General features: G+C 59.2%; 109 protein-coding genes and 2 tRNA genes (2 of these 111 cut by a window edge). 53 read left to right on the forward strand and 58 right to left on the reverse strand.

Annotated features, from left to right (window positions below; all coding sequences use genetic code 11):
• From gspL to gpmA, 11 genes are all read right to left on the reverse strand, one after another.
• Nucleotides 1–541, reverse strand: the 5' portion of a protein-coding gene (gene gspL, locus ABNT42_RS20730) for a type II secretion system protein GspL (protein ID WP_348700254.1). Its footprint begins 719 nt before the window's first position; 541 of the gene's 1,260 nt are visible here — the first part of the coding sequence; it begins with the start codon at nt 539–541; its stop codon lies off the left edge, out of view.
• A 27-nt stretch (nt 542–568) separates the two neighbouring features.
• A complete protein-coding gene (gene gspK, locus ABNT42_RS20735) occupies nt 569–1,597 on the reverse strand; it encodes a type II secretion system minor pseudopilin GspK (protein ID WP_348700256.1) in 1,029 nt (342 codons plus the stop codon).
• Entirely contained in the window at nt 1,594–2,226 is a 633-nt protein-coding gene (locus ABNT42_RS20740) for a prepilin-type N-terminal cleavage/methylation domain-containing protein (protein WP_348700257.1), read from the reverse strand. Before ABNT42_RS20740 ends, gspK begins: the two co-directional genes overlap by 4 nt.
• Nucleotides 2,223–2,597, reverse strand: coding sequence for a type II secretion system minor pseudopilin GspI (gspI, locus tag ABNT42_RS20745; RefSeq protein WP_348700258.1), 375 nt, complete (start codon nt 2,595–2,597; stop codon nt 2,223–2,225). The genes ABNT42_RS20740 and gspI overlap by 4 nt, the downstream gene beginning before the upstream one ends.
• Before the next feature lies 1 nt (nt 2,598).
• On the reverse strand, nt 2,599–3,066 hold the full coding sequence (locus ABNT42_RS20750; protein ID WP_348700259.1) for a GspH/FimT family pseudopilin: 468 nt from the start codon (nt 3,064–3,066) through the stop codon (nt 2,599–2,601).
• A 19-nt stretch (nt 3,067–3,085) separates the two neighbouring features.
• A complete protein-coding gene (gene gspG, locus ABNT42_RS20755) occupies nt 3,086–3,529 on the reverse strand; it encodes a type II secretion system major pseudopilin GspG (RefSeq protein ID WP_348700261.1) in 444 nt (147 codons plus the stop codon).
• A 168-nt stretch (nt 3,530–3,697) separates the two neighbouring features.
• A complete protein-coding gene (locus ABNT42_RS20760) occupies nt 3,698–5,815 on the reverse strand; it encodes an amidohydrolase family protein (protein ID WP_348700263.1) in 2,118 nt (705 codons plus the stop codon).
• A 39-nt stretch (nt 5,816–5,854) separates the two neighbouring features.
• Nucleotides 5,855–6,610 carry a HesA/MoeB/ThiF family protein gene (locus ABNT42_RS20765; protein WP_348700265.1) on the reverse strand — a complete coding sequence of 252 codons (756 nt, stop codon included), beginning with the start codon at nt 6,608–6,610 and terminating at the stop codon, nt 5,855–5,857.
• A complete protein-coding gene (locus tag ABNT42_RS20770; protein WP_348700267.1) occupies nt 6,607–8,121 on the reverse strand; it encodes a S41 family peptidase in 1,515 nt (504 codons plus the stop codon). The genes ABNT42_RS20765 and ABNT42_RS20770 overlap by 4 nt, the downstream gene beginning before the upstream one ends.
• A 14-nt stretch (nt 8,122–8,135) precedes the next feature.
• Entirely contained in the window at nt 8,136–9,533 is a 1,398-nt protein-coding gene (locus tag ABNT42_RS20775; protein ID WP_348700464.1) for a peptidoglycan DD-metalloendopeptidase family protein, read from the reverse strand.
• An 82-nt stretch (nt 9,534–9,615) separates the two neighbouring features.
• Entirely contained in the window at nt 9,616–10,362 is a 747-nt protein-coding gene (gene gpmA / locus ABNT42_RS20780) for a 2,3-diphosphoglycerate-dependent phosphoglycerate mutase (protein WP_348700269.1), read from the reverse strand.
• 107 nt (nt 10,363–10,469) lie between these two features.
• Between gpmA and ABNT42_RS20785 the strand changes: the two genes are divergently transcribed.
• From ABNT42_RS20785 to ABNT42_RS20805, 5 genes are all read left to right on the forward strand, one after another.
• Nucleotides 10,470–10,871: a rhodanese-like domain-containing protein gene (locus ABNT42_RS20785; RefSeq protein WP_348700271.1), complete on the forward strand. Its 402-nt coding sequence runs from the start codon at nt 10,470–10,472 to the stop codon at nt 10,869–10,871.
• Between the two features lie 14 nt (nt 10,872–10,885).
• Nucleotides 10,886–11,146 carry a glutaredoxin 3 gene (gene grxC / locus ABNT42_RS20790; RefSeq protein WP_348700276.1) on the forward strand — a complete coding sequence of 87 codons (261 nt, stop codon included), beginning with the start codon at nt 10,886–10,888 and terminating at the stop codon, nt 11,144–11,146.
• A 151-nt stretch (nt 11,147–11,297) separates the two neighbouring features.
• Nucleotides 11,298–11,783, forward strand: a complete 486-nt coding sequence (gene secB / locus ABNT42_RS20795) for a protein-export chaperone SecB (RefSeq protein ID WP_348700278.1) — start codon at nt 11,298–11,300, stop codon at nt 11,781–11,783.
• 108 nt (nt 11,784–11,891) lie between these two features.
• Nucleotides 11,892–12,335, forward strand: a complete 444-nt coding sequence (locus ABNT42_RS20800; RefSeq protein WP_348700280.1) for an SH3 domain-containing protein — start codon at nt 11,892–11,894, stop codon at nt 12,333–12,335.
• 42 nt (nt 12,336–12,377) lie between these two features.
• On the forward strand, nt 12,378–13,415 hold the full coding sequence (locus ABNT42_RS20805; protein WP_348700282.1) for an NAD(P)H-dependent glycerol-3-phosphate dehydrogenase: 1,038 nt from the start codon (nt 12,378–12,380) through the stop codon (nt 13,413–13,415).
• A 39-nt stretch (nt 13,416–13,454) separates the two neighbouring features.
• Here the strand turns inward: ABNT42_RS20805 and ABNT42_RS20810 are convergent, their stop codons facing one another.
• From ABNT42_RS20810 to mscL, 3 genes are read right to left on the reverse strand one after another with little or no spacing between them, the layout of a single operon-like run.
• On the reverse strand, nt 13,455–14,144 hold the full coding sequence (locus ABNT42_RS20810; protein WP_348700283.1) for a DUF2461 domain-containing protein: 690 nt from the start codon (nt 14,142–14,144) through the stop codon (nt 13,455–13,457).
• 8 nt (nt 14,145–14,152) lie between these two features.
• Nucleotides 14,153–15,322 carry a Do family serine endopeptidase gene (locus ABNT42_RS20815; protein ID WP_348700285.1) on the reverse strand — a complete coding sequence of 390 codons (1,170 nt, stop codon included), beginning with the start codon at nt 15,320–15,322 and terminating at the stop codon, nt 14,153–14,155.
• Nucleotides 15,323–15,339: 17 nt separating this feature from the next.
• Nucleotides 15,340–15,792, reverse strand: a complete 453-nt coding sequence (mscL, locus tag ABNT42_RS20820) for a large conductance mechanosensitive channel protein MscL (protein WP_348700287.1) — start codon at nt 15,790–15,792, stop codon at nt 15,340–15,342.
• Nucleotides 15,793–16,158: 366 nt separating this feature from the next.
• On the opposite strand from mscL, the gene petA reads away from it, so the two are divergent.
• From petA to ABNT42_RS20855, 7 genes are all read left to right on the forward strand, one after another.
• The gene (petA, locus tag ABNT42_RS20825) at nt 16,159–16,767 is read left to right on the forward strand and encodes a ubiquinol-cytochrome c reductase iron-sulfur subunit (RefSeq protein WP_155435449.1); all 609 of its coding nucleotides are present in this window, start codon (nt 16,159–16,161) and stop codon (nt 16,765–16,767) included.
• Nucleotides 16,768–16,770: 3 nt separating this feature from the next.
• The gene (locus ABNT42_RS20830; RefSeq protein WP_348700289.1) at nt 16,771–18,183 is read left to right on the forward strand and encodes a cytochrome bc complex cytochrome b subunit; all 1,413 of its coding nucleotides are present in this window, start codon (nt 16,771–16,773) and stop codon (nt 18,181–18,183) included.
• 32 nt (nt 18,184–18,215) lie between these two features.
• Nucleotides 18,216–18,980: a cytochrome c1 gene (locus ABNT42_RS20835; protein ID WP_348700291.1), complete on the forward strand. Its 765-nt coding sequence runs from the start codon at nt 18,216–18,218 to the stop codon at nt 18,978–18,980.
• A 121-nt stretch (nt 18,981–19,101) separates the two neighbouring features.
• On the forward strand, nt 19,102–19,713 hold the full coding sequence (locus tag ABNT42_RS20840; protein WP_072788101.1) for a glutathione S-transferase N-terminal domain-containing protein: 612 nt from the start codon (nt 19,102–19,104) through the stop codon (nt 19,711–19,713).
• A gap of 87 nt (nt 19,714–19,800) precedes the next feature.
• Nucleotides 19,801–20,295: a ClpXP protease specificity-enhancing factor gene (locus tag ABNT42_RS20845; protein ID WP_348700294.1), complete on the forward strand. Its 495-nt coding sequence runs from the start codon at nt 19,801–19,803 to the stop codon at nt 20,293–20,295.
• A 26-nt stretch (nt 20,296–20,321) separates the two neighbouring features.
• Nucleotides 20,322–20,397 (forward strand) — tRNA-Thr (locus tag ABNT42_RS20850).
• A 211-nt stretch (nt 20,398–20,608) separates the two neighbouring features.
• The gene (locus tag ABNT42_RS20855) at nt 20,609–21,100 is read left to right on the forward strand and encodes a hypothetical protein (protein ID WP_348700296.1); all 492 of its coding nucleotides are present in this window, start codon (nt 20,609–20,611) and stop codon (nt 21,098–21,100) included.
• Nucleotides 21,101–21,136: 36 nt separating this feature from the next.
• Here ABNT42_RS20855 and ABNT42_RS20860 read toward each other — a convergent pair whose 3' ends face one another.
• Nucleotides 21,137–21,379, reverse strand: a complete 243-nt coding sequence (locus tag ABNT42_RS20860; RefSeq protein ID WP_348700298.1) for a helix-turn-helix transcriptional regulator — start codon at nt 21,377–21,379, stop codon at nt 21,137–21,139.
• An 82-nt stretch (nt 21,380–21,461) separates the two neighbouring features.
• Here ABNT42_RS20860 and ABNT42_RS20865 point away from each other — a divergent pair, with 82 nt between their 5' ends.
• The 3 genes from ABNT42_RS20865 (at nt 21,462) to ABNT42_RS20875 (ending at nt 23,187) form a co-directional block, all read left to right on the forward strand.
• Nucleotides 21,462–21,815, forward strand: coding sequence for a hypothetical protein (locus tag ABNT42_RS20865; RefSeq protein WP_348700300.1), 354 nt, complete (start codon nt 21,462–21,464; stop codon nt 21,813–21,815).
• Entirely contained in the window at nt 21,805–22,599 is a 795-nt protein-coding gene (locus tag ABNT42_RS20870) for a RepB family plasmid replication initiator protein (RefSeq protein WP_348700302.1), read from the forward strand. Before ABNT42_RS20865 ends, ABNT42_RS20870 begins: the two co-directional genes overlap by 11 nt.
• A 309-nt stretch (nt 22,600–22,908) precedes the next feature.
• Complete coding sequence (locus ABNT42_RS20875; protein ID WP_348700304.1) at nt 22,909–23,187, forward strand: hypothetical protein; 279 nt, start codon at nt 22,909–22,911, stop codon at nt 23,185–23,187.
• On the opposite strand, the gene ABNT42_RS20880 is transcribed toward ABNT42_RS20875, so the two are convergent.
• On the reverse strand, nt 23,184–24,086 hold the full coding sequence (locus tag ABNT42_RS20880; RefSeq protein ID WP_348700306.1) for a cache domain-containing protein: 903 nt from the start codon (nt 24,084–24,086) through the stop codon (nt 23,184–23,186). The two genes, ABNT42_RS20875 and ABNT42_RS20880, sit on opposite strands and share 4 nt — an antisense overlap.
• A 186-nt stretch (nt 24,087–24,272) precedes the next feature.
• On the opposite strand from ABNT42_RS20880, the gene ABNT42_RS20885 reads away from it, so the two are divergent.
• Complete coding sequence (locus tag ABNT42_RS20885) at nt 24,273–25,967, forward strand: diguanylate cyclase (protein WP_348700308.1); 1,695 nt, start codon at nt 24,273–24,275, stop codon at nt 25,965–25,967.
• Between the two features lie 882 nt (nt 25,968–26,849).
• Here ABNT42_RS20885 and ABNT42_RS20890 read toward each other — a convergent pair.
• Both ABNT42_RS20890 and ABNT42_RS20895 read right to left on the reverse strand, forming a co-directional pair.
• Nucleotides 26,850–27,677: an abortive infection family protein gene (locus ABNT42_RS20890; RefSeq protein ID WP_348700309.1), complete on the reverse strand. Its 828-nt coding sequence runs from the start codon at nt 27,675–27,677 to the stop codon at nt 26,850–26,852.
• A 130-nt stretch (nt 27,678–27,807) separates the two neighbouring features.
• On the reverse strand, nt 27,808–28,311 hold the full coding sequence (locus ABNT42_RS20895; RefSeq protein WP_348700310.1) for a YfbU family protein: 504 nt from the start codon (nt 28,309–28,311) through the stop codon (nt 27,808–27,810).
• A 294-nt stretch (nt 28,312–28,605) separates the two neighbouring features.
• Between ABNT42_RS20895 and ABNT42_RS20900 the strand changes: the two genes are divergently transcribed.
• From ABNT42_RS20900 to ABNT42_RS20915, 4 genes are all read left to right on the forward strand, one after another.
• Nucleotides 28,606–29,520: a hypothetical protein gene (locus tag ABNT42_RS20900; protein WP_348700311.1), complete on the forward strand. Its 915-nt coding sequence runs from the start codon at nt 28,606–28,608 to the stop codon at nt 29,518–29,520.
• Nucleotides 29,521–30,071: 551 nt separating this feature from the next.
• Nucleotides 30,072–30,824, forward strand: a complete 753-nt coding sequence (locus ABNT42_RS20905; protein WP_348700313.1) for a hypothetical protein — start codon at nt 30,072–30,074, stop codon at nt 30,822–30,824.
• 164 nt (nt 30,825–30,988) lie between these two features.
• A complete protein-coding gene (locus tag ABNT42_RS20910) occupies nt 30,989–31,309 on the forward strand; it encodes a hypothetical protein (RefSeq protein ID WP_348700314.1) in 321 nt (106 codons plus the stop codon).
• Complete coding sequence (locus ABNT42_RS20915) at nt 31,306–34,251, forward strand: bifunctional DNA primase/polymerase (protein ID WP_348700315.1); 2,946 nt, start codon at nt 31,306–31,308, stop codon at nt 34,249–34,251. The genes ABNT42_RS20910 and ABNT42_RS20915 overlap by 4 nt, the downstream gene beginning before the upstream one ends.
• Nucleotides 34,252–34,265: 14 nt before the next feature.
• Here the strand turns inward: ABNT42_RS20915 and ABNT42_RS20920 are convergent, their stop codons facing one another.
• Entirely contained in the window at nt 34,266–35,627 is a 1,362-nt protein-coding gene (locus tag ABNT42_RS20920) for a tyrosine-type recombinase/integrase (RefSeq protein WP_348700317.1), read from the reverse strand.
• A 379-nt stretch (nt 35,628–36,006) separates the two neighbouring features.
• On the opposite strand from ABNT42_RS20920, the gene ABNT42_RS20925 reads away from it, so the two are divergent.
• Both ABNT42_RS20925 and ABNT42_RS20930 read left to right on the forward strand, forming a co-directional pair.
• Entirely contained in the window at nt 36,007–36,195 is a 189-nt protein-coding gene (locus tag ABNT42_RS20925; protein ID WP_348700319.1) for a DUF2158 domain-containing protein, read from the forward strand.
• Nucleotides 36,195–36,461: a hypothetical protein gene (locus ABNT42_RS20930; RefSeq protein WP_348700321.1), complete on the forward strand. Its 267-nt coding sequence runs from the start codon at nt 36,195–36,197 to the stop codon at nt 36,459–36,461. Before ABNT42_RS20925 ends, ABNT42_RS20930 begins: the two co-directional genes overlap by 1 nt.
• A gap of 177 nt (nt 36,462–36,638) precedes the next feature.
• Here the strand turns inward: ABNT42_RS20930 and ABNT42_RS20935 are convergent, their stop codons facing one another.
• The 4 genes from ABNT42_RS20935 to ABNT42_RS20950 all read right to left on the reverse strand — a co-directional run bounded on the left by ABNT42_RS20935 (nt 36,639) and on the right by ABNT42_RS20950 (nt 39,548).
• The gene (locus tag ABNT42_RS20935; RefSeq protein ID WP_348700323.1) at nt 36,639–37,094 is read right to left on the reverse strand and encodes a tyrosine-type recombinase/integrase; all 456 of its coding nucleotides are present in this window, start codon (nt 37,092–37,094) and stop codon (nt 36,639–36,641) included.
• Nucleotides 37,043–37,534 (reverse strand): hypothetical protein, encoded by a 492-nt coding sequence (locus ABNT42_RS20940; RefSeq protein WP_348700326.1) that lies wholly within the window; start codon nt 37,532–37,534, stop codon nt 37,043–37,045. The genes ABNT42_RS20935 and ABNT42_RS20940 overlap by 52 nt, the downstream gene beginning before the upstream one ends.
• A 668-nt stretch (nt 37,535–38,202) precedes the next feature.
• A complete protein-coding gene (locus tag ABNT42_RS20945; RefSeq protein ID WP_348700327.1) occupies nt 38,203–38,646 on the reverse strand; it encodes a hypothetical protein in 444 nt (147 codons plus the stop codon).
• Nucleotides 38,643–39,548 (reverse strand): DUF6731 family protein, encoded by a 906-nt coding sequence (locus tag ABNT42_RS20950; RefSeq protein WP_348700328.1) that lies wholly within the window; start codon nt 39,546–39,548, stop codon nt 38,643–38,645. The genes ABNT42_RS20945 and ABNT42_RS20950 overlap by 4 nt, the downstream gene beginning before the upstream one ends.
• A 421-nt stretch (nt 39,549–39,969) precedes the next feature.
• Here ABNT42_RS20950 and rhlP point away from each other — a divergent pair, with 421 nt between their 5' ends.
• From rhlP to ABNT42_RS20975, 5 genes are all read left to right on the forward strand, one after another.
• Nucleotides 39,970–40,803 carry a rhombotarget lipoprotein gene (gene rhlP / locus ABNT42_RS20955; RefSeq protein ID WP_348700330.1) on the forward strand — a complete coding sequence of 278 codons (834 nt, stop codon included), beginning with the start codon at nt 39,970–39,972 and terminating at the stop codon, nt 40,801–40,803.
• Nucleotides 40,778–41,374, forward strand: coding sequence for a rhombosortase (rrtA, locus tag ABNT42_RS20960; protein WP_348700332.1), 597 nt, complete (start codon nt 40,778–40,780; stop codon nt 41,372–41,374). Before rhlP ends, rrtA begins: the two co-directional genes overlap by 26 nt.
• A gap of 163 nt (nt 41,375–41,537) precedes the next feature.
• The gene (locus ABNT42_RS20965) at nt 41,538–42,161 is read left to right on the forward strand and encodes a hypothetical protein (RefSeq protein WP_348700334.1); all 624 of its coding nucleotides are present in this window, start codon (nt 41,538–41,540) and stop codon (nt 42,159–42,161) included.
• Between the two features lie 133 nt (nt 42,162–42,294).
• Complete coding sequence (locus ABNT42_RS20970) at nt 42,295–42,576, forward strand: type II toxin-antitoxin system RelE/ParE family toxin (RefSeq protein ID WP_348700466.1); 282 nt, start codon at nt 42,295–42,297, stop codon at nt 42,574–42,576.
• A 13-nt stretch (nt 42,577–42,589) separates the two neighbouring features.
• A complete protein-coding gene (locus ABNT42_RS20975; protein ID WP_348700336.1) occupies nt 42,590–42,883 on the forward strand; it encodes a HigA family addiction module antitoxin in 294 nt (97 codons plus the stop codon).
• Between the two features lie 39 nt (nt 42,884–42,922).
• On the opposite strand, the gene ABNT42_RS20980 is transcribed toward ABNT42_RS20975, so the two are convergent.
• Both ABNT42_RS20980 and ABNT42_RS20985 read right to left on the reverse strand, forming a co-directional pair.
• Nucleotides 42,923–45,232 carry a VIT and VWA domain-containing protein gene (locus tag ABNT42_RS20980; RefSeq protein ID WP_348700338.1) on the reverse strand — a complete coding sequence of 770 codons (2,310 nt, stop codon included), beginning with the start codon at nt 45,230–45,232 and terminating at the stop codon, nt 42,923–42,925.
• A 5-nt stretch (nt 45,233–45,237) separates the two neighbouring features.
• A complete protein-coding gene (locus ABNT42_RS20985) occupies nt 45,238–45,654 on the reverse strand; it encodes a helix-turn-helix domain-containing protein (protein ID WP_348700339.1) in 417 nt (138 codons plus the stop codon).
• 181 nt (nt 45,655–45,835) lie between these two features.
• On the opposite strand from ABNT42_RS20985, the gene ABNT42_RS20990 reads away from it, so the two are divergent.
• The 3 genes from ABNT42_RS20990 to ABNT42_RS21000 all read left to right on the forward strand — a co-directional run bounded on the left by ABNT42_RS20990 (nt 45,836) and on the right by ABNT42_RS21000 (nt 47,960).
• Nucleotides 45,836–46,822, forward strand: a complete 987-nt coding sequence (locus ABNT42_RS20990) for a hypothetical protein (RefSeq protein ID WP_348700341.1) — start codon at nt 45,836–45,838, stop codon at nt 46,820–46,822.
• A gap of 150 nt (nt 46,823–46,972) precedes the next feature.
• Nucleotides 46,973–47,155: a hypothetical protein gene (locus tag ABNT42_RS20995; protein WP_348700343.1), complete on the forward strand. Its 183-nt coding sequence runs from the start codon at nt 46,973–46,975 to the stop codon at nt 47,153–47,155.
• Between the two features lie 37 nt (nt 47,156–47,192).
• A complete protein-coding gene (locus tag ABNT42_RS21000) occupies nt 47,193–47,960 on the forward strand; it encodes a DUF2807 domain-containing protein (RefSeq protein WP_348700345.1) in 768 nt (255 codons plus the stop codon).
• Nucleotides 47,961–48,054: 94 nt separating this feature from the next.
• Here the strand turns inward: ABNT42_RS21000 and ABNT42_RS21005 are convergent, their stop codons facing one another.
• From ABNT42_RS21005 to ABNT42_RS21050, 10 genes are all read right to left on the reverse strand, one after another.
• Complete coding sequence (locus ABNT42_RS21005) at nt 48,055–48,987, reverse strand: type II secretion system F family protein (RefSeq protein WP_348700347.1); 933 nt, start codon at nt 48,985–48,987, stop codon at nt 48,055–48,057.
• Nucleotides 48,988–48,995: 8 nt separating this feature from the next.
• Complete coding sequence (locus tag ABNT42_RS21010; RefSeq protein ID WP_348700349.1) at nt 48,996–49,967, reverse strand: type II secretion system F family protein; 972 nt, start codon at nt 49,965–49,967, stop codon at nt 48,996–48,998.
• A gap of 4 nt (nt 49,968–49,971) precedes the next feature.
• Nucleotides 49,972–51,318 carry a CpaF family protein gene (locus ABNT42_RS21015; protein WP_348700352.1) on the reverse strand — a complete coding sequence of 449 codons (1,347 nt, stop codon included), beginning with the start codon at nt 51,316–51,318 and terminating at the stop codon, nt 49,972–49,974.
• A gap of 30 nt (nt 51,319–51,348) precedes the next feature.
• Nucleotides 51,349–52,521, reverse strand: a complete 1,173-nt coding sequence (locus ABNT42_RS21020; RefSeq protein ID WP_348700354.1) for an AAA family ATPase — start codon at nt 52,519–52,521, stop codon at nt 51,349–51,351.
• A 9-nt stretch (nt 52,522–52,530) separates the two neighbouring features.
• A complete protein-coding gene (locus tag ABNT42_RS21025; protein WP_348700356.1) occupies nt 52,531–52,806 on the reverse strand; it encodes a hypothetical protein in 276 nt (91 codons plus the stop codon).
• A gap of 13 nt (nt 52,807–52,819) precedes the next feature.
• Nucleotides 52,820–54,292: a type II and III secretion system protein family protein gene (locus ABNT42_RS21030; RefSeq protein WP_348700357.1), complete on the reverse strand. Its 1,473-nt coding sequence runs from the start codon at nt 54,290–54,292 to the stop codon at nt 52,820–52,822.
• Between the two features lie 7 nt (nt 54,293–54,299).
• Complete coding sequence (gene cpaB / locus ABNT42_RS21035; protein WP_348700359.1) at nt 54,300–55,133, reverse strand: Flp pilus assembly protein CpaB; 834 nt, start codon at nt 55,131–55,133, stop codon at nt 54,300–54,302.
• Nucleotides 55,130–56,497 (reverse strand): ATP-binding protein, encoded by a 1,368-nt coding sequence (locus tag ABNT42_RS21040; RefSeq protein WP_348700361.1) that lies wholly within the window; start codon nt 56,495–56,497, stop codon nt 55,130–55,132. Before ABNT42_RS21040 ends, cpaB begins: the two co-directional genes overlap by 4 nt.
• A gap of 114 nt (nt 56,498–56,611) precedes the next feature.
• Nucleotides 56,612–57,142 (reverse strand): prepilin peptidase, encoded by a 531-nt coding sequence (locus tag ABNT42_RS21045; RefSeq protein ID WP_348700363.1) that lies wholly within the window; start codon nt 57,140–57,142, stop codon nt 56,612–56,614.
• A 75-nt stretch (nt 57,143–57,217) separates the two neighbouring features.
• Entirely contained in the window at nt 57,218–57,394 is a 177-nt protein-coding gene (locus ABNT42_RS21050; protein WP_348700365.1) for a Flp family type IVb pilin, read from the reverse strand.
• 463 nt (nt 57,395–57,857) lie between these two features.
• On the opposite strand from ABNT42_RS21050, the gene ABNT42_RS21055 reads away from it, so the two are divergent.
• Nucleotides 57,858–58,901: a GGDEF domain-containing protein gene (locus ABNT42_RS21055; RefSeq protein WP_348700367.1), complete on the forward strand. Its 1,044-nt coding sequence runs from the start codon at nt 57,858–57,860 to the stop codon at nt 58,899–58,901.
• Between the two features lie 47 nt (nt 58,902–58,948).
• Here ABNT42_RS21055 and ABNT42_RS21060 read toward each other — a convergent pair whose 3' ends face one another.
• The gene (locus ABNT42_RS21060) at nt 58,949–60,169 is read right to left on the reverse strand and encodes an HD-GYP domain-containing protein (RefSeq protein ID WP_348700369.1); all 1,221 of its coding nucleotides are present in this window, start codon (nt 60,167–60,169) and stop codon (nt 58,949–58,951) included.
• Between the two features lie 126 nt (nt 60,170–60,295).
• Between ABNT42_RS21060 and ABNT42_RS21065 the strand changes: the two genes are divergently transcribed.
• The 4 genes from ABNT42_RS21065 (at nt 60,296) to ABNT42_RS21080 (ending at nt 69,022) form a co-directional block, all read left to right on the forward strand.
• On the forward strand, nt 60,296–61,240 hold the full coding sequence (locus tag ABNT42_RS21065) for a LysR substrate-binding domain-containing protein (RefSeq protein WP_348700371.1): 945 nt from the start codon (nt 60,296–60,298) through the stop codon (nt 61,238–61,240).
• A gap of 220 nt (nt 61,241–61,460) precedes the next feature.
• Entirely contained in the window at nt 61,461–65,045 is a 3,585-nt protein-coding gene (locus tag ABNT42_RS21070; protein ID WP_348700373.1) for an indolepyruvate ferredoxin oxidoreductase family protein, read from the forward strand.
• A 172-nt stretch (nt 65,046–65,217) separates the two neighbouring features.
• A complete protein-coding gene (gene icmF, locus ABNT42_RS21075; protein ID WP_348700374.1) occupies nt 65,218–68,508 on the forward strand; it encodes a fused isobutyryl-CoA mutase/GTPase IcmF in 3,291 nt (1,096 codons plus the stop codon).
• A gap of 169 nt (nt 68,509–68,677) precedes the next feature.
• Nucleotides 68,678–69,022, forward strand: coding sequence for a hypothetical protein (locus ABNT42_RS21080; protein WP_348700376.1), 345 nt, complete (start codon nt 68,678–68,680; stop codon nt 69,020–69,022).
• 32 nt (nt 69,023–69,054) lie between these two features.
• Here ABNT42_RS21080 and ABNT42_RS21085 read toward each other — a convergent pair whose 3' ends face one another.
• From ABNT42_RS21085 to ABNT42_RS21095, 3 genes are all read right to left on the reverse strand, one after another.
• Nucleotides 69,055–70,170 (reverse strand): MBL fold metallo-hydrolase, encoded by a 1,116-nt coding sequence (locus ABNT42_RS21085; protein ID WP_348700378.1) that lies wholly within the window; start codon nt 70,168–70,170, stop codon nt 69,055–69,057.
• 105 nt (nt 70,171–70,275) lie between these two features.
• Nucleotides 70,276–71,364 (reverse strand): exo-alpha-sialidase, encoded by a 1,089-nt coding sequence (locus tag ABNT42_RS21090; RefSeq protein WP_348700379.1) that lies wholly within the window; start codon nt 71,362–71,364, stop codon nt 70,276–70,278.
• A gap of 1 nt (nt 71,365) precedes the next feature.
• Complete coding sequence (locus ABNT42_RS21095) at nt 71,366–71,635, reverse strand: MoaD/ThiS family protein (protein WP_348700381.1); 270 nt, start codon at nt 71,633–71,635, stop codon at nt 71,366–71,368.
• Nucleotides 71,636–71,722: 87 nt separating this feature from the next.
• Between ABNT42_RS21095 and ABNT42_RS21100 the strand changes: the two genes are divergently transcribed.
• Together ABNT42_RS21100 and ABNT42_RS21105 are read left to right on the forward strand one after the other, a co-directional pair.
• A complete protein-coding gene (locus ABNT42_RS21100; protein WP_348700383.1) occupies nt 71,723–72,040 on the forward strand; it encodes a hypothetical protein in 318 nt (105 codons plus the stop codon).
• 74 nt (nt 72,041–72,114) lie between these two features.
• Nucleotides 72,115–73,590 (forward strand): DUF4214 domain-containing protein, encoded by a 1,476-nt coding sequence (locus ABNT42_RS21105; RefSeq protein ID WP_348700385.1) that lies wholly within the window; start codon nt 72,115–72,117, stop codon nt 73,588–73,590.
• Here ABNT42_RS21105 and ABNT42_RS21110 read toward each other — a convergent pair.
• From ABNT42_RS21110 to ABNT42_RS21130, 5 genes are all read right to left on the reverse strand, one after another.
• Nucleotides 73,581–73,874 carry a 2Fe-2S iron-sulfur cluster-binding protein gene (locus ABNT42_RS21110; protein WP_348700387.1) on the reverse strand — a complete coding sequence of 98 codons (294 nt, stop codon included), beginning with the start codon at nt 73,872–73,874 and terminating at the stop codon, nt 73,581–73,583. The genes ABNT42_RS21105 and ABNT42_RS21110 overlap by 10 nt on opposite strands.
• 57 nt (nt 73,875–73,931) lie before the next feature.
• Nucleotides 73,932–75,614: a methyl-accepting chemotaxis protein gene (locus ABNT42_RS21115; protein WP_348700389.1), complete on the reverse strand. Its 1,683-nt coding sequence runs from the start codon at nt 75,612–75,614 to the stop codon at nt 73,932–73,934.
• A gap of 163 nt (nt 75,615–75,777) precedes the next feature.
• Nucleotides 75,778–76,701 (reverse strand): ABC transporter permease, encoded by a 924-nt coding sequence (locus ABNT42_RS21120; protein ID WP_348700391.1) that lies wholly within the window; start codon nt 76,699–76,701, stop codon nt 75,778–75,780.
• The gene (locus ABNT42_RS21125; RefSeq protein WP_348700393.1) at nt 76,701–77,789 is read right to left on the reverse strand and encodes an ABC transporter permease; all 1,089 of its coding nucleotides are present in this window, start codon (nt 77,787–77,789) and stop codon (nt 76,701–76,703) included. The genes ABNT42_RS21120 and ABNT42_RS21125 overlap by 1 nt, the downstream gene beginning before the upstream one ends.
• The gene (locus ABNT42_RS21130; RefSeq protein ID WP_348700395.1) at nt 77,776–79,323 is read right to left on the reverse strand and encodes an ABC transporter ATP-binding protein; all 1,548 of its coding nucleotides are present in this window, start codon (nt 79,321–79,323) and stop codon (nt 77,776–77,778) included. Before ABNT42_RS21130 ends, ABNT42_RS21125 begins: the two co-directional genes overlap by 14 nt.
• Nucleotides 79,324–79,596: 273 nt before the next feature.
• Between ABNT42_RS21130 and ABNT42_RS21135 the strand changes: the two genes are divergently transcribed.
• The 9 genes from ABNT42_RS21135 to ABNT42_RS21175 all read left to right on the forward strand — a co-directional run bounded on the left by ABNT42_RS21135 (nt 79,597) and on the right by ABNT42_RS21175 (nt 87,559).
• Complete coding sequence (locus tag ABNT42_RS21135; RefSeq protein WP_348700397.1) at nt 79,597–80,304, forward strand: GntR family transcriptional regulator; 708 nt, start codon at nt 79,597–79,599, stop codon at nt 80,302–80,304.
• Nucleotides 80,305–80,409: 105 nt separating this feature from the next.
• Nucleotides 80,410–81,264 carry an outer envelope protein gene (locus tag ABNT42_RS21140; RefSeq protein ID WP_348700398.1) on the forward strand — a complete coding sequence of 285 codons (855 nt, stop codon included), beginning with the start codon at nt 80,410–80,412 and terminating at the stop codon, nt 81,262–81,264.
• Between the two features lie 52 nt (nt 81,265–81,316).
• Nucleotides 81,317–82,396 carry a BMP family ABC transporter substrate-binding protein gene (locus tag ABNT42_RS21145; RefSeq protein WP_348700468.1) on the forward strand — a complete coding sequence of 360 codons (1,080 nt, stop codon included), beginning with the start codon at nt 81,317–81,319 and terminating at the stop codon, nt 82,394–82,396.
• An 87-nt stretch (nt 82,397–82,483) separates the two neighbouring features.
• Entirely contained in the window at nt 82,484–82,963 is a 480-nt protein-coding gene (locus tag ABNT42_RS21150) for a nucleoside deaminase (RefSeq protein WP_348700400.1), read from the forward strand.
• A 193-nt stretch (nt 82,964–83,156) separates the two neighbouring features.
• Nucleotides 83,157–83,516: an EF-hand domain-containing protein gene (locus tag ABNT42_RS21155; RefSeq protein ID WP_348700402.1), complete on the forward strand. Its 360-nt coding sequence runs from the start codon at nt 83,157–83,159 to the stop codon at nt 83,514–83,516.
• A 71-nt stretch (nt 83,517–83,587) separates the two neighbouring features.
• The gene (locus tag ABNT42_RS21160; RefSeq protein ID WP_348700404.1) at nt 83,588–84,208 is read left to right on the forward strand and encodes a TetR/AcrR family transcriptional regulator; all 621 of its coding nucleotides are present in this window, start codon (nt 83,588–83,590) and stop codon (nt 84,206–84,208) included.
• Between the two features lie 95 nt (nt 84,209–84,303).
• Nucleotides 84,304–85,461 (forward strand): iron-containing alcohol dehydrogenase, encoded by a 1,158-nt coding sequence (locus ABNT42_RS21165; protein ID WP_348700405.1) that lies wholly within the window; start codon nt 84,304–84,306, stop codon nt 85,459–85,461.
• Nucleotides 85,462–85,513: 52 nt separating this feature from the next.
• Nucleotides 85,514–86,191 (forward strand): type 1 glutamine amidotransferase domain-containing protein, encoded by a 678-nt coding sequence (locus tag ABNT42_RS21170; protein WP_348700406.1) that lies wholly within the window; start codon nt 85,514–85,516, stop codon nt 86,189–86,191.
• A 114-nt stretch (nt 86,192–86,305) separates the two neighbouring features.
• On the forward strand, nt 86,306–87,559 hold the full coding sequence (locus ABNT42_RS21175; protein ID WP_348700408.1) for an MFS transporter: 1,254 nt from the start codon (nt 86,306–86,308) through the stop codon (nt 87,557–87,559).
• Between the two features lie 282 nt (nt 87,560–87,841).
• On the opposite strand, the gene ABNT42_RS21180 is transcribed toward ABNT42_RS21175, so the two are convergent.
• Nucleotides 87,842–87,917, reverse strand: a tRNA-Arg gene (locus ABNT42_RS21180).
• A gap of 200 nt (nt 87,918–88,117) precedes the next feature.
• Between ABNT42_RS21180 and ABNT42_RS21185 the strand changes: the two genes are divergently transcribed.
• Nucleotides 88,118–88,645 (forward strand): c-type cytochrome, encoded by a 528-nt coding sequence (locus ABNT42_RS21185; RefSeq protein WP_348700410.1) that lies wholly within the window; start codon nt 88,118–88,120, stop codon nt 88,643–88,645.
• 72 nt (nt 88,646–88,717) lie between these two features.
• Here ABNT42_RS21185 and ABNT42_RS21190 read toward each other — a convergent pair whose 3' ends face one another.
• From ABNT42_RS21190 to ABNT42_RS21215, 6 genes are all read right to left on the reverse strand, one after another.
• Nucleotides 88,718–89,269: a hypothetical protein gene (locus tag ABNT42_RS21190; RefSeq protein ID WP_348700411.1), complete on the reverse strand. Its 552-nt coding sequence runs from the start codon at nt 89,267–89,269 to the stop codon at nt 88,718–88,720.
• A gap of 103 nt (nt 89,270–89,372) precedes the next feature.
• Nucleotides 89,373–91,439, reverse strand: a complete 2,067-nt coding sequence (locus ABNT42_RS21195) for a M13-type metalloendopeptidase (RefSeq protein WP_348700412.1) — start codon at nt 91,437–91,439, stop codon at nt 89,373–89,375.
• 91 nt (nt 91,440–91,530) lie between these two features.
• Nucleotides 91,531–93,531 carry a M13 family metallopeptidase gene (locus ABNT42_RS21200; protein WP_348700470.1) on the reverse strand — a complete coding sequence of 667 codons (2,001 nt, stop codon included), beginning with the start codon at nt 93,529–93,531 and terminating at the stop codon, nt 91,531–91,533.
• A gap of 137 nt (nt 93,532–93,668) precedes the next feature.
• Entirely contained in the window at nt 93,669–95,660 is a 1,992-nt protein-coding gene (locus tag ABNT42_RS21205; protein WP_348700472.1) for a M13 family metallopeptidase, read from the reverse strand.
• A 54-nt stretch (nt 95,661–95,714) separates the two neighbouring features.
• Nucleotides 95,715–97,934: a TonB-dependent receptor gene (locus ABNT42_RS21210; RefSeq protein ID WP_348700414.1), complete on the reverse strand. Its 2,220-nt coding sequence runs from the start codon at nt 97,932–97,934 to the stop codon at nt 95,715–95,717.
• Between the two features lie 113 nt (nt 97,935–98,047).
• Entirely contained in the window at nt 98,048–98,614 is a 567-nt protein-coding gene (locus tag ABNT42_RS21215; RefSeq protein ID WP_348700416.1) for a hypothetical protein, read from the reverse strand.
• Nucleotides 98,615–99,096: 482 nt separating this feature from the next.
• On the opposite strand from ABNT42_RS21215, the gene ABNT42_RS21220 reads away from it, so the two are divergent.
• From ABNT42_RS21220 to ybaL, 3 genes are all read left to right on the forward strand, one after another.
• Nucleotides 99,097–100,542, forward strand: coding sequence for a S41 family peptidase (locus tag ABNT42_RS21220; RefSeq protein WP_348700417.1), 1,446 nt, complete (start codon nt 99,097–99,099; stop codon nt 100,540–100,542).
• Nucleotides 100,543–100,683: 141 nt separating this feature from the next.
• Nucleotides 100,684–101,805, forward strand: a complete 1,122-nt coding sequence (locus ABNT42_RS21225; RefSeq protein WP_348700419.1) for a beta-ketoacyl-ACP synthase III — start codon at nt 100,684–100,686, stop codon at nt 101,803–101,805.
• 75 nt (nt 101,806–101,880) lie between these two features.
• Entirely contained in the window at nt 101,881–103,599 is a 1,719-nt protein-coding gene (gene ybaL, locus ABNT42_RS21230) for a YbaL family putative K(+) efflux transporter (RefSeq protein WP_348700421.1), read from the forward strand.
• A 73-nt stretch (nt 103,600–103,672) separates the two neighbouring features.
• Here ybaL and ABNT42_RS21235 read toward each other — a convergent pair whose 3' ends face one another.
• On the reverse strand, nt 103,673–105,712 hold the full coding sequence (locus tag ABNT42_RS21235) for an NADPH-dependent 2,4-dienoyl-CoA reductase (RefSeq protein ID WP_348700423.1): 2,040 nt from the start codon (nt 105,710–105,712) through the stop codon (nt 103,673–103,675).
• Nucleotides 105,713–105,862: 150 nt separating this feature from the next.
• Here ABNT42_RS21235 and ABNT42_RS21240 point away from each other — a divergent pair, with 150 nt between their 5' ends.
• Nucleotides 105,863–106,465: an SRPBCC family protein gene (locus tag ABNT42_RS21240; protein WP_348700425.1), complete on the forward strand. Its 603-nt coding sequence runs from the start codon at nt 105,863–105,865 to the stop codon at nt 106,463–106,465.
• Nucleotides 106,466–106,510: 45 nt separating this feature from the next.
• Here the strand turns inward: ABNT42_RS21240 and ABNT42_RS21245 are convergent, their stop codons facing one another.
• From ABNT42_RS21245 to pip, 3 genes are all read right to left on the reverse strand, one after another.
• A complete protein-coding gene (locus tag ABNT42_RS21245; RefSeq protein ID WP_348700427.1) occupies nt 106,511–106,963 on the reverse strand; it encodes a hypothetical protein in 453 nt (150 codons plus the stop codon).
• A 21-nt stretch (nt 106,964–106,984) separates the two neighbouring features.
• Nucleotides 106,985–107,428 carry a DUF2721 domain-containing protein gene (locus tag ABNT42_RS21250; protein ID WP_348700429.1) on the reverse strand — a complete coding sequence of 148 codons (444 nt, stop codon included), beginning with the start codon at nt 107,426–107,428 and terminating at the stop codon, nt 106,985–106,987.
• 73 nt (nt 107,429–107,501) lie between these two features.
• The gene (gene pip, locus ABNT42_RS21255) at nt 107,502–108,449 is read right to left on the reverse strand and encodes a prolyl aminopeptidase (protein ID WP_348700431.1); all 948 of its coding nucleotides are present in this window, start codon (nt 108,447–108,449) and stop codon (nt 107,502–107,504) included.
• 193 nt (nt 108,450–108,642) lie between these two features.
• Here pip and ABNT42_RS21260 point away from each other — a divergent pair, with 193 nt between their 5' ends.
• Nucleotides 108,643–109,407 (forward strand): hypothetical protein, encoded by a 765-nt coding sequence (locus ABNT42_RS21260; RefSeq protein ID WP_348700433.1) that lies wholly within the window; start codon nt 108,643–108,645, stop codon nt 109,405–109,407.
• A gap of 71 nt (nt 109,408–109,478) precedes the next feature.
• On the opposite strand, the gene phbB is transcribed toward ABNT42_RS21260, so the two are convergent.
• From phbB to ABNT42_RS21275, 3 genes are all read right to left on the reverse strand, one after another.
• Nucleotides 109,479–110,219, reverse strand: coding sequence for an acetoacetyl-CoA reductase (phbB, locus tag ABNT42_RS21265; RefSeq protein ID WP_348700435.1), 741 nt, complete (start codon nt 110,217–110,219; stop codon nt 109,479–109,481).
• A gap of 92 nt (nt 110,220–110,311) precedes the next feature.
• Nucleotides 110,312–111,490 carry an acetyl-CoA C-acetyltransferase gene (locus ABNT42_RS21270; protein WP_348700436.1) on the reverse strand — a complete coding sequence of 393 codons (1,179 nt, stop codon included), beginning with the start codon at nt 111,488–111,490 and terminating at the stop codon, nt 110,312–110,314.
• Nucleotides 111,491–111,768: 278 nt separating this feature from the next.
• The gene (locus ABNT42_RS21275; RefSeq protein WP_348700438.1) at nt 111,769–112,677 is read right to left on the reverse strand and encodes a LysR family transcriptional regulator; all 909 of its coding nucleotides are present in this window, start codon (nt 112,675–112,677) and stop codon (nt 111,769–111,771) included.
• Nucleotides 112,678–112,783: 106 nt separating this feature from the next.
• Between ABNT42_RS21275 and metE the strand changes: the two genes are divergently transcribed.
• Nucleotides 112,784–113,759, forward strand: partial view of a 5-methyltetrahydropteroyltriglutamate--homocysteine S-methyltransferase gene (gene metE / locus ABNT42_RS21280; RefSeq protein WP_348700441.1) — the 5' portion only. It continues 1,448 nt past the right edge of the window; 976 of the gene's 2,424 nt are visible here — the first part of the coding sequence; its start codon is at nt 112,784–112,786; the stop codon falls past the right edge of the window.

Raw genomic sequence — 113,759 nt, forward strand, 5'->3', positions numbered from 1 at the left:
CTGCCGACAGCGTGAGACCAAAACCGGCCGACTGCGCCGCACGCACGGCCAGCTCGTAGCCGGCATCGCTGACACCCAGCGCGGCTGTGACCGTGCCCGGCTGATACGGCAGGCACAGTTGTGCCGGCAATAGGGCGATGCTATGCGCGCCTTGTGCCAGCAAAGCCTGCGCCAGCCGTTCCAGCCAGGCGCGCTGCGCCACCGCGACCGTACGCACACCTTGCGCATCGGCCGGGCCGGCAGCCAGCACGCAATCAGCCGGATCGCCCAGCACCTGTTCTTCCACCAGTCCGGGCAAGGCGGCTTTCAGACGGGCCGGGGACAGCGGTGGCGCCGTCACCTGCAACAGCGTGACATCGGCCGCAGCCAGCAGCAGCACTACTCGGCGCGCCGACGCGACCAGATCAGCCAGACTGCCCAGCGCCGCAGCGCCCTGCTGCTGCAGATGGCCGGCATCGCCCACCAGCGCATACGCACAGCTCTGCGCCGCACCATTTTCGATGCTGGCCTTGGCCGGATAGCGGATAAAAAGTGTACTCAATGGATCTCGCTTTCGTTCTTGCCTGTTCTAGTTTTCCCGTATCCACTCGACGCTGGTGGCGCCGTTGCTAGCGCGCTTGAGCAGCGACACCGTGTCGAGCGTCGCGCGATCAAGCTTTACCTTGCTCAGCGCCAGAAAATAATTACTCTTTACTGCAACGGGGATACTCGCCTTCAGCGCACCGTTCTGCGACAACTGCGCGTGTTCCTCGAAATTTGCCGGGCTCTGGAAAGGCGTACGGCGTCGTACATTCACTAACGCCGCCGCATCCGCCAGCGACAGCCGATCCACCGCCGCTGCCAGCAGTTCCGCCGGCGCCGTATTCACATTCAGATCGGTACGCTCGGGCAGCACGATCACCAGCTCGCGCAGACGCTCGATGGCAGCCGGCGTGAAGCCGCTGATGGTCAGCAGATCTTCCACCCGCAACAATCCCAGTGCCTGCGGCGCGCTACTTTGCTGGCCGCTCTGCGCCGAATTTGCCGAATTTGCTGACACTAGCGGCGGCGTCACCGAAGCTTCCGCGGCAGCGGCGGCAGCAGCGCTGGCACTGGTCTGCAGCGTCTGCGCATTCGCTACCGTGGTCGCCACTGCCTGTGCCAGCCCTGCGTCCAGCTGCACATTCAGCAGCAGGCGCTGGAAGGCCGCCACCTGCTGCGGATCGGGCGCGCGCTGCCCCGCCTTCACCAGATTAGTCAGATTGTAGCGCGACTGTGCATCCAGCATACGGCCAGACAGAGTGGCATTGAAATTTTCTGCCTGCGCTCTTTCCCGTTCGATGTAGTCATCCAGCCGGGTTTCTTCCAGTGGCGTGGCCCACACCCCGTTAAGGCGGGTGGTATTGGGCGAATCCAGAAAATCCTGATACAGCACTAACCGGCTCAGATCCAGCGCACCGCGCACGATCCAGCGCGTCTGCAATTGCAAACGCTGATTTTCCATCGAGCGCACCTGCACCTGCTGCTGCCAGAACAGACTGGCCACGATGGTCACGGCCAACGTGGTCAGCAGCAGCGCCGTCACCACCGCCACCCCGCGTTGATGCCGGCGCTTCATAGTGCCCCCAGCAGGAAGGATTTGACCAGTGGCTGTCCGCTGTCCTGCAAGGTCAGCGCCACTTCCATGCCGGTGGGCTGATTGGCCGTCGTAGTGCTGGCCGCCGTGGAAATCCCCGCTGCCGGCACCCAGCCCGTGCCGACCCAGTAACGCACGCTCAGGCCCTGCACACCGCTCTGCAGCGTGACACTGCCCTGCTGATCCTGATCGCTATTGCTGATCGCGGCCTGCCACAGCGCGTCCAGCTGCTGCAGCTCGCGCGTGGCCGGCGATTCGCGCCGCAGCAGTTCGCCATTGCGCAAACGGTAGGACACTACCTGCAGGCGGGTTGGCTGCATATCGCTCAATACCAGCCGCACCAGCGTCAGGCCCTGATTTTCCGCCTGCAGATAGGCGCGGCCCTGCAGCAGCGTAGCCGGGGCCAGACGCGCCGCATCGCTCTGCATCTGGGCAAAGGCCAGCTGCATGCCGCGCGTCTGGCCCATCTGGTCAGTCAGCACACTACGCGAACGGATAATGCCATCTAGGCCGCGCCAGCCCAGCACGGCGACGATGGCCAGTATGGAGATCGCCACCAGCAGCTCGATCAGGGTAAAGCCGCGGTGGCGGTTCGGCAAAGTCGGCATCATTGGTTCAGCACCAGTTGCACCAGCTTGACGATGCGCCGTTCCGGCTGCGCCTGATCGTACACGCTCACTTCCACGCGGCGGAAGCGGGGATTCGGGCTGGCGATAACTTCTTCCTCGCACATCAGCTTCAGATCACCCTGCGGACATTCATAGACCTGCTTGCCCACGGCCGGGAACTGCTTACTGAGGCGCATCTGCACCATGCGGTTCTCGGCCGACCACGTGGCCATCATGGAACTGCGCAAGCCATCGCTATTGGCCGTCAGGCTGCCCACGGCGCGCAGCGATGCGCCTAGCGCCGTGCCGACGATGACCAGCGCCACCAGCACCTCCAGCAGGGTAAAGCCTTGTTGTACGGTCGATTTGCGCATGCTAGTCCACCGTGAAATGACCGACACCATCGGCATGAATAGCCACACTGGTTTCGCCGCTGCGCAGCGTCAGCACAAAAGGCTTATCCACCGGCTCGCGGCCGAATACGATACGCAGGCCGGGATTGATATCGCTGGGTGGCGGGTCCAGCACCAGCGTCAGCGGCGTATGCTTGAAAGCGCGCTCGCGCAGCATGTCGTCCTGCTGCGGCAGTTCCCACTGTTTTTCATTGCGGATCATGAAGCGGTAGCCATCTGCCCCCGCCTCGAAAGCGATCTGGCGGTTGCGCACGATGGCTTCATCACGCGCCACCTGCAGCAGCAGCGCAATGCGCTGGGCATCTTCGCGCATGCCCTGTTCCTTGCCGGGCAAGGCGTTCAGACTCACCAGCCCCAGAGTGATGCCCAGTATGACCATCACCACCAGCAGCTCGATGAGCGTGAAACCGCGTGCCGCAGCGGTGCGCATGATGCGCTATCCCTGCCGCCTAGTTATCCCACGAACCGATGTCGGCATCATCGCCAGTACCACCGGGCGCGCCATCCGCACCGTAGGAGAACACGTCCACTTCGCCATGGATGCCGGGCGACAGGAACTGATACGGGTTACCCCATGGGTCTTTCGGCATCTTTTCCAGATACCCGCCCGCTTTCCAGCCATTGGCCGCAGGGCCATTGGTGGGTTTGGTCAGCAGCGCCTGCAAGCCCTGTTCGGTAGTGGGATAACGCTGGTTATCCAGCTTGTACAGCTTGAGCGACTGCATCACGGTGGCGATATCCACCTTGGCTGCGGCAATCTTGGATTCACCCGTACGGCTCAGCAGCTTGGGCACCACCAGCGCCGCCAGTACGCCCATGATGACTACCACCACCATGATTTCGATCAGCGTAAAACCACGTGCGGCGCGACGCGGGGAGGAGAATTTTTTCATATTCGGTGTACCGACAAAGTAAGTGCAAAATAAGTGCAAAAAGTGCGTGCGAAAGTATAAGGGTGAATCATGACAGGCTGACTAAATGGCGCTAATTTTTGCGTTGCCTGCCTTAGCTGCCACTTAAACGGGCAGCTCTGCCGCCCGTTCTTTACCCCGTTTTACCTTTTAATCGTGTTTGCGGGTGCTGGTTTCGATGCGCTGCAAAGCGCCTTCATTACCAGCGCCTGCCGCTGCGGCCACCGGCGTCGTCACCAGCTTGGGCGTGGCGGCGACGAACGGTGCAATGCCCAGCGCGGCATCGATATCACGTGGCGACACCAGATAGCCACGGGTGATGACAGCCGCCACCTTGCGCAGATCGGCAATATCCTTGGTCGGATCGCCATCCACCAGCACCAGATCGGCCAGTTTGCCCGGCGTGATGCTGCCGCGCTCATGACTGGTGCGGGTGTAGCGTGCACCGTTGCGGGTGGCTACCTGCAGCGCCTGCGCCGGCGTCAGGCCGGCCTTGACCAGCAGCGCCAGCTCGGAGTGCAGCGTGAAGCCCGGCACATCGTCCGTACCCGCCACGATAGGCACACCGGCACGGTACATGATGCCGACGAACTCGATCATCTTGGCGTAGGACTTCTGATAACGCTGCCAGACTTTATCGTTTTCGATCTTCATGCCGCCCACCGCAAAGCCGCGCGCCACATCGGGCGGCATATTGGCCGCAAAACCTTTGTATGGCTCGTTCAGATCACCATCGCGCTGCTGCAGGAAGGCGAAGGCCGACAGGGTAGGATCGATGGAAATCTGCTTCTTCACCAGCCCGGCCACAAAATCCTTGTAAGGCTTGCTGTTAAAGTCCATGTCCGCCACTTTTTCGGCCGGCAGCACGAAACGGTTCAAGTTACGGGTTTCCGTATCCGGCTTGACGAGGAAGTTCAGCAGCACCTGATTAATGTGCTGGATTTCGTCGTATCCGGCATCCAGCGCTTCCTGCGCGCGCAGGCCAGCCGGAATGTGGCCGGAGACGCGCATGCCGCGGCTGTGCGCATACGCCACCGTATCTTTCAGGATGGCTTTAGGGAAGGAGTTATAGATTTTCAGCTGCGGGTAGCCATGCTGGGCATACCAGTCGATGGCTTTCTTGGCTTCCGCCAGATCCTTGATCACATAGCCATTGTTGGCGCTGAACGGGCTCTCGCCTTCGAGGAAGCCGGCCGGCACCACTTGCGGCGCCAGCAGCTTGCCGGCCGCCGTTTCATCCAGCATGGCCTGCAGCTGGGTGTTATCGTTGCCCATGTCACGCACGCTGGTCACGCCGGTAGACATATTCAGTGCACCGGACCAGCGGTCCACGTGGCCATGCATGTCGAACAGGCCGGGCAGCACGATGCGGCCCTCTGCATCGATGGTGTTGACCACGCCCTGCGACGGCGAACCGGCTGGCAGCACGGCCGTAATCCGGCCACGCAGCAGATAGATATCGGACGGCGCACCGACCACGGCTTTTTCGCTGTCAAACACGCGCGCATTGCGCACCACGGTCAGGCCATTGAGTGGCTGCTGCAGCTTGACGGCCAGACTCTCCAGCATCTTGCTCTCGGCCTGCTTCTGGCGTGCCGCCATTTGCGGCGCAGCGCCCTGCCAGCCTTCTTCCAGTATGTTGGCAAAGCCGGGAATGATCACGCCGAACAGGCGCGGCTTGCTATCCGTGGTCGCCCAGTAGAACGCAGGCGACAGGCCCACGCCCGTCTGCGCCACCAGCTGCACGGTCTGTTTCGCGCCGCTCGCGCTGCTTACTTCCAGCGTATCGAGCACGGTCTGGCTCAGCGTACCGGACGGCAGCAGCGCCATCTTGTGATCAGGCGCAGCAGCCAGCACGCCGATATATGCCGACACCACTTCGAACGAACTATTCAGCGGCAAATAACCCGCTGCACCGTTGACAGTCTTCTGGCCCTGCTCGGAAGTGGACTTCCATTCGGCCTGATCGCCCTTGCGCTCGAAACGCTCATTGACCACGGCGCCAAACGTGGAATTACCCTGCACGCTGTAGCTGGTCATGCTGCCATCGGCCGTCATGCGGAACTGTTCGGTCAGATCGGGGCCGCGGCCATTGTTCTTGAATTCGAAGCGCACCTTGGTAGTACCGTCATCCAGACGCTCGGTGATCTGGGCGCCGATCTGCTTGGCGTTTTCGGAGATGATCAGATACTTGGTGGTGCTGGCAGCGTGTGCGCTAAAGGCAGCAGCCAGTGCCAGCGGCATGATGGCGAGTCGTTTGAGCAGCAAGATAGTCCCCTTTTGCTTGAGTGCTTGATTGCTTGAATATTAGGCAGCGCAGCCGCCGCAAACGGGACAATCGCCGTTGCGTGCCACACCGATACTGGTCCACTCCATATACAGCCCGTCGAGCATCAGCAGCCGGCCGGCCAGTGAGGTCCCGACGTCCATCAACAGCTTGAGCGCTTCGGCTGCCTGCATGGCACCCACCACGCCCACCAGAGGCGCAAACACGCCCATGGTCGAACAGGCTACATCTTCGAATTTCTGATCCTGCGGGAACAGACAGGAATAGCAGGGCTGGGTGCCGCTGCGCGGATCGAACACGCTGATCTGGCCGTCGAAACGGATCACGGCACCCGACACCAGCGGCTTGCCCAGCGCTACGCAAGCGCGATTGACGGCATGGCGCGTGGCGAAGTTGTCGGTACAGTCCAGCACCACGTCGGCTTCGGCCACCAGCGCATGCAGGCGCGCTTCATCGGCGCGCTCGTTGAGCGCGATCACGCTGATTTCAGGATTGATCTGGCCCAGCGTCTGACGCGCCGATTCGGCCTTGGGCTGGCCTACCCGCTCGGTAGTGTGGGCGATCTGGCGCTGCAGATTGGTCAGGTCCACCGTGTCGTTATCCACCAGCGTGATCTGGCCCACGCCAGCGGAAGCCAGATACATCGCGGCCGGCGAACCGAGGCCGCCTGCACCGATCACCAGTGCACGCGCCGCCAGCAGCTTCTGCTGGCCTTCGATACCGATCTGGTCGAGCAGAATATGGCGCGAGTAGCGCAGCAACTGCTGGTCGTTCATGGCCGTGGCGCTGGTGCAGACTTGGCGCTGGCCGCAGCCGAAGCTGCGGCAGTAGCAGACGCCGATGCCGAAGCTGCCGAGGCAGCAGCCGCGCTAGCCGCCGCGGCTGGTGCGTCCGACTTGGATAGCTGCACGGGCTGGCCTTTGAAGTGGCGCAGCGCCTGCTGCAGCTGGAAATCATCCTTGGAGCCGAATTCCACCGGCTTGGATTTCTTCGCCAGCGCAACCGCACGCAGTTCTTCTTCCAGCTCGTCGCGCTGCGGCCCTTGCGACTGGGCGGCTGCCGGATCACTGTCGTTATTCAGATGCTTCTGCAGATCGGCTTCACGTACGCGCAAGCCTTTCATGGCATCGCCTTCCGCGCTCTCATCCACCAGCAGATCCGGCACGATACCGCGCGCCTGTATCGAACGGTTGAGCGGCGTGTAGTAGCGCGCCGTGGTCAACTTGACGGCCGTATCAGCCGTCAGCTGGCGCAGCGTCTGCACCGAGCCTTTGCCAAAAGTCTGCGAACCCATGATGATGGCGCGCTTGTAGTCCTGCAGCGCACCGGCCACGATTTCCGAAGCCGAAGCAGAACCGGCATTCACCAGCACCACCATCGGCACATCCTTGATTGCAGCAGGCAGCTTGGCCAGCGGATCGTTCTTGCCGCGCACGATGTAATACTCTGGGCGGGCATAGAAAGTCTGTTTGGAATCGGCCAGCTGGCCATTGGTGGACACCACCACGGCATCTTTCGGCAGGAAAGCCGCCGAAACGCCAATCGCACCCGGTACTACGCCGCCGGGGTCATTGCGCAGATCAAGCACCAGCCCTTTCAGATGGGGGTCCTGCGCATACAGCGCGGCGAGCTTCTTGGCCATGTCTTCCACGGTCGGCTCCTGGAACTGCGAAATGCGCAGCCATGCATAACCGGGTTCCACCATCTTGGCCTTGACGCTCTGCACGCGGATTTCTTCGCGCGTGATGGTCAGCACCAGCGGCTTGTCTTCATCCTTGCGGCTGATCGTCACCACCACCTTGGTGCGTGGCTCGCCGCGCATTTTCTTCACGCTTTCATCCAGCGACAAGCCTTTGATGGGCGTGCTGTCGATGCGCGTGATCAGGTCACCAGCCTTGATACCAGCCTTGAACGCTGGCGTATCTTCGATCGGCGAGACCACCTTCAGGTAGCCATCCTCCATGCCCACTTCGATGCCGATGCCGACGAATTTGCCTTCGACGGTTTCGCGCATTTCCGCAAAAGCCTTCTTATCGAGGTAGACGGAATGGGGATCGAGCGAGGCCACCATGCCGGAAATAGCTTCCGTCAGCAGCTTCTTGTCATCCACTGGCTCGACGTAGTCACTTTTGATCAGGCCGAAAACATCGGATAGCTGGCGCAGTTCTTCCAGCGGCAGCGGCGAACCGCTGGCTTTCTGCGCTATCGCGGGATACTGCAGGGAGATGGCCACACCAGCCACCATTCCCAGTCCCACCAGGACCATGCTTTTGACTTTGTTGCCCATTTTTCCCGCAAACCTTAAAACTTGATCCAGCCAGCCGGATCGAATGCTGCGCCCTGATGGCGTAACTCGAAGTATAGACCCGATTCTTCCTGCCCGCCGCTGTTACCGGCCGTGGCAATCTGATCGCCGGGTTTGACAATTTCGCCTATGCGCTTGAGCAGCGTCTCGTTATTCCCGTAAATACTCATGTACTGGCCACCGTGATCGACGATGATCAGGTTGCCGAAACCGCGCAGCCAGTCGGCAAATACCACCCGCCCTGCGGCAATAGCCTGTATGCCCGTGCCTTCGCTGGCGCGGATGAACACACCCTTCCAGCTCGGCCCATCGCCCCGTTTGCTGCCGAAGCGGGCCGCCAGTTTGCCACTCACGGGCGGGCGCAACTGCCCTTTCAGACTGGCGAAAGCACCGGCCGGCGCCGCTGGCGCCAGTGCGATATCGGCCGGCCTGGCTGCTTCTTCCTCGCGTGGCTGCGGCTTCGGTGCTTCCACCGGCTTCTGCACCGCCACTTTCGGTTCGTCGGCCGGCTTCACGCTGCCGGCCTTGCCGCCATTCGCGCGGGCCAGCCGCTGGCGCTCGGCCTCGGCGGCCGCCGCCTTGGCCTGCGCACGCGCTTCCGCTTCGGCTTTGGCCTTGGCTTCGGCCCGTGCCGCAGCTAATTGTTCCTGACGTTTTTTCTCGGCCGCCGCCGCAATGGCCTGTTCCTGTATCAGCTTGTTGAGCTTATCCACCAGCCCGCCCAGACGCTGTTCATCGCGTTCCAGATTGCCCGCTTCCTTGCGCTGGGCCACCAGTTTTTTCGACAGATTGGCCAGCAGCGTCGCGCGCCGGCTCTTTTCCTGCTCCAGTTTCTGCTTCTGCTGCTTCTGCTCTTCGGCGATTTCCTGCAGCTCTTCCTTGGCGTTTTCCGCGTCGGCCTGATTGGTTTCTACCGCTTTCAGGTTGGCGCGCAGCGATTCCAGCAGCCGTGCCTGGGCCTGCGAGACATAGGCCATCATCTGCAGATCGCGGTTGATACGGTTGGGGTTATCGCCCGATAGCAGCAGCTTGATACGGTCTTCGTTACCGGCCACATACTGCTCGCGCAGCAGCCTGGCCAGCTGCTGCTTCTGCTGTCCCACCACCTGTGCCAGCCGTTCGTGTTCGACAGCCAGCTGCTGCAGCCGCACGTTGGTGGCGTCCTGCTCCTGCGCCAGCTCGCGCAGCGAACGGTTAGCGTCGGAAATCGCCTGCTCCGATTCAGCCAGCGTATCGGCCGCATCATCCTTGGCGCTTTCCGTCTTGCTGATGTCCTTCTTGAGCGCGCTGAGCTTTTGCTGCAGGCCGGCGCGCTCGGCTTCCGCCGCCGCTTTCTGCTTGCTGCGTTCCGTGGCTTTACCGAAGGTGGCTGCCTGCGCGCCCTGCAACGGCAGCGACAGCAGCAAGGATACTAAGGTCGGCACAGCGGCGCGCTGCAGGGCAGCGCGCCAGCGTGGGAGAGCAATAGGAGACAAATTACTTGGCCTTACCCTGGTTAGCTACGGCAGCCTGCGCTGCCGCAATGGCTTCGGCGTCGCCCAGATAGTAGTGACGGATCGGCTTCAGATTTTCGTCCAGTTCGTACACCAGCGGCTGGCCGTTAGGGATGTTCAGGCCGACGATGTCGTTATCGCTGATACCGTCCAGCATCTTGATCAGGGCGCGCAGGCTGTTGCCGTGGGCCGAGATGATGATTTTCTTGCCAGCACGGATAGCCGGGGCGATTTCTTCTTCCCACACGGGCATCACGCGCGCCACGGTGTCTTTCAGGCATTCGGTCAGCGGAATCTGATCTTTGCTCAGACCGGCGTAGCGCGGGTCGTTGAACGAAGTACGGTCATCGCCCACTTCCAGCGCTGGCGGCGGGGTGTCGTAGCTGCGGCGCCATACCAGCACCTGATCGTCGCCGTACTTGGCGGCGGTTTCGCCCTTGTCCAGACCTTGCAGGGCGCCATAGTGACGCTCGTTCAGGCGCCAGTCGTTTTTCACTGGCAGATACATCATATCCATCTCGTCCATGGCCAGCCAGAGCGTGCGGATGGCGCGTTTCAGTACCGAGGTGTAGGCCAGATCGAAGCTGTAACCGGCATCTTTCAGTACTTTACCGGCGGCTTTGGCTTCGCTCACGCCTTTCTCGGTCAGATCAACATCGGTCCAGCCGGTGAAACGGTTCGAGAGGTTCCAGGTGGACTCGCCATGGCGCATGAAAACGATTTTATACATGTGAACTATCTTCAAAAAAGTGTGAACGGGACGGAAAACCGGTACTGCAAGAACTCTTCCAGCTTCTATTTTATAATGCGCGGATTAAGTTAAACCATTGGATCCCTGTGAAATTCTTCATTGATAATATTTTCGTCATCGGCATCGTGGCTCTTTCGGGCGGTGCTCTGCTGTGGCCGGTACTCACCCAGCGCGGCAAACGCGCCACGCCGCACGAAGTCACGGTCTTGATAAATGGCGGCAAAGCCACCATTGTTGATGTACGCGACGCAACGGAATTTGCCACTGGTCACTTAGCTGGCGCCAAGAACATTCCGCTGGCCGATCTGGACAGCCGCATCGGCGAACTGGAAAAAGCCAAGAGCAAATGCGTGATTCTGGTCTGCCACAGCGGTGCGCGCTCCGGTGCAGCCGCCGGCAAACTGCTGAAAGCGGGCTTCACCGACGTCGTCAATCTGGATGGCGGTGTTGCTGCGTGGCAAAAAGCCAACCTGCCGCTGGTGAAATAAAGGAAGGAAATCTCATGACTGCCCGAGTAATCATGTACACCACTGCCGTATGCCCTTACTGCGTACGCGCCGAACGCCTGCTGGAATCCAAGGGCGTGACCACGCTGGAAAAGATCCGGGTTGATCTGGATCCGGAACAGCGCATGGCCATGATGGAAAAGACCGGCCGCCGTACCGTACCGCAGATTTATATCGGCGACACCCACGTGGGCGGTTTCGACGATCTGTATGCGCTCGATCAAGCCGGTGGCCTTACCCCCTTGTTAAATGGCTAAGCGCCACTAAATACAACGTCAGCATGGTTGAAAAGCTTTGAAATCATAATGATTTTGATACAATTGCCCTCGCGTTTGGATGGCAGTACAACCAAGCAAACATTCTCGGAGCGGCGCAAGCCGCTCGATTTCACTACAACGAAAGCGTTCCATGTCTGACGAAACTCAACAACCAGTTTTCCAAATCCAACGCGTCTACCTGAAGGACCTGTCGCTGGAACAACCAAATTCCCCAGCGATCTTCCTGGAACAAGAAGCTCCTAGCATCGAAGTCGCTCTGGACGTTGGCGCTACGCCACTGGCCGAAGGCATCTTCGAGTCGACCGTCACCATCACCGTGACCGCTAAAGTCAAAGACAAGGTCGCTTTCCTGGTAGAAGGCAAACAAGCCGGTATCTTCGAAGCACGCAACATTCCAGCCGAACAGCTGGATCCGCTGCTGGGCATCGGTTGCCCTAACATCGTTTACCCTTACCTGCGTGCCAACATCGCTGACGTGATCACCCGTGCCGGTTTCCCTCCAGTACATCTGGCAGAAATCAACTTCGAAGTGTTCTACCAGCAACGTCTGCAAGCAATGGCTGAAGCCGCTGCTGCTGCACCAGCTGCCGCCGCTGACGGCGCCACCACCCACTAAGCACGTCTTAGCTGGCTGGTTCCTGCTGCCGGACGCCCGTCCGGCAGCTGCAACACCCCCGATACCGATAGGTAGCGCCCGCGCTGCCATCTGCTGCTAGACTAGTCCATGACCTTTCCCCGCTTTCTGATCAGTCTGTCCCTGATGCTGGCCGCGACCAGCAGCCATGCGTTCGACTTCAAAACCGTGGGTGCCGCCCCTGTAATCCTGTATGACGCCCCTTCCACCAAAGGCGGCAAGCTGTATGTCGTGCCCCGTGGCGCACCGCTGGAAGTGGTGCTGGCCTATGGCGACTGGCTCAAAGTACGCGATGTGGGCGGCGAACTGGCGTGGACCGAAGCCAAAGGCCTCAGCGCCAAACACAACGTCATCGTGCGTGTGGCCAACGCCAAAGTGCGCGCCACCGCCGAAGACAATGCCAGCCCCGCCTTCACTGCTGACAAAGGCGTACTGCTCGAAGTACTGGAACCGGCCGCCAACGGCTGGATCAAGGTGCGTCATCGCGACGGCCTGAGCGGTTACGTCAAGAGTACCGAAGTCTGGGGCATATAATGTTGCCACGGCGCGAGTGCGCCGTCTGGCCAACGAGGTAGTATGCAAGATTCAACTAAACAAACGACGGCTGTCCGTCAGGTCACCGTGCTGGGCGCTGGCGCCTGGGGCACGGCAGTTGCCATGGCGCTGGCCCAGCGTCACGATGTGCTGCTATGGGGCCGCAACAGCGCCGCTATGGAAGCCATGGCCGCAGCGCGCGTCAATCAGGATTACCTGCCCGATCAGCCCTTCCCTGCCGGCCTCAAGGTCAGCGGCGATTTCGCTGCCGCACTGGCCCATGTGGCCAGCCCCGACAGCCTGCTGATTGCAGCCTGCCCTGTGGCCGGTCTGCGCCCGCTGCTGGCGCAACTCAAGGCTTACCCTATCCCCAATGTGGTGTGGCTGTGCAAAGGCTTTGAATACGAGACTGGCTTGCTGCCGCACCAGATCGTGCGCGAAGTGCTGGGCGACAGTGTGGCCGGCGGCGCTCTGTCCGGCCCGTCGTTCGCGCAGGAAGTGGCACGCGGCCTACCGTGTGCCCTGACCATTGCATCGAGCGACGCAACGCTGCGCGAACGCGTGGTCGCCACCGTGCATGGCGGCAATCTGCGGGTGTATTCCAGTACCGATCTGGCTGGCGTGGAAGTGGGTGGCGCCGTCAAGAATGTGCTGGCCATCGCCACCGGCGTGGCCGATGGGCTGGGACTGGGTCTGAATGCACGCGCCGCGCTGATTACGCGCGGGCTGGCTGAAATTACCCGTCTCGGCACTACGCTGGGCGGGCAGACAGAAACCTTTATGGGTCTGACCGGCATGGGCGATCTGATCCTCACCTGCACGGGGGATCTGTCGCGTAACCGCCGCGTGGGTCTGGGGCTGGCGCAAGGCAAGGCGCTCGATCAGATCGTGCAGGAACTGGGCCATGTAGCCGAAGGTGTGCCCTGCGCCAAGGCCGTACGCGAGCTGGCGGCCAAGCTGGGCGTAGATATGCCGATCACGAATGCCGTGGCCGGCGTGCTGTTCGATGGCGATCAGCCGCCAGTGATGGTAGCGCGCCTGCTGGCGCGCGATCCACGCGACGAAGCCGTACAGCGCTAAACACGACTAGCGACAGTGGCCGCTGGCCACTGTCAGTCCTCATTCTTCGCTGATTTCCTCTTTGGCCGTACGCATCCACTGCACCAGCGGATAGGCATCTTTCAGGCCGCTGACCAGCGTCGGCACCAGCAATTCCGGCTGGTTCAGCGGCAGATCGATCTCAGTCCAGACAAAGAAGCTTTTCAGCTTGATGTACTCGATATGCTCGTGCTCGGGATCAAAGCCCTTGGGCGGGCGCTGCAGCTTGCCTTCGTTCTGGATATCGCCGAAGGTCGCACGCAACTTCTTGTTTTTCAACACTTTAGTAAAACCGGCGGCATCGTCCACCATCAGCTGGCGCAGCGCTTTCAGGCGCGGTGGTGGCGGCATGTACTCGCCCGCACCGAACAGCATGCGGCCTGCCGCATCGATCTGCATGTAATAGGTGGGACCACCGGCCTTGCTGGGGCGGCGCATATCGTTGGGCGCTACCGCCGCCGAGAAACGCGTCTTGTACGGGCTTTTGTCATGGGCAAAGCGGACGTCGCGATTGATGCGGAACATGGCTTTCTTGGGATCGCAGAACTTCACGGCCGGATCGAACTTGCCCAGTTCGGCAATCATTTCCGTCACCACCTGCAGGAATTCCGCGCGCAGAATATCGTAGCGGGGCTTGTTCATGATGAACCATGGACGGTTGTTGTTCTCCGTCAGTTCGGACAGAAAATGCTTGAGATCGCGTAAATGCATGTTGTTCCTTATCGCTTGCTGCTGGGGCGCTTGCCCACTTTGACACTGAGCGTGCTTTCCTGATTCTTGCGTAATACTTTGAGGCTGGCTTGCTCGCCCGGCACCAGCTGGGCAATCACGTTCAGCATCTGGTTGGTATCGGTAATCGCCTGCTCGTTGACAGTCAGCAGGATATCGCCCGGTTTCACCCCGCCATGATCGGCCGGTCCGTTCTTCACCACGCCGGCAATGATGGCGCCGCTCTGGCGCTTAAGGCCGAAGCTGCTGGCCAGTTCCGGCGTAATTTCCTGCGTTTCCACGCCCAGCCAGCCCCGTACCACCTGCCCGTTCCTGATGATGGCTTCCATCACCGATTTAGCAGTGGAAACGGGTATGGCAAAGCCTATGCCGATCGAGCCGCCCGTCTGCGAATAGATGGCGGAATTAATGCCCAGCAGGTTGCCATTGGTATCGATCAGCGCGCCACCGGAATTGCCGAAATTGATGGCCGCGTCCGTCTGTATGAAATTCTCGAAATGGTTGATGTGCAGATTGTTGCGGCCCAGCGCAGAGATGATGCCCATGGTGACCGTCTGGCCCACGCCGAAGGGATTGCCGATAGCCAGCACCACATCGCCCACCTGCACCTGATCGACCTGCCCCAGCACCATCACGGGCAGCTTTTCCAGACTGATCTTGATCACTGCCAGATCCGTCTCGGGATCGGTGCCCACCACCTTGGCGGCCGCCTTGCGGCCATCGGCCAGCACCACTTCGATTTCGTCGGCCGCTTCCAACACATGGTTGTTGGTGAGGATATAGCCTTCGGCCGAAACGATCACGCCCGAACCCAGACTGGATTCTTCTTCGTCGGCTTCGCCATCGTGGTCGCGTTCGCCGAAGAATTTTTTAAAGAAGGGATCGCGCAGCAGCGGGTGCTTGCCCCGCTTGGGCTTCTTGCTGGTGAGGATGTTGACCACGGCCGGCATGGCACGCGCTGCCGCTGCACGATAGGAACCGGCTGCCGCGACCGGTGCTTTCGACGGACGCGCTTCCAGCATCACAGCCGGATGCTCGGCATCGCCCATCTGCTGCGGACGCGCAGCCTGACGCCGCTCCGGTCCTACGGCGCTGTACACCATATACAGTGCCAGTAACACGGTCACCGTTTGAGCAAACAATAACCAGAGTCGTCGCATTGCCGTAGGCCTCGCCGTCACGCAGACGGCAGCAGTTTATTTTTCAGGGAGTCGCGGATTTCGCGCAGCAGAGCGATGTCTTCCGGTACCGGTGCTGGCGCCGCTTCAGCCGCTTCCTCAGCCTGCTTGTGGCTCAGATTGCGCGCCTTGTTCATCAGACGCACCATCTGGAAAATCACGAAAGCCAGAATAATGAAATTGAGCAGGATGGTGGCGAAGTTACCGTAAGCGAACACGGCGCCCAGCTTCTTGGCTTCCACCAGACTCAGATTGGACGCCTGGCCATTCAGGCCGATGTAGTAGTTGGCAAAGTCCAGACCGCCAAACAACTTGCCGATGGGTGGCATGATGATATCGGCGACCAGCGAGTCGACGATCTTGCCGAAGGCGCCGCCGATGATCACACCGACTGCCAGATCGACCACATTGCCCTTCATTGCGAATTCTTTGAATTCCTGCATCATTGCCATATTTTTTATCCCCGCTGTGTGGTCAATTGTGAACAAAACCGCGCTTGGATCATACTATTTTTTCAATCAGATTCAAAACACCGCTATCAGATGCGCATTTTGGTGCGGTTTTAGGCTATAAATTTGTCTTGCATCAATATCTACCGTTTGCGCGCCCCCAAGTAGGGCATCACCCTGCAGAATTCAAGCGCGCAACGGCGCATTCTGCAGCAACATGCGGGGCCCGAGGAGGATTTTTTCTTTAGTTCGAAAACTGCTTACCCTATAATTTAAGGTTGCAAGAAGCTCCGTTTATGGGGTTTTCGCTTCCGATTTTGGTGTTTGCGGTTTCGGATTTTGTTCGCACTTTGACTGATTGGGGTTTGTATGAGTAACGAAAAGCAGGTCGATTCCGGCCGACGCGGATTGCTCGTCGCTACTGGCGCGGCGGGTGGTGTAGTGGGGCTGGCAACCGCTGGCGCGTTGGTAAGTACGTTCCAGCCGTCCGAGCGCGCCAAGGCCGCCGGCGCACCGGTAGAAGTGGATATTGGCAGCCTCAATCCGGGCGAAATGAAAACCGTGGAATGGCGCGGTAAGCCCGTCTGGATCATCAAGCGTACGCCTGAGATGATCGCCTCGCTGAAAAACACCGACGGCAAAGTGGCCGACGCTGAATCGAAACGTAATCCGGACGAATTCACCCCGGAATATGCCCGCAACGAACACCGCTCGCGCAAACCGGAAATTCTGGTGGCCGTGGGTATCTGCACCCACCTCGGTTGCTCCCCATCGTCGAAATTCACCCCTGGTCCGCAGCCATCGCTGCCGGACGACTGGGAAGGCGGCTTCCTGTGCCCATGCCACGGCTCGACCTTCGACATGGCTGGCCGCGTGTTCAAGAACAAACCGGCACCGGACAATCTGCAAGTTCCGCGTCACATGTTCCTGAGCGACACCAAGCTGGTGATCGGTAAAGACGAGAAAGGCGAGGCATAAATCATGGCGGCTTTCAAAGAGACCAAATTCCCGGCCGACGCGCCGGCTGCACAAAAAGCCCTGGGCTGGGTCGATGACCGCTTCCCGCTGAGCAAACTGTGGAACGACCAGTGGGGCAAATACTACGCTCCTAAGAACTTCAACTTCTGGTACATCTTCGGCTCGCTGGCCATGCTGGTACTGGTGCTGCAGATCGTTACCGGTATTTTCCTGACCATGCACTACAAACCGGACGCGCTGCTGGCCTTCGCTTCGGTGGAATACATCATGCGCGAAGTACCGTGGGGCTGGCTGGTGCGCTATATGCACTCGACCGGCGCTTCGTCGTTCTTCATCATCGTCTACCTGCACATGACGCGCGGTCTGCTGTACGGTTCGTACCGCAAGCCACGTGAGCTGATCTGGCTGTTCGGTTTCGCCATCTTCCTGTGCCTGATGGCCGAAGCGTTCTTCGGCTACCTGCTGCCATGGGGCCAGATGTCGTACTGGGGCGCCCAGGTGATCGTCAACCTGTTCGGTGCGATTCCGCTGATCGGCCCTGACCTGTCGCTGTGGATCCGTGGTGACTACGTTGTTTCCGACGCTACCCTGAACCGCTTCTTCGCCTTCCACGTGATCGCGATTCCGCTGGTTCTGCTGGGTCTGGTTGCAGCTCACCTGATCGCACTGCACGAAGTGGGTTCGAGCAACCCTGACGGTATCGAAGTGAAAGAAAACCTGGGCGCCGATGGCCATCCAGTGGATTCGATCCCTTCCCACCCTTACTACACCGTACACGATCTGTTCGGCGTATCGATCTTCCTGACCATCTTCAGCGCCGTCGTATTCTTCGCGCCGGAAATGGGCGGTTATTTCCTGGAATACAACAACTTCCTGCCGGGCGATTCGCTGAAAACCCCGCTGCACATTGCACCAACCTGGTACTTCACAGCGTTCTACTCGGTGCTGCGTGCTACCACCGCAGACTTCATGTGGGTACTGATGTTCTTCGTTGCTGGCTACGTCAGCTTCGTGTGGCTGAAGTCGAATCTGGCCCGTACCACCAAGACCGCCATCGCCGCGATCGCTCTGGTGGCCGTGGTCGGCATGCTGCCACAGGTACTCGATGCGAAGTTCTGGGGTGTGGTGTTCTTCGGTGGTTCGGTAGTGATTCTGGCCTTCCTGCCTTGGCTGGATAAATCGCCAGTGAAATCGATCCGCTACCGTCCTGACTGGCACAAATATGTGTACGCCGTGTTCTTCCTGAGCTTCCTGACGCTGGGCTACTTGGGTACCCTGCCACCAACGGAAGGCCGTACGATTATTTCGCAAGTCTGCACGCTGCTCTACTTTAGCTTCTTCCTGTTCATGCCTTGGTGGAGCGCCATGGGCACGTTCAAGAAAGTGCCGGACCGCGTTGTGTACCACGCGCACTGATCGACTTGGCTAAAGTATAAAAAGGACATTACATGAATTTCCCTAAAAAACTGCTCGCCATGCTGGCTCTGGTGCCGGCACTGGCACTGGCCAACGAAGGCGGCGTCGCTCTCGACAAGGCCCCGGACCGTTCCAACAACATGGCTGCCCTGCAGAATGGCGCGAAACTGTTCGTCAATTACTGCCTGAACTGCCATAATGCGTCCTCGATGCGTTACAACCGCCTCAAGGACCTCGGTCTGACGGAAGACCAGATCAAGGCTAACCTGTTGTTTACTGGTGAAAAAGTGGGCGAAATGATGACCACCACCATGCAGCCGAAGGATGCCAAAGCATGGTTCGGCGTGGTACCACCAGATCTGTCGGTGATCGCCCGTGCCAAGGCATCGAACGCCGGCAGCGGCGCCGACTACCTGTACACCTACCTGCGTACGTTCTACAAGGATGACACCCGCCCAACCGGCTGGAACAACCTGGTTCTGAACAATGCAGCGATGCCGCATGTACTGTGGGAGCTGCAAGGTGAACAAAAGGTTAAAATGAAGGAAGTGCCGGATCCGCACGAAGCCGGTAAAATGACGCACCAGTTCGATGGCTTCGAACAAGTTACTCCAGGGAAACTGAGCAAGATCGAGTTCGACAATGCTGTCGGCGATCTGGTCGGTTACATGGAGTGGATGGCCGAACCGGCTGCTGCTACCCGTAAGAAACTCGGTGTAGTCGTGGTCATGTTCATGGCCTTGTTCGCCTTCCTGGCATGGCGTTTGAACGCGTCCTTCTGGAAAGAAGTGAAGTAAAACCAAATCGAGAGCGCCGGTTCGCCGGCGCTTGTTTTTGCGATGCCCGCACTGGCGGGCTAGCGATTCAGGATGAGCCGTTCGCGGCCTCATCCTTTTTGTTTCTAAGGAACTATAAAAAATGATGGTTCTCTACTCGGGTACGACCTGCCCATTTTCGCAACGCTGCCGTCTGGTCCTGTTTGAAAAAGGCATGGACTTCGAAGTGCGCGACGTTGACCTGTTCAACAAACCGGAAGACATTTCGACCATGAATCCTTATGGTCAGGTGCCGATTCTGGTGGAACGCGAACTGATTCTGTACGAATCGAACATCATCAACGAGTACATCGACGAGCGTTTCCCGCACCCGCAACTGATGCCAGCCGACCCGCTGATGCGCGCGCGTGCCCGTCTGATGCTGTTCAACTTCGAAAAAGAACTGTTCGTGCACGTGCACACGCTGGAAAGCGAGCGCGCCAAGGGCAACGACAAGAGCCACGACAAGGCCCGCGCTGAAATCCGCGACCGCCTGACCACGCTGGCTCCGCTGTTCCTCAAGAACAAGTACATGCTGGGCGACGAGTTCTCCATGCTGGACGTAGCCGTGGCTCCGCTGCTGTGGCGCCTCGACCACTACGGCATCGAACTGTCGAAAACCGCGGCACCGCTGATGAAATACGCCGAGCGCATCTTCTCGCGCCCAGCCTATATCGAAGCGCTGACCCCGTCGGAAAAGGTAATGCGCCGCTAAGCGCAGCACCGCTGTTCTTGAAGTCTATCGGCGCGTTTGCTGGCTCAGTCTGGCGGCGCGCCGGGTTTTATCGCAGTCTGGAAGCCCATGTCTGAAATTTCTACCAAGCCCTATATGCTGCGCGCCATTTACGAATGGTGCACCGATAGCGGCTACACGCCGTATCTGGCCGTCAAAGTCGACCGTGCTACCACGGTGCCAATGGAATACGTGAAAAACGGCGAAATCGTGCTCAACATCAGCTTCGGCGCCACTTCCGGCCTGAAGATGGACAACGATGCGATCCGCTTCCACGCCCGTTTCGGCGGCGTGTCGCGCGAGATCTTCGTGCCGGTCAACAATGTGATCGCCATCTACGCCAGCGAAAACGGTCAGGGCATGGCCTTCGAGCCGACGCTGGGCATGGGTGAGGACGAGCTGGAAGACGAGGAAGAAGATAGCGCACCGACGCTGTCGCTGGCCCCTGCTGCCAGTCCCGCCGCCAGCCCTGCGGCCACGGAAAGCGCACCGTCCGGTACGCCGGACGATGATGGTACGCCACCCAAAAAGGGCGGCCGCCCCACCCTCACGCGTATCAAATAGCGTATAATTCGCCCCGTACAAGTTTCGCCGACTTAGCTCATTTGGTAGAGCAGTTGATTTGTAATCATCAGGTGGCCAGTTCGAAACCGGCAGTCGGCACCAAAATTCAGCAGGAAAAACAAAGGGTTACAGGCTTCGGCGTGTAACCCTTTTTTCTTGCTTGCGATCTGCGGCGAGGTTTGTACCCCACTTGTACCCCACTTTACTCAACACTTTCCCCGCCGCATGCGACAACTCCGGCAAAGCATGGAGGTCGGCTCCACGGCAGCCCGAGATATGATAAGTTTCCAATATTCTAAAATTGGAGGGATAGATGAAACTTGATCGAGAGTTGCAGCGCGAGATGTTGGAATTCTTGTCAGACCACTACGCTGGCTTGCCGCAGCAGGTCTTCCCGTCCCGTGAAATGACGGAAGCAGAGGACGACAAGTACACGGCCAATTTGCTCTACCTCGAAGCTCACGGATTGGTCGAAGCTGGGCTTCAGCAAGGTCTTGATGGCCATTGGATGAGCAGCGGAGCAAGAATCACTGCACGCGGGTTAGATTTTCTCGCAGATGACGGCGGGCTTACCGCCATACTGGGAACCGTTACGGTAAAACTGCACGACGACACAATTAAGGATCTGATCGGCGAACGGATCGAACAATCCGATCTTCCAGAAGATGAAAAACTTAGCTTGCTGAACCAGCTCAAAGAATTACGCGGCGAGAGCTTGAAGCACCTCACCATGAAGGTCTTGGACGCCGGGCTGGAAAATGCACCCAAGCTGTTGCCCTTGCTACAGCAATTCTTTACCAATTGATGGCATGCACACCGTGTGGCGCGTCAACATCCCGCGCTACAGCCCTGCATCCACGGTCAATTCCGCCAGCTTGACGCCGAGCGCGTCAGCTATGCGGGCCAAATGGAGTAGACCCGCGTTCTGCTCACCACGCTCGATTGCTCCAAGATAGGAGCGGTCAATTCCGCTCAAATGAGCAAGTTCCTCCTGAGAGATGCCTACTGCGGCACGCGCAGCACGAACCGCATTGCCAAAGGCAACAAGCACGGGTTCTTTTGCATTCGGAGAGGCAGTTGGCATTCATTCATCTTCGCGGTATCATCCGCGTCACGCCACGGGTAATCTTCCCCATTCCGGCACGCCCATAACAGAGAGTAGACGCTTGAAAAAAATAAAATTGGCGAGCCTAATGCTCGTCGCCGGCTGCGCCAGCAACTCCGGCATCATCCCAATCGGCAAGGATACCTACATGGTCAGCCGCCAAGCTGCCACCGGGTTTAGTGGCTCCGGTACGCTCAAGGCCGAAGCCTTCCAAGAGGCCAGCGCCCACTGCGCCAAACAAGGGAAGTCGTTACAGGTCGTCAGCACGCAGGAAGCGCAGCCGCCGTTCTTGTTGGGCAACTACCCCAAGGCAGAGGTTCAATTCATGTGCCTGACCGATGGTGATGCTGAGCTGGCGCGGCCGAAGTTGAAGCCAAAGGCAGAGGTGTCCGTCGAGGTAAAAAATGCATATTGATGTAATTGCGCGCGACAGCAGCATGGAGGTATTGCCGCCTGAGGAAACAGAGCAACAGCGAGAGCAAATAAGGCAACAGGCGCTCGCAGACAGCGCGCGCGGCCTGTCCATAGACGAACGTTACATATTGCGCCGTTTAGTCAGCGTTGTCAGTCAGAACGCGGTCGGCACCCACCCCCATTGGGGGGCATTGATCTCGATCCCTGTGAAGGAGTTTGCCGCGCGTACCGGCATCACCCCAAAGATAGCCCGTCGGCGACTTGACGTTGCGGTGCATGCGCTCTTCGGGCGCGTAGTCAAAATGGAATTCTATGACTGGGGTACCGATTTCTGCTGGGTAACCAAGATCAGCTCTGGGGAAGAGTTCGTTGACTTGGAATTTTCGAACTTTTTCCTTGAGTATCTTAAGCAGGTTGTCGGCGGCGTCAATGTAGACACCAGCAAAGGGCTGCTCTCGTTCGCCGATGCCCTCAACGAGCCTGTCGCTGCGGCGCGAGGTACCAAAATTCCAGCTGACCTGTCGGTGGTGCTCATAAGCCGCCTGCAAGCACGCGGCAAGCGCCCCAAGTCCCTGAAATGGCACCAACTCAGTTGCCGAGTACGTAAACGACTAAGAAAGCACCTGACGCCCGATGAAATCGAGGAGGTGATGCAGGTAGCGGAAAACAATAGTCCACAAGCGAGGTTGCGCAGGCGACACTATAACTATTCACATCGGGATATCGACGGTCTGTTTGACTGGATCATGGGGCACAAGGACAAGCCAGACTTCACTGAAGACTAAAAACCACCCGCGATTGGCGGCTGCCAATTGAACTTACCTCTATGGCAACTTTTTCGTTCGCTTATAACATCGCCAGCGACGGCGGAACTTGGGATGCTCCAGACGGAGGCTACTTCATCGATATTCGTGGCGATGCGGGCCAAGCTACCCGTTTCGAGATAAATTGAAGTACCAGCGGCTCTTTTAGCCCTGACGCAAGGCAAGGCGGCTCCAGAGAAGAATTTTCTAGTAAGGGATGACTGCTCAGACCCGGAATGCCTGCGCTCAACCCACTATACCATCGCTATTTCACGAAGCGATGAACTGCCAATGCAGCAACATGAACTGCAATTTGCCCTATTGTTGCACACGCAACATCGCCTAAATGAACCCGTACTAGCGATCCCGCGCTCTGTACTGCGCACCCTATTTGACGCCGACCGATCGTTGAGCCAAGCACTGGAGGATGCCATATATGACTCTGCCCCATTTCAACGCGATGTTTATATCAGTGATAAAAACACTGCTGTGAGACTGGTTGATCTTGGCATCATTGCCCCCGCCGCATTGCCGAACCAGTATGTCCTGCTGGATATTGAGGTACGCTAGGGCAGCAGTTGCCCCTCATCGCGTGCCGCTGCTTCGCCACGTTCGCTTAACATGGCATTGGCCAATTTATTGAGATAGGCGCTTAGCCACCAGATAATCGCCATGCCAATTATCAAAGTCAGGGTCAGCAAAGCGACGGCTTGAAGTACAAAGGCGCGCACTGGCGCAGCGGCTTCTTCCAGCGGTATGCCGATGACGACGCTCCACTTACTTACCGAAGATCGACTAAATGCTGTCATAACAGGTATGCCGTCCAGCGTCACATCATCGTAGGCACCTTCGTTGTCGGTGTTTAATTTTTCGAGAAGTTTTGCAAGCACGGGGCGCCCTGTAAACCGAGCAGCTTCATGCGTGCGTGTGACGATTTTCCCCTGAGTATCAATGATGGCTGCACGCCAGCTCTTCGATAGCTTCTGCTCTGCAAGGATGTTGTCCAATGCATCGGGAGTATAGGTCGCGTTCAGGGAGTATGTCACTTCGCCATTCTGGCGCAGCGGCACAGATAGAGTGAAGATGTATTGGCGATCCACCGGATTCACAAACAAACTGGAAATGCCCGGCAATCCGGTACTGATGGTCTGTGCCAATAGCGGGGCTGAGCGCAGGGTGGGAAGTGCTGTACCAAATGGGCGCTTGGTAGACAGAATCATCTGACCACCCGGTTCGAGTAAGAGGATGCTACTAGCGCCAAGGTCCCTTGCGGACTGCTGTGCTTCGGCATGGAACTCAGCAAAACGCCGCTCTTGCCAAAGTCCGTTATTACCCAACGTTTTAAGTACACTATGGGTACGTAAGAATTCGCGGTCCAGTACGGACATCACTGTACGTGCGCGCGCTATCGCCATCGTTCTAGCGTGTTCATCTTGCTGACGGAAGATGTGAAATAGCAACACCGCCATACCTATAACCAGTGGTAGTAGCGAAGCAAACATCAGTCCGACGAATAGCTTCCTTATTCTGGTAAGTCGGTCAGGTAAAGAGTTCAACTTAATCACCACTGAAAGCACTTAATAGGATGAGTCGGGCTTGCTTTTTACAAACTAGTGTAACAGAGTAGTTATATCGGATAAAAATAAATTATCAAAATGGAAATTTCATTTTTTAGTCGATCCAGCTTTCGCACTCAGCTCGCCCTCGCCTTCGGCATCCTCACCTTTGTAGTGCTAGTTTCATCCAGTCTCCTTTGGGGTGTCTGGTTCAGCGATTTGCTGCAAAAATCTATTCAGAACGAGTTACAAGCGCGGGTACATGCGGCATCGGAATTGATCGTGGCAGGATTAAGTGATCGCAGCGCGGAGATTATCGAACTATCCCGTACCCCTGATCTAATGCAGTCCACCGAAAGCGTCGCTTTATTGCAGAAACGCATAGACAGTAAGCGGAGCTTACGCGCCGAATATGCATGGATAGGAGTTGCCACTCCAGAAGGGGCCGTGATCGCTGCTGCGGGAAAAATGCTGCTTGGAAAGGACGTCACCCAACGTGAGTGGTTCAAAGTCGGGCGCTCAGCTCCTTGGATGGGAGATGTGCATGAAGCTGTCCTGCTTAGCCGCCTTTTGCCACGCGAAAATGCCAACGAACCCTTACGCTTTATAGATATTGCAGCGCCAGTACAAAATATGAAAGGCGAACTGCTAGGTGTTCTTGGTGCGCATCTCCACTGGAGTTGGGTCACTCGTCTGGCCGAAACGTTGTTGCCTGATGATGCCGAATCACGCCAAATGCAGTTCTACATCCTAAATCGTGAAGGAGTAACGTTGTATCCGTTTGCCGATACCGGCAAGACGTCGTTTAAACAAAGTAACGAACTCAGAGTCAATGCGAGTGAAATAATCTGGGCTGACCAACATACCTATGTGACGGCCCAAGCAAGCCTACCCCAAACACCAGACCAACATCTGGGGTGGCGGATTGTACTCCGTCAGCCAGTTGACGTGGCCTATGGCCCGTTGCGCCGACTGGCGCTGCAAATGGTAGTCGTGACCTTGTTGATAGCATTGGGCGCAGCTTGGCTTGCCTACCGGGTCGCCGGCTTTATAAATGCGCCCATTACGTTGCTTGAACTGGCAGTGAAGCGCTTGGGGAAAGACGCGGATCAAGTCGAGGTACCCAAGCGCCTGCCGCAAGAACTACGTACGCTGGCGAAGGCTATCCAGACAGCGTCCAGCGATCTAGCTGCGAGCCGTCAGGAGCTGGTCGAGGCCAACGAACTGCTAGAGCAACGGGTCAAGGATCGCACTAGGGCGCTAGGACTCGCCAACGATGCACTCGCGCAGCAGGCATTGACAGATGGGCTAACCAGTGTGGCGAACCGCCGTGCCTTTGACTTGAAATTGGCCGAACTACACGCACTCTCTGCTCGTACCCAACAAGCCTATGGCGTGCTGCTAATTGACGCCGATCACTTCAAACACGTAAATGACACTTATGGCCACGATGTCGGCGATCAAGTGCTGACAGGGATTGCTGGCCAGATCACAAGTTCGGTACGTGCCACAGATTTTGTCGCCCGCTACGGCGGCGAAGAATTTGTCGTGATGATGTATCCGGTGACGAGTCCATCTGAACTTGCAGGTGTTGCAGAGAAGCTGCGCCACAACATTGAACAGCACACTTTCCCATCGGTGGGACGGGTTACTATTAGCCTTGGAGGATGCATTGTTCAGGGCTGCTCTGTTGAACGTGACAGTGTTCTGAAGGCTGCGGACAACGCGCTGTATCGTTCCAAGACTGAGGGGCGCAACCGCTATACGCTAGGGTTAGAGTCCACTGCTCTCTGACCGTATCAGCCAACCATTACACCAAACGAATGTAGCGACTTCTTCATGTCCGCAAGTTCACCTGCAAGCTCTTGGAGGCGGCGATGGGACTGAGCCACAGAACGCGCCATCTGCACGCTCGCCAAGATGAACAGGACGGTTACTACCCATTGAAATGCCAAAGTGAAGTCTTGCATGTGAATGGTGTGGAGGTTGAGGAACAACCAGTATGTCGTTACAAAAGTAATTCGACCACTTCGTCCACGCGCGTGCGCGAAAAATTTTGACGGGCTGACTGATCTCACGATTCGACAAGGGGCATGCCTTGTCCCTCCCCCCCCCCCCCCTTGGGTTCGAGAGCAAATGGTCGGAACAAGCCATTGCAGGCGATTTGCCACTCCCATCGAGTTGCGCCTGCGTATGTTAGAGCTTCCATGCCTACGGCGGATAGCGGCAACAGAGGGCGTTAAGCCCGATCAGGTACAAAAATGTTTTTCTAAGTTTTTGGCAAACCAGTCTCAGAATTCAATCTTCATCATCTACGAAGGAATTCAAAATGAAAAATGACATTACCTTAGACCTCCTTGCCACCATAGTGACCGGCTTGCCAGCCGCACTTGACGCAGCGGGGCGCAATTTAAGCGTAGTAACAATAATCTGCGAAGCCGTAATCGTCTACGGTATCCTTGCTGTTCTGCGCATCTGGAGTGCGCCGCGATGGTGGTCGTCAACGCGATGCAAACAAGTTGGTGATATGCACGGTGCCTTAGTTCCGTCTTGATTAACGAGTCGATGGCACCGCCCGCAATTACTCAGATCATTCGCTGCACAGGGACTGGTGCATATTCTGCACCGCGAGCTACGCCGTGGTCGCCTGCGATACGCTCCAACGCTACAAGACGATCAAGGCGTTTGTTCGTGCGCGTGCAACAGCCATTCCGCGATGTTGGCCATGGAGCGCACTGCATTCTTGGCTTGTACATCCGTCACGGTCGGCAACCAAGGGCGTCCGTGCCCAGTGCCTTGCTTATTTCGCATCCCATTTATGCCGAGCGCCAAAGTGAACTGTCCACGCTCGATCTTGCACTTCCATGGTTCACTGGGCTGAACTGGATGTGCGGCCGTGACCATGCCGACCGCAACAAATGCCATCCCGAGCAGCGCTTCAAAGTTAGCACCTGTCGGGTACAACCCGGTGCGCTCAACAAGCACATGGGCAGCAGTAGCCTCTAGAAGATCTTTTGCCGTACCAGTTATAAGAGCGGCATCTTCATTACCGTGCTGTGCCCGTCGGATGTATCGCTTGAGGGCCTCGGTCATCTGTACGCCAGTGAGATTATCCAATACCAGCGGATGCAGCTCGCCGTCCGAAGATAGTATGAACCCCTCTGCACGGAAGGCATTGACCGCGTTCTTGATCGGCTCAGTACCAACGTAGTTGCTGGAATCCGGCCGGAAACCGCCAGCGGCCCGAAGAAAGCTGATAAGGCTTTCCACCAGTGCTTCGCCTTGCGGGCGATTATTGGCCAATGCCCAACTCAACACTGCGCGTATTCGCTTGGCTTTACCGACCGTCTGGCCATGCGCTTTCGGGTCTCCGGCGGTCAAGCTCGCTCGACCTACAATGAAGTCAATCTGTGAGTGTGTAGGGTCGCGCCGATCCTCACTCTGAGCATCATCAACGAGGCTCGCAACTGCAAAAAGGATGGCATCGGAAAGGGGAGCAGGCATAACGCTGAAAGTGACTATTGACGACGAATCATTATGGCCCAGTGAGATCAGGCCGTGGGCAAAAAAAGTGACGGGCTGACCGAGCCTCAGCAGATAAGGAGGGGCACCTTTGCCCCCATAGGTCTAGGAATTAGTATCCACGCGCCGCGATAATCTCAGAAATCTGTTCGATAGTTAGCGGGGAGCGAGGTTCGCCCAGCTCTTTCCACTTACCGATCATTTTTCGGTATGTTGATTCCATTTCAGAATGTGAGTTAACCCCGTGCTCGCCTAGTTGTTCCACATAGCGGCGATCCGCAGCCAAGGCAGAGGTAAAGCCATACAGCGCGCCTTCGTTGTTGCCGTCAAAACCCGGCCATTGAACATCGGACTCTTTAATCTCCGCAGGGCTGCCAAGACGTAGCCAGCTACTGTGCAGAGTCTGATACAGGCTGAGTGCATCGAGAACAAATCGGGTTGTGGCTTTGTCCATTTCAGGCGAAATCCAACTCAATACCTCCCGATACAGGAACTCATGGCCGTCGCGGAGATTTTTAGCCAAGCGGCCGTAACTTTCGTCACCCTCAAGGCGCTCTAAAATTTGATATTGATTTGCAAGGATCAGACGCTCAGCATCCGTTAATTTGATATCCATTTATTAACCCTTTGTTCGTTTTGAAAAAACCAACATTGGCATTGGCATCACGATTACAAGAGGCAAAGGAATAATTTCTTTATATCATTTTTCTCGCTCATCGACATGAGATTCCTAAGTTAGGAATCCCACATTGAGCATCCAAGCGGGTTTGCAGGTGAAATGTGTAAAAAAATGTGCGAAATTACCGCTCTTTTTGCCGCTGACGGCACCATGGGCGTCATCTAGACTAGAGTCCTACCTTGGTTCATGGCACAATAAATTGCATATTAATCATCAACCATTAGGAATAGTATGGGCGAAAAAAAAACGTTGTCTCCATCGCTGGAACTGGCTCGGAAAGATGAGGCTCCCGCTTTGCCGGAAGAGTGTTTTGTCATCATGCCAATTTCTGACCGGCCGGGGTATGACTCTGGTCACTTCACAAAAGTCTATGAGGATGTCTTTAAACCTGCTTGCACCTCTGCTGGCTACAACGCAACACGGGCAGACGACGTCAAAGAGAGTAATCTCATCCATTTGGACATACTTAAGCGCGTGGTGCATTCCCCGATGGCAATCTGCGACCTCAGCAGTCGTAACCCGAACGTGTTGTTTGAGCTTGGGCTGCGGCAGGCTTTCGATAAGCCAACTATTTTGGTCAAGGACAAAGAAACCCCGGAAATCTTCGATATTGCTCCCATTAGGTACACCCCCTATCGCCAGTCATTGCGATACCGTGAGGTTATCGAGGACCAACAAGCCATTGCTCAAGCATTGCTGGCCACCAAAGGCGCGTTAGGACAGGAGCACAATGTGAACTCTCTAATTAAGTTATTAGAACTGGCAGGGCCAGCCGCTATTAACGAAAATCGCAAGTCCGATCCGCAAGACTATTTTCAAATTTTGATGGCAGAGATATCTCAATTGAAACATGAAGTGAGATTCGGCCGTGTGGTGGGTTCAAAACGCCTTGCTCCAATCCGCGTGCCAACCGCCCCTCCCGATATGGTGGTAAAGCAACTGCGAGACAGAATTAAGAACGTAGAGAATTTGATAAAGAATAATGCCCCGGAAAATATTTATCGTCTGCATCTTGGCGAGGCTCTCGCATACGGTGAAGACGCTCTTCGCGACTACAGTGCCAGAGCTGATCCAGAGGCCAGCGTGCAGATGCAGTTAATTATGCAATATCTTGACTCCCTTCGTGCTATTCAAGAAATGGTTTGATGCGAGTGAAGGTTTACGCTCGCTGATCACTGGGGGAGCTTGCCAACTATTCGCCTAACTATGCCGTTAGGGGAGCGTTAAAATGTAATCAAACGTCAACGCAGTTATCGTGCGCGTACAACAACGACATTGGGCCGGCTCCGTCGACATGCAAGGCAGTAAGACCTATTCTCATTATCAAAAGACGGTGAATTTTTCTAAACCTTCTCCAATCCTTGTAGAAGGCAAAAATAGATGTAAGTAACTGATATATAAAGAGAATATATATAATAATATATAACCTTCTCTCCTTCTCCACCCCACTCACTCTCGTCGGAAACTCCCATTACTTGCCTGCCGAGCAAGCCACACATCCATGCATCTGAAAAAAGGTGGATGTTCGCTCCTTAACTCGGAAAAAGCCAGCAAAAATGCGGGTTTCACGCCAACAGCCTACGAAAATTAAAGTGGATGTTCAGTGGATGTTAGTAGATGTGCTGTCCTGCCGCGTTGACCAACGCCTCGCCAGCCCAGTATAGTGCTGCGCCACTTATCATCGTTGACAGCCTATTATGAGCTTTAAACTAATGCCTTCGCTGCCTGACGCACTACAAATTCTGTCTGCTTCCACTGGGATTACTTGGACGCGAACTAGTTTTTTTCAGGCTATCATCGACAACGTGTTGCCCTTGCGCGCGACCACTCCAAACAACCTTCTTGTGGTTGACAACATGGGGAAAGCCGACTTCGACGCAGGGTTCCAAGAACTTGAATTCCGCAGGCTCGCACTGCTGGACAGCTACACCATCAAGGATCTGGCCTTGAACGGAGATGCCTATACGAGGGCTGTTGCACTTGATCCCGGCGATCCGGGCTTCCTGACGTGGCCTGAGATTAAAGCAAGCCGGAGCCGCAGTCGGGAGCACTTCATGGGTGAATCTACGTTCATGTTTTCGCAGTTCGTGCATGTGACGGATGACACCTGCCGTGTGCCACCTGAAACCATTGCGGAATTGGAGGCGCTCATGCCGGGACGCGCGCCATCTTCCGTTAAAGTTGGTACAACCAACACCACGTATCTTATGAAGCGGAATTCACTGGATGGCCCCATTGAACAAGCCATTAAGCGCGCTGGTTCGACCTCCAGCGGCATTGTCTGGATTCACTTGCGTGACCTCGCGCTGGAAGGCGTATCGCCATTTACCGGGCGGGTGGAAAAGGACGTACTTGAGTACACCAACGACAAAAATCAGCTTAAAACTTTGAGTAAGGATGCGGTTAAAAAACGCCTGCTGAAGTATCGCCGTTCTAGCCGGACGGAATAACGACCTATTGTGGGTGGTGCCGGGAGAAGGTTGGGGAGGTTTAGGGGAGGCTTGGGGTCGTTCATGGTGGTGAATTCGCACAACGCTGGAATTCTAGTGGCTCCTTTCACTACAGCGTTTCATTCAATATGCACCCTTTGCCCTACCAATACGCCCAACATCCGTTGGTCGCACCGAATGCCGCACTGGCATACGGAAAACACCTTTACAACACCACGACCGCCAGCGGCCAGATCATCCTCAGCAGCAACAATGGCAAGCCCGCCCGTAAGCGCGTTGGCTTCGCCTTCCCCAATCTGCACGATGAAAAGCGCACCCACGTAGGCACGGCCTGCGCCGCCCACTGGCTCGGTCGCCAGCAGCAAACCCTGCGCGGCTGGGCCTGCTTCGAGGATGGTCCACTCCGCCCCATCCGTGTCAATGGCCGTCTGGCATGGCCGGTCGCTGAAATTCGCCGCTTGATGGGCGTGGAGCGTGTGCAATGATCGCCGACAGCATTACCCCTGATGTATTAGTACACAATACCAATCTGATGCGTGCAATTGCATTGGCCTACGCGAAGCGCGGCTGGTCGATCCTACCAATCAACGGCATCACCAACGGCGCGTGCGATTGCGGCCATGAACACCCTGCAAGCCATAATGGTGCGCACCCGTGCAGCTACTTCACCCACATGACCGCGTCGTGTGATCCGGCCATCATTATCGGCTGGTTCGACAAGTGGCCCAACATGAACTTCGCGGTCGCGCCGGGCTACGTACACGATGGTGTAGAGCGCATCATGGTCATTGTCGAAGTACCCGCAAATCATGACCGAGGCGAACAGGTGATGGTGCAGTTCGCTGAGATGGTCAAGGGCCAACTCAACGTATGCGGGAAGGTAGTGACGCCCGATGGGAAGTACCACTTCTACGTCGAGGTAGATGCCAAGCATGACCTCAACTTCGGCAAAATCGATGGCGCGAAAATCTATGCCAAAGACTGCCACGTCATGGCCGCCGGCTCGCTGCACCACTCCGGTATCGCGTACCTGTGGGATGGCGACCCATTGCCGACCATTCCTGTGATCGCGGGCAGCGCCAGCATCAACGCCAAGTCCGACCTGTCCGCAAGCACCGGCCCGGCTTCGACATCGCCAGCTTTCAACGGCGCGGAAACGCAGCAGCCCATCGAAAGCGATATCGCCGTAACAATCGAGGAAGACGCCGTGCAATCCGAATTTGCGGTTATTGCGCAGGCAACTACTATGCGCATTGAGGTGAACCGCGCCCTCGCAGCCCAATACATGGATGCAGGCTTCAAACTGTGCCGCATCGCCACGGGCAGCAAAGGCCCGAAATGCAAGGACTGGCCGAACAAGCCAATTAGCCTCAATCAGGTCAACCACGAAGGGCTAGGCTTGATCCATGCACTGTCCGGCACCTGCGCAATTGACTTGGACAACTTCGACAGCGCTGTTGCATGGTTCGAGACTCGCGGCATCGATCTGCATGCACTGTTCGCCGCCGATGATGCAGTTCAGATCAAGTCCGGCCGGCCGAACCGTGGCAAGCTGCTGTATCGCCTCCCTCAAGCCATCGGACTGCTGCCGACCTTCCAGATAAAGAATCACAACGCCTCAATGCTTGTCGAGTTCCGCTGCGCGCCCGCTGACGTCAATGGCACCGGCATTCAAGACGTTCTGCCGCCGACCATCCACCCTGACACGGACAAGGCATACGAATGGGGCGGCGCTGGTGACTTTAAGAATCTGCCAGAGCTGCCTGCCGACGTGTGCGCGCTGTGGCAGAGTCTGCTAACCACCAAGACCGCAATGAAGCCATTGCATGCGCCAGCGGCTGCGAAAGCCGGCTACAGCATTGTAGAAGGTGGCCGCAACAATGCGCTGTTCAAATTGGGAGGTAATGCGGCACGCATCGGCATGTCGCAGGAGCACATCCGTGCGGTGCTGCTGATCGAGAACCAGAAGCGCTGCCAGCCGCCGCTGCCCGACCATGAGGTCGAAAGCATCGCCAAGAGCGCCGCTACGAATAGCTACGGGGCCAAGGAAGCAGCGCGCTCCATGCATACTGGTGAGCCGAGCGTGGAGGCATTGGAACTGGCCAATAAAGCCGTGAAAGAAGAGACCGAACAGACCAGTAACGCCGAAAACGTGGCAGTATCGGAACTGCCCGCAGTCATGCGCGACATCGCTGACTGGAACGCCCGCACATCGCGCACCATCCAGCCAGCTTTCGCCCTTTGCACGGCACTTGCGGCATGTGCCAGCGTACTCGCCCGCGATTTCGTGGGCGCTGGCGGCTCGTACACCAACCTGTACATTACCGCAGTCGGCCCTACGGCATCCGGTAAAGAAAATGCCCTAGATACCGTGAGCAATATCATCGACGTGTACGACTGGACGCGCCGCGCAGGGAAGCCGGCCAGTAACAGTGGCGTACTGACGGTCATGATCCGCAACCCAGCAAGCACGTTCCTGATCGACGAGCTGGGCGAGGTGTTGCAAGGCGTGTTTGATCCGAATGCAGCAAGCCATCAAGCACAAATCGGCACGGTCCTGATGGAGCTGTACACGAAAGGCGGCAAAAACTACCGTGGCACCGAATACGCCCAGCAAGAGGCCAAGAGCGGTGGCCGGCCACGCGGTGATGTATTCAGTCCATGCCCTTCGATCTTCGGAGCTACGACCGCGACCACGCTTTATAAGGGCCTGAACTACGAGGCCATCCACAGCGGCTTCCTGCCGCGTATTCTGGTATTCCGCGCTCCCGACCAGATCCCCATGCCAAACATCCGTTGCGAACAGATGGCCATGCCAGAGTCGGTGGTGAACTGGATGAACGCAATCAAGGACCGCGTGGAGGCTCACGCAAAAGAAATGCAGAAGCATAGCGACTTGACCGGCAAGGCCGCCAATCAATACATGCCTATCGGCGTGCCTTTCTCGCCAGCCGCCCAAGCGCTCTATCAGCAGGCAATGATTGACATGGTAATCCGCCGCAATGCCAGCAACGACGAGCTGGAGAGCAATATGCTGTCCCGTTTGGTAGAAAACTCCTGCCGTGTAGCGCTGACGCTCGCCCTAGCCACCGATCCGTTGGCTACCGAAGTGGACGCCGAGCACTGGAAGCTGGCGCTGACGATCGTTACTCAGGCGACGGATGCATTTATGGCCGACCTCCGCGCCAACCTCTTTGACAGCAAGCACGCCAAGGTTGAAGCGTTGGCCTACAAGCAGATTGTCCGGTTCTTCAAGGATCAAGGTCGCCCGATCTCGGAGCGTGGCCTCGTTGACCGCTGCAAGCCCTACGGTGCCGCTGCGCCGAAGGAGCGCGAGCAAGCCATCAAAGCCCTCGAAGCCCAAGGTAAAATCACCAAGCAACCAGGACGCAACACCAACACTGTGCTCTACCTGCCGCGCGGTTAATCAACCACGCGCCATCATGCCGCTGCAGCCAGCTCTGGCGCGGCGGCGAGCGCAGCAGCAGGCATCAACCCAGCCTGCTCCAGTACCCATTCTTCAATCTTGATATGCCACATCCGCAACAGGTCCAAGGGGCGCCGGATATAGTTCTGCTCCCGCACACCTTGGGGCGCGTGGCCTTGGATCTGTGCTGCGATCCCCGCCGGCATCTCTACCCACTCCGACAAAGTAGCAAACGAGCGACGCAGGCCGTGAAGCGTCAAGTGCGGCAGCCCAGCATCTTTCACTGCCTTATTGTGCGCGTACCTCGGCTCAGCCAGCCTACCCGACTCAGATGCCAAGCTACTGAACACCCACTCGTTACGACGGGGAAGTGCGTGAATCAGCGCGGCGACATGCGGCGTCAACGGCACTACTCGCTCATCTTGGGTTTTGTCACCAATTCGGAGACTGCGCCATGCAAAATCAACATCCACCCAGCGTAGATGGGTTAGCTCCTCGCGGCGGCACCCCAACAACAATAAGGTCTGCAAATAGGCAGCGATGACTGGATTGCCCACTCCCCGAACAGCTTCAAACCACACTTTTAATTGCTCTTTTTGCAAAACATCCTTTTTGACCTTAGGCTTGCCGACTGCCTTGGTGACTTTCTTGCTGCTGGCAGAATTGGCGCTGACCAGCGGTGCGTAGGCTTTGCTTTCCATGCACCAGTTCAGGAAGGCTTTTAACAGCCGCACAGCCAAGCGCGCACTGGCTGGGCGGGTTGCAGCCTCTTCTTTAGCCCAAGCCTCGACGCGATCATTGTCCAAACTGGCCAATGAATGCGGCATCAAGGACGCCAGCGGCCCCGCCGTCGTCTTCTCTTTTCCACGCTTTCGATCAAGGCCGGCTTGCTGGGCGACGTTGCGATGAGCACGACGGTGATGCGCGGACCAACCACTCTCTTTATCGAGCACGTAGTCACTCCACGCCATGGCAAGCGTGACTTGCTCCCTGCGCTGTTGCGCGGCCGCAGCTTCCCTCTCGGCTTCAGCGGCTTGCTCCCGCTCCTCGCGCGCTGCCTGCTCTGCCAACAACGCATCCTGACGCACTACACGCGGGTCTTGGCCATTGTCGATCTCAGCGCGGAACTTGTTGGCGATGCGCTGCGCCTCCTTGATGCTATAGGTCGCCACGTCACCGATGGCGATGCGGATCACGTCCCGCTTCAACTTGCCTTGGAAAATATAAGTTCGCGTCGGCTCGGTTCTGCCCTTGCGGATCGGCGTGACCCTCACTGCCAAGCCGGGCGCTTCCTCGCACCAGAGGAAGTCTTGCCGCTTATCAGGCGCGCAGGTGAACGCAGCAATACGCGACGCTGTTAAACGAATCTTGGCCAACTTAGCTCCATCTCTTGTACCCCACTTGTACCCCAAAATGCTTATGGACTTCAGTATATCCATTAACAAAAATCAACACAAGAAAAGAAAGTATTCGCATAACTATATGATTACAAAAGGAACATATCAACACTGCAAAACTATATAAGCCAAGTTCAACAGTATGTTTTGGCGATTTGTAATCATCAGGTGGCCAGTTCGAAACCGGCAGTCGGCACCATATAAAACAAGGGCTTACAGCGATGTAAGCCCTTGTTGCTTTGTGTGGTGTCAACTAAGTGTCAACCGCGTACTAAAGGTTTTTTACTTGGCGATAAGCAACCCTTGAAATCTGGCAACTTCACCTCATCTGATGTCCGTAAACATAATGGAGATTGCTATGACGTATGCGTATAAGGTTGGTGATTCTGTAAAGTTGAAAGCTGGCGGCCCAGTGATGTCCGTTCAGGCCTTACCACAGCCGGGCTATCGTCAGTATTATGTTTGCCAATGGTTCGCGGGCAAGAAGTTGGAATCTGGAAATTTTGCCGAGGAATCTTTGGTAGCAGTAACTGAACCGGCAGCCTAATGGACGCTCAGGAAGTTGCTAAGTGGATGCTGGCTGAGCTGGAGAAAGACGGATGCATTTATCAAGATGATGTTGTAGATTTCTTGGTGAAATCCAAAGCCGATGATCTTCTTCGTGAAAACAGTGACGGTAATCTGGTAGTTGCAACCGTGGTGCTAAACGCCTTTAAGAAACTCACTGAAACAACAGTAGTTTGGGTAAAGCCAGATCGATACTGGCGCTTCCGTGTTCCTGAAGATGAGCCAGGTCGTGAAGCCAGAGGTTGAAGCGAAGGCAGCTATTTCGCTGCCTTTTGTTTCCTAGGCATTGCTCAGGCCATTGCTGTCCATAGCGGGTAATGCTAATCGGGATAGCGGATTTAGTAACTTGGCTTCTTGCAAGTGGTCAGGGCTAAGGTGCGCATAGATCATGGTCGTTTGCAGGCTTGATTGGCCGAGCACCTTTTACAGCGCCAGGATGTTCCCACCGTTCATCATGAAATGGCTAGCGAAGGTATGGCGCGGTACGTGCGTGAGCTGACCATGCATCAGCTCGATACCTGCCTCCTTCACGGTCATACGGAACGCACCGACCGAACTTTTGAATATCCTGCCGGACGCATCTCTATTCCCTGCCTGGTAGAAGTCCCGTATCTCGTCAGCTAAAGTATCGTCATTCGGGATCGACCTGTTTTTGTCAGTCTTCGTTTGGGTGAAATGCACCATGCCGCTGTGGAGCTGCGAAAATCGCAGCGATTCTCCCTCATTCCACCTAGCGGCTGACGCCAAGCAAAGCTTTGTGATCAACAACGCGTCCTGATCCCTTCTCCGCGCCAATGCCTCCAGCAGGGCGCCAATCTGGTCGTCGCTCAGATAGGACAGCTCGCGCTCCGCGAATTTGAATTGTCGCAGGCGGGCCAATGGATTGCTCTCGGTCGAAAACCCGGCCGAATCAGCTCATTGAACACAGCACGCAAATAAGCATGCTCGCGATTGATGGTATTTGGCGTAACGCCTTCAGCTAGGCGAGCAGAACGGTATGCCGCAAAGTGTTCGGACTTCAGTTGTTCGGCAACTGGATCGCCCAACCCTTCGCATACAAGTCGAAGCGTGCTGTCCGTCTTGGTGTGCCGCAGCTGGATACCATGATGAGACTGCCAAAGCTCAATGAGTTCGGACAGCTTGGTGAGATTCTTCTTAGGCTTCACCCAGCCATCATTCTGAACGACGTGAGTTTTGGCCCACGCTTCGAACTGAAGCGCCTCAGATTTTGTAGGTAGTGTTTTGCGAATGCGCTTCTGACCGCGTCCACCTGGTTGGATATCGACCAGCCAGCCATTCTCTGTTTTTTTGATTCTCATTCCAATGCCTATGTACTTCAGCGCACAACCGTCGCCGACAAAATCAGCACTAGGTCGGTATTAGACCTTGACCTGCTATGAGCAGCCCATGCTTTAGGGAGAAACGAAAAACCGCTGCTGCTGTCAGCGGCCTTATCGCTGTTTAAGCCGCCGATTACCAGCAGTTCACCATCGTCCACCGTCACTGTGGTTTGCACCTGGCGCTTTGTGCGCGTCGAGGAACCGGATACCCCCGTGGTGGTAGGGCTGAAGCTGGACACCGACAGCCGTATAGGCCTGGCCGAAATCCTGAACAATGGCACTACGCTGGATAGGAGAGCCACTGGGGTTCTGATCCATAGCGATGACGTGGGCGACGGGACCAGTCCCATACGATGTAACCTCGTAAGGCGCACCAAACGAAAAACCACCAGACGTATTTGCGAGTATCAAGCAATTAAAAATCTGCTCAGCATCAATCGAGTATCCGTTGCGCTGCTTGGTGTAGAGCCGATTCAACACGAAGCCGGTTACTCAATTTGACTAATATTCTTGTCAGATACATCCGCTTCGAGACAAGCGCCAGCTGAAAGCATCCATTGAAGCCACGAGTAACCGCACCAGACTAAAAAGGGGCTTACAACGATGTAAGCCCCTTTTTGTTGCCCGAGACAGCTGCGATTCTTGGACTAGATGCGATCCGGGTTAAACCGAATTATTTTGAAAAGGAAGTTGGAGACACGATAGAACGCTACTGCAGAAAACGTCCCGAGGAAAATCCAAATGACCCCATAGACCTTTGTAAGCACCTGTTTGTTGGTTTCCAGGAGGAAGAAGCCAGCAAGGCAATAGATGCTAAAGATGAAGCAAGAGTAAAGCGCTTGGGCCAAGTACAGAATCAAGTCGTCAATGTATCCGGAAGCACGCAAGCGCCCCATAATGGAATCACTTGGGAGCGCTACTAAAATTGCTTTTGCGGTTGTGATAAAGCCAGTCAAAATCGCGCCAATGCTCAGGCCGGCCGCAAGGAATTCCTTCTCGTCAGGCGGGAACACTGGCTTGAAGTTCCACCACAAGATTGCCGCAAGAACTGCAAGCAAAAATGGGTAGGCGATTTCGATTCTGCGCGTCATGGGTTCTGTATTTTGCCGTTCCACCCGTTGCGGGCACGCTGAAGCCCTGTCCAGCGGGAAGCCTGCGTATAGCGTCGATCTGCACCACTCTGCAGGCCATCAATCGTCACTTCTTCTTTAGCTAACAACATATTGATTTCGTCGGTATCACCCTGTACACCGGCTTTGCCGGATACTTTAAACGTCTTCAGCGCCGAGTCGTCTGCTCCGTGACCTACCGGAATCAGGTTACGAAGCGTCCCAATTAGACCCTGTACTACGTTCGCGGTCAGATTTCCTCGGCCGGCCGATACGGTTACCTCAATGGTTTCACCATCCAAGTTATCGGCCAAGTCAAGCACCCGTCCTAACGGCACATTTCCGTTTCGCTGCGCATCGGTAATTCTGGGCGCAGCAACCTTGAACTGGATTTTTTTGATGATGTCCTTCTGAGCCAGGCGGACATTTGCCGTATCGTCCAGAACAGGAAGGAGCGAATACTTCCCGACCACGGCGTTATCGTAAAAGCAAAGATATTCTTCAATGGTACCGGATCGCGGGCCATTGTGGTTGTACTGGATCAAAGCATGACCAGTCGTTGGATCAAACAGTACAGCCGACTCCTCGCCGAATCCTTCGTCGTCATTCAGTTCAAAGCCTTCGATTGGCTCATCGCGGCTGACTTTTCCTGGGCCGTGATCAAAGCGAAGCTTGGTAAAATCAAGGAACCAGTATGGGGTGTTGTTGCCATCTTGCCCAGGTGCGCGGATGCTCTCGATCCTGATTTCCTGTTTCTGGATGCCAATTGTACGCAGACGATCCTCAATGGAGTCAGCCTGAATGCGGCCAAGCAAGTCCTGTAGCGGCTCAGCATCTTGCGCTGTTCGCACCCTAAAAAGGTGCACTTTCATTTGGTTCGCCATTATTACTTCCTGTTGCCACTTGTCAAAGTTAGCAATCATATACTTCCCATGCTGGGAGTCAACAGACTGTCAACGGCGTTGTTAAACTAAGTTTATCCAATGTTAGCTTGGGCCTCCTAACTCATTGATATTGTTCAATACTGTGATGTAGTGTCACAGCCAGGTGGGAATTTGTAATCATCAGGTGACCAGTTCGAAACCGGCAGTCGCACCAGCATGTCAAAAAAGCCCAGCCCTAACCAGCTAGGTTTTTTTTTCCGCTAGTACGAACGCCCCTTGCCACCCAACGTAGCAACCCGCGCTACCACCGGTAGCAATTCAAGCTACTCCGGCAATAAACTCTTGGTAGATGACAATGTGCGCATTTTCTGCGCCCACGATCTGATATGGTTGCCCTCCAGATCAATACGGGAGAAGCGAGATGCAATTATTCAGGGCAGCACTACTCACCCTGCTATTCAGCATATTATCGGGCTGCGCCTTCTGGGGCTCCGGCCATCGGGTGCAGCAGAACGGCAGCGTGGTCAATTATCTCTACCCTAACGCCAAGCAGCCGACCGCCATGCTACCTGCCGTGACCCAGCTACGGCCGCCGGTACGGGTAGGTATTGCCTTCGTGCCCGGTGGTGGCTGGGGCAGTGGCCCTTCCGAGCAGCAGAAAATGAAACTGCTCGAACGCGTCAAAGCGTCGTTCTCCAAGCATGCCTATATCGGCAGCATCGAGATTATCCCGTCGGCGTACATGCAGGAGCGCGGCGGCTTCGATAATCTAGATCAGGTGGCACGCATGTTCAACGTGGAAGTGGTCACGCTGCTGTCCTACGATCAGGTGCAGTTCAACGATAGCAACCGCCTGTCGCTGCTCTACTGGACCATCATCGGTGCCTACGTTATCAACGGTAACCAGTACGATATCCAGACCATGCTCGATGCCTCCGTGTTCGACGTCAAGAGCCGCAAGCTGCTATTCCGCGCACCCGGTACCAGCCGGGTCGGCGGCAACGCCACCATGGCCGGCTTCAGTGAAAAATCGCGCGCCGCCCAGACTGAAGGCTACAACCAGGCGGTCGATCAACTGATTCCCAATCTGCAGACGGAACTCGACAGCTTCCGCGAGCGCCTGAAATCCGACAGTTCGATTAAGGTGACCAATAAAGAGGGCTACCACGGCGGCGGTGCCGCTGACTGGAGCCTGCTGGCACTGGCTGCAGTACTGGCGGTTGTATTCTATGGCCAGCGTCGCCGCGCCAGCTAAGTGGCCTGGCGCCAGCACCGTGCTGGCACTGGTGGCCGTGGCACTGATCTACGCGCCCGCCACACTGATCGAAGTGCTGGCGTACGATAGACTGGCCATTCTATCCGGCCAATGGTGGCGCCTGTGGAGCGGCCACCTTGTGCACTATTCGATATCGCATGCGCTGATCGATAGCCTCATGCTGCTGTTGTGCGGCTATGTGCTGGAAGCGCTGATCGGCACGCGCCACCTGTGCCTTGCACTGTGCTGGGCTGCGCCCCTGATCGCACTGCTGTTGCTGCTAGTAGTGCCGGACATGACGCACTACCGCGGCCTATCTGCGCTCGATGTGATGGCGGCGACCATGGCGCTAGGCGCGCTCTGGCGCGGCCACCACTTGCCGCGCCCATGGCTTGCGCTACTGGCAGCTGTGCTAATCGTAAAAACCGCCGGCGAAGCGCTCGGCATCCCCTCTGCCACTAGCTCGCTGCCTGATGGCATTCGTGTCATGTGGCAGGCGCACGCGCTGGGAATCGCCTGCGGCCTGCTGGAACCTGTGTTTAGATCAAATACATTCTTATTAGCACGCTAACCATTGGGTCCGAACAACTCTTGGTACCCCCATTTTCAGGAAGAAGGACGCCAAATGGCGTCAAATTCACCCATTCAAAAATGCCAGCGATAGGCTACACGGTAGTTTCCAACCACTAGCCCAGCGGCATACTCAAATGCTTAGATTTTTCCAAGTTTTTGTGATGAAGATGAAAGATGGCTTTCGTCGTATCGCCAGAGCGACACGCAATGAAGTCACCGAAGGGGACCTGCAAAGTGATGCCTGGATCATGGCGCGCAATATCGGCGAGCGGCGCGGCCACCCCATCGATTTCTCCGATCCCATCGATCAGGATCTGGTGATGCGCGCTCTTTATGTTGAAAAGGTAAAGCGCGCCGATTGGCATATGCGCAAAGCGGTTAGCATCGATGCTGAAAACAATTCCGACGACCAGCCAAATAGATGGGCGGAAAACATTCCGGCAGCAAAAGCTTCAGATCCCCTTATTTTCCTGCTCCGACGTGAAGCAGCAGAACAAAACGACGCGAAGCTCAAAGCCAGCTATACCGAGGTTGCTGCCTATCTAAAAATCTTTGCGCACTTCAAGAACGACAAAAAAGCCGTCAGCACCTACCTGTGCATTACCGATGCAACGTTAAACAGACGCATAGCAAGCGCTACAGCAACTTTCGAAATTCAACTCTCCCTGTTCGATGGCAAGCAGCGTATCCCCACCAGATTCCTACCTCCGCCTGGACGTAGCTTCGTACACAAACCTACGCGACACCTAGGCGGCGTGCAATGGGCTTGGTGTTTTGATCAATAGCAATGACACGCGCGAATTACAGCCCACAATGAGGTGGAACCAGCACATTCCATCGAATACGAGGCCGACACCTTGCTCGCTGTCGCAGCACGCGATGCCTGTCCTTGAAAACGTAGCGCTACACACTACAATCATGATCAGGACATTTCAGCACAAGGGACTGAAATTGTTTTTTGAAACCGGTAACGTGGCGGGAATTCAGCCTAGCCATGCACACAGACTAGCCGCAATATTAAGCCGTCTAAACGAGGCAAGCTCGGAGCAATCGATGAATCTGCCTGGTTGGCATTTGCATGCACTCAAAGGAAAAGAACTTAAAGGACACTTTTCCGTGCGCGTCAGCGAGAACTGGCGCGTAACGTTTCGGTTCGAAGGAGCCGACGCAATTCTGGTTGATTACCGCGACTACCACTAGCGACATACGCATCATGAATCGCATGTTTAATCCCCCGCATCCCGGCCTGACCCTGCGCGACGTGGTATTGCCCGCGCTCGGAATCAACGTCACCGAAGCCGCGCAACAGCTCGATGTCAATCGCGTCACGCTCTCACGCATACTTCATGGCAAAGCCGCGATATCGCCGGAAATGGCCTTACGGCTGGAATCATGGCTAGGCGTCGAGCGCGGCGGGGAAGCCCGCTTATGGCTGGCACAACAAAGTGCCTACGATAACTGGCAGGCCGCGCAGCGCTTAATCGATACGCCTACAACAGCTTGCTAGTGATGCTGGCACCAGCATCACTTTGGCAAGCTGAGACGCTTAATCGGCGCCAGCTTTCAGGAAGCCGATTTCGACAAAACGACGCGGTGGTCGCTCATGACGCAGTTGGCGCGCAAGCCGCAACGGTAGCGATAGGCCGCGCGTCACCGACCAGTCCGTCAACTCAGTCAGCTGGTCGCTAATCTGTGTTTCCAATTGCCGCGTCGAAGCAGCAGCTTGCTGCTCAATCCAGTGGCATAGCGCTGGTTCATAGCCCTGCTGAGCCGCAATGCCAGCCAACACACTTAGGAAGGCGGCGATGATCTGGCGCTCGTCTGCACCATCGAGCAGCAAGTCCATCAGCATGCGATTCAGCGACTCCGACAGGCTCTCTGACCACTCTGCGAGTGTGGCCGGAATCAAGCTATCGGCCTGCCCTGCTTTCCAGTAGCGCGCCAGTTTATCGATGAATTTTTGTACAGCGTCACGTTCTACCTGGCGCTCTTGCGCAATGTCACGTACCCCATTGCGGCCTTTGCGCAGGAACGCAGGTATATCATACTGCTCCATTCCATTCTCGCGACATGCCACCACACTTGCAGCGATGCCACGACGGTATACCGCCGGCGCAGGCCGCGCCACTCTGGCCGTACCACCCCAGCCAGCCGCCAGCATCTGCGGCACCTGATGCAAGGCCGCTGGCGTGCTGGCCTGCTCACCTTCGGCACGCTCGTGCACCAGTACCAGCCGTGTGCCATCTGTCAGCAGCCGGTACGCAAGCGCCATTGCCAGCTGCTGTTCCGTATCGAAGCCGGACAGTCGCATGGACGCGGCCACCCGTGCCAGCGTATCACCCGTCAGCTGCGGCATCTGGCTGCCCAGTGCCAGCGTCAGTTCTCCCGGCTGGCCGGCACGCTGCCATGCCAGCCGCGCCACTTCCGGCAACTGGCCGGCAAAGCTGGCCAGTGCATGGGTAGTCTCCTGCGCGAATAGCACTTTGCGCGGCGCCAGTTGCCAGCTACTGTCTGCCTGCCAGTCCAGCGCCAGTTGCTGCACGGGGGGCTGGCGCATGCGGTGGAAGGTACGCACAATGGCGGCGCGCACGTCATCACGCAGGCTGACAAATTCGCAGGCGCCGCCAGTTTCCTCGGCCAGCCGCTGCAGCAGATTGCCGGCCGGTGCGACGCCGATCGCCACCACGAAAATCCGGTGCCGGCCCACGCGGGCCTGCTCGATCAGCGCTTCCACATCAGCGATCTGGCCATCCGTCAATAGCAGCACATCGGCCTCGCCAACAATGCGATAGGTCGAACTCAGTGCCTGTTTCAGTTCCGTGCCACCCAGATCGGCCGCCAGCGCTTTGACCCAGCTGCGCGCCGATGCCAGCACTCCCTCGCTGACCGCGTGTATGCCTGCATTGTGATGCTCGACTGTGCTGCCGAAGCGGCTCAGGCTCAGGCTATCGTGCGGCTGCAGCTGGGCCAGTATGTCCAGCAGCGCGCGCTGGGTGCTGTGCATGCTGTCGCCCGCCATGGAACCGGAGCAGTCCACCAGCACTTTCATGGCCAGCGGCTGCTCGTCCACCGTACCGGCAGCATCGGTGCACAGGCTGGCCAGCACCACCTGCTCGCCGCTCACCTCATCCTTGCCGCACACGGCCAGCGATTGCCCCTGCAGACCATCGATCAGCACCACCAGATCACGATCCATTCTGGCGCTCTTATCAAGGCTTAGCTGCAGGCTGCCATCGGCCATGCGCACGGACAGCGCATGGCTGGGCGAACTCACAGCACCCGACTGCAAGGCGCCCTGCAACTGCAGTTGCAGCGTGCATGGATAGTCGGCCAGCACATCGTGCCCCGGATACTGGTGTGGCAGCAGGCCGGCACTAGCGGGATTGCCATAGCGTGGCGCAATCACGGTGGGGATGGCGATGCGTATCTGGTCCTGCACATATGACAGTAGCTGGGCATAGCGATAGCGCACCACGCAGCTTTCACCGGCCTGCAGATTGCCGATATTTAGCGTGCTATGGCCTGCACCTGCGGTCTGCACCATCACCGGCGTATCGCCCTGCTCCAGCGCATCCTCGTAGCGCTGTTCGCCCTGCGCCGCCGCCAGCACTTCGCCGGACAGCACCCGTTCGCCCAGCGTGCAGGCCATTTCCAGCAGCACGGCGCCATACGGCAGCGGGAAGGTGTACACCACTTCCACGTTCTGCTGCGAGGCGTTGTGGAAGTGCTGCTCCACGTTCAGTTCCAGTAGCAACCCTGCCACCGTGCCACGCACGTCCACCCGCTGCAGCACCGGCGCCATGCCCGACCGCACCTGCATGCCCACCACGCTTCTCTGCTCGACCACCATGCTCATCCCCTTTACTGTTGATCCTGCACTGCCCGCACACTGGCGTAGGCGTCCATCACAGCGGCGTAGAATTGCCGCAGCTGTTCCGGCGACAGGCCGGCGCGCCCCGCTTCCACCTGCAATTCCACGCCATCGGCCAGCAGCAGATGGCTCCAGACTTCCACGCTACCGGATGCGCGCTGACGTTGCGGCACCACGTTCTCGGCACCAGCCAGCAGTTCGCGGATACGTTCAAGCGACACCCCCTCCTGCACCCAGCGACGGATCTGCAGCAGCTGCTCCAGCTGGCGCGCACCATAGCGCGCCGCGCGGGTTTCGCCCTGCGGCCGGTCCACCAGCCCTAGCTGCACGTAATAGCGCACGGTGCGCTTGTTCAGGTCGGTGAGTGCGCACAACTCATCCAGGGTAAATTCTTTGCTCGCTTCCATCGCTGCTTTCCTCGCCATCTGTCGCGTGTTTTTATACAGTAAATTAAGACACTATAACTGTCAATATTAAAATACCGTAGTGATTGAAAAGGCAATATGTCAATTTGGATATTTCACTCAGCGCAATTTCAATGCACAATCAGAGTTTCCCCAAAGAAATAGTTACTTCGGAATTGAAAGCTTGAGCCCGACTGCTACTGCCCCGCGCACGTCCCTGCCGCTGTATCGCCGCTGCTTGAGCTATCTCGCTGCCAGCCTGATCGCGCTGCCTTGCGCCCCCAGCCGGGCCGAGGACAGCCCTATGCTGGTACGTATGGAGCGGGCCAGTGAAACGGATAATCCCGTCATTACCTACCGCAAGGAGTTGCTGGAAAAAGCCTTGCAGGCAGCCGGTAAGCCTTACACCATCAAGAGTTGCGACTTTCCTGCCAGCATAAGTAGCGATGCACGCGTGCGCTACGGCACGAACATGCAGCCCTATTGCGATGTGATTGCCACCTCGGCCGGCGGCAGAGCCAGCCGGGAGTTAGCGCTGGTGCCTATGCCGCTCTATCTTGGCGGCAACGGTTACCGCGTCTTCATGGCCAGTCAGCAAGGGCTGGCCAAGATGGCCAAAGTACGCAACCTTCAGCAACTAGGCCAGCTCACCATCGGCAGCGGCAATGACTGGCCCGACAGCGACATCATGGCCGACGCCGCGTTGCAGGTGGTGAGGGACGATACCGCCCTACTCTTCGAATTGCTGGCGCAAAAGCGCTTCGATCTGCTCACGCGCGCCATCTACGAAGTGGGCAGCGAATTCCGCCAGATCGGTCTGGAAGATGGCATCCTGCTCGAGCCTAAGCTGATGCTGCACTATCCCAACGATCTGTTCTTCTATGTCGCGCCCCAGCGCAAGGATTTGCAACAGGCGCTCAGCACCGGCATGAGGATTCTCTACTGCAACGGTGAGCTCGATCGTCATCTGCGCGAACATGCCTCCACCCGCAATATGCGCACTATCATCCGGCCAGAGCAGCGCAAATTATTCACGCTGCCTAACCACCATCTGAATCAGCAAGAAGCACGTGCATTGCAGATCTACACGCCCGCCACGCCCGTGCAGGGCAACACCAGTTCCTCCGCGCGCCAGCCAGCGCCACATGCCTGCAACGGCATCCACCACTAGTCTCCTGCGGCCATTTCGCGCCGTTATTCCGCATTCTGCTCCCTGTTTTTTGCAGTTCGTCACATGCTGATGGAAGCGCGTCAGGCGCTTGTCTATAGTTCACTCATCGCAAGACAAAACGTAGTTCAACCAACCACCAAGGAGCTGAAAATGAACATCGCAAAAAACATGGAAGCCATCTTCCTCGCCGCCCTCGTGATCGCAGGTGCTACTTCGTACGCAACGGCCGCCGTGCCTGAACGTGCAGTCGCTATCAAAGCTGACACCGCTGCCGTGCAAGTAGTACACGTCACCGCCAAACGCCTGAGCGCTGCTGAAAAAGCTGCACTGTAATCGCACCAGTCTAACCATCACCACGACGGAGCATACGATGAAAAAAATTCTGCAGGCCGCCATGCTGGCCACTCTGATCGGCAGCGGCGCACAGCTGGCGCAAGCGGCCGACGTCAGCAGCGAGAACCGCAGCGTCGATGCACGGACCGTCAACGTTGATCTCGATGGCGTGATCAACCTGAAACTCAAACAAGGACCAGTCGCGTCGCTGACTCTATACGGAGAGGCTGACGCGCTGAAAAAAGTGACGGTGGAGCAAAGCGGTGACACGCTGCGCATCGGCACAGTAAAACAGCGCAGCATCAGTTTCGGTAACCACCGCGAGCTGCGCGCCGAGCTGACGCTGCCGAATCTGCGCCAGCTCACTTCTGGTGGCGTCGGTGCCACCGAAGTAAAAGGCTTTAGCGGCGACAATCTGCGACTGGCATTAGAAGGTGCTGGCGCCGTCAACGTCAGTTCGCAGTACCGCAACGTCAACGTGCGGCTCGGTGGCGTCGGCAGCATGACGGTGAACGCAGGCAGCAGCGATAACGTCGATCTGGATCTGCATGGCGCAGGACATATCGAAATGAGCGGCCAGACCAAGCAGCTGCACGTGAATCTGGGCGGCGTGGGCGGGCTCGATGCGCAGAAACTGCGCGCCGATGCAGTCGACGTCAATCTGACGGGACTGGGCAGCGCCTCTGTGTACGCCAAGAATAGCGCCGCGATGAAATTAACCGGTCTGGGTTCGGCCACCGTGTACGGCAACCCGGCCACGCGCAGTGCCAGCACCAAAGGCATGGGCAGCATCAGCTGGCAATAGGCCGCTGAGAGTAAGGAATGCGGTAGTCCGCAGCAGTAAACACATGGGTGTGTTTTTCACCGTCCGCCTGGTTTCCCCCTAGCGGACGGTTTTTTTATTTACTCAGTATGGCAGGCAGCATGTGATACACCTGTATGCCCGCAGGACCGATCAGCACCAGCATCAGTGTAGGGAAGATGCAGAAGATCAGCGGGAACAGCAGCTTGAGTGCGATCTTGGCGGCAGCTTCCTCGGCTATCACGCTACGCTTGGCGCGCAGATTCTCCGAATGCACGCGCAGCGATTCGCCCATACTGGTGCCGAAACGCTCGGACTGTATCAGCATGGCCACCAGCGTATCCACATCCTCAACCCCGCTGCGCAGCGCCAGATTGCGCAAGGCTTTCTCCTTGCTGAAGCCGGCCCGCATTTCCATCAGCACCAGTTGCAGTTCCTGCGCCAGTGCCGCACTGCGCAGATGGATTTCCCCCGCCACTTTGCCCAGTGCCCGTTCCAGACTCAGGCCCGCTTCCACGCAGACGGTCAGCAGATCCAGCGCATCGGGAAAATTTTCGAAGATCTCGCGGCAGCGATTAGCCGCACGGCGCGCCAGCACGACGTTCGGCAGATAGTAACCCAGCCCTGCACCGGCCAGCAGCAGGGGAAACAGGCCGCGCGTCAACGTCAGCTGCCAGTACAGTGCTGCCACCAGCGCCAGCAGCGCGGGCAAAGCCAGTGCCAGCACGGTCTTGGTGGCGAAGTACAGCGATGGTGCCGAAGCCCCGCGCCAGCCCGCGTTCATAAAACGGGTACGCAGCGGCGAACGTTCCCAGCCATCTTCCGGCAGCGACAGGCGGGACAGCGGTTGCGCCACCTGTGCTACCCGCTCTACCCAGCCCGTATCGCTCTGCGCCGGCATGGCCGGTGCGGCCAGCAGGCCCAGTCGGGCCCGCAGTGCCGCCGACGAAAACAGCAGCAAGGCCAGCAAGGCTAGCCCCGCCACCACCAGAAACACGATCAGTAAAAATACCAGCTGGCCCGCCTGCATATCGCCTCCTAGATCCGGATGCGGATCAGCTTGCGCATCCACAGCACGCCCACCACCGCCATGCCCAGCGCATACCACATCAGACGTATGCCGACCGGATCGGTCCACAATACCTTCACGTAGACGGGATTGGTCAGCACCATCAGTAGCAGCACGCCTAGCGGCAGCAGCCCCAGTATCCATGCCGACATGCGTCCTTCGGCCGACATCACCCGCACCTGTGCCAGCAGACGCAGACGGGCGCGGATCAGGCGGCTGATATTGCCCAGCACTTCGGCCAGATTGCCGCCCGATTCGCGCTGTATCAGCACGGCGATCACCAGATAGCGCAGATCCGTCAGCGGCACGCGCAGCGCCAGATTGTGCAGGGCTTCGTTCATGGGCACACCGTAATTGATTTCTTCGTAGGCGAACTTGAATTCGCCGGCGATGGGTTCTGGCATTTCCTCCCCCACCATCTGCATCACGTTGGCAAACGAATGGCCGGCGCACAGAGCGCGGGCGAAGAAGTCGGCTGCTTCCGGCAACTGTTCTTCCAGCTTGACGAGGCGGGCCTGTCGGCGGCGCCAGATCAGCAGCAATGGCAGACAAGGTAGTGCCAGCAGCACGCCTAGCCGCAGCAGCGCAGGCAGCTGCAGCGGAATCACTATGGCCACTATCAGCAGCGCCAGCATGCTGCCCAGTATTTGCAGCACCGACCACGACACGCCGGACTGCAGCAACAGGCGGTCCAGCAGGGCCAGCACACGGAAGCGGCGTAGCTGGCGATCCAGCAGCACGTGGCGGCTATAGCTACGCTGCTTGAGTATGTCGATGCGCTCGCCATGGCGCTCGCTCTGTGCAGCCATCAGGCGCAGGCGTTTGCTGATGCGGCGGGCGGCGCTGCCGTGCGCGCCCGACCACCAGAGCCACAGCCCTTCCAGCAGCAGAATCGCGGCGGCAAACAGCAGAATCAGACAGGCGGCCAGCAGTGCACTCATGGCACTACTCGAAGATACGGTCTGGATCGAACACGCTATCGGCGACGGCAGCGCCGAACATACGCAAGCGCTCGGCAAAGCGCGGCCGCACGCCCGTGGCGAAAAAGTGACCCTGCACCGTGCCGTCAGGCGCAACGCCACGCTGCTCGTAGCGGAAGATTTCGTGCATGGCGATCACCTCGCCTTCCATGCCCGTCAGCTCCTGCAGGCTGACCAGCTTGCGCGTGCCATCGGTCAGGCGCGACACCTGCATCACCACCGTCACGGCCGAGCAGATCTGCTGGCGTATCGCGCGCGGAGTCAGGTTCAGGCCCGTCATGCCCACCATGTTCTCCAGTCGTGCCAGCGCATCGCGCGGGGTGTTGGAGTGAATAGTAGCGAGCGAACCTTCGTGCCCCGTATTCATGGCCTGCAGCATATCCAGTGCTTCCGGCCCCCTTACCTCGCCCAGAATGATGCGATCGGGCCGCATTCGCAGGGCATTGCGCACCAGCGAGCGCTGATTGACTTCGCCCTTGCCTTCGATGTTAGGTGGGCGGGTTTCCAGCCGCACCACGTGCGGCTGGCGCATCTGCAGTTCCGCCGCATCTTCGATGGTGACGATGCGCTCGGCGGCCGGAATGAAACCGGACAGCACATTCAGCATGGTGGTCTTGCCGCTGCCGGTGCCGCCCGAAATCAGGATATTCACTTTGGCCTGTCCCAGAGCCTGCAACACTTCCATCATGGGCGGCGTCAGGCTGCGGTAATCAAGCAGATTCTGCACCGTCAGCGGCTGCACCGCGAAGCGCCGGATCGACAGTATCGGCCCGTCTATCGCCAGCGGCGGGATGATGGCATTCACGCGCGAACCATCGGGCAGGCGGGCATCCACCATGGGGCTCGATTCATCCACCCGCCGCCCAACGCGCGAGACGATCTTCTCGATGATCTTCATCAGGTGGGCGTTATCATTGAAGCTCACCTCGGTCAGCTCCAGCCGGCCGGCGCGCTCCACATACACCTTGCTGCAGGTGTTGACCAATATATCGGACACGCCGGGATCGGCCAGCAGCGGTTCGAGCGGGCCGAAGCCCAGCATCTCGTGCTGGATATCCAGTACCAGACTATGCCGCTCGTGCTGGTTCAGCACGATGTGCTCGTCCTCGATGATGCGCTGGACCAGCAGCGCCAGCTCGTGCTTGAACTGCTCGGGGGTGAGGCGCTTCAGGCGTTCCAGATCGATGCGGTCGAGTATGGTCTGATGCATACTCTTCTTCAGTTCCTGATAGGCCGCCGCAGCCAGCGCCGGCGCATCGGCAGCCGGCTGGCGCACCTCCTCCGTCACACTCAGACGTTCGCGCAAGCTCATACTTCCTCCCTGTCAGTAATGATGCTAGGCTTATTCCGTCTCGTGACGGCCAAACAGACGGTCGAACAGTCCTTTGCTTTCCGGCGCACGGCGTGCCGTCACCAGCTCCACCAGTTCACCCAGACTGCGCGCCACCGCACTGCTGCGCGAAAGCTGCAGCACGGGTATGCCCTGATTGACCGAATCCGTCGCCGACAGATAATCATTCGGCACGGTGTGCATCACATCGGCGCCCAGTGCCTGCTCCAGATCGGCCAGCCGCAGCTTGCCGCCTTTTTCATAGCGGTTGACGATCAGGCGTATGCGCTCGGATGCGTAGCCGAGCGAGCGAAAGATATCGAGCAGGCGGCGGCCATCGCGGATATCGGGCAGCGCCAACTGCAGCACGGGATGGATGGCATCGGCCTGATCGAGCGCGCGCAGTGATATGGCATCGATCTGGCGCCCTACATCGAGCACGATGTAGTCATAATGCTGGCGCGCCACGCGCAATATGCTGTCCATATGTTCCGGTTTCATATCCACCGTATGCTGGGGATCGTCGGCGGCAGCCAGTACGCCGAAGTTGGATGCCACATGCACCAGACAGGATTCCAGAAACGCACCATCCATGCGGCTGATCTGAGCGCAGATATCAGATAGGGTCATGGCCGGTTTCTGGTCCGAGACATACAGCGTGGCATCACCGAACTGGCCATGCAGATCGATCAGCAGGACTTTTTTATCGGCCAGCGCCGCCAGTGCATAGGCAAAATTGGTGGATAAGAAGGTGGCGCCGCTACCGCCCTTACAGGAAATGAATGCCAGCACGCGGCCGCTGCGCAGCGCGCTGCGGCCCGCCGCCAGTTCGATGCGCCCCAGCGCTTCATGCAGCGCCGTATGCACCAGCGGCAGCTGCAGCACTTCGCGGATTCCCGCGCGCATGGCGCGGATCAGCAATTCCGGCGGCGGCTCGCGCGTCAGCAGCAGCACAGTGGTGGCAGGATAGAGCTGGCATAGGCGCTCTACCAGTTCCGCTTCGGAGCTACTCACTTCGCTGGCATCGACAATGGCCAGTTCCGGCAGTTCGTCCAGCGGCCGTTCCAGCGCTTCGCGCAGCCCTGTGCGGGTTGCCACCAGCTGCAAGCCGGGCATGCGCGCGGCGCCCTGCGCTGCCACTTCCGCATGCAGCAGACTGTCCGGGCTAACCATCAATGCTTTCATCGTCATTCCTCAGTGGTTGTTGCCGACCAGACTAGTGCCGGATTGAGCAGGCTCGCTCGCCGATTTCTGGTAGCGCTGGTACGCCGCCCCCGCCTTGCGCCCATCCATACCGGCTGCCGTATCGCTGACGGGTGCTTGCGGATGCGCCACCTGCAGCGCCAGCGCCGCCCGTGCGCGCATGCCGAACTGGTGATCCCATTCCGGCGTGCTAGATGGCGACAGGCTGGCGCAGCCAGAGCAGACCGCCAGCAAGCAAACCAATAGAGGAAAGCGATAGGTGGCCATGACGAATACCCTTTCAACGCGGTGGCACAACAGGAACAAGCGCCGGTGCAGGTGTTGGCGCAGCTTCCAGCTTGCCCTGAAGTTCGAGACGCGCCCTATCCGGTGGCTGCAAACCATCCGTCGGCAAGGGATAGCCGGCAGGCAGCGGCTTGACCAGATGCGGCGTGACGACAAACAGCAATTCCGTGCGATCCTGCTGGAAGTCTGTGCTGCGGAACAGCGCGCCAAGTACGGGAACCTCGCCCAGCACCGGCAGGGCACGCAAGCCGCTACTCTGGCTATCGCGTATCAGGCCGCCGATGGCGAAACTCTGTCCGTCGTATAGTTCCACTGTGGTGGCGGCGCGGCGCGTGGTAATGAGCGGCAGCAAAGCACCACCGTTAATACCACTGGCAGAAATGCCTATGCCCTCGCGCGATAGCTCCGAGACTTCCGGTGCCACGCGCAGATTGATGCGGCCACCAGCGAGCACGGTAGGCGTGAAGCGCAGCCCCACGCCGAACTCCTTCTCTTCCAGCGTTATCTTGTTGTTGTCCTGCGCGACGGGGATGAAGATCTTGCCCCCCGCAAGGAAGCTGCCTTCCTGCCCGCTCAGCGCCATCACGGTAGGCTCGGCCAATATGCGTACCAGACCATCCTGCTTCTCGCCCGTCAGTGCTACATGCCGGCCAGCGGCACTACCGATGCGCAGCAGTCCGCGTAACGTTCCGCTGACAAAGTTCGCCGACAGTGTAGAGCTCCAGCTACCGCCACCGAACGGCAGCGCACTGCCAGCTTCCAGTTTGTCGAGCAGCGACTTGGAGACTTCGGCGATCTTCACCTCCAGCATCACTTGCTGTGGCGCGCGCACCGCCAGGAGATTGATGATGGCAGCGCCGCCAGAAGGGACGGCCGTATTGCGCCCTGCAGCGCCGGAGGCGACACCCGCTCCACCTACGTCTGCCTTGCCACCATCCGGCACTGGCGGCGGGCGCCGCGTGAAGGCCGCTGCCACCTCCATGACCCTTTGCACGGCAGGCGCATCATCCACGGTACCGCTGATCACCAGCGTATCGCCAGCAGCACTCACACGCACATCCTTCTCGTCCGGCAGCAGCGTAGCCAGTGCACTCTGCACCGCGCCTGCATCTAGCCCTACCACGACTTCGATCAGGGTGCACAGGCCGCTACGTCCCTGCACCATCATATTGCTGCTGCCGATCTCCCTGCCCAGCACATACAGCGCATCGGGCGCTACCAGCGTGGCGTGCAGCACGGCCGGATTACCAACGCTGCGCGCCTGTACGGCTTCCGGCATCTGCATCAGCTTGGCCTTGCCCAGTGCCAGATTCAGACTCACTGGCGCCGCCACCTGCCCATCACAGCGCAGTCGCGCCTCCGTCTTGCTCGCTGCATGGGCAGATGCTGGCGTCGCCTGCGCGGGCAGCATGGCTAGTGCCAGTATTTGCAGCAGCAACCGCATCGCAGTATTTGCCCGCTTTTTCATGGCAGCCTCACAGACATTCCTCAATCCGCTGGGTACCCGCGATCACATTGATACAGTGACGCTGGCGCGTTGCCATTACCGCACTGGGCGCTGGAGCGGACGACCGGACCGGCGCTTCACGCGCCACCGCGACGGGCGGCGCTTCGATATGCAGCAGGGTATTACGGGTCGCTCCCGTGGTCACGCCGGGCTGCGGGTCAATCTGGTTGCGCAGCACTAGCGACAGCGTGCCCACACTGCGCGCCAGATCGATACTCTCGGCCTGTGCTGGCGTCACCTCCAGCGTCACCGCATTGACCACCTTGGGGCGCGTCTCGTCACGCCCTACTTCCTGCGCCACCGCCAGCACCAATATGCGTTCCAGCACGATGCGCGAGATGGCCTGTTCGCTGCCGCTGGCAGAGGCTTGCATGTTCACCAGTATGTCGACGAAATTTCCGGGCAGGGCAAAGCCGGCCACGCCCACGACATCGTTCACCCTGACCGTGATGGCGCGCTTGCCTTCCGCGATCAGCGCCGACAGACCGCCCAGCGTACCTGCCGGCGCCAGCTTGGCCTCGCTCAGCGGCTCATCACGCAGCACGCTGCTGCGCAGCACGCGCCCGACCAGCCGCGCACTATCCTGCACGGCACCGCGCGGCATGCTCTCGGCCGGCCAGTCCAGTGCCTTCAACAGTTCCGGTGTGAGGCGCTGGCCTAGACTGATATCGCTGGCCGCCACGATGATGCGTCTGCCCGTGGATGGTGCCGGATGCAGCAGCCAGCGTGCGGCCAGCGCCACCGCAGCCAGCCCGAGTAGCAGCGCCAGTGCCAGCATGATCAGGGCGCGCCGCTGGTTCATGACACACGCGACGCTGCCGGTTGCAGCGGCAAAGCATGTGCGGGCAGCGCCGGATGATCGGCGAACATGCTAGTCCATGCCTGATCGAGCGTGGCCACCGTGACCCGCGCCGGCTCGCCTAAAAAACCGGCGAAGTCACGAATACGGCCAACAATCTCGGCGGGGTAGCAGGCTAGTAGCGGTAAGCCGCTGCCACCATGCAGCTGCTCGATCAGATAGCGCAGCGCCGCATCATCGAACACCACGCCACTATTCACGCAGCGGTGACGGAACAGCGTACGATAGCTAGCTGCATCAAGCGCATCGATGCCGATCTTGTAGCTGATGCGGCGCAGCGCTGCCGCGTCGAGCAGGCTGGCCGGCTGCATGCTGGTGACGAACACCAGTTGCAAGCGACAGGCCACGCTAATCGCGCTGGCGGCACCCACTGTCACACTGCTGCGCCCCAGTTCCTGCGCCAGCGTCAGACGGTTCAGCAGATCGGTGGCTGGCATGCGCTGGCGCCCCAGATCGTCAACGATCAGCAGACCATTGTTAGCCTGTATCTGCGGCGGTGCGCGGTAGCAGCCCACCTGCACATCGGCCTGCAGCTCCAGCTGTGCGCTCGTCAGCTCTGCATCCAGCGCCACCACGGGGCGCTGGCACAGCACCCAGCGCGCATCGCAATTGCGCCGCTCGCCTAGCTGGCGTAACTGATACGGCTGCGGTGCGCGATGCAGCAGCGCGTCATACACCTGCACGATGTCGCTGCCGATCAGCAGCGCATGTGGTACGGCCACGATACCTTGCAGCAGGCTGCCGAGCCGGCGCGCCAGCGTGGATTTACCGCTGCCGGAAGGCCCATGCAGCAGCACCGTACGCCCCGCATACAGAGCGGCACCCAGCATGCGCTGCTGGGCTGTGGCCAGCAGTATGTCTCCCAGTTCATGGGCCAGATCTTCCGCACTGAGCGACAGCATCTGACCAGCCTGCCGTTCTACCAGTGCCGCGTACGCCAGCAGCGGTACGGGTGCGGGCCCCGTGTAGGCGCAACGTTCCAGCCACGCCGTGGCACGCTGCCGCCCCGCGGCCGTGAGCTGATACTGCACATCAAGATCAGAATCGCCACGCCATGCCACTTCCAGCACATGTTCGGCCACCAGCAGATCCAGCACTTCGCGCAGCACATTCAGCGACAGATGCAGACGATTAGTCAGTACCGATAGCGGCGTTTTGCCAGACAGCAGAATCAGCTTAGCGATCAGCTCGGCAATCAGGGAGGCCGGCAAGCCCGTTTCACGCACGCTGCGCGGCACCGGCGGCCATAATTCAGCTTGCGCCTGCGCCGTGGCAGGCGCGCTTTCAGTGGTAGCAAGCGCAGTCATGGTGCACTCCCCTTGTGATCAGGAAACTATCAGGAAACCAAGTCTAGCGAGCCCTGCTTTACGGACATTGACGCGAAGCAAAGCCGGGCTATCCTGACCAGATCTGCAACAGTGCTAGCGCGGCACCAGCAACACGCTACTGGCCGTGGCCAGTGCAATCGCCACGCCATACGGTATGCCACCCACGCTGCTGATGGCAGGCAGCGGCACGGACTGCATGGGCAGGCCCAGACAGCGCCACCACAGGGGCGCGCACAGGACAAGGATGTTATTCCACGCCTGCCGTGCGCGGCCCGAACGCAGCAGCATCAGCAGCGCCAGCAGACCGCCGAACAAGGTAGCCAATGCAGCTACTTTGAGCACCGCCAGCGGCCCCAGAAACGCCCCCACCATGGCCAGCAGCTTTACATCGCCGGCCGCCATGGCGCGCAGCAGATACAGGGGCAGAAAAACAAAAAGGCCGGTGACAGCACCGGCCAGCCATTGCTGGGTCACTGCGCCATGGGTTCCGGCCAGACTATGCAGGAGCAGCGCCAGCAGCAGGCCGCTCAGTATCAGAACATTCGGAATTTTGCGCAGCGTCAAGTCTGTCAGCGCGGCCTGCGCCACCAGACAGACCAGTATCATTTCTATGGCAGTGAGCATGATCAATTCTCCCGTATGGCTCTCCGGCACAAGTGCGGCCGGAGAGCGCACAGACATCTGAAGTGGCGGCCAGTTTCAGGTGTGGATATGGCTGGCGATCTCGGTAAAGGCTGCGTTCAGTGCCGGCGTCAGCAGGCCGAAGATGGACACCACCGCGCCCACCATCACGGCGGCGATCAGACCATATTCGATGGCGGTAATGCCGTCATCATCGTGGGCAAAAGCTTTTACTGCAGTAATCAGTGCGTGCATGATGTGCTCCCTTTGAGTGTGTGAGAAAACCCCTGTTGCAGCGGGCGGCGTTGCCGTTTTTTCCGTTTGCTGCAGCATTGGATTCACTATACAAAAGCTGCCGCAAAGCAAGTTGACGTGACGCAAGTTTTCCGCATGGAATCATTTGCCGCGATTGATGAAATTTATTCACGAGTACCCCCGAACAGTGCTGGCTTATGTCAAACTGCACCCTTATCTGTGTGGGTATGCTGCTATGCAGATGAGTTGTCGGAAAAAAGTTGCATTCGTTTGTAAGAGATGTTTTATTTCACACACATGAATTGCTTTGATTACAAAAAGCTATTATCCTGCCTAGCTGTTCTTTGGAAAGGCTCCCCGTTGCTGCTTCACTGTGCGCCTGACTATCAAAGATATAGACTTGATAGGCGCGAAGCTGGCCTGGTTCAACACAATGTGGTGTGACTACTCTCCAAAGAGGACAATGAATTCCCTACTGAAACACATGGTGGACATGACTGGCCACCGCGATCACACGATGCTGGATATATCGGTGATCTCGGCGGTGCAGGAACTGGCTAACGCTAGCCAGACCCGCGTGCTGTCGCTAGTCACCATCCGTGGCAAAACCTTTGTGCGTCCCCGTGCCCGCATCCGCGCTGGCGAAGTTGCGCACATGCTGGAGAATCTGGATCCGCACCATGCCGGCGAGCCGCTGGTGAATATCACCGCGCTGGCCCACTGCATCAGCCACCACGAGTCGAGTGCCGACGTCGTCAACGAACTTGGCGGCCATACTCTTTGGCTGCCGATCTGGATGGGCGACAAGTGCGATACCTGTCTGGAAATCATCAACCCGACGCCCTACACCCCCGATACCATCCACGTTATTGGTGGCATCGTCAGCGTCTACCGCAATTTCCAGAATCTGCTCGATTACAGCGAACGCGATTCGCTCACGGGTCTGCTCAACCGCAAGACGTTCGACGACCAACTGGCCAAGATGCTCGCGGCCAGCACGGAAAGCCATTCCGTCACCCTGCCCGGCGAGCCGGAACGGCGCAGCCCGCGCGATCAGGAAAAACAGTGGCTGGCCGTGGTCGATGTCGATCACTTCAAGCTGGTCAACGACCGCTTCGGCCACCTGTATGGTGACGAAGTACTGATTCTGATCGCCAACCTGCTGACTTCCTCGTTCCGCAGTCAGGATCGTGTGTTCCGTTTCGGCGGCGAAGAATTCGTCGTGCTGCTGCGCTCCACTACACTGGAAAATGCCAAGAAAATCATCGAGCGTTTCCGCATGAGTGTAGCGGCGCACGATTTCCCGCAGGTCGGCAAAGTTACCGTCAGTGTCGGCTTTGTCAGCATCAGCGCGCTCGACGCGCCCGTGATGATCCTCGGCCACGCCGATCAGGCGCTGTATTACGCCAAAAGCCATGGCCGCAACATGGCCTGCCATTACGACGAACTGGTGCAGGACGGCCTGCTGCAGACCGTCACCTCCAACGATACGGCGGAATTCTTCTAAAAAAAACAGCCTCGCAAGAGGCTGTTTTTACATGGGGCGCTGGCGTTTTAGGTCAGGCTCAGGAAGCGCATCGGATCGACATTCCACTTGCTGGGCGATTCGTGGCCGACGATCTTGTCGCCGCCGCCAAAGCCTAGTCCGCGCGACAGATCCACGGTTTCCGGTTTGATGTACAGATTCTGCTTGGTATTGAAGAAAACGTTGACCTTGGGCGCCAGCAGATTGGTTTCATGCGGCTCCACCACCACCCCCAGACGGCCCGATTCCAGCATGACCATGGTACCGACGGGGTAGATGCCCACGCAGCGCATGAATTCCTGCGCATACTGGGGATTGAAGTGGAATTTACTCCACTCGTAGATCTTGCGCAGCGCCGCCGCGGCCGACATGCCCTTGTGATAGCAGCGGTCGGCCGTAATGGCATCGTAGACGTCGACGATAGCCGCCATCTGCGCCAGTTCGCTGATGCCGTCGCCACCGAGTTTTTCCGGATAACCGCTACCATCGCGGCGTTCGTGGTGGTGCAGGGTGATATCGAGCGGGATCGGGCCGATTTCCGGCGACTTCAGCAGAATATCGTAACCGTCTTTCGGATGGCGTTTGATGATGGCAAATTCTTCGTCCGTCAGCGGGCCCGGCTTGTTGAGGATCTTGTCCGGCACCAGCGCCTTGCCGGTGTCGTGCAGCAAACCGCCCAGACCTGCCTGATGGGTGCGCTCCGCTTCGAAGTTGCGCGAACGGCAGAACGCCACCAGCAGCGTACACACGCTGACGGAATGCAGGAAGGTGTAATCGTCCTTGGTCTTAATCCGCAGCAAGCCCACCAGTGCGCCGGGATTGCGCAGAATCGATTCAGTGATATTCTCCACCACCGGCGATACCTGATCGAGTTCCACCGCCTTGCCCAGACGGGCATCCTGCATCACCGTGCGTACCAGCGTGGATGCCTGATGACGGATCTGCACGGCACGCTGCATTTCCTCGCCCAGCGAAACACGCGTGACGATGGGCGATTTGGCGGCTATTTCGACAATTTCGCGCTCGGTGGCGGCCTGTGCTTCGGCCAACGTGGGCGCATCCTGCACGTCCAGTCCCTTTTCGTTGTCGATGACAACGTCGTGGATACCGGCATTGATAATCTTGCGGATTTCATCTTCGCTCGACAGCAGGAAACGGTTACGCACAAACGGATGAGTCATCCAGTCGCAACTCAGGTCATGTATGTACATGCCCACTTTAAGCTGGGAGGAGTCGACTTTCTTTAACATGCGGAACCTACTGAGAGTGGGGCTTGGACTGCCGGGAGGGACGATTCGAGTATATCAAATAGTTGCCCGTCGGGACTAAATTTCCGGATGCTATCATCTGTTTGTACCCTCGGAGACACTATTATTATGGAACTTCGTCAGCTTCGTTATTTTGTTGCCATTGTTGACCACGGCTCTTTGTCCAAGGCAGCCGTGGTCTTGCATATTGCGCAACCCGCGCTGACCCAGCAGTTGCGCCAGCTGGAAGACGAACTGGAAGTACAATTGCTGCACCGCAGTGCGCAAGGCGTGCTGAGCACGGATGCGGGCAAGGTGTTCTATCAGCATGCACAAGCCATCCTCAAGCAGGTGGCCGATGCCCGTTCGGCCGTCACCCAGTGCAGCGAACGTCCGAGCGGGGTCGTCACGCTGGGCCTGCCGCACAGTATTTCCGGCGCCCTCGCCCTGCCCCTGCTGACGGCGGCACGCGCCCAGTACCCTGAAATTACCCTGCAACTCACGGAAGAAATTACCGGCAATCTGAGCGAACAGCTCAGAGCCGGCCGCATCAATCTGGCCGTACTATTCGATGATGGCCAGCTGGGCGGCTTTGCCGGCACTGCGCTGGTGGAAGAAGAATTGCGCTTTATTTGCGCCACAACGGCACAGGATAATGGGGATAGCAACGACAGTGAGCAGTCACTAACGTTGGCCGAAGCGGTACAGCACACCCTGATCCTGCCCAGCCCTCTGCAGGGAGTGCGTCCCCGTATCGACAGCGTGGCACATCAGGCGGGCCTGAGCCTGCAGCACGTCATCGAGATCAATTCCATCGCCATCCTCAAGTCGGCCATCCTGGCCCATCTGGGTGCCACCATCCTGCCCGCCGCCCCCGTGCTCGATGAACTGCAGCGCGGCAGCATGCGCTCGCGCCGCATCGAACAGCCGACCATTTCGCGCACCGTGGTGCTGTGCGCCTCGCGCAATATCCCCCTCACCAATGCAGCGGAAGCCATCCGCAAACTGGTGCAGCAAGTGAGCCAGCAACTGTGCACCGAACAGTTGTGGCCGGGCGCGCGCATGCTGCCATAAGTTTTACTTATACCACCATAGCCGAACGGTATTTCCGTATACGTCAACTAGCGCCCATACTCCGCGTCAAAGTGGATAGTCGCGTCGTGCTGCATGTCTGCAGTTCTGACCTAAACTGATCCCAGCGCCGCTAACCATGCGGCTCATGGCCTGTTCCCGGCGTGCCTACCCGGCACCACCTAGAACAGGCGCGATTCTGATACCAAACCGGAGACACGCCATGCCCGATACCACGGCAAACGGCCCAGCGACGTCGCACGACGGCGCCGCCAGCACCCCTACCCCTTCCACGCCTTCGCGCCTCACCACGGTCAGCCTCGACGACAAATATACGGCCACCAGTGGCGATATCTTCCTGTCCGGCATACAGGCGCTGGTGCGCCTGCCGATGATGCAGCGTGTGCGCGATCAGGCCGCTGGCCTGAACACGGCCGGCTTCATTTCCGGCTACCGCGGTTCGCCGCTCGGTGGTCTGGATGAAAATCTGTGGAAGGCCAAAGGCCATCTGGAAGCCCACCACGTGCAGTTCGTACCGGGCGTAAACGAGGATCTGGCCGCCACCGCCGTATGGGGTTCGCAGCAGGTCGATCTGATTGGCGAAGCCAAATACGACGGCGTGTTCGCCATGTGGTACGGCAAAGGCCCCGGCGTAGACCGCTGCGGCGACGTGTTCAAGCACATGAACCATGCCGGTACCTCGGCCAAGGGCGGTGTGCTGCTGGTAGCCGGTGACGACCACGGCGCCTATTCGTCTACCCTGCCGCACCAGTCGGACCACCTGTTCTCGGCCTCCATGATCCCGGTGCTGTACCCGTGCAATGTGCAGGAATATCTGGATCTGGGTATCCACGGCTGGGCCATGTCGCGCTTCTCCGGCTGTACCGTGGCTTTCAAGGCGCTGGCCGATACGGTGGAATCGTCCGCTTCGGTCGATGCCAACCCGTTCCGCGTCGAGGTGAAAATCCCGCAGGACTTCGTCATGCCCGAGGGTGGCCTGAACGCCCGCCTGTCCAGCATTCCGCTGGGGCAGCAGGCGCGCAATCAGGAAGCCCTGATGCAGGACTACAAAATCTACGCAGCGCTGGCCTATGCGCGCGAGAACAAGCTCAATCACACCACCATCACCAGCCCGAACGCCAAGCTGGGCATTATCGCCTCCGGCAAATCGTATCTGGACGTGCTGGAAGCGCTGGAAGAACTGGGCATCGATGAAAAACTGGCAGCCGAACTGGGGCTGCGCCTGTTCAAGGTCGCCATGCCATGGCCGCTGGAACCGGACAGCGTGCGCGAGTTCGCGCAGGGTCTGGACGAAATTCTGGTGGTGGAAGAAAAACGCCAGATCGTCGAATACCAGCTCAAGGAGCAGTTGTACAACTGGCGCGACGACGTGCGTCCGCGCGTGATCGGCAAGTTCGATGAAAAAGGCGAATGGGTGGCGCCGCGCGGCGAATGGCTGCTCACCTCCAAGGCCGACTTCTCCGTATCGCAAGTGGCGCGCGTGATTGCCAGCCGCGTGTCGCGCCTGATCAGTGATCCCGTCACCTGCGACCACATCAAAGCCCGTCTGAGCTTCCTCGATGCCAAGGATGCGGTATTGAAGAAGGCCATCAACACTCCATTCCGTCCTGCTTTCTATTGCTCCGGCTGCCCGCACAATACCTCGACCAAAGTACCGGAAGGCAGTCTGGCGCTGGCCGGTATCGGCTGCCACGTGATGGCCACCTCGATCTACCCCGAGTTCAACAAGCTGACCACCCACATGGGCGGCGAAGGCGCACCGTGGATCGGTCAGGCTGCGTTCTCCAAGATCCCGCACGTGTTCCAGAATCTGGGCGATGGCACCTACTTCCACTCCGGTTATCTGGCGATCCGCGCCGCCGTCGCGGCCAAGGTCAACATCACCTACAAGATACTGTACAACGACGCCGTCGCCATGACGGGCGGCCAGCCGGTCGATGGCACCACTTCGGTGCCGATGATCGCCCAGCAAATGGCAGCCGAAGGCGTGAAGCGCATCGCACTGGTGACGGAAGACCTGAGCCGCTATACCGACCGCAGCGCCCTGCCGAGCATCGTCAGCCTGCACGACCGCAAAGACATGGACGCGGTGCAACGCGAGCTGCGCGAAATCGGCGGCACTTCGGTGCTGATCTACGACCAGACCTGCGCGGCCGAAAAACGCCGTCGTCGCAAAAAAGGCGAATTCCCTGACCCGGCCAAACGCATGGTCATCAACGAAGCCGTATGCGAAGGCTGCGGCGATTGCGGCATCCAGTCCAACTGCGTTTCCATCCTGCCGAAAGAAACGGAATTCGGCCGCAAGCGCACCATCGACCAGTCGTCCTGCAACAAGGACTACTCGTGCGTGAAAGGCTTCTGCCCGAGCTTCGTCACGGTGGAAGGCGGCAGCCTGAAAAAATCCAAGGCCGGCGTCAGCAAGGACAATAGCGATGACGGCTTTGGCGCGCTGCCAGAACCGGCCCTGCCGAACTGCGACCAGCCTTACAACATCCTGATCAACGGTATCGGTGGTACGGGCGTTATCACGGTCGGGGCGCTGATGGGCATGGCCGCCCACCTCGAAGGCAAAGGCGCTTCCGTGCTGGATATGACGGGTATGTCGCAGAAAAACGGCTCGGTGACTTCGCACGTGAAAATCGCCCGTAGCCCGGCCCACCTGCGCGCCCAGCGTATCGCGACCGGCGAAGCCGACGTGATCCTCGGCTGCGACATGCTGACCGCCGGTGCTGCCGACGCAGTCTCGAAAATGCGTCCGGGCCGCACGCTGGCCGTGGTCAATCTGCACCAGCAGCCACCGGGCACCTTCGCCCAGAAGCCGGACTGGCAATATCCGGTGGAAGAAGTGCGCGCGCTGATCGAAGAATCGGTCGGTGCCGGTGCTGCCGACTTCATCGACGCCACCAAACTGGCCACCGCGCTGATGGGCGATTCGATTGCCGCCAACCTGTTCATGCTCGGTTACGCATGGCAGAAAGGCCGCATCCCGCTGGCCGAAGCCTCGCTGCTGCGCGCCATCGAACTCAATGGCGTGGGCATCGCTTCCAACAAGAAGAGCTTCCTGTGGGGCCGCCGTGCCGCCGTCGATCTGGCCAAGGTACAGCGCGTGGCCGCACCAGCACAAGCAGTGCTGATGCAGATGCCGCAAAGTCTGGACACCATCATCGCCAAGCGCGTGGACTTCCTCACCGCCTACCAGAACGCAGCCTACGCTGCCAGCTACCAGCAACTGGTGGAACAGGTGCGCGCACGCGAAAGCACTCTGGGTCTGGGCAACAAGCTGTCTACCGCTGTCGCCAAGTACGCCTTCAAGCTGATGGCCTACAAGGATGAATACGAAGTAGCGCGCCTGTACACGGATGGCCGCTTTGTCGAACAGTTGCAGCAACAGTTCGAGGGCAGCTTCTCGCTCAAGTTCAATCTGGCGCCGCCGCTGTTTGCCAAGAAGGACGCCAAAGGCCACTTGGTCAAGGCGGAATTCGGCTCGTGGATGTGGCAGGCCATGAAGCTGATGGCCAAACTCAAAGGCTTGCGCGGCGGTGCCTTCGACCTGTTCGGCCACACGGCGGAACGCAAGATGGAACGTGCGCTGATCGTGGAATACCGCGAACTGGTGCAGCACCTACTGGGTGCGCTGTCGCCGGAAAACCACGCGCAAGCGGTGGAACTGGCCAGCCTGCCCGAAAAAGTACGCGGTTTCGGCCACGTCAAAGAGCAGGCTGTGGCCACCTTCCGTAGCGAAAAAGCCCGCTTACTGAGCCAACTGGGCCTGCAACGCGCCGCCTAATGCCGCTAAAGCCCCAAAAAGCCCACTAAACACCACTCCAGGGCCGGATCTCACCATCCGGCCCGGTGCTTTGCGCTGGCCGACCATCACAATTGACGTTTACGTAAAGGGAAACGTAAACGTCATATAATGGCCGAACGACGCAGATCGCCACCAGCATTCAAGGGACATCATGACTGACCTCTCCACACCGAATATGGCTGCCGTACCAGAACAGCCACGCCTGAATAACAAAATCCGCTTCGTCACGGCAGCCTCGCTGTTCGATGGCCACGACGCTTCCATCAACATCATGCGCCGCATCCTGCAATCGAACGGCGTGGAAGTGGTGCATCTGGGTCACAACCGTTCGGTCGACGAAGTGGTCACCGCCGCGCTGGCCGAAGACGTGCAGGGTATCGCCATCTCCAGCTATCAGGGTGGCCACGTCGAATACTTCAAATACATGATCGACCTGCTGCGCCAGCGCGGCGGCGCCCATATCAAAGTGTTCGGCGGTGGCGGCGGCGTGATCGTGCCCGATGAAATCGCCGACCTGCATGCCTATGGCGTAAGCAAAATCTTCAGCCCCGAAGATGGCCAGCGTATGGGTCTGGTGGGCATGATCCAGTGGATGGTGCAGCAATGCGACATCGACCTGTCCGACTATTCACCGACCACGCTGGAGCCACTGCGCGCAGGCAGCATCGAAAGCCGCCACCGTCCGCTGGCACAGCTGATTACGGCACTGGAAAACGACAAGGCCGCACCGGCCCTGCGCGCCGAACTGCTGGCTGCCGCCGAAAACCTGCCGGTGCCTACGCTGGGTATTACGGGCACGGGCGGTGCCGGTAAATCCTCACTGACGGATGAACTGATACGCCGTATCCGCCTCGATCAGGGCGACGCGCTGAATATCGCCGTGATCTCGATCGACCCGTCGCGCCGCAAATCGGGCGGCGCGCTGCTGGGCGACCGTATCCGTATGAACGCCATCAACCCGTGGGGCGGTCAGGCGCGCGTGTTCATGCGCTCGCTGGCTACCCGTGAAGCGGGTTCGGAAATCTCGCAGGCGCTGCCGGACGTGATCGCCGCCTGCAAAGTGGCCGGTTTCGATCTGGTGATCGTGGAAACCTCCGGCATCGGTCAGGGCGATGCGGCCATCGTGCAGCACGTCGATGTGTCGATGTACGTGATGACGCCGGAATTCGGCGCTGCCTCGCAGCTGGAAAAAATCGACATGCTCGATTTCGCCGACTTCATCGCCATCAACAAGTTCGACCGCAAAGGCGCGCAGGATGCGCTGCGTGACGTGGCCAAGCAGTACCAGCGCAACCGCGAACTGTGGAGCAAGCGTCCGGAAGAAATGCCCGTGTTCGGCACCCAGGCTTCGCGCTTCAACGACGATGGCGTGACGGCGCTGTATCAGGGTCTGCTGCCCAAGCTGGCCGAATTCGGCCTGCAGGCCAAGGCCGGCAAACTGGCACCCGTCGAAGTGCGTTACTCGAGCGGCAAAAACGTCATCGTGCCGCCAGCCCGTGCGCGCTATCTGGCCGAAATCGCCGACACCGTGCGCGGCTACCACCGCAACACCCGCAAGCAGGTCACGCTGGCACGCGAGCGCCAGCAACTGAGCGAAGCCAAGCGCATGCTGGCCGCCGCCCATAAAAACGCCGACTTCGACGAGCTGATCGCCGAGCGTGACAGCAGCATGGATGCCGGCGCCAAAAAGCTGCTGGCACAGTGGCCCGATCTGCAGGCCGCCTACGCGGGTGACGACTATGTGGTGAAAATCCGCGACAAGGAAATCCGTACCCGCCTGATCCACCACACCCTATCCGGCAACAAGATCCGCAAAGTGGCGCTGCCACGCTATGAAGACCACGGCGAAATCCTGCGCTTCCTGATGGCGGAAAACGTACCGGGCTCGTTCCCGTTCACGGCCGGTGTGTTTGCCTTCAAACGCGAAGGCGAAGACCCGACCCGTATGTTCGCCGGTGAAGGTGATGCCTTCCGTACCAACCGCCGCTTCAAACTGGTTTCGACTGGCATGGACGCCAAACGCCTGTCCACGGCGTTTGACTCGGTCACGCTGTACGGCGCCGATCCGGCCCTGCGTCCCGACATCTACGGCAAAGTGGGTAACTCGGGCGTGTCGATCGCCACGCTGGACGACATGAAAGTGCTGTACGACGGCTTCAATCTGTGCAGCCCCAGCACCTCGGTGTCGATGACCATCAATGGTCCGGCCCCGACCATCCTCGCGATGTTCATGAACACGGCCATCGACCAGCAGGTAGAAAAATTCAAGGCCGAAAACCAGCGCGATCCTAGCGCAGACGAAGCGGCCAAGATCAAGGCATGGGTGCTGCAGAACGTGCGCGGCACGGTGCAGGCCGACATCCTCAAGGAAGATCAGGGCCAGAACACCTGCATCTTCTCCACCGAGTTCTCGCTCAAAGTCATGGGCGATATACAGGAATACTTCGTGCACCATCAGGTGCGCAATTTCTACTCGGTGTCGATCTCGGGCTACCACATCGCCGAAGCGGGTGCGAATCCGATTTCGCAGCTGGCCTTCACGCTGTCCAACGGCTTCACGTTTGTGGAAGCCTATCTGGCGCGCGGCATGCACATCGACGACTTCGCACCGAATCTGTCGTTCTTCTTCTCCAACGGCATGGACCCCGAGTACACGGTGCTGGGCCGCGTGGCACGCCGCCTGTGGGCGGTGGCCATGCGCGACAAATACGGCGCCAACGACCGTTCGCAGAAGCTCAAGTACCACATCCAGACGTCGGGCCGTTCGCTGCACGCGCAGGAGATCGACTTCAACGATATCCGTACCACGCTGCAGGCACTGATCGCCATCTACGACAACTGCAACTCGCTGCACACCAACGCCTACGATGAAGCCATCACCACGCCGACCGACGAATCGGTACGCCGTGCGCTGGCGATCCAGCTGATCATCAACCGCGAATGGGGTCTGGCCAAGAACGAGAACCCGAATCAGGGCTCGTTCATTCTGGAAGAACTGACCGATCTGGTGGAAGAAGCCGTGCTGCAGGAATTCGAGCGCATCGCCGAACGTGGCGGCGTGCTGGGTGCGATGGAGACGGGCTACCAGCGCGGCAAGATACAGGAAGAGTCCATGCTGTACGAGCACCAGAAGCATGACGGCACGCTGCCTATCATCGGCGTCAACACCTTCCGCAATCCGAAAGCCGGTAGCGAAGCGCCACAGACCATCGAGCTGGCCCGTTCCACCGACGACGAGAAGCAATCGCAGCTGACCCGTCTGGAGGACTTCCACGCCCGCAACGCCGCCGCTGCGCCGCAGGCACTGGCCGCACTGCAGCAGGCCGCCATCGATAACGCCAATGTGTTCGACAAGCTGATGGACGCCGTGCGCGTCTGCTCGCTGGGCCAGATCACCACGGCGCTGTTCGAAGTAGGTGGCCAGTACCGCCGCAATATGTAAGTCCCCGCCGCCCCCGCCAGCGTCCCTCACGGCGCTGGCGGCGGCGCGCATCAGCCTTCTGGCAGGCGCCACTTCTTGCCTTTTCCGACGTTCTGTCCTACTCTTCAATTGATCGTATAGCACGCGATTCTGCGTCTTTACGCCTAGAAATATTGCCTAGAGGTTAATCGTGCCCTCCGTCACTTCCGTCAACGCGCTGCAAGCTTCGATTGCACAAGCCGAAAGGCAGGTGCAACAGGATCAGGTGCGCGTGAATCAGGATGCTAGCCGGCTCGAACAGAGCCGTCAGCAGCTGGCGGACGACCAGCAGACGCTGGATGACACCAAACGCCAGAGCACCCAGGCCAGCAGTGCGGCACCCGTGCAGCCTCCCGCGACGCCGAATCTGACCCAGGCCATCGAAAAGCCCAGCCGTGCCGAGCAGGTACTGCCGGCCGAACTGAGCGCCCAGCCGCGTGTGCAGATCAATGCGCAAGGCCAGACCATCGGCAAACTGATCAACGTCACCGCCTGAGCGCAGGCCGCACCTCGCCGGCCGCACCTCCCCTACACGGGGCTGGCGCGTGTTTCGCTGGCTAAGGTGGCGGCCGGTACGCTACTGCCCTGCCCTTCCTGCTGTTTAACGGCCTCCCACCATGCCTCGCCCCGTGCAGGCTGAGCTATATCAAGCTGCTGACCTATGGCCGGTGTCGCCAGCGCCACACCGCGCTCGGCTGCCAGTGCCGTGATGCGGTCAAACGGGTCATGCCATGCGTGCAAGGCCAGATCGAAGGTGCCGTTATGGATGGGCAACATCACCTTGCCGCGCAAATCCAGATGGGCCTGCAGCGATTCGGCCGGCTGCATGTGCACATCGGGCCACTGGGGATCGTAGGCGCCCGTTTCCACCATGGTCAGATCGAACGGGCCGTATTTCTGGCCGATTTCCTTGAAGCCGGAAAAATAGCCGCTATCGCCGCTGAAGAAAATCCGCAGTTCGCGCTGCTCGATCACGAACGAGGCCCACAGCGTGCGGTTGCGGTCATTCAGGCCGCGACCGGAGAAATGCTGGGCCGGCGTGGCCACCAGTTTCACACCATCCACATGGGTGGCTTCCCACCAGCCTAGCTGGCGCACTTTGGCCGACTCGATACCCCATGCAATCAGACGATCACCCACGCCCAGCGGGGTGATGAAATGCTCGACCTTGGGCGCCAGTTGCAGCACGGCCGCATGGTCCAGATGGTCGTAATGGTCGTGCGACAGAATCACACCCTTGATGGGCGGCAGCTCGGCGATGCTCAGCGGCGGCGCATGGAAGCGCTGCGGCCCCATCCATTGGAACGGCGAGGCCCGCTCCGAAAACACAGGATCGGTCAGCCAGAAGCTGCCGTCGAGCTTGAGCAGCATGGTGGAGTGGCCGAGCCGGAACAGGCTGCGATCCGGAGCAGCCAGTAATTGCTGCTGCGTGATCGCGTGAACTGGGATGGGCTGGCGCGGCACCGTGTTGCGCGGCTTATCGAACAGAAAGCGCAACATCAGGCCCAGCGTCTTTTTCAGCCCCATCTTGTGCATGGCAACGGGATTGCGGTAGCGCCCCTGATGGCGGCGCGGCTGGCTGGCAGCAGCCCAGCTATCGAAACTGTTGGCAGTGTCTGCGGCAATAACGGATGGATGATTCATATTCGGCAACCCCGTGGCTAGGCCACAAAGCTGTGGCTACCCTGTGTAGACGGGGCAGCCCGTGCCATATTGCATAACGCTGCAAAAAAATTTTACGCCGTGGCGCTAGCCGAAGCTGACCGCGTACACGGGCGGCAAGTGGGCGGCGATAGTCTGCCACTGACCGCCGCCATCTTCGGATAGCCAGACTCCGCCCGTGGTCGAGCCCATCAACAGCACGCGCCCATCCTCGCTGACATCCAGGCCATGGCGATACACCAGATCGTAACAATGTTGCTGCGGCAGGCCGCCGCGCCATGCGGTAAAACTCTGGCCGCCATCGGTGGTGCGGGTCACGGCCAGCGCGGCCTGCGGCGGGATGCGCTGACTATCGGCACTGGCCGGTACAAACCACGCCGTTTCGCCATCCTGCGGGTGCACTGCCGTCACAAAGCCGAAGTTTGATACCTGCTGCGGCCGCACTTCCTGCCAGTGCGCACCATTGTCGACCGAGCGCCAGATGCCGTTATGGTGCTGGCACCACAGCTTGTCCGGCTCGGCCGCACAGCGCACGATGCAGTGCGGATCCTGCACCGCCTGCACACCGGCCAGTTCGGGCGGCATATAGGTGGCGCGCATGCCTTCGGCACGCAGCTGCCAGCTGGCGCCACCATCCGTGGTCAGCCACGCGCCACCGCAGGAGATGCCCACCAGCACTGCATTGCTGTCGCGCGGATCAACGCAGATGCTGTGGATGCCGGGTACATCGTAGCCGCCGCCCATCCACTGCGCCCGTTCCGGCACCTGCCACAGCGCTTCCACCAGTTGCCAGCTGCTGCCGTAATCGTCCGAGCGGAACAGCCCGCCGGGCAAGGTGCCAGCCCACAGCACGCCGGGCTGCTCCGGCCCGCCGGCCGCCAGCGACCAGATCTGCAGCACCTTCCATTCGACAGGATCTTCCGACTCGGCCGGCTTGGGCGGAAACGCCGGCACAGCCACTTCGGTCCATTCACTGCAGCCGGCCATGCGGCGGTGCAGCTTGGGGCCGAAATGGCCCAGATGCAGGGCCGCATAGAGCGTGCCGTCGCGCCGGTCGGCCAGCAGCATAGATACGGGGTCACCAAGGAAATGGTGCGCACCCAGCTGCCATGTTCCAGCCGTGCGTTGCAGTTCGAATAGACCTTTGCGGGTCGCCAGATAGGCGCAATCGGACATATCAGCCTCCTGATAGGGCTTGCAGAATGTACACCTGAGAATCGGGCTGCAGCGCATCGTCGAGCCGCTCGCGCTCGCGGGTGCGCTGGCCGTCAATGAAGATCACCACATTCGCGCGCAGATGGCCCTGCTCGTCCAGCACATAGCTGCGCAGGCGCGGCTGGCCGGCAAACGCCTGCTCCAGCGCCGTACGCAGGTCGCCCGCTGTGCTGGCTACCTGCGGCACCGGCAGAAAACGCGCCAGTTGCTGGGTAAAGATCAGTTGCGCCATGAATACCTTATGCCTGCTGCGATCACCGATAGGGGATTCTATGCCGATTCCACTACAATGAAAACGCCACATTCAAGGGAGCGCGCCATGTCGATTACCCCGCAGGAACTACAGCAGCTGATGGTGGAAGTAGAACGCGAAGATCCTATCGATTTTGCCGATCTGCCATTCGAGGAAGACGAGTTGCGCGGGCTGATCGCCAGCCATCTGTGCGATATGGCCGATGCGATGGAAGGCTTCAGCGAAGCCGACCGGCAGCTCACACTGCTGGCCGTCGCCGCCAAACTGGTGCTGGAAAATATGGTGCTCAACATTCAGTTGCTGCGCCGTCATGGCCTGCCAATGACGGAGTCGGCCGAAGCCCTGCTGAGCCGCCTGCGCAGCAAACCGGGGCCGGACGACTGAAACAAAAAATTACGTTTATTACATGCAAGATTTGCAATAATATGCATACCTTTCATCTTGCGGAGTTCCGTAGCATGGCCAACATCAATATCAATCTGGGCACCAGTATTATTGCCTCCAATTTCAGCAGTGCCAGCAGTGACGATGCCTTGCAGCTAGCCCCCATGGTCGATACCTTCTTTCAGGCCAGCTATGGTTTCGATAGCGCACATTACTACTACAGCAGCCGCAGCACTTCCGGCAGTACCATGCGCATCAATTACGCCGATGGCGCCTATAGCCAGTTCAGCGGCATCACGCTGGCCAACCCGAATGCCAGCGTAGGCGATGCCAGCGCGATGGTGCTGGAGCGTGTCCTGCCCGGCTATTTCAGTCTGAATATCGGCGGCAACCTGAACTACCACTACGATGCCAATCAGGGCTCGTTCTACGGCACCACCAGCACCGTCACGGATACCACCATACGTACTATGCTGCCGACCAACAACCCGGAATATGATCCAACCACCGGCAACGTCACCATCGGCATGCATGGCCGCGTCAATGTCGCGCAATCGGACGATTTCAGCGGCACGCTCAGCAGCATAACCCTGAGCGCGGAAAAGACGCTGGCTCTGGCCACCATCAGCGGTGATTTTGCCGTGCAGGGCAATGGCATGCTGATCGGTCATGAACTGAGCTCTACCCAGCTTACTGGCCGTCTGGATGGCATCGTCATCAACTACCGTGATGGCAGTTCCTTCAGCGCCACCGGACTGGGGCTGGCGATCAACGGCCAGACGCAACTGGGCGACACCATGCTGGCCAATCCGGCCAACTTCAGTGGCGACGACGTGGTGAATGTGACGCTAGCCAGCAAGCTTGGGGAGAAGCTGCAACTGGCCACGGGTGCCGGCAAAGACACTATCGTGCTCAAGGGTGGGGCCGAATCGCTGACTGTCGATGCGGGCAGCGGCAACGATACCATCACCTTGATCGACCACTACCATAGCGTCGATGGTGGTAGCGGCAGCGATACGGTGGTGCTGGCTGGCCCGCGCAGCAGCTACCAGATCACCCAGAACGGCAACAACCTGACGGTGCAGTCGAAAAGCTTTGTCGGTGGTACCGATGCGCTGACGAATGTGGAACGGCTACTGTTCGATGATGGCGCCGTGGCCTACGATATTTCGGGTAATGGCGGGCAGGTCTACCGGCTGTATCAGGCCGCGTTCAACCGCGCGCCCGACGCGGGCGGTCTGGGCTTCTGGATGCACCAGATGGATACCGGCATGTCGCTCGACGCGATTGCCAGCTACTTCACCACCAGCGCGGAATTCAAAACCATGTATGGCAGCAATCTGAGCAATGCTGCACTGGTCGACAAGCTGTATCAGAACGTGCTGCACCGCGCCGGTGACGACGGCGGCATCAAGTTCTGGAATAACTATCTGGATAATCAGGGCGGCACGCAGGCCAAAACGCTGGCCTACTTCGGCGAAAGCGCCGAAAACCAGTCCGCGCTGATCAGCGTCATCGGCAACGGCTTCAGCTACACGCCTTACGGCTGAAGCTTGGCCGCGGGCACCACCAGCGTCAGATCGGTTTCCGCCTCGGCCACGCAAGGCAGGATATAGCCCTCGCGCTTTTCTTCCTTGCTCAGGCCGGGCCACTCGACGTGGTAGCGCACCTTGCCGCGCGTACTCAGGCACATGCAGGTGCGACACGCGCCCGTGCGGCAGGAGCTGGGCAGTATCACGCCCGACCATTCCGCCGCTTCCAGGATGGTCTCGCCCGACCGCGCTTCAAACACCCAGTTCTGCCCCGACAGGGTGACCTGTACCGACTTGCTCATGCTGCTACTCCGCTGTGACGTTGTAGCGGCATGATAGCGCGTCTGCCTGCATGGCGGTCAGACCAGCAGTTTGACTTTCTTGTTTTCCACTGCAGTTTTCTGAGCGCGGTGCTCGTCGGCTGCCGTCTGGGTCGCCATCGCCACCGAGGTGCGCGCACCATGGCCCGCTTGCAGCTTGAACACGGCAATTGCCTGCGACACGCAACGCGTCTGCAGCGCCAGATTGCCCGCTGCGGCCGCCGCTTCTTCCACCAGTGCGGCATTGCGCTGGGTAATATCGTCGATCTGGATCACCGCTAAATTGACCTGACCGATGCCATCGCTCTGCTCCTGCGTCGCATTGGAAATTTCGTCCATCACCTGCGTGACGCGGCTGACGGCAGCGATCACTTCGTTCATGGTCACGCCGGCGCTATTGGTCAGCACGGCACCGCTTTGCACTTTCTCGATCGAAGCATTGATCAGTTCCTTGATCTCCTTGGCCGCTGCAGCCGAGCGCTGCGCCAGTGCGCGTACTTCGCTGGCCACCACGGCAAAGCCGCGCCCTTCCTCACCGGCACGGGCCGCTTCCACTGCCGCATTGAGCGCCAGAATATTGGTCTGGAAGGCGATGCCATCAATCATGCCGATGATGTCGAGAATCTTGCTCGACGACGCGTTGATGGCATCCATAGTCGCGACCACCTGCGCCACGATGTCACCGCCCTGCGCCGCCACTTCGGCCGCCCGCTCGGCCAGCTGGTTGGCACTGGCCACATTGCTGGCACTCTGCTGCACCGTCGAGGTCAGCTGCTCCATGCTGGCCGCCGTCTGCTGCAGGCTGGAGGCCTGCGATTCGGTACGGCCGGACAGATCCATATTGCCGTCGGCAATCTCGTCAGTGGCCATGGAAATCTGGTCGAAATTGGCGCGCACGTCACCGATGATGCTGCGTAGATTCACATTGGTCTGGCGCAGCGCGGCCAGCAACTGCGCCATTTCATCTTCGCCCTGCACCTTGATATTCGAAGTCAGATCACCACCGGCCATCATACGGGCGGCATGAGTAGCCCGCTTGAGCGGCATGGCTACCTTGAAGTACAGGCTGCGTCCCAGATTCAGCATGCCCAGCCCTGCCACCAGCGCAATCATACCCAGCCAGTTCTGCATACTCGCCAGACGGTTGCCATCCACCACAAACAGCAGGCCTGCCAGCAGCAGCATGGCAACAGCCAGCACCGTGGTAGCACTCACCACCTGTTTATCAAGTGGCATGCGCACGGCTTCGCGCGCACGGGTCCACCAGAAGCTGCGCAGAGCCCGGCCATGCACGATGCGCAAACGGCGCGGATTGCCTTCACGGATTTCGCGGTAAAGTTTTTCCGCAGCGGCCACCTGCTCGCGTTCCGGCTTGGTACGCACGGACAGATAGCCGACCGGCTTGCCGTTTTCAATGACGGGCGTGACATTCGCCAGCACCCAGTAGAAGTCGCCGTTCTTGCGGCGGTTTTTGACCAGCCCCGTCCACGGCGTGCCGCTCTGTATGGTCTGCCACATGTCGGCAAACGCTTCCGGCGGCATATCGGGATGACGCAGGATATTCTGAGGCGCCCCCATCAATTCCTGTTCGGTGTAGCCACTCACCTGAATGAAGTACTGATTGGCGTAGTTGATATTACCTCGCAAGTCAGTGCTAGAGACAATGGTTTTGCCATCCTCCATCACATACTCATGCTGGGTTACAGGATGATTGATCCGCATCGCCACTTCCTTTCCAGAGAAAATAGAAGACACACGGCTATCAGGTTACCTGTACTACTGGTAATCAAATATCTCCAATTGTTTCAGTCTAGGCTACTCCCCCTGACTTTTTCCCCGTCGTTGTCCTAAACAACAATGTTTCTGTGCTTCCAGCGCAACAAAATCAGTCCGGTTTGAAGTTTTGCCCCAACGAAACAGGCTTGTTGAGCAAAATCGTCTGCGGATTACGGCAGATAATCATCAGCACGATGATGGTGGCCAGATACGGCAGCATGGACAGGAACTCGGCCGGAATTGCCAGTCCCATGCCCTGCCCGTGGAACTGCAGCACCGTCACGCCGCCGAACAGATAGGCCCCCACCACCACGCCGCGCGGCTTCCAGGTGGCAAACACCACCTGCGCTAAAGCGATCCAGCCCCGTCCCGCCGTCATGCCTTCCACCCACATCGGCGTCAGTGCCAGCGACAGATAGGCGCCGCCCAGCCCTGCCAGCGCACCGCCAAACAGCACCGTGCCATAGCGCAGGCCGATCACGGGATAGCCGATCGCATGGGCCGCCTGCGGCGATTCACCGACCGCGCGGATCAACAGCCCCAGACGGGTGCGCGCCAGCAGATACGCGACTGCCAGCGCCAGCGCCAGCGAGAAATACACCATGGCGTCGAAGCGGAACAGCAGCGGCCCCACAAACGGCAGTTGCGACAGCAACGGGAACTCCAGATGCGGCATGGGTGCCACCGTCTGGCCCACCAGTCCGCGTCCCATGAAGGCCGACAGGCCGATGCCGAACAGCGTCAGCGCCAGCCCCGTCGCCACCTGATTGGTCTGCAGCGTCAACACCAGAAAACCGAAAATCAGCGCCATCGCCATCCCCGCCAGCATGGCAGCCAGCAAACCGAGACTCATCTGCCCCGTCGTCAGCGTAACGCCGAAACCCACCACCGCGCCCACCAGCATCATGCCTTCCATGCCCAGATTCAGCACGCCGGAGCGCTCGGTCACCAGTTCGCCCATCGAGGCCACCACCAGCGGCGTGGCAGCACCGGCCGTGCTGGCGAGGAAAGCGATTAACAGTTCGGTACTCATCAGGCTTGCTCTCCGGAGGTAACAGGCAGGCGGCGCACGCGCGGCTTGAAGCGGTAATGGATAAACAGATCGGCCGCCAGCAGGTAGAACAGCAGCAGGCCCTGGAACATGCCGGTGATGGCGGACGGCACCTGCAGTTCGATCTGCGCCGTTTCGCCACCGATGTAGAGCAGCGACATCAGCAGCGCCGACAGCACCACACCGAGCGGGTGCAAGCGCCCCACATAGGCCACGATGATGGCGGCAAAGCCGTAGCCGGCCGAGACAGACGGCTGCATCTGCCCCAGCGGCCCCGCCACTTCACCCACGCCGGCAACGCCAGCCAGCGCGCCACTGACCATGAAGGCCAGCCAGACATTGCGCGGCTCGCTAAAGCCCGCGTACAGGGCGGCAGCGGGCGCCATGCCGCTCACCTGCATGCGGTAGCCGGCAAAGCTATGCTTGCAGAAGAACCACGCACCCAGCGCCGCCAGCAGCGACAGGATGAACGCGGCATTCACGCGCAAGCCTTCCACCAGCAGCGGCAAGGTGGCCGCGTCGCTGAACATTTTCGACTGGGGGAAATTGAAACCGGCTGGATCGCGCATGGGGCCATGCACCAGATAGCTGAGCAGGTGGTAGGACACATACACCAGCATCAGGCTGACCAGTATCTCGTTGGTGTTGAAGCGGGTGCGCAGCAGCGCGGGGATGGCGGCCCACAGCATACCGCCCAGCGCACCGGCCAGCAGCATCAGCGGCAGCACCCACCACGCCTGCACTTCATCGAAATACAGCGCCACCGCGCCGGCCGCAATCGCGCCTACCGTCAGCTGGCCATCGGCACCGATGTTGTTGACGTTGGCGCGGAAGCCCAGCGCCAGCCCCACGCCGCACAGTATCAGCGGCGTGGCCTTGAGCAGCAGTTCACCTACGCCGTACAGCGTGGTCCACGGTTTGATAAAGTACACATAGAAGGCCGCCAGCGGCTCCTGCCCCATCAGGAAGAACAGCACGGAGCCGCTCAGCAGCATGGCCACGGCGGCCAGCAGCGGTGAGGCCAGCATCATGCGGCGCGAAGGTTCGGGACGGCGTTCAAGCCTGGACATGGTCTGCTACTCCTTGCTGGGAACTGAAATCGCCGCTCATCCACACGCCGATCTGGTCAATACTGGTGGTGGCGGCGGGCACGGCTTCGGACAAACGGCCATCGGCCAGCACGGCGATGCGGTCGCTCAGCATGAACAGTTCGTCCAGCTCCTCCGACAGCACCAGCACGGCCACGCCCTGATCGCGCATATCGATAATGGCCTGCCGGATCAGCATGGCTGCACCGATGTCCACGCCCCACGTGGGCTGGGCAAACACCATGACTTTCGGCGCCAGCGCGATTTCGCGGCCGACGATGAACTTCTGTAGATTGCCGCCGGACAGGCTGGTGGCGGCCGATAGCTCGTCGCCGCACTTGACGTTAAAGCGCTCGATCACCTTGCGGGCAAACGCGCGCACCACGCCGCGCCGGATCACGCCATGGCGCACCATGCCCGTCTGCGCTGCGGGCAGATAGCCGGTCAGCAGGGCGTTATCGGCTAGCGACATATCAGGCGCGGCACCGCGTCCCAGCCGTTCTTCCGGCACGAATCCCAGCCCCAGCTGACGCCGCTGGGCCGCATCGAGCGCGCCCACATCGGTGCCGCTAAAGCGTATCGTGCCTTCATCGACTGCCAGCAGACGTTCGCCCGAAATCACCTTGAGCAGCTCCTGCTGGCCATTGCCCGAGATACCGGCGATGCCGACGATCTCGCCGCTACGCAGCTTCAGGCTGATGTCCTTCAGGTGGGTGCCGAACGGATCGCTGCTACGCACGTTCAGATATTCCAGCGTCAGCAGATCGGCACCCGGCGTGCGCGGCTGATGCACGCAGACGGGCAGTTCGCGTCCTATCATCAGCTCGGCCAGCGATTTGGCGCTTTCCTGTTTCGGATTGGCCGTGCCGGACACGCGCCCCGCACGCAGCACGGTAGCTTTGTCGCACAGCGACTGGATTTCATCGAGCTTGTGACTGATGTACAGAATGCTCACACCTTGCGCGGCCAGCTGGCGCAGCGATTCGAACAGACTCAGTACCGCATCGGGCGTGAGCACGGAAGTCGGTTCATCCATGATCAGCAAGCGTGGCGACTGCAGCAGACAGCGCACGATCTCCACCCGCTGGCGCTCGCCCACCGACATGCTGTGTACCAGCCGCGCCGGATCGAGCGGCAAGCCATACTGTTCGGCCACGGCGCGGATACGTGGCGCCAGTTCGGCCGGCGTCACCTTGTCGTCCAGCGCCAGCGCGATATTCTCGGCCACCGTCAAGGTTTCAAATAAGGCAAAGTGCTGGAACACCATGCCGATGCCCAGCTTGCGCGCAGCCTGCGGCGAGCCGATTTCCACCTGCCGGCCTTCCCACATGATCTGGCCATCGTCAGGCCGCGTCACGCCGTAAATGATTTTCATCAGGGTGCTCTTGCCGGCGCCGTTCTCGCCCAGCACGGCGTGTATCTCGCCCGGCATAACCGTCAGGTTGACGCCATCATTGGCCACCACCGACGGGTAGATCTTGGAGATGCCCAGCAATTGCAGGCGCGGCTCGCTCATCGGCACTTCCTCTTTCGTATACAAAATGGATATCCTTTCAGAGGCAAGTAATGTGCCACAGCTAGCACAGCCTTGCGGCCCTAAATCGACGCCAGTGTGCACCAAATCTGACACTCCACCTCACCAACAGCGTGCAGCACGTCCGAAATGAGGACAAAACAAAGTCGTTTCGTACACAATAGCAGCTACCCTAACACGACAGCGTGTACACAATCTGCCTAGCATGGTTCCTGCTTTATCCAGCGTGAGCACACTCTCACGGAGAATCCACCAATGCCATCCACTGGTTCTGCAGACCGCGCAAAACGCGGCACCACGGCGGTCGACATGCGCATCTATCGTGCCGTGATCAACGCTGTCATGAGCCACCGCCTGCCACCCGGCACCCATCTGGGCGAAGCCGACTTCTGTGAACTGTATCAGGTCAGCCGCACCACGGTGCGCAAGGCGCTGCTGCGGCTCGCGCATGAACACATCATCGAACTGCGCCCCAACCGCGGCGCCGTCGTAGCCTCGCCCACGCCGGAACAGGCCCGCGATATTTTCGCCGCGCGCCGTGCCATCGAGCGCGAAATCATCCCGCTGGTGATCCGCAATGCCACCGCCAGCTCGATCGGCCAGATTCGCGCCGCACTGGCAGCGGAAGATCAGGCACGCCGCAGCGGCGACCGCGCCGCGTGGATACGGCTGGGCGGCGAATTCCACCTGCTGCTGGCACAGCTAGCCGGCAATCAGGTGCTGCAGCGCTATATGGCTGAACTGGTGTCGCGCTGCTCGCTGATCATCGCACTGTACGAGCCGCCGGGTGCCAGCATGTGCGAGAACGACGAACACCAAGATCTGGCCAGCCTGATCGAACAGGGCAAAGTACAGCAGGCTACCCAGTTAATCGAGCACCACCTGCTGGAAATCGAAGCGCGCCTGCGGCTGGGTGCACAGGAAAAGAAAATCCGCCTGGCCGATGCGCTGGCAGGCTGCTAGAACGTACGCCAGTTCGGCATGGCGCACAAATTGCTAATGAATCACTTGGAAGTGTTAGGCAATACCGTATAAATAATATGATTTTTACTTGAATGGAGCCCACTGATGTCCCAATTTGCCCGCCGTACCGCCCTCGCCCTGCTGGTCTGCAGCAGCTTCGCCGCCCAGGCCGCCGACTGGAGCGATACTTCGCTCAGCTACCGCTACGGTACTAAATACGCCGAGCCGTTCAACAATCAGGACATCAGCAAAAACATCTTCAACCTGACCAGCGTCTCCGGCTACAAATACGGCAAGAACTTCTTCAGCGTCGACTTCCTACTGTCGTCGGAAGCCGATCCATCCTCGGCCGGTGCCAAGGATGGCGCGCACGAAGCCTATGCCGTGTACCGCCACACGCTGGATCTGGGCAAGATCAGCGGCGCCAATCTGGCCTTCGGTCCCGTGCGCGGCGTAGGTGCCACCGCTGGTTTCGACTACAACACCAAGACCGATGCCGGCTACAACTCGAAGAAGCGCATGCTGGTAGCCGGCCCTACCCTGATGCTGGACGTGCCGGGCTTCCTCGACGTCAGCCTGCTGGCTCTGCGTGAAAGCAATGCACCGTACAACACCTTCAGCCACGTGCAGACCCCGCGCTACACCTACAAGACCCACGCCATGCTGACGGCCGCATGGGGCATTCCGTTCGAAGTGGCCGGCGTGCCACTGTCCTTCGAAGGCTTTGCCAACTTCATCGGCACCAAGGGCAAGAACGAATTCGGTGGCGACACCGCGCGCGAAACCAATATCGACATGCAGATCATGTACGACATGAGCGCTGCCGTCAGCGCGCCGAAGAACACCTTCAAGGTGGGCGTGGAATACCAGTACTGGAAAAACAAGTTCGGCAATCCGGACACCAACAACCCCGGCGCCACCGCCAAAACCCCGATGGTGCGTGCCGAGTACCATTTCTGATCGCAGCCTGAGTTACACCGCATCCTGAACGCTACTCTTTAAAGGAAACCGAATAATGAAACGTCGCACTCTGCTCGCCCTCACCGCCTGCGCTGCCGCCATCGGCCTGTCCGCTTCCGCCTATGCTGCCGAACCGCTGAAAATCGGCTTCGTCTACGTCGGCCCGGTGGGCGATGCCGGCTGGACCTATGCGCACGATCAGGGCCGTCTGGCCATGGAAAAGGAACTGGGCGCCAAAGTCAAAACCACCTACGTGGAAAACGTGCCGGAAGGCGCCGATGCGGAACGCGTGATCCGCAAGCTGGTCGCCGAAGGCAACAAGCTGATTTTCACCACCTCGTTCGGCTATATGAACCCGACCGAAAAAGTGGCCAAGTCCACCCCGGGCGTCGTATTCCTGCACGCCACCGGCTTCAAGACGGCCAAGAACATGGGCATCTATGAAACCCGGTTGTACGAAGGTGCGTATCTGAACGGCGTGATCGCCGGCAAAATGAGCAAGACCAAGACGCTGGGCTTCATCGCTTCCTTCCCTGTGCCCGAAGTGATCCGCAACATCAATGCCTTCACGCTGGGCGCGCAAAGCGTCAATCCGGCCATCAAGACCAAGGTGATCTGGGTCAATTCGTGGTACGACCCGGCCAAAGAACGTCAGGCTGCCGAGACGCTGGTGGCGCAAGGCGCCGACGTGATGGCACAGAACACCGACTCGCCCGCCACCCTGCAAGTAGCACAGGAAAAAGGCGTGTATGCGTTCGGCTGGGATTCCGACATGTCCAAGTTCGCGCCGAAAGCCCACCTGACGGCGGCCACCAACAACTGGGGTCCGTACTACACCGAAACCGCCAAAGCCGTACTGGAAGGTAAGTGGAAAACCGGCGAATTCCGTGGCGGCCTGAAAGAAGGCATGGTCAAAATGTCGGGGCTGAACGCCGTGGTGCCTGCCGATGCGGCCAAGATCTTCGAAGAGAAGAAAGCTGCGCTGACGGCCGGCACTCTGAGCCCGTTCACTGGCCCGATCAAGGATCAGTCGGGTGCCGTGCGCTATGCCGCCGGTGTGGCCGTGCCGCTCAAAGACCTGCTGTCGATGAACTTCTACGTGCAGGGCGTGGAAGGCACCATTCCGAAGTAAGCCTTAAGGGGAGGGGACGGGTGGTCGCCAACTGCGGCTGCCCGTCCCTCTAACCTATGGCATCTTGTTTCATTTTGCGGAATTCTCATGTCTGACGCTAACCCACAGGATCACGATTTTCTTGGCCGCGTATTCGCGCTGGCCCAGCGCTCGCGCGATGCCGGCCACCACCCGTTTGCCGCCATGGTCGTGGCGGCCGACGGCACGGTAATCGCCGAAGCCATGAATGCTTCCAGCAGCGACCGCACGGCGCATGCGGAAATGAATGCACTACGTCAAGCTTCGCAACGCTACAGCCCCCAGCAACTAGCCAGCGCCACCCTGTACAGCAATGCCGAACCCTGTGCCATGTGCGCAGGCGGCACCTACTGGAGCGGGGTGGGCCGCGTGGTGTACGGCATGTCCGAAACCAGCCTGCTGGCACTGACGGGCAGCGATCCCGAAAACCCCACGCTGGCACTACCCTGCCGCGAGGTGTTCGCCCGTGGCCAGCGCCCCACCGAGGTGATCGGTCCCTTACGCGAGGACGAAGCACGGCGCGCACATGCCGATTTCTGGCAAAAATAAATAGTTAAATCACTCAAGCAACCCTGCAAATACAGCAATTCTGCCGAAATGACAGGGTTTCACCATTTCGATGCGACAGAGCAACACTGCCGCATCGCAGCACCGTCTTTCGTTGCTTAATTCCCCCGATCGTTGCACAGTATTGTTATCAGCCACGCGCCGGGCTTTGAAAGCGGCGTTCAAAGGGGACATCATGCAACCGCTTTTACACGCCGCCGCCGCCACCGTGCTGGCCTGCTGCGCTACCCTGACACTGGCCCAACCGATCGCGCCAGCCACCAATCCCGTCAGCCTGACGGAAGTGCTGCCGTATAAAGGTGCACCGGACAAGGCACTGCTGCAATACCGTGCCATACAGCGCCTGAAAAAACGCTTCGATGAGGCCGATTCGGACGGCAGCGGCAGCCTGAACCGCGAAGAAGCCAGCAAAGCCGGCCTGCGCTTCGTCAACCGCAACTTCGAGCACATCGACACGCGCCAGCGCGGCGATATCACTTTCGATGACCTGAAAGCCTATGTCATGCAGCGGCGCGAAGAGGCGCGGTCGCGTTAAGCGCAGCACCATGCGCTGACACGCACAAAAAAGTTCTAGACGACTGGTCTAATTGTGCTATAGTGCAGTCCATGAAAGCCGAATACACCGACGTCCGCCAGCACATCCTCGATCAGGGCAAAGCCATCATCACGCGCAAAGGGTTCGCGGGAGTGGGCCTGAACGAAATCCTGACGGCGGCCGACGTGCCCAAGGGTTCGTTCTACCACTACTTCAAATCCAAGGAGCTGTTCGGCGAAGCCATGCTGGCCGATTACGTGCAGCAGTACCGCATCGAAATGGATAGCCTGCTGGGCCAGAGCGGCAAAACCGCGGCACAGGGGCTGATGGATTACTGGGCTAGCTGGTTCACCGACAGCAGCGAACATAGCGATGGCTGCCGCTGTCTGGTGGTCAAGCTCAGTAGCGAAGTGGCGGATATGTCCGAACCCATGCGCACGGCCCTGCGCGACGGCACCAGCCGCATCATCGAACGCCTAAGCCTTACCATTGAGCAGGGCATGGCCGATGGTTCGCTGGCGCGCGTGGCCGATCCGGCCCGCATGGCGCAGACGCTGTACCAGATGTGGCTGGGCGCCGCCATGCTGACCAAGCTGCGGCGCGAACCCAGCGCCATGCAGTCGGCCTGGCTGAGCACTATGGAATTATTGCAGTTACCTCCCGTTGCAGCACCACTGCCAGCAGCCAGCTAAAACGGACCACAGAATCACGCCACGCGGGTGCGCAGGTACTCGCGTTTTTTTGAATCGCATACTAGACGACTGGTCTATTACAAAAGGAAGCCATCATGAAAAACTTTGAATTCCACAATCCCACCCGCATCGTGTTCGGCGCCGGCACAGTAGGCCGCATCGACCAGCTGATTCCCGCCCACGCCCGTGTGCTGATCCTGTACGGCGGTGCCAGTGCGGAAAAAACCGGCACACTGGCCGAAGTACGGCAGGCACTGGGGCAGCGCAGCGTGCAGGAATTCGGCGGCATCGAGCCCAACCCCAGCTATGAAACCCTGATGCGCGCCGTGCAACTGGTACGCGCTGAAAAGCTGGACTTCCTGCTGGCCGTGGGTGGCGGTTCCGTCATCGACGGCACGAAATTTGTCGCCGCTGCCGCGCTGTATGACGGCGAGCCATGGGAGATTGCCGAACAGGGCGGCAGCAATATCAAGCAAGCCCTGCCGATTGGTACGGTACTCACCCTGCCCGCCACCGGTTCGGAGATGAATAGCGGCGCCGTGGTCACGCGCAAAGCCACCCACGCCAAACTGCCATTCCGCAACGTGCTGCTGTATCCGCAGTTCTCCGTGCTCGATCCGAGCAAAACGTTCACCCTGCCCACCAAGCAGGTCGCCAACGGACTGGTGGATGCCTATGTGCATACCATCGAACAGTACCTGACCTATCCGGTACAGGCCCATGTGCAGGACCGCTTTGCCGAAGGCCTGCTGCAGACCCTGATCGAAATCGCCCCGCAAGCCGTGGCCGCACCGGACGACTACACCACCCGCGCCAACCTGATGTGGACGGCCACGCTGGCACTCAACGGCCTGATCGGCGCCGGTGTGCCGCAGGACTGGGCCACCCACATGATAGGCCACGAACTGACTGCCCTGTACGACATCGACCACGCCCGCACGCTGGCACTGGTACTGCCTGCCCTGCTGGACGTACAGCGCGACAGCAAACGCGCCAAGCTGCTGCAATACGCTGCACGGGTCTGGGATATCCGCAGCGGTAGCGAAGACGAACGCATCACGGCCGCCATCGCCAGCACGCGCCAGTTCTTCGAAGGCTTGGGCATTCCTACCCGCCTGTCCGCCTACGGTCTGGGACAGGAAGCCATCGCGGCCGTGCTGCGCCAGCTGGAAGCACACGGCATGACCGCATTAGGCGAGCAGCGCGACATCGACCTCGCCCGTAGCCGCCGCATACTCGAAGCAGCCCTGTAATCGGCAGCCTGCCGACTCCACTCACGACCTCACACCACGAAAAGGAAACGATATGAACATTCTGATGGTACTCACCTCGCACGACCAACTGGGCAACACCGGCAAGAAAACCGGCTTCTGGCTGGAAGAATTCGCCGCGCCCTACTACGCCCTCAAAGCAGCCGGCGCCAACATCACGCTGGCTTCGCCGCTGGGCGGCCAGCCGCCGCTGGACCCGAAAAGCGACGAGCCGGAATCGCAGACGGAAGCCACTCGCCGCTTCAAACAGGACACGCAGGCACAAGCACTACTGGCCAGCACCGCCAAGCTGGCCGACATGCAGGTGGCCGACTTCGACGCCGTGTTCTATCCGGGTGGCCACGGCCCGCTGTGGGATCTGGCCGAAGATCGCGCATCGATCAAACTGATCGAAGACATGCTGGCCGCCGGCAAGCCGGTCGGCGCCGTATGCCACGCACCGGGCGTGCTGCGTCATGTCAAAGCCGCCGACGGCGCACCGCTGGTACGCGGCAAACAAGTCACGGGCTTCACCAACACAGAAGAAGACGCCGTGGGTCTGACCAACGTGGTGCCCTTCCTCGTTGAAGACATGCTCAAGCAGCACGGCGCCCAGTATTCGAAAGTCGCCGACTGGCAATCGTATGTGGTCACGGACGGCCTGCTGGTAACGGGGCAGAATCCGGCTTCGTCCGAAGCGGCGGCCGAGGCGCTGCTCAAACTGCTGGCCTGAACGGAGCCGGCTTCAGCAGCCATTCCGAAATAGGGTCATAATTCGTCTTCACGGCCAGCGCAACGCTGGCCGGTAGCGGCGCCCCGTGCCGCGTTTTACAACGAAGCGAAATCTATGTCCCAGAACAGCACGCCAGCAGCCAAGCATCAGGCTTTTGAAGCATTAAAAATCCCCAGCTTCCCTATCTTCGTCGCCACCTTCGTGCTGACCATGATGGCGGATAACGTCGAACACGTAATCAGCTACTGGGTAGCTTTCGAAAAATTCCAGTCGCCCACACTGGGCGGCTTCGCCGTGATCTCGCACTGGCTGCCGTATCTGCTGTTCTCGGTGGGCGTGGGTGCACTGAATGACCGCTACGATTCGCGCCGCCTGATACAGATAGGCGGCGCCCTGTTTGCCATCGTCTCGCTGGGCTGGGGCTATTTCTTCATCACCGATACCCTGACCATACCGGCCGCCATGATCCTGCTGGTGCTGCACGGACTGGCCGGTGTGTTCTGGATGACGTCCAGTCAGGTGCTGCTGTACGACATCGTCGGCGTCGACAAACTGGCCAGCGCCGTGCGGCTCAACTCCACCGCGCGCTACTTCGGCGTGCTGGTAGGGCCGGGCGTAGGCAGCCTGATCATGGCCACACTGGGCCCCTCCAAGGGCATTCTGCTGAATGCCGCGCTGTACCTGCCGCTGCTGATCTGGCTGATACGAGCACCGGCACCGCATCGGGGCAAACGTCTAGAACAATCGGCTGCACGCCGCGTCAACGGACTGGCCGATATCTGGCAAACCATCGTCGCCGTGAAAAAAATTCCTACGCTGGGCGTGATGATCTTGCTGTCCGGCGCAGCCTCCTTCTTCGTCGGCAACAGCTATCAGGCGCAGATGCCGGGCTTTGCCAGCGCGCTGGGCGGCATCTCGCCCGGTGTGGCCTATTCCATGCTGCTGGCCGCCGATGCGGCCGGCGCCCTGTTTGCCGGCATTACGCTGGAAGCAGGCATGCGCTTCACGCGCGTTACGCCGACGGCGGCCATGGGCTTCGCCATCGCATGGGCAGTGGCGCTGGGCAGCTTCGCCATGACGCACAACTATGTGGTGGCACTGGTCTGCCTGTTTGCGGCGGGCTTCTGCGAACTGTCTTTCAGCAGCATGAACCAGACCATCGTGCAGATGAACGCGCCGGACGCTATCCGTGGCAAGGTACTGGGACTGTTCGGCATGTCCTCCTCCGGCCTGCGTCTATTCAGCGGGATATTCGTCGGCCTGATCGGCAGCAAAGTAGGCATCCACTGGTCAATGCTGGGCGCCACCACCGTGTTCGTCTGCGTCACGCTGGGCCTGCTCTACCTGAATCGCGATAGAAAGCGGTGAATCCCGATACGGATGCGAATATCCCAGCCCTATCCCGACGCGCAATTTTTGACGCAAGTCAAAATATTGGCAGCGCAAATTGACGACGGGGATGGGATCTGGCTGGAGGGCAAATAATTCATTTGTGAGATATCGAATGCTGCGAAGCAGCATCGAATCGCCCGCTTGCAGCAACAGAATCCATCATCCGCTAGATCATCGTAAGCAGCCGGTAGCGGCGTCAAATAGCCGTGCGAAATCCTGCCAGACTTTAGCTAAGTGATTGAAATTAAGGGAATTTTCTGGTGCGGCTGGCGGGGATCGAACCCACGACCCTTGGCTTCGGAGGCCAATACTCTATCCACTGAGCTACAGCCGCGCTGGAGGGGATTTCTGAAGTGTGCCGTAGGATACCGTTTTATTCGTTCTGCGTCCATGGAAAGTGTCGTTTTGCGCGCTAACTCGTTTCCTAGCAGGCATTTTTGAGTCTATAATCGCCGATCAAGTAGAGCCTTTGCTCGGCTGTAGGTTGATCTTCTCACCCCCATCCGACTCTCAAATCAGTCTGTTAAGGAAATCATGAGCGACGCACATAACGAACACGAATCCGCCATCAAAACGCCTAAGCAGCTGATCGCTGCTGTTATCGGCTTCTTCGCCGTAGTCATCCTCGGTATCGTCCTGCTGGTTCAGTATGTCACCACCGACAAGCTGACCGGCCGTGGTTCTAACAGCCAGGAACCGGATGAGATCGCTGCCCGTCTAGCCCCTGTCGCCGACAATGGCTTCACGCTGAAAGATGCTAGCGGTCCTAAAGTGCTGCAATCGGGCGAAGCCATCTACACCTCCACATGCGCAGCCTGCCACGGCAGCGGCGCAGCCGGTGCACCGAAGTTCGGCGACGCAGGCGCATGGGGTGCCCGTATTGCTCAAGGTTTCGATACGCTGGTTAAACACGCCAACGAAGGTCTGCGCGCCATGCCAGCCAAAGGCGGCAATCCTGAACTGGCCGACGTGGAAATCGCCCGCGCCGTGGCCTACATGGGCAACTCTGCTGGTGGCAAGTTCAAAGAGCCGGAAGCACCAGCGGCTGCCGAAGCCAAATAAGTACATTAGCGCGACCACCGCGCGCAAAAAAAACCGGCTTGCGAGCCGGTTTTTTTTCGTCTTGCCGCTGCCTTAACTACACAGGCCCGGGCCTTTACGCTCGGCGAAATAGCGGTAGGTGAAGGTACGCATCGGGTACTTACTCAGGGCAATCTCGAACGCGGGCGGCTGCACGTCGAAACGCTCGGGCAGCTTTTCCTTCACGCGCAGACGCACACGCCAGATGGTTTCATCGCCCGTGGCCCCCGCCACCAGCATGTCCGGCACCTTAGGAATCACATCAACGATCTCGGCACGCGAATTGGTGGCGCGCTGGTAAAAGCTGACCAGTTCGGCCTTGGCCAGCACGGGGCCCTTGGGTGCTGTCACCAGATATTCACGGCTCAGAAACAGCGCGCGCTGACCACGCGGCACCAGATACACAAAGGTGAACTCGGTACTGCCGTCAGCCTGCACCTGCGGCGGCGAGGTAGAAACGCTAATCCCGCGCGGCAGGTTGTAGCGCGAGCCTTCCTGCCAGTCGCGGCATTCCGGCGTTTTCGCCATATACAGATCGACGGGCGTAAAACTATCACCGCAACCGGACAGCAATACGGCAGCTAAAGCGGGAACAACGTAACGCATGGTTCAGCAACTTCCTTGATAATCAAGCCGCTAGTGTACCGCACAATAAAAAAGGGCCGCATCACTGCGGCCCTCCTTACATGCTAAGCCGGCTAATGCCTACTTACCACATGATCACGCGGTCTTTCGGTGCCAGATACATCTTGTCGCCCGGTTTCACATCGAAAGCGTCGTAGAAGCCCGGCTGGTTGCGCATGGTACCGTTGGCGCGGAATTTACCCGGCGAGTGCGGATCGGTCTTGATCTGCACGATCTGCTGGGCTTCACGCATTTTCATACGCCATACCTGAGCAAAGCCCATGTAGAAGCGCTGATCACCCGTCAGGCCGTCAATCACCGGAGCTTTCTTGCCCTTCAGCGACAGCTTGTAAGCTTTGTAGGCAATTGCCACACCGCTGTTATCGGCAATGTTCTCGCCCAGGGTCAGTTCGCCGTTGACGTTATAGCCAGGCAGCGGGCTGAACTGGTTGTACTGCTCGACCAGCATCTTGGTTTTAGCCGCGAAGTTCTTGTGGTCGGCAGCCGTCCACCAGTCGCGCAGATTGCCGTCGCCATCGTACTGGGCGCCCTGATCGTCGAAGCCGTGGCTGATTTCGTGGCCGATAACGCCGCCGATGGCGCCGTAGTTGACGGCATCATCCGCATCCGCATTGAAGAACGGTGCCTGCAGGATCGATGCAGGGAACACGATTTCGTTCATTTCCGGATTGTAGTAGGCGTTCACGGTCTGTGGCGTCATGCCCCACTCTTCGCGGTCGATCGGCTTGCCCAGCTTGTTCAGTTCCTTGTTGTATTCGAACTGGCGCGAACGCATCATGTTACCGACCAGATCATCCTTGGCGATCACCAGCTTGGAGTAATCGCGCCAGTGGTTAGGGTAGCCGATCTTGGTGGTGAACTTGGCCAGCTTGGCTTGCGCCTGCTTCTTGGTGGTCGGGCTCATCCAGTCCAGCTTGTCGATACTGGTCTTGTAGGCAGCCAGCAGGTTTTTCACCAGCACTTCCATGCGGGCTTTACGCTCGGCCGGGAAGTATTTCTCGACATACAGCTTACCTACGGATTCACCCAGTGCGCCTTCGGTGGTCGAGACAGCACGCTTCCAGCGTGGACGCATTTCCGTTACGCCGCTCAATACGGTGCCATAGAAGGCAAAGTTTTCATCCACGAAAGCTTTGCTCAGGTAAGGTGCACCTGCGCGTACCAGTTGCCACTGGAAGTAGGCTTTCAGCGTATCGACTGGCGTTGCGGCCAGCAGGGCCGTCATGCCTTTCAGGTAGCTAGGCTGGCCAACGATCACATAATTGACCTTGCCGGCGATGCCGGCAGCTTTCAGGTAAGCATCCCAGTCGTAGCCCGGTGCCACTTCGGCCAGCTTGGCAATATCCACCTTGTTGTAGGCTTTGACCGGATCACGCAGTTCCACTTTGGTCCATTGCAGCTTGGCCAGTTCGGTTTCGAATGCGACGATCTGTTTGGCGGTCGCAGCGCTGTTGGCGTCGCCGGCCAGCGCCAGCATCTTGCCGATGTGCTGTTCGTATTTGGCCAGAGCGTCCGCCAGTTTGGCGTCGTCGGCTTTCAGGTAGTAATCGCGATCCGGCAGGCCCAGACCGTCCTGACCCAGATCGACCACGTATTTGGTGGAATCCTTGTTGTCCTGATGGATGCCGAAGCCGAACGGCGCCGACACGCCGATTTCACCCATGTGGGCGATCAGCGCTGGCAACTGGCTCTTGTCGGAGAAGGCAGCAATCTTGTCCATCTCGCCTTTCAGCGGGCTCAGACCCAGTTGCTCCAGACGGGCTTCATCCATGAAGCTGGCGTACAGGTCGCCAATGCGCTGGGCATCGGCACCGGCCGACGGGTTGGCGGCGGCGTTTTCGATAATCGCGCGCAGTTGCGGCTGGATGTCATCGCGCAGTTTGGCAAAGCTGCCCCAGCTCGATTTGTCGGCGGGGATTTCCGTGGTGGCCAGCCATTTGCCGTTCAGGTGGGCAAACAGGTCGTCCTGCACACGGACAGCTGGGTCGATGTATTCGACGGCGATACCGGAAGCAAGGGTTTTAGGAGCAACTTTGGCACTTGCCGGAGCAACACTTTTGGTATTGTCGGCAGCACCTGCGAGACCCGCGATCAGGCTCAGGGTCAGGGCACTTACGAGATGACGTTTCACGTTTTATCCTTCTTGATAGGGAAACAAAGAGGCCGATACACGATGATGGGCCGAATAACTTTATAGCATACGGCCCCATCCGGATAAAGGCTTACCACATATTGACGCGTTCTTTCGGCGCCAAATACATCTTATCGCCCGGTTTTACTTCAAAAGCGTTGTAAAAACCGGCTTGATTACGCAGCGTGCCATTGGCACGGAAGCGGTCCGGCGAGTGCGGATCGGATTTGAGATAAACGATTTGCTGGGCATCGCGGATCTTGCTGCGCCATACCTGCGCAAAACCCATGTAGAAACGCTGGTCGCCCGTCAGGCCGTCGATCACGGGGGCGGGCTGGCCCTGCAGTGACAACTGGTAAGCTTTGTAGGCAATCGCCGCGCCGGAATTGTCGGCAATGTTCTCGCCCAGCGTCAGCTCGCCATTCACGCGGTAGCCGGGCACGGGGCTGAAGGCGTTGTACTGCTTGACCAGCATTTTGCTACGGGCCGCGAAGTTCTTGTGATCAGCCGCCGTCCACCAGTCGCGCAGATTGCCGTCGCCATCGTACTGGGCACCCTGATCGTCGAAGCCGTGGCTGATCTCGTGGCCGATGACGGCACCAATCGCACCGTAGTTCACGGCATCATCCGCCTCCGCATTGAAGAACGGCGGCTGCAGGATCACGGCCGGGAACACGATTTCGTTCAGCTCGGGGTTGTAATAGGCATTCACCGTCTGCGGCGTCATGCCCCACTCGGCACGGTCGATAGGCTTGCCCAGCTTGTTCACTTCCTTGGCGTATTCAAACGCATGCGAGCGCTGCACATTGCCCACCAGATCATCGGCCTTGACCACCAGCGCCGAGTAGTCGCGCCACTTGTCGGGATAGCCGATCTTCACCATGAACTTGGACAGTTTATCCTGCGCCTGCTGCTTGGTAGCAGGGCTCATCCAGTCCAGCGTGGTGATGCTCTGCTGGAAGGCGGCAAGCAGGTTCTGCACCAGCGCTTCCATGCGGGCTTTGCGCTCGGCCGGGAAATACTGCTGCACGTACAGCTTGCCTAAGCTTTCACCCAGTGCGCCATCGGTCGCATTCACGGCACGCTTCCAGCGTGGCTGCTGTTCCTTCACATCGCTCAGCACCGTGCCATAGAAAGCGAAGTTCTCGCGCGCGAACGGCTGCGACAGATAGGCCGCATGGGCATGGATCACCTGCCAGCGGAAATACGCCTGCCACGTGGCCAGCGGGGTGGTTTGCAGCAGGCGGTTCACGCCCTTGATGAAGCTAGGCTGGCTGACGATCACATAATCCACCTTGCCGCCTATGCCCGTATCAGCCAGCCACGTGGTCCAGTCGAAATCCGGGGCCAGCTTGGACAACTGGGCCAGCGGCACTTTGTTGTAGGCTTTGACGGGATCGCGCAGCGCGACCTTATCCCACTGCAGCTTGGCCAGCGCGGTTTCCAGCGCGACGATGCTGCGTGCTTCGGCATCGGGCTGGGTGCTGCCAGCCAGCGCCAGCATACGGCTCACATGCTGCTGATACTTGGCCAGCGTATCGGCCATCTTGCGGTCGGATTTTTTCAGGTAGTAATCGCGGTCCGGCAGGCTCAGGCCATCCTGCGCGATATCGGCCACGTAGCGGGTGGAATCCTTGTTGTCCTGATGGATCAGGAAGCCGAATGGCGCCGTGACACCGAGCCGGTGGTAGTGGGCAAACAGGGCTGGCAACTGGGCCTTGTCGCGCAACGCTGCCACCCGTTCCAGCTCCGGCTGCAGCGGCGTCAGACCTAACTGTTCCAGCCGCGCTTCATCCATATAGCTGGCGAAGAAATCGCCGATGCGCTGGGCATCGCTACCGGGCTGCTTGCTGCTGTCGTTAGCAGCCGCTTCGATCAGGGCGCGCAGTTGCGGCTTGGTGTCGTCGTCGAGTTTTTCGAACGAGCCCCAGCTCGACTTGTCGGCAGGGATCTCCGTCTGCGCCAGCCAGCGGCCATTCACGTGCTGGAAGAAATCATCCTGCGCCCGCACGCTGGTATCAGCCGCAGCACGCTCGATGCCGGACAGTTTAGGCTGGGCCTGCACACCGGCCGTGGCCAGCAGGCCCAGCATCAATGCACTCAACAGATAGGTTTTCAAAGCAGACTCCTGAGATGGACGCTTGCTGGGCAAGCGATTACAAAGGCAGAACAATAACAAAAAGGCCACGGTATGTGTCACCCCGTGGCCTTTTTATTATGTGGAAACGATTACCAGATGTTCACCCGCTGTTCCGGCGCAACATACATCTTGTCACCGGGTTGCACGCCGAAAGCTTCATAGAAGCCCGCCTGATTGACCAGCGTGCCATTGGCACGGAACTGGCCCGGCGAATGGGGATCGGTCTTGATCAGCACGATCTGCTGCTTGTCGCGTACCTTGGCACGCCAGACCTGCGCAAAGCCCATGTAGAAGCGCTGGTCGCCCGTCAGACCGTCGATCACGGGCGCCGGTTTGCCACCCAGCGACAGCTTGTAAGCCTTGTAGGCGATGGCCAGACCGGAGTTATCGGCGATGTTCTCGCCCAGCGTCAGCGCACCATTGACGTTATAGCCTTTGACCGGGCTGTAAGCGTCGTACTGCTTGACCAGCGCATCCGTCTTCAGCTTGAAGTTGGCGCGATCCTGTTTGCTCCACCAGTCGCGCAAATTGCCGTCGCCATCGGACAGGCTACCCTTGTCATCGAAACCGTGGCTGATTTCGTGGCCAATCACGGCACCGATAGCGCCATAGTTGACGGCATCATCAGCGCGCGCATCGAAGAACGGCGGCTGCAATATCGCGGCCGGGAACACGATTTCATTCTTGGACGAGTTGTAATACGCATTCACCGTCTGCGGCGTCATGCCCCATTCTTCCCGATCAACCGGCTTGCCCAGTTTCTCCACCATGCGCTGGTAGGAGAAGGTGGAAGCACGCATGGCATTACCGATCAGGTCATTCTTCTTGATCGCCAGCGCACTGTAGTCGCGCCATTTGTTCGGGTAGCCGATCTTAGGCGTGAACTTGGCCAGCTTGGCCTGCGCTTCCGTCTTGGTTTCCGGGCTCATCCAGTCTAGTGTGTCGATACTGGTTTTGTAGGAAGCCAGCAGGTTCTGCACCAGCACTTCCATACGCGCCTTGCGCTCAGGCGGGAAATGCTGCGCTACATACAGCTTGCCCAGCACTTCACCGAGGCTGCTTTCCACCAGACTGACGGCCGACTTCCAGCGCGGCGGCTTGACAGCCACGCCCGTCAGCGCGGTGCTGAAGAAGGCGAAATGGGCATCGGCGAAATCGTGCGACAGGTAAGGCGAAGCACGGCGCAGCAGGGTCCATTCGAAATAGGCCTTCCACGTGGCCAGCTCGGTCTTTTCCATTACGCTGTTGAGCGCGGTGAGGTAGCTAGGCTGGTTGACGATCACGTAATCGGTCTTGCCGGCCACGCCGGCCGCAGCCAGCGCGCCTTGCCAGTCATAACCGGGCGACAGCGCGGCCAGTTCCTGCAAGCCCATCTTGTTGTAGCGCTTGACGGGATCACGGTTCTCCACCTTGGTCCACTGCACTTCGGCCAGTGCCGTTTCCAGTGCCACGATGGCTTTCGCGCTGGCTTCCGGTTCGCTATGGCCGGCCAGCTTCAGGATGTGGGCGATGTGGGCCTGATACTTGGCCAGCACGCTAGCCATTTCAGCGTCATCTTTTTTCAGATAATAGTCACGGTCGGGCAGGCCCAGACCACTCTGGGAAATACCGACTGCATACACGGTGGAAGCACGCGCATCCTGAGTCACATAGATGCCGTAAGGTGTGCTCACGCCAATTTCGCTCAGGTGGGCGATCAGACGGGGGAAGGCTTTCTTGTCCTTGATGCCGCGGATGTGATTGAGTTCGCCCGCCAGCGGTTTCACGCCCAGCGCGTCGAGCTGCTTCTCGTCCATATAGCTGGCGTACAGATCACCGATCTTCTGCGCATCGCTACCGGCTTTGTGCTTCTTGTCGGCGTCGGCCGCTTCGATGATGCTGCGCAGTTGCGGCAGCACGTCGTCGCGCAGCTTGGCAAACGTGCCCCAGCTGGATTTATCTTCCGGGATCTCGGTGGTCTTCAGCCACGTGCCATTCAGGTACTGGTAGAAGTCATCCTGCACGCGCACGCTGTGGTCGATGAACTGGGTATCGATGCCGGAAATCGGCGCGGTATCATGGGCGCTGGCAAACGCCGCCATCAGACTCAGGGCCAGCGTGCTCACAACAAAACGTGTTTTCAATTGAGGTCTCCGTTAGAACTTCAGTTCGTATTTAACGCTCCAGGCCACATAGGTCTGGTTGCTGGTGTAGGCCGCTTGTGACAGCCCGTTGATATTGACGATATTGCTGGCGAGCGCGCTTTCCGCCATCAGGTTGTTGGCAGAAATCCGCAGTTGCTGCAGGCTGTCGATTTTCCACAGGCCGTAGATATCGAAGGAACGCTTGCGGCTAGCGCCAATTTCCTGCGTCAGGCTGCTCTGCACCAGCGTTGGCGCGGTCCAGTTCACGTTCGCGCCCAGCGTCAGCGGCAGTGCCTTCATGCGGTAATCCGTGCCCAGATTGGCGGTCTGCTTGGGCTGCGCATCCAGATGGTTGTTCGGGCCGGGAATGTCATCCACACTGGACCAGAAGCGGCTATAGTTGGCGCGCAGATCGATGGCCGGCCCCTGCTGCAGCAATTCCTGCAGCTGGAATTTGGCCTCCAGCTCGATACCCTTGGTGCGCGCATGGCCGATGTTCTGCGGCGTCGACACCCAGCGCGGCCCCGTCGACGTATTTTCCAGTGCCACCACACGGCGGATCAGGTTATCGATATTGCGCACAAAGCCGGTGGCGCTGATGATGCCGCTGCGGCCCACATAGTGTTCATAGGCCAGATCCAGCCCTGTGGCCAGTTCCGGCTTCAGATTCGGATTACCCGTGCGATCGGGACGGGTAGCGCTGTTCAGACGCGCGATCGACGGCAGCGCAATCAGATCCTGCACATTGGCCGCCTTGTAGCTCTTGGTCAGGCTGGCGCGCAGCTGATCCTTCTCGCTGCCGGGGATGCGGTACACCGCGTGCAGCAAGGGGCTGAACACGCTGCTGCTGTTATTGATATCGCCTGTGGCACGGCTGCTGGTAGTGCGTATGCCTTCCCAGCGCAGGCCACCATAGCCCGACCACTGCGACGAAATATCCCACTCATCCTGTGCATACAGGGCCAGACGACGGCTATCGGCGGTCAGATTGTCGCCCGACTCGGCAAACTGGGGCACGCCGTTCTGGTCAACCGACACCTTGGTTTCCACGCGGTGGCCCAGTTCCACATCCCAGCCCGCAGCCAGACCGTGGTTGCGGCCCAGCGGCGTGGTGTATTTGCCGCCGCTATTGAAGCTGTGCTCGCGCACCGAGGAGGTATCAGTAAAGCTGTCCTGCAGCTTGCCCGCGCCATCGTACTGGGCGCGCTGGGTGTCGTTATCGCTGAGGCCTTTGCCGAAGCCGAATTTCACATCCAGCTTGGAAGCGCCTTCCAGCTTGTGGATCCAGTTACCGAAGCCACGCATAAAGGTGCCCGAATAATGCGTCTTGCTCAACGCCGAGACATATTCCGGCGGCTGTTGCAGAGCAGGCGGCACCAGCCCCGTATTCTGGCCCAGATCGCTGCGCGCATCGCCATGGCTGCGGAAGCTCATGATGAAGGGCTGGAAGTTGAGCGTATCGCCACCGTCGAATTTATACGACAGACGGGGCGTGAAATGCACGCCGTAAGCGGTACGCTGGCTCTGCTCCAGCACGTTCTGATCCTTGACCACCACACCATCGGCGCGGGTATCGCGGTTGTAAGTCAGAGTGTTATCGTGCGGCAGATTCTCGAATAGCGAGCCGGACAGCAGATAGGTCAGCTGGCCCACTTTACCGGGTGCCGTCAGCGACAGATTCGGCGCATGGCGGCCCTGCTCGATGGTATCGGTCAGCTTGAACTGCTTATCGCGCTGCTGGTAACCGTCGCGCAGCACGATATTGATGGTACCGGCAATAGCTTGCGCACTATGCTCGGCCACGGGGCCGCGCATGATTTCCACCCGCTCCACCTGATCGGGCGACAGCGATTCCATGGAAAAACCGGCCGGTGGGCGCTCGCCATTCAGCAGCACCTGCGTGTAACCATTGCCCATGCCGCGCATGCGCACCTCGCCACCACGGCCGGGACGGCCGCCCAGAGTCACGCCGGGCAGACGCTTGAGCACATCGCCGATATTGCTATCGCCGTTGCGGTCGAGCTCCTCGCGGCTGAAGATTTGCTTGCCGGCCACGGAATTGCGGCGCTCATCGATATCGCTGGCGCGCCCGCCCGTGACATTGACCTGCTGCACAGGTTTACCGTCGGGGCCCAGCGGCGGCTTGCTGGCGGAGCCGTCCAGTTGGTTTTGCGCGATCGCATTGGACGCGCCCAGCAGTGCCATACAGGCGTAAGGAATCAGTTTGCTCATAGGGGCGCTATTTTACCGACACCCCTACGGACAAACACGGCCAGCCGCAGAATGTTACTTTACGATACACAGCCGCGGGCAGCGGCAGTGCTCAAATTTTGTTCAGCTATTTCTCAACCGCCACCACCGGGCATAGGCAGGTTCAAGCTGCTACCACCGGGCCCGCTGATGCTGGCCCCGCCTCCGCCACCACGGCGGCCACCGCCATGGCGCCCTTCCCCGCCTTCTTCGCGACGGGGACCGCCACCGGCAGCGCCATGCTCGGGCACGCGCAGCAACTGCTCGGCCACCAGTTGCACCACCGTCTGGCGCTGGCCTTCGCTCAATGCGTCATTGACCGTCAACCACCATTCACGCAGCAGCTTTTCCTCATTCGCGGCGGTAACTGCTTCTGCTTCCACCGCCTTGGCCAGATCGCGCAATTCCACATTCGCCCCCTTCAGCCCTTCCTGCAGCGCGGCCTGCATCTGCTCGCGGCGGCTCTGGCGTTCGCGCAGCAGATTACGGGTCTTGCTCTCCGTCTGCTGCCACAGAATCTGCTGATTGCCGTTCAGATTGAGCGACTTCTTAAGCTCCGCCGCCATCGGCAAATAATCCTCGGCGCGCATTTCCATAGCAGGCAAAGCCCACGCCGAGGCCAGCATCCCCCCCAGCACCAGCGCCACCAAAAATCTCCGCATACAAACTCCTTCATGGGGGTCAGGTCGGGCAAAGTGCAGGGGTCAGGTCGGGCGTTGGTGCGTTCTTTGAGTTTTCTCAAAAACTGCACTTTGCCCGACCTGACCCCTGCATCTTGCCCGACCTGACCCCAGTTAAAAAAAAGCCTGCGCTTGGGGCGCAGGCGAAAAACCACTTCAGGGTAGAGAGAAATACGAGTTCAGTGTAGGCCGCGTTTTGCAGCGCCGGAAGGGCTTCTTACATTTACTTACCGACCTTTACGCCTTCTATACAAGCTGCGAGAAACTGCAAATTTTTCAGGCAGCCCGCCCCTGCTGGCACACTGCCTTTGTCAAGCGGGGTAGTGGTAAATCCGCGTAAAGGTATAAATCATTTCGTGACGGCTAGAACGCTTTCCGAAAATCAGGTTTATACTGAATTCAGTACGTTGCCGCGAATATCCAAGGGCGGCCACGGCGATCTGCAATATTAGATAGGTGGCAATATGGGTAAGAAACTCAAGAATACCGGCCTGATCGGCCTCGGCGTGGTGGCCGGCATCGCCGTGTCGCTGCAATTCTCGGCCATGGCGCAAAAGCCGGCCGATCAACCCCTGCCGCTGGAAGAATTGCGCCAGCTGGCCGATGTATACGGCCTGATCAAATCCGACTATGTGGAAAAAGTCGATGACAAGAAGCTGCTGACGGAGGCCATCTCCGGCATGGTGGCCTCGCTCGATCCCCATTCCGCCTACCTCGATAAACGCGCCTACGCCGAACTGCGCGAAGGTTCGCAAGGCAAGTTCGTCGGCCTCGGCATCGAGATCGGCGAGAGCGAAGACGGCTATATCAAAATCGTCGCCCCCATCGAGGATTCGCCCGCATGGCGTGCCGGTATCAAACCAGGCGATCTGATCAGCCGGCTTGATAACACCGCCGTCAAAGGCTTGAGTCTGGAGGACTCGGTGAAGAAAATGCGCGGCGAGCCACACAGCAAAGTCAGTCTGACGGTGCTGCGCAAGGGCGAGCCGGAGCCGCTGGTATTCCATCTGACGCGCGAAGAAATCCAGCAAAAAAGCGTGAAAGGCAAAATCATCGAGCCCGGCTATGCCTGGCTACGCATCGCCCAGTTCCAGGACCCTACGGTGGACGATCTGGCAGCCAAGATCACCGAACTGTACAAGCAGGACCCCCATCTGAAAGGGCTGGTGCTCGATCTGCGCAACGATCCGGGCGGCGTGCTGCAAGGCGCTATCGGAGTGGCGGCCGCCTTCCTGCCGAAAGATGCGGCCATCGTTTCCACCAATGGCCAGCTGTCCGAGTCGCGCCAGATTTTCTATGGCCGCCCCGAATACTATGCGGTGCATAACGAAAGCGATGCGTTGGCCAAACTGCCCGCCGCCATCAAGCAGATTCCGCTCGCCGTGCTGGTCAACAGCGGTTCCGCTTCGGCCTCGGAAATCGTCGCCGGCGCCCTGCAGGATTACAAACGCGCCCAGATCATCGGCAGCCAGACTTTCGGCAAGGGCAGCGTGCAGACCATACGCCAGCTCACCGCTGACACGGCCGTCAAACTGACCACAGCGCGCTACTACACGCCGAATGGTCGCTCGATCCAGGCCAAGGGCATCGTGCCCGATGTGGCCGTGGACGAATATGCCGATGGCGATGGCCTGAATGCACTACGTCCGCGCGAAGCGGATCTGGACAAGCATCTGGCTAATGACCGCGATCAAGAAGGTGTACGCGCGCGCCGCGAGGAACCGGAAGAACAGTTGCGGCTGGTGGCGCAGGAGAAAAAACGCAAGCCGCTCGAATACGGCAGCGGCGACGACTTCCAGCTGCAGCAGGCGCTCAATCATCTGAAGGGCTTGCCCGTGCAGATGGCCAAGCCGGAGACCCGCGTGGTGCAGGCGGCTGCACTGTCCGGCGGCTCTCCCAGCGGCAAATAAGGCCCGGATAAAGTCTGAATAACAACGGCTGGAACGGCGGCGCCTGCGGGGCGCCGCTTTTAATTTCGCCTAACATGCAGGCATTGTGTAGAATTTGCGTCATTAATGGCGCAAGCCATTGCCTAATTTGAAAGTTTAACTATGAAACAAGCCGTCATCAGCGGTACCGGTCTTTACACCCCTGCCCAGTCCATCTCCAACGAAGAACTGGTGCAATGTTTTAATACGTATGCCGAGCAGTTCAATGCCGATAACGCCGCTGCCATCGCCGACGGCAGCGTGACGGCACTGGAACTGTCTTCCGTTGCCTTCATCGAAAAAGCTTCCGGCATCAAGTCGCGCTTCGTCATGGAGAAAAGCGGCATCCTCGATCCGCAGCGCATGGTGTCGCGCATCGCCGAGCGTGGCGACGACGAACTGTCGCTGCAGGCAGAAATCTGCGTCGCCGCCGCCCGTCAGGCGCTGGAACGCGCCGGCCGTACGCCGGCCGATATCGATATGGTGCTGGTGGCCTGCTCGAATATGCAGCGCGCCTATCCGGCCATGGCAGTGGAAGTGCAGGGTGCACTGGGCATCGAAGGCTATGGCTTCGACATGAACGTGGCCTGCTCCTCGGCCACCTTCGGCATCCAGCAAGCCGTGGCCGCCGTGCAGAGCGGTCAGGCCCGCGCCGTGCTGGTACTCAATCCGGAAATCACCAGCGGCCACCTGAACTGGCGTGACCGCGACAGCCACTTCATCTTCGGCGATGCCTGCACCGCCATGGTGATCGAAGCGGCCGACACGGCCACCAGCGCGCAGCGCTGGGAAATCGTCGAGAGCAAGCTGAAAACCAGCTTCTCGAATAACATCCGCAACAACTTCGGCTTCCTCAACCGTTTCGACGAAGCGGGCGTGGGCCAGCCGGACAAGCTGTTCCGCCAGCAGGGTCGCAAAGTATTCAAGGATGTCTGTCCGATGGCGGCGGAAATGATCAAGGACACCATCGCCAGCGCCGGTCTGGAAGTGCCGCAGGTAAGCCGCTACTGGCTGCATCAGGCCAACCTGAACATGAACTTGCTGATCAGCCGCATGGTACTGGGCCGCGAAGCCGAAGCAGGTGAGGCGCCGGTGATTCTGGACACCTACGCCAACACTTCCTCGGCCGGTTCCGTGATCGCCTTCCACAAGCACTCGGACGATATGCAGCCGGGCCAGCTGGGCGTCATCTGCTCGTTCGGCGCCGGTTATTCGATCGGCTGCGTAGTCGTCAAACGCCTGTAAGCACTTTCCTTCCCGCGCAATCGCCGCGGCTATGCTACGCTGGGGCTCCGCAATCGTTTTAGGAGCCCCGCGCGCATGCACCACAACCTTAGCCTGATCACCACCATCGCCGCAGCACTGGGAACCGGGCTGCTGTTCGGCTATATCGCAGTCCGTATGAAACTGCCCGCGCTGGTCGGCTATCTGGCCGCCGGCATCATCATCGGTCCGGCCACGCCGGGCTTCGTGGCCGATACGGCACTGGCCAGCCAGCTGGCCGAAATCGGTGTGATGCTGATGATGTTCGGCGTGGGCCTGCATTTCTCGCTCGACGACCTGTGGGCCGTACGCAAAATCGCCCTGCCCGGCGCCATCCTGCAGATTGTATTCGCGACCGCGCTGGGTATGGGACTAGCCGTGTACTGGGGCTGGAGCATTGGCGGCGGGCTGGTATTCGGGCTGGCGCTGTCCGTGGCCAGCACGGTGGTGCTGCTGCGCGCGCTGGAAGAACGCAGCATCCTCGATAGCCTGAACGGCCGCATCGCCGTCGGCTGGCTGGTGGTGGAAGATCTGGTGACGGTGCTGGTGCTGGTGCTGCTGCCGGCACTGGCCGGCCCGCTCGGCGGTGCCGTGCCCGCTGCCGCCCAGCATGGCAGCAACGCCAGCCTGTGGACCACGCTGGCCATCACGCTGGGACAGGTGGCAGCCTTCATCGCGCTGATGCTGGTGGTCGGACGCAAGCTGTTCCCGTGGATACTCTGGCAGGTGGCGCGCACCGGCTCGCGCGAACTATTCACCCTGTGCGTGATTGCGGCCGCAGTGGGTATCGCCTACGCTTCCACCCACTATTTCGGCGTCTCGTTCGCACTGGGCGCCTTCTTTGCCGGCATGGTGCTGCGCGAATCGGCACTGGCGCACCGCGCGGCGGAAGAATCGCTACCGCTGCGCGATGCCTTCGCCGTACTGTTCTTCGTTTCGGTCGGCATGCTGTTCGACCCCGCCATCATCCTGCAGCAGCCAGTAAAACTGCTGGCAGTGGTATTCATCATTGTGTTCGGCAAATCCATCGTGGCCTTCCTGCTGGTGCTGCTGCTGCGCTATCCGGCCAAGAGCGCCCTGCTGATCTCGGCCAGTCTGGCGCAGATCGGCGAGTTCTCCTTCATTCTGGCAGCACTGGGGCTGTCACTGGGGCTGATGCCGCTGGAAGGCCAGAGCCTGATACTGGCAGGTGCCATCATTTCGATTGCGCTCAATCCGCTGGTATTCCATACCCTGACGCCGCTGGAGCGCCTGCTGGGACTGAACAGCAAGCTGGCAGCCCGCTTCGAGCGCACCACCGATCCGCTGGCCATGCTGCCCATGTCAGTACCACCGGAACAGCTATCCGGCCATGTGGTGCTGGTGGGTTATGGTCGGGTGGGGCGACGCATTGCCGATGCGCTGGAAGCGCAGGGCATTGCCGTGGTGGTGGCAGAGCAGAACCGCGAACTGGTCGATGCGCTGCGCCAGCGCGGCATTCACGCGGTGGCCGGCAATGGCGGCGAGACTTCGGTGCTGATACAGGCGCATGTGGCGCGTGCTGCCATGCTGGTGATCGCCACGCCCGATACCTTCGAGGTACGCGCCATGATAGAAACCGCACGCACCCTCAACCCGCATATCCAGACCGTGGTACGCACCCACAGCGATAGCGACTCGGAACTGCTGCGCAGCGAACGCGCCGGCGAAATCTTCATGGGCGAGCAGGAACTGGCCAAGGGCATGAGCGCCCACGTGCTGGCGCAGTACGCGCAGAAACAGCAACGGCCGCACTGAACGAGCTGCGGCCGTTGCGCTGACAGTAATCCCGCAGCCGGCCCGCAGCAGCAATGCTAGCGGGCGGCTACATTCAGAAACGCGCGGCCAGTTCGGCGCCTTCGCGGATAGCCCGCTTGGCATCGAGTTCCGCTGCCAGCGCAGCACCACCGATCTTGTGGAAACGCGGCCAGCCCGGATGGCCTTTGATTTCCTCTTCGCTCGGCATCAGTTCGTTCAGGCTGTCCTGCCCCGCGCACACCACCACGTTATCGACCGACAGCAAGCGCTGTTCGCCGCCCACAGTGATATGCAGGCCCTGATCGTCGATGCGGTCATACTGCACGCCGGACAGCATTACCACGCCATTGCGCGCCAGTACGGCACGGTGCACCCAGCCAGACGTTTTGCCCAGCCCGGCACCCGGTTTGGAAGTCTTACGCTGCAGCAGATACAGCTGGCGCACCGGCTCCGGTGCTTGCGCAGGCGTCAGGCCGCCAGCCGTATTGCCCTGCAAATCCACGCCCCATTCACGCGCCCATACGTCCAGCGCCAGTGGCAGCGGATGGCGGCTGTCATGCAGCAGGTATTCGCCCATATCGAAGCCGATGCCGCCCGCGCCGATAATCGCCACGCGCTTGCCCACCGGCGCCTTATTCTGCAGCACGTCCACATACGACAGCACTTTCGGATGATCGATACCCTCGATAGGCGGACGGCGCACCTTGATGCCGGTGGCGACCACTACTTCATCGTAGCCATCCTGTATCAGCTGTTCGCGGCTAACGCGCACACCGAGGCGCAGCTTGACGCCGGTGGTTTCCAGCTTGCGCTCGAAGTAGCGGATGGTTTCGCGGAACTCTTCCTTGCCCGGCACCTGCATGGCGATGCGGAACTGGCCGCCGATCTGCTCATTGCCGTCAAATAGCGTCACATCATGGCCACATTCGGCTGCCACCGTGGCGGCCGACAGACCGGCCGGACCGGCCCCCACCACCGCCACGCGGCGCTTTTTCTGCGCCGGTACGTACACCAGTTCCGTTTCATGGCAGGCACGGGGATTGACCAGACAGCTGGCGCGCTTGTTGGAGAAGGTGTGATCAAGACAGGCCTGATTACAGCCGATGCAGGTATTGATTTCATCGGCGCGGCCTTGCGCGGCCTTGTTGACGAAGTCGGCATCGGCGAGGAAGGGACGTGCCATGGAAATCATGTCGGCATCGCCACGGCGCAGAATATCTTCCGCTTCGTTCGGCATATTGATGCGGTTCGACGCCACGACGGGGATGGTCACTTCACGCCGCAGGCGGCCCGCCAGACCGGCAAACGCAGCGCGCGGCACCGAGGTCACGATGGTCGGCACCCGTGCTTCGTGCCAGCCGTAGCCGGAATTCAGGATGGTCACGCCGGCATGCTGCAGCGCCTTGGCCACTGCCACCACGTCTTCCCACGTATTACCGCCTTCCACCAGATCGAGCAGCGAATGGCGGTACATGATGATGAAGTTAGACCCTACTTCGGCGCGTATGCGTTTGACGATTTCCACCGACAGGCGCATGCGGTTTTCGATGCTGCCGCCCCAGCGGTCGGTACGCAGATTGGTGCGTGCGCACAGGAACTGGTTGAGCAGATAGCCTTCGCTGCCCATCACTTCCACCCCGTCGTAGCCGGCATCGCGTGCCAGTTTGGCGCAGCGGGCGTAATCGCGGATAGTAGCTTCGATGCCGGCTTCCGTCAGCGCGCGCGGCTTGAACGGCGAAATCGGCGATTTCTTATCCGAGGCCGACACCACCAGCGGCTGATAGCCGTAGCGGCCCGCGTGCAGGATCTGCATCAGGATCTTGCCGCCCTCTTCGTGCACGGCCTTGGTGACGCGACGGTGATTCAGCACATCGCCCTTGAAATTGAGCGTGCCGCCGAACGGCAGCAGCCAGCCGGACCGGTTAGGCGAGATACCACCCGTGACGATCAGCCCCACCCCGCCACGCGCGCGCTCACGATAGAACGCTGCCAGTTTGCCGTAGTGGTAGAAGCGGTCTTCCAGACCGGTGTGCATCGATCCCATCATCACGCGGTTGCGCAGTTTGGTGAAACCGAGATCGAGAGGGGCCAGCAGATGAGGATAGTTTGTCATTGTCGTTGTTATATCAGACTGAAGGATCACCGCATTAAAACCCAAATCTCTAGATCGGGGCTTCTAAAGTCCCTTGTACGGACAGGGATTCCCGCGTGAGCGTGCGCTCGCACACTTGTATTCTGCCCCCCTTTCCCTTACGCTGGCGCGATGACGCGATTCTTTCTGTTTCTGTTGTTTTCCGTGAGCTGGGCGCCACTGGCGCTGGCACAGGCGCCGGCACAAGCGGCACAGGCGGCGCGGCCGGAACTGCCCAAGCTGGAAGTCTCGGTCAACCGCATCGAAATCGACGGCCAGAAAATGTATGAAGTCGATGCCACCGGCACGGTGGGCGCGCCGCTGCCGAAAGTCTGGAAAACCCTGACCAATTATGAACGGATGGCCGACTTCGTGCCCGACATGGAGTCGTGCAAAGTCCTGTCACGCAATGGCAATGAAGTGGTGATCGAACAGTTCGGCGTGGCCCGCTTTCTGTTCATGACGCGTGCCATCCATCTGATCGTGCGCGCCACCGAGCAGCCCATGTCGGCGATCGACATTGCGCTGGTTTCGGGCGACATGAAGCATTACGAATCGCACTGGGAGCTGATCCCCGTGCCGGAAACGGGCGGCACCCGCGTGGTGTACAGCGGCCGCCTGATGCCGAACTTCTATGTGCCCGGCATCCTCGGGGCCAAGATGGTGCGCGGCGATATCGAGCGCATGATGGGCGCCGTGCTGGCACGGCTGGATAGGCGCGACGAGCCGAAATAAGCCGCGCAGCATGACGCTGCGGGCCGCGCCAGCCTAGGCCGGAGCTCAGGCCAGATAGGTATCGCGCTTGCGCAGTTCGGCGAAGTTTTCCAGACTACCCACCTTGATCAGCACAGGATTGAGGCTCAGATTAGCCTGCATGGCGCGCCATGCGAACTGCCATTCCTGCTCCTGCGCTTCTGCTGCCGTCTTGCTGAACGCTGCGCCCAGTGCGGCGCGCACGCCGTATTCCACGGCGCCATCGATACCGGCCCAGCTAGGCAAGGCACGCTGCACGGCGCGGTGGACGCGCTCGCCGAATTCTTCCGTGTTATGGATGATCAGACAGCTTTCGGCAGCAAACAGCTCGAACAGCTTGGGCTCCCACACCTTGGAAAAACTCAGGGTCAGGCAGTTGGCCGCCGGGGTCAGGATGAACTGGCCCTGGGTCAGCGCCAGTTCCAGATCTTCTTGCAGACCGTAGCGGTACAGGGTGGGTGGGCGTTGGTAGTCGTGCATAAAAACTCTATTCTAGTCAGGTTATTTGAGCGGGCGGCGCACGTGGCGGTGCGAACGCATGGCGGCCGAGGCGATGAAAATCTCGCGCAGCAGGAAGCAGAAGCTGCCGATCAAGGCCATCATGGCCACCACAAACATGCCGGCAATGTATTTGTCGAGCGAGATGTTGGTGATATCGCCCAGGAACAGCATGGCAATCACCAGACAGATCAGCAGCCCGCAGGCGGTCGACAGGGTAATCGAGGAATTAATCAGGTGCGAGCGCTGGTAGAGCACATCGAGCTCGTTCAGATAGCTGTCGCTATAGCCCACGTCGAGGCGGTCTTCCAGCACGCGCGAGCGGTCGATAATCCGTGCCAGCCGGTTGGTCAGCACCATCAGATTGGTACACACGCCCGTGAGCAGGAAAACCGGAGCAATTGCCAGCTGGATGATATGGCCTACGTCGCCAACTTGTATATTCATGGAAACAGATCTTAGTGATGAAACGCTAGTGTAACAGCCCGCCGGCAAGGCGGGCACGCTGGCGCCGGCGCCCTCAGTCGAAGCGGCGCTGGCGTTTGAACTGCTCGGTGGCCTCCACCAGTGCCTGCGAGATGCCATATTCCATGGCGCCATGGCCCGCATCGGGCACCATTTTCAGCACCGAACCGGGCCAGGCCTGATGCAGTTCCCACGCCGTGGCAGGCGGGCAGATCACATCGTAACGGCCCTGTACGATCACCGCCGGCAGATGGGCAATCCGGTCTATCTGGCGCAGCAACTGTTCTTCCGTGAAGAAGCCCAGATTGGCCATGTAATGGGCTTCCAGTCGGCCCACGCCCAGATCGAGTGCATCGGACGACGCCTCATCCGGCTGCGGTAGCAGGAATACGCGCCGGCCCTCGAAGCGGCTCCACGCCCGCACGGCCGGCAGGTGGACAGCGGGATCGGGGTCCATGATGCGGCCCAGATAGGCCTGCAGCAGATCGCCCCGCTCCGCTTCCGGTATGTGGGCAATGAATTCATCGTGAATTTCGGGATGGAACCAGCGCGCACCGTGCAGGAACCAGTCCACTTCGCGCTGGGTGCACAGGAAAATGCCGCGCAGCACGAAGCCGAGGCAGCGTTCGGGATGGGCTTCGCCGTAGGCCAGCGCCAGCGTCGAGCCCCACGAGCCGCCAAACACCAGCCACTGCTCGATGCCGAACTGCACGCGCAGACGCTCGATATCTTCGATCAGCAGCTGGGTGGTGTTGCGGCGGCATTCGCCCAGCGGCAGCGACTTGCCCGCACCGCGCTGGTCGAACAGGATCACGCGGTATTGCTCGGGATCGAAAAAGCGCCGGTGCTGGGGCGACAGGCCCGCGCCGGGGCCACCGTGCAGGAAAATCACGGGGATACCGGCAGGATTACCCACCTCTTCCCAGTAAATGGTGTGCAGTTCGTCTACGGCCAGCATGCCGTGGCGGCTGGGCGTGATGGGAGGAAACAGCGGCGTCGTCATGGCAGTCCTTGTTCAGTCATAGCGCGATTGTAACGGCGCCGGCGCAGCAGGACTACTGTAAAAAAGTGTAATACTTGATAATGTCAATTTAACATCACTCTACACTGCCTCACCTACCCGGGTCACGCCCCAGCGATCGCGACGCCACAAGCGTGTGCATGCAAATCAACATATCACTTACCAAGGATATTTCATGAAACATCCACGCAAACTGCGGCCATGGCTGCTGTCACTGATACTGCCCGTGCTGGGCGCCTGCGGCGGTGGTAGCACCGCAAACAATAAGCCGTTTATCCCGCCTGATCCCGTGCCTGTGGCCACGGTCAGCTATGACTTGCGCAAAGCCGTACTGGAACTGTATGGCAAACCGCATAGCTGGAAGCTGCAAGGCACCTCCTGCTGCGCGGGCGGCACGATCAGCGCCAGCCTGACCCTGCAGCCGCGCCCTATGGACGGCGGTACGTTCAATGTGGGTGGCGAAAATGTCAGCGGCACCGATATCACGCTGCAGCTCCAGCTTGACGGCATGGCCACTAGCAGCAACACCTCTATTCTATGGTATGGCAGCAAGGAGCAGCAGATGTTGCTCACCAGTCTGGACGGCAACCGGCAGGAAGCCACCACCAGTCAGGGCAGCCTGCCGACCAGTGCCGCGCCCGGTGATAGCGGCAGCAATGGCGAAACCGGCACGGTCGAAACCACGGCGGGGAATTCCCGCATTGTCAGCAGCACCAGCTACCGATGGGAGCTGAAAAAGGATAGCAATGCCCGCGTACTCATGTGCCTGAACAGCGTGGAAACGCCCGATCCTGCCTATGCTGGCAGTAATCCGGCACTGGCCGCCAAAACTACCCGCAGCAACTGCTACGGCCTGAATGCCGACAGCACGCTGAGCGGCTACGTCACGCTGAGCCAGCATGGCTTTGCCAGCATGGGCTGGGATCTCGCCACCCAGTAGCAGCGTACGGACGAAAAAAAACCAGACCCCGGACTGAACCCGGGTCTGGTTTTTTTATGCGTCCGCGTGGATTACGACATGTGCTGGCCGCCGTTGATGGCGATATTCGCACCGGTAACGAAAGCTGCTTCGTCGGACGACAGGTAGGCCACCAGACCGGCCACTTCTTCCGGTTTGCCCAGACGGGCCATCGGAATTTGCGGAATGATCTTGGTATCGAGCACTTCCTGCGGAATCTCCATCACCATCTTGGTGCCGATATAGCCCGGCGAGATAGTGTTGACGGTCACGCCCTTGCGTGCCACTTCCAGCGCCAGCGCCTTGGTGAAACCGTGCATACCGGCTTTGGCTGCCGAGTAGTTGGTCTGACCGAAAGCACCCTTCTGGCCGTTGACGGAAGAGATGTTGATGATGCGGCCCCAGCCACGTTCCACCATGCCGTCGCAGACCGGCTTGGTCATGTTGAAGACGGAATCCAGATTGGTGGCCATGACGGCATCCCAGTTCGGTTTATCCATTTTCTTGAAGGTCATGTCGCGCGTGATACCGGCGTTGTTCACCAGTACGTCGATCGGGCCGATCTCTTTTTCGATCGCGGCGATGCAGGCCTGAGCGGAATCATAATCCGCCACGTCGCACGGGTAGGCGCGGAAGTTGTAGCCCTGATCACGGGTAGTGGCCAGCCATTGTTCTGCCTTGGTATTGCCAGGGGAATACGTAGTGACGACGGTATAGCCCAGTGCCGACAATTTGAAACATACGGCTTCACCCAGACCACCCATGCCACCGGTTACTAATGCAACTCTTGCCATTTCTCGTCCCCTCTTAAATTGACACAAAAAATCAACACAGAAAAATCCGGACTGCGGCCTCATGGCCGCAGTCTGCAGGTACTGCTAGCGGTTTAAGCGCGCTCGATAGCCAGCGCCACACCCATGCCGCCGCCGATGCACAGCGATGCCAGACCTTTCTTGGCATCACGACGCACCATTTCGTGGATCAGCGTGACCAGAATACGGGCACCCGATGCACCAATCGGGTGACCGATGGCGATGGCGCCGCCGTTCACGTTGATCTTGCTGGTATCCCAGCCCATTTCCTTATTCACCGCCACTGCCTGCGCCGCGAACGCTTCGTTAATTTCCATCAGATCCAGATCATCCGGCGTCCAGCCCGCTTTTTTCAGGCACAGCTTGGCAGCCGTCACCGGGCCCATGCCCATGATGGAGGGATCGATACCGGACGAAGCGTAAGCTTTGACCTTGGCCAGAATCGGCAGACCCAGTTCTTTGGCCTTGCTTTCGGACATCATGATGACGGCAGCGGCGCCGTCGTTCAGGCCAGACGCATTACCGGCAGTCACGCTGCCATCTTTGGCGAACGCTGGACGCAGGCCGGACAGCGCTTCGATGGTGGAACCGGGTTTGATGTATTCGTCGCTATCGAACACGATGCTGCCCTTCTTCTGAACGATTTCCAGTGGCAGGATCTCATCCTTGAACTTGCCGGCTTTCTGCGCGGCTTCAGCTTTCAGTTGCGATTGCAGGGCGAACTCATCCTGCTCGGCGCGCGAAATCTCGTATTTCTTGGCCACGTTTTCAGCCGTGGTGCCCATGTGGTACTGGTTGTACACGTCCCACAGGCCATCGACGATCATGCTATCGGTCATCTTGAAGTCGCCCATGCGGAAACCGTCGCGCGAACCGTTCATGATGTGGGGCGAAGCGCTCATGTTTTCCTGACCACCGGCGATGACGATCTCGGCGTCACCAGCTTTGATGGCCTGTGCTGCCAGATGGGTAGCCTTCAGGCCGCTACCGCACACGTGGTTGATGGTGAATGCCGGTACGCTGTTCGGCAGACCGGATTTGATCACAGCCTGACGGGCCGGATTCTGGCCGACGCCTGCGGTCAGCACCTGACCCAGAATGGCTTCGCTCACCAGATTGCCGTCCAGACCGGTTTTGGCCAGCAGGCCCTTGATCACGTGTGCGCCGAGTTCGGCAGCCGGCGTCTTGGCCAGCGAGCCACCGAATTTACCTACGCCAGTACGGCCAGCGGCCACGATAACTACATCATTCATTTGATTCTCCAATGTGCCGGCAGCAGCCAGCGAGGTTGAGCAAACTCAGTTGCAAACTCACACGCAAAAACATGAACTTTTATCATACGCCCCGAGGCCGCCGTCGTGCAGGGTTTCGATGCTGCGCCGCCGCGAGAACTACCGGATTCCGTCACAGGCTTCTCTAGCAGCAAGCATGCCAAGCGCTGCACGTGATCCATCGTAAGGGTGCGATTAAGGGCTTTCCTTGAGACGTATCAAGCATTTATGAATTATTTTGAATAATCGCTAACTCTTTGTCACGATAATAATTTGATACCGTCCAGCGAACTCGCGCACTGTTCCCGTATCACGTGGACGAAATCGCGCACATAGGCTTTGTGCTGCTGGGCTGGCGGCACGGACACGAACAGGTCGCTCCACAGGCCGGCATCGCCGATCGGGCGCGCAATCACATAGTCGTAATCGACGTAATTCTTGATGGCCCAGTTGGGCAGCGCAGCGATGCCGCGCCGGCTGGCCACCAGTTGCAGCACCGCCACCGTGAGTTCTGCCGTGCGCCGCTCCACCTGCACACCGGCCGGTTTCAGCACTTCGCGGATCAGATCGATACGCTGCTCCGGCACAGGGTAGGTAATCAGGGTTTCGCCTTCGAAATCGGCGGCCTGCAGGCGGCGCTGGGCGGCCAGCCGGTGCTTCTGCGCCATCACCACCAGAATTTCGAAACGGAACAGCGGGAAGGTGGCGAACTGGTCACCGTAATTCGAGCCGATCACCAGATCGGCCGCGCCACTGCGCAGCAGTTCGGCCGGTTCGCTGTGGAAGCCGGACACCAGATCGATTTCCACATCGGGCCAGCGGCGGCGGAATTCATCCATCACCGGCATCAGCCAGTCAAAGCAGGTATGGCATTCGAGTACCACCCGCAACTGTCCCGTATCACCTTGTGTCAGACGGGCGACATCGCGCTCGGCCAGTTCGATTTCCGGCAGCAGCAGATCGGCCAGTTGCAGCAGGCGCGCACCCGTGGCGGTAAAACTGATAGGCACCGATTTGCGCTCAAACAACGGCCCCTCGTAGCGATCTTCCAGCAACTTGATCTGATGCGACAAAGCGGACTGAGTCAGGTTGAGCAACTGCGCTGCGCGCACCAGGCTGCCGGCCGAACGCAAAGCACTGAGGGTGCGTAGGTGTCGAAGTTCTAGCATGGTCTATTAGAAATATTCATGTTAAGCCGCAAAATCTTTCGTTTTTATTATAGACCGGAATGCCGCACACTTTAGCGCACCAATATGAAATGCTTATGACAACACTATGCACACTACTTTCAGCACCTGCACTACCCCTACCATCCTCAGCCACGTCCCCGGTTATCCCCGCATGGGCGCCGCGCGCGAACTCAAATTTGCGCTGGAAAGCCACTGGCGCGGTGACATCGACGAAGCGGCGCTGCACGCCGTGGGCCGCCAGTTGCGCGCACGCCACTGGGAAGAGCAGCGTCTGGCCGGCCTCGATTTCGTCAGCGTGGGCGACTTTGCCTATTACGATCAGGTCGCCAGCCACATCCAGCTACTGGGTTGCGAACCGGTGCGCTACGGCTTCAGCCCGCAGCAATCGGAACTGAGCCGCTATTTCCGCATGGCGCGCGGCGCATCGGTCACGGCCAACAGCACCTCAGCCGACGACGCTGGCCATGCGGCGGCAGACGGCGCAGCCAGCCACTGCGGCCACGGCACGCACTGCCAGCATGACCAGCCTGACCAAGCGCTGCCTGCCAGCGCCGCGCTGGAAATGAGCAAATGGTTCGACACCAACTACCACTATCTGCTGCCCGAATTCGACGCCGCCACCCAGTTCTCGCTGGCCAGCAGCCGTTTGTTCGATGAAGTGGCCGAGGCGCAGGCACTCGGTCATCCCGTCAAAGCCGTGCTGCTGGGGCCACTAAGTTTCCTGTGGCTGGGCAAGGTGCGTAGCACCGAGCCGTTCGAGCGGCTGGAACTGCTGGAACGCCTGCTGCCCGTATATGGCCAGATTCTCGGCCGCCTAAAACAGCAAGGCGTGAGCTGGGTGCAGATTGACGAACCCATCCTCGGCCTCGATCTGCCAGCCGCATGGCGCAGCGCGTTTGAAACGGCCTACTGGCAGCTCAATCAGGCCGGTGCGCAAGTGCTGCTGGCCACGTATTTCTCGCCGCTGGAAGAAAATCTGGGGCTGGCCTGCCGCCTGCCCGTGGCCGGCCTGCATGTGGACGGCGTACGTGCCGCGCACGAACTGACCAGCATTGCCGACT

The sequence above is a fragment of the Duganella fentianensis genome, from assembly GCF_964031615.1.
Classification (GTDB): domain Bacteria; phylum Pseudomonadota; class Gammaproteobacteria; order Burkholderiales; family Burkholderiaceae_D; genus Rugamonas; species Rugamonas fentianensis_A.

Excerpts from the sequence above, each read along its gene's own strand:
- ABNT42_RS21205 (WP_348700472.1), bottom strand. The coding sequence starts at position 95,660 with ATGGCGGCGTTTGCCAGCGCCCATGATACCGCGCCGATTTCCGGCATC.
- ABNT42_RS20925 (WP_348700319.1), top strand. The coding sequence starts at position 36,007 with ATGACGTATGCGTATAAGGTTGGTGATTCTGTAAAGTTGAAAGCTGGC.
- ABNT42_RS20975 (WP_348700336.1), top strand. The coding sequence starts at position 42,590 with ATGAATCGCATGTTTAATCCCCCGCATCCCGGCCTGACCCTGCGCGAC.
- ABNT42_RS21270 (WP_348700436.1), bottom strand. The coding sequence starts at position 111,490 with ATGAATGATGTAGTTATCGTGGCCGCTGGCCGTACTGGCGTAGGTAAA.
- ABNT42_RS21065 (WP_348700371.1), top strand. The coding sequence starts at position 60,296 with ATGGAACTTCGTCAGCTTCGTTATTTTGTTGCCATTGTTGACCACGGC.
- ABNT42_RS21055 (WP_348700367.1), top strand. The coding sequence starts at position 57,858 with ATGAATTCCCTACTGAAACACATGGTGGACATGACTGGCCACCGCGAT.
- ABNT42_RS20950 (WP_348700328.1), bottom strand. The coding sequence starts at position 39,548 with ATGGCGAACCAAATGAAAGTGCACCTTTTTAGGGTGCGAACAGCGCAA.
- ABNT42_RS21220 (WP_348700417.1), top strand. The coding sequence starts at position 99,097 with ATGGGTAAGAAACTCAAGAATACCGGCCTGATCGGCCTCGGCGTGGTG.
- ABNT42_RS20890 (WP_348700309.1), bottom strand. The coding sequence starts at position 27,677 with ATGCCTGCTCCCCTTTCCGATGCCATCCTTTTTGCAGTTGCGAGCCTC.
- ABNT42_RS21245 (WP_348700427.1), bottom strand. The coding sequence starts at position 106,963 with ATGCACGACTACCAACGCCCACCCACCCTGTACCGCTACGGTCTGCAA.
- ABNT42_RS21120 (WP_348700391.1), bottom strand. The coding sequence starts at position 76,701 with ATGAGTACCGAACTGTTAATCGCTTTCCTCGCCAGCACGGCCGGTGCT.
- ABNT42_RS20915 (WP_348700315.1), top strand. The coding sequence starts at position 31,306 with ATGATCGCCGACAGCATTACCCCTGATGTATTAGTACACAATACCAAT.
- rrtA (WP_348700332.1), top strand. The coding sequence starts at position 40,778 with ATGGCCAGCGTCGCCGCGCCAGCTAAGTGGCCTGGCGCCAGCACCGTG.
- ABNT42_RS21135 (WP_348700397.1), top strand. The coding sequence starts at position 79,597 with ATGCCATCCACTGGTTCTGCAGACCGCGCAAAACGCGGCACCACGGCG.
- ABNT42_RS20940 (WP_348700326.1), bottom strand. The coding sequence starts at position 37,534 with ATGAGAATCAAAAAAACAGAGAATGGCTGGCTGGTCGATATCCAACCA.
- ABNT42_RS21240 (WP_348700425.1), top strand. The coding sequence starts at position 105,863 with ATGACGCGATTCTTTCTGTTTCTGTTGTTTTCCGTGAGCTGGGCGCCA.
- ABNT42_RS20905 (WP_348700313.1), top strand. The coding sequence starts at position 30,072 with ATGAGCTTTAAACTAATGCCTTCGCTGCCTGACGCACTACAAATTCTG.
- ABNT42_RS20830 (WP_348700289.1), top strand. The coding sequence starts at position 16,771 with ATGGCGGCTTTCAAAGAGACCAAATTCCCGGCCGACGCGCCGGCTGCA.
- ABNT42_RS20875 (WP_348700304.1), top strand. The coding sequence starts at position 22,909 with ATGCAGCAACATGAACTGCAATTTGCCCTATTGTTGCACACGCAACAT.
- ABNT42_RS20840 (WP_072788101.1), top strand. The coding sequence starts at position 19,102 with ATGATGGTTCTCTACTCGGGTACGACCTGCCCATTTTCGCAACGCTGC.
- ABNT42_RS21095 (WP_348700381.1), bottom strand. The coding sequence starts at position 71,635 with ATGGCGCAACTGATCTTTACCCAGCAACTGGCGCGTTTTCTGCCGGTG.
- ABNT42_RS20845 (WP_348700294.1), top strand. The coding sequence starts at position 19,801 with ATGTCTGAAATTTCTACCAAGCCCTATATGCTGCGCGCCATTTACGAA.
- ABNT42_RS21105 (WP_348700385.1), top strand. The coding sequence starts at position 72,115 with ATGGCCAACATCAATATCAATCTGGGCACCAGTATTATTGCCTCCAAT.
- ABNT42_RS20985 (WP_348700339.1), bottom strand. The coding sequence starts at position 45,654 with ATGGAAGCGAGCAAAGAATTTACCCTGGATGAGTTGTGCGCACTCACC.
- ABNT42_RS21215 (WP_348700416.1), bottom strand. The coding sequence starts at position 98,614 with ATGCGGAGATTTTTGGTGGCGCTGGTGCTGGGGGGGATGCTGGCCTCG.
- ABNT42_RS21130 (WP_348700395.1), bottom strand. The coding sequence starts at position 79,323 with ATGAGCGAGCCGCGCCTGCAATTGCTGGGCATCTCCAAGATCTACCCG.
- ABNT42_RS20970 (WP_348700466.1), top strand. The coding sequence starts at position 42,295 with ATGATCAGGACATTTCAGCACAAGGGACTGAAATTGTTTTTTGAAACC.
- ABNT42_RS21125 (WP_348700393.1), bottom strand. The coding sequence starts at position 77,789 with ATGTCCAGGCTTGAACGCCGTCCCGAACCTTCGCGCCGCATGATGCTG.
- ABNT42_RS21115 (WP_348700389.1), bottom strand. The coding sequence starts at position 75,614 with ATGCGGATCAATCATCCTGTAACCCAGCATGAGTATGTGATGGAGGAT.
- ABNT42_RS21085 (WP_348700378.1), bottom strand. The coding sequence starts at position 70,170 with ATGAATCATCCATCCGTTATTGCCGCAGACACTGCCAACAGTTTCGAT.
- ABNT42_RS20995 (WP_348700343.1), top strand. The coding sequence starts at position 46,973 with ATGAACATCGCAAAAAACATGGAAGCCATCTTCCTCGCCGCCCTCGTG.
- ABNT42_RS21040 (WP_348700361.1), bottom strand. The coding sequence starts at position 56,497 with ATGACTGCGCTTGCTACCACTGAAAGCGCGCCTGCCACGGCGCAGGCG.
- rhlP (WP_348700330.1), top strand. The coding sequence starts at position 39,970 with ATGCAATTATTCAGGGCAGCACTACTCACCCTGCTATTCAGCATATTA.
- ABNT42_RS20930 (WP_348700321.1), top strand. The coding sequence starts at position 36,195 with ATGGACGCTCAGGAAGTTGCTAAGTGGATGCTGGCTGAGCTGGAGAAA.
- cpaB (WP_348700359.1), bottom strand. The coding sequence starts at position 55,133 with ATGAACCAGCGGCGCGCCCTGATCATGCTGGCACTGGCGCTGCTACTC.
- mscL (WP_348700287.1), bottom strand. The coding sequence starts at position 15,792 with ATGGCAATGATGCAGGAATTCAAAGAATTCGCAATGAAGGGCAATGTG.
- ABNT42_RS20855 (WP_348700296.1), top strand. The coding sequence starts at position 20,609 with ATGAAACTTGATCGAGAGTTGCAGCGCGAGATGTTGGAATTCTTGTCA.
- gpmA (WP_348700269.1), bottom strand. The coding sequence starts at position 10,362 with ATGTATAAAATCGTTTTCATGCGCCATGGCGAGTCCACCTGGAACCTC.
- ABNT42_RS21155 (WP_348700402.1), top strand. The coding sequence starts at position 83,157 with ATGCAACCGCTTTTACACGCCGCCGCCGCCACCGTGCTGGCCTGCTGC.
- ABNT42_RS21160 (WP_348700404.1), top strand. The coding sequence starts at position 83,588 with ATGAAAGCCGAATACACCGACGTCCGCCAGCACATCCTCGATCAGGGC.
- ABNT42_RS21275 (WP_348700438.1), bottom strand. The coding sequence starts at position 112,677 with ATGCTAGAACTTCGACACCTACGCACCCTCAGTGCTTTGCGTTCGGCC.
- ABNT42_RS21090 (WP_348700379.1), bottom strand. The coding sequence starts at position 71,364 with ATGTCCGATTGCGCCTATCTGGCGACCCGCAAAGGTCTATTCGAACTG.
- ABNT42_RS21140 (WP_348700398.1), top strand. The coding sequence starts at position 80,410 with ATGTCCCAATTTGCCCGCCGTACCGCCCTCGCCCTGCTGGTCTGCAGC.
- gspG (WP_348700261.1), bottom strand. The coding sequence starts at position 3,529 with ATGAAAAAATTCTCCTCCCCGCGTCGCGCCGCACGTGGTTTTACGCTG.
- ABNT42_RS20750 (WP_348700259.1), bottom strand. The coding sequence starts at position 3,066 with ATGCGCACCGCTGCGGCACGCGGTTTCACGCTCATCGAGCTGCTGGTG.
- ABNT42_RS20835 (WP_348700291.1), top strand. The coding sequence starts at position 18,216 with ATGAATTTCCCTAAAAAACTGCTCGCCATGCTGGCTCTGGTGCCGGCA.
- gspK (WP_348700256.1), bottom strand. The coding sequence starts at position 1,597 with ATGAAGCGCCGGCATCAACGCGGGGTGGCGGTGGTGACGGCGCTGCTG.
- ABNT42_RS20860 (WP_348700298.1), bottom strand. The coding sequence starts at position 21,379 with ATGCCAACTGCCTCTCCGAATGCAAAAGAACCCGTGCTTGTTGCCTTT.
- ABNT42_RS20805 (WP_348700282.1), top strand. The coding sequence starts at position 12,378 with ATGCAAGATTCAACTAAACAAACGACGGCTGTCCGTCAGGTCACCGTG.
- ABNT42_RS21020 (WP_348700354.1), bottom strand. The coding sequence starts at position 52,521 with ATGAAAGCATTGATGGTTAGCCCGGACAGTCTGCTGCATGCGGAAGTG.
- ABNT42_RS21110 (WP_348700387.1), bottom strand. The coding sequence starts at position 73,874 with ATGAGCAAGTCGGTACAGGTCACCCTGTCGGGGCAGAACTGGGTGTTT.
- ABNT42_RS21100 (WP_348700383.1), top strand. The coding sequence starts at position 71,723 with ATGTCGATTACCCCGCAGGAACTACAGCAGCTGATGGTGGAAGTAGAA.
- icmF (WP_348700374.1), top strand. The coding sequence starts at position 65,218 with ATGACTGACCTCTCCACACCGAATATGGCTGCCGTACCAGAACAGCCA.
- ABNT42_RS20965 (WP_348700334.1), top strand. The coding sequence starts at position 41,538 with ATGAAGATGAAAGATGGCTTTCGTCGTATCGCCAGAGCGACACGCAAT.
- ABNT42_RS21030 (WP_348700357.1), bottom strand. The coding sequence starts at position 54,292 with ATGAAAAAGCGGGCAAATACTGCGATGCGGTTGCTGCTGCAAATACTG.
- ABNT42_RS21150 (WP_348700400.1), top strand. The coding sequence starts at position 82,484 with ATGTCTGACGCTAACCCACAGGATCACGATTTTCTTGGCCGCGTATTC.
- ABNT42_RS20980 (WP_348700338.1), bottom strand. The coding sequence starts at position 45,232 with ATGAGCATGGTGGTCGAGCAGAGAAGCGTGGTGGGCATGCAGGTGCGG.
- ABNT42_RS20800 (WP_348700280.1), top strand. The coding sequence starts at position 11,892 with ATGACCTTTCCCCGCTTTCTGATCAGTCTGTCCCTGATGCTGGCCGCG.
- pip (WP_348700431.1), bottom strand. The coding sequence starts at position 108,449 with ATGACGACGCCGCTGTTTCCTCCCATCACGCCCAGCCGCCACGGCATG.
- ABNT42_RS20810 (WP_348700283.1), bottom strand. The coding sequence starts at position 14,144 with ATGCATTTACGCGATCTCAAGCATTTTCTGTCCGAACTGACGGAGAAC.
- ABNT42_RS21175 (WP_348700408.1), top strand. The coding sequence starts at position 86,306 with ATGTCCCAGAACAGCACGCCAGCAGCCAAGCATCAGGCTTTTGAAGCA.
- ABNT42_RS20945 (WP_348700327.1), bottom strand. The coding sequence starts at position 38,646 with ATGACGCGCAGAATCGAAATCGCCTACCCATTTTTGCTTGCAGTTCTT.
- ABNT42_RS21165 (WP_348700405.1), top strand. The coding sequence starts at position 84,304 with ATGAAAAACTTTGAATTCCACAATCCCACCCGCATCGTGTTCGGCGCC.
- ABNT42_RS20765 (WP_348700265.1), bottom strand. The coding sequence starts at position 6,610 with ATGAACGACCAGCAGTTGCTGCGCTACTCGCGCCATATTCTGCTCGAC.
- ABNT42_RS20740 (WP_348700257.1), bottom strand. The coding sequence starts at position 2,226 with ATGATGCCGACTTTGCCGAACCGCCACCGCGGCTTTACCCTGATCGAG.
- ybaL (WP_348700421.1), top strand. The coding sequence starts at position 101,881 with ATGCACCACAACCTTAGCCTGATCACCACCATCGCCGCAGCACTGGGA.
- ABNT42_RS20870 (WP_348700302.1), top strand. The coding sequence starts at position 21,805 with ATGCATATTGATGTAATTGCGCGCGACAGCAGCATGGAGGTATTGCCG.
- grxC (WP_348700276.1), top strand. The coding sequence starts at position 10,886 with ATGACTGCCCGAGTAATCATGTACACCACTGCCGTATGCCCTTACTGC.
- ABNT42_RS20895 (WP_348700310.1), bottom strand. The coding sequence starts at position 28,311 with ATGGATATCAAATTAACGGATGCTGAGCGTCTGATCCTTGCAAATCAA.
- ABNT42_RS20900 (WP_348700311.1), top strand. The coding sequence starts at position 28,606 with ATGGGCGAAAAAAAAACGTTGTCTCCATCGCTGGAACTGGCTCGGAAA.
- ABNT42_RS21190 (WP_348700411.1), bottom strand. The coding sequence starts at position 89,269 with ATGCGTTACGTTGTTCCCGCTTTAGCTGCCGTATTGCTGTCCGGTTGC.
- ABNT42_RS21235 (WP_348700423.1), bottom strand. The coding sequence starts at position 105,712 with ATGACAAACTATCCTCATCTGCTGGCCCCTCTCGATCTCGGTTTCACC.
- ABNT42_RS20885 (WP_348700308.1), top strand. The coding sequence starts at position 24,273 with ATGGAAATTTCATTTTTTAGTCGATCCAGCTTTCGCACTCAGCTCGCC.
- ABNT42_RS21000 (WP_348700345.1), top strand. The coding sequence starts at position 47,193 with ATGAAAAAAATTCTGCAGGCCGCCATGCTGGCCACTCTGATCGGCAGC.
- secB (WP_348700278.1), top strand. The coding sequence starts at position 11,298 with ATGTCTGACGAAACTCAACAACCAGTTTTCCAAATCCAACGCGTCTAC.
- ABNT42_RS21185 (WP_348700410.1), top strand. The coding sequence starts at position 88,118 with ATGAGCGACGCACATAACGAACACGAATCCGCCATCAAAACGCCTAAG.
- ABNT42_RS21010 (WP_348700349.1), bottom strand. The coding sequence starts at position 49,967 with ATGAGTGCACTGCTGGCCGCCTGTCTGATTCTGCTGTTTGCCGCCGCG.
- ABNT42_RS21060 (WP_348700369.1), bottom strand. The coding sequence starts at position 60,169 with ATGTTAAAGAAAGTCGACTCCTCCCAGCTTAAAGTGGGCATGTACATA.
- ABNT42_RS21250 (WP_348700429.1), bottom strand. The coding sequence starts at position 107,428 with ATGAATATACAAGTTGGCGACGTAGGCCATATCATCCAGCTGGCAATT.
- ABNT42_RS21045 (WP_348700363.1), bottom strand. The coding sequence starts at position 57,142 with ATGCTCACTGCCATAGAAATGATACTGGTCTGTCTGGTGGCGCAGGCC.
- ABNT42_RS21025 (WP_348700356.1), bottom strand. The coding sequence starts at position 52,806 with ATGGCCACCTATCGCTTTCCTCTATTGGTTTGCTTGCTGGCGGTCTGC.
- ABNT42_RS20815 (WP_348700285.1), bottom strand. The coding sequence starts at position 15,322 with ATGCGACGACTCTGGTTATTGTTTGCTCAAACGGTGACCGTGTTACTG.
- ABNT42_RS21260 (WP_348700433.1), top strand. The coding sequence starts at position 108,643 with ATGAAACATCCACGCAAACTGCGGCCATGGCTGCTGTCACTGATACTG.
- ABNT42_RS21200 (WP_348700470.1), bottom strand. The coding sequence starts at position 93,531 with ATGCTGGGCCTGCTGGCCACGGCCGGTGTGCAGGCCCAGCCTAAACTG.
- ABNT42_RS21225 (WP_348700419.1), top strand. The coding sequence starts at position 100,684 with ATGAAACAAGCCGTCATCAGCGGTACCGGTCTTTACACCCCTGCCCAG.
- ABNT42_RS20880 (WP_348700306.1), bottom strand. The coding sequence starts at position 24,086 with ATGGCGGTGTTGCTATTTCACATCTTCCGTCAGCAAGATGAACACGCT.
- ABNT42_RS21170 (WP_348700406.1), top strand. The coding sequence starts at position 85,514 with ATGAACATTCTGATGGTACTCACCTCGCACGACCAACTGGGCAACACC.
- ABNT42_RS21070 (WP_348700373.1), top strand. The coding sequence starts at position 61,461 with ATGCCCGATACCACGGCAAACGGCCCAGCGACGTCGCACGACGGCGCC.
- phbB (WP_348700435.1), bottom strand. The coding sequence starts at position 110,219 with ATGGCAAGAGTTGCATTAGTAACCGGTGGCATGGGTGGTCTGGGTGAA.
- ABNT42_RS21005 (WP_348700347.1), bottom strand. The coding sequence starts at position 48,987 with ATGCAGGCGGGCCAGCTGGTATTTTTACTGATCGTGTTTCTGGTGGTG.
- petA (WP_155435449.1), top strand. The coding sequence starts at position 16,159 with ATGAGTAACGAAAAGCAGGTCGATTCCGGCCGACGCGGATTGCTCGTC.
- ABNT42_RS21050 (WP_348700365.1), bottom strand. The coding sequence starts at position 57,394 with ATGCACGCACTGATTACTGCAGTAAAAGCTTTTGCCCACGATGATGAC.
- gspI (WP_348700258.1), bottom strand. The coding sequence starts at position 2,597 with ATGCGCAAATCGACCGTACAACAAGGCTTTACCCTGCTGGAGGTGCTG.
- ABNT42_RS20770 (WP_348700267.1), bottom strand. The coding sequence starts at position 8,121 with ATGGGCAACAAAGTCAAAAGCATGGTCCTGGTGGGACTGGGAATGGTG.
- ABNT42_RS21210 (WP_348700414.1), bottom strand. The coding sequence starts at position 97,934 with ATGAGCAAACTGATTCCTTACGCCTGTATGGCACTGCTGGGCGCGTCC.
- ABNT42_RS21015 (WP_348700352.1), bottom strand. The coding sequence starts at position 51,318 with ATGAGCTTGCGCGAACGTCTGAGTGTGACGGAGGAGGTGCGCCAGCCG.